Here is a 115,343-nt window from a genome sequence, read left to right on the forward strand (position 1 = left end):
TACCGATCGTCATGTGCATTCGCCTCGTCTTACTGTCGGCTCATTCTTCGCCGACATTCTTATTTCACGGGCTCGCGGGAGCCCCGGTATTTCATTGGCCCAAGGAAACCCTTGGCCGGGCGCGTTGCGCCCACCGACAAGTCCGCCTCAACGTCTGGAGTGATTTGATGCGCTCCGGCGTGATGCCGGCATCCGATCCCTGACTGGCCCCTGTGCCTAGTGTGAATGTAGTAGGTCCCTCAGGGTTACACAAATCACTGTTTCTTTCGTTTTGTTACGCTCCACATCAACGGCAAACTCTTGAATTTAGACAAGAATCAAAAATGCCCGGACCACGGTCCGGGCATTCTGTCAACGGGCTCCGGGGAAGGCCTCAGTTCGACTGGCGGCGCAGGAACGCCGGAATTTCGAGCTGGTCATCCTCACCGAGCGAACGCGGCTGCGGATTGGCGCGGCCATGATCGTCGAGCTGGCCGCGGCGCGGGGCGTAGAGGCTGGCTTCGGCCGACAGCGGACGGCGCTGCTGCTGGGCCTGCGGTGCCGGCTCCTGGGCGGCCTGCGGCTCCTCGTGACGGCCGAGCGAGGACGTCAGGCGCTTGAGGAGGCCCATCGGGCCGCGCTCTTCGCTGTGCGAGGCGACCGGCTGCTGGGCGGCGCGGTGGTCGATCTCGGCCTGCACGACGGGCGGGAAATCCTCGATCTTCGGCATGCGCATCGTCTGCGGCTCCTGACGGATGATCGGAGCGGACGGCTCGACGCGCTGCTGCATGACCGGGGCCTGCTGCATCGGCTGCTGCTGGACCGGGCGCTGCACCGGCGTCTCGGCCGGGGCGGCGAACAGGCGGTTCTGCAGGCGCGGCTCTTCCTGGACGGAAGCCACCGGCTGCTGCACCGGAGCCGGACGGTTCACCGGAATGGCGAGTTCCCGCTCAAGGTTCTCCTCCGAGGCGCGGATGGCCTCGGCGATCGGATCGACGACCGGCTGCTGGGCGACCGGCTGCTGCATGACGGGCTGCGGGACCGGCTGGGGCTGCGGCGCTGCGGCCTGGACCTGCGGCTGGGCCGGAACGGCGGCGGGGCGGACTACCGGCTTGCTGTGGCTGCGAAAGTCAGCATGACGTGCAGCCACCTCCGAGGCCGCGCGGTCGATGCCGGTTGCAACAACGGAGACGCGGATCAGGCCTTCGAGCTCTTCGTCGAAGGTTGCGCCGAGAATGATGTTTGCGTCCGGATCGACTTCCTCGCGGATGCGGGTCGCCGCTTCGTCGACTTCGAAGAGGGTGAGGTCACGGCCGCCGGTGATCGAGATCAGGAGGCCCTGCGCGCCCTTCATCGAGGTTTCGTCGAGCAGCGGGTTGGCGATCGCCGCTTCCGCGGCGGCCATGGCGCGGCCCTCGCCCGAAGCTTCGCCCGTGCCCATCATGGCGCGGCCCATCTCGCGCATCACCGAGCGGACGTCGGCGAAGTCGAGGTTGATGAGGCCTTCCTTGACCATGAGGTCGGTGATGCAGGCGACGCCCGAATAGAGCACCTGGTCGGCCATCGCGAAGGCGTCGGCAAAGGTGGTCTTGTCGTTGGCGATGCGGAAGAGGTTCTGGTTCGGGATGACGATCAGCGTGTCGACCGACTTCTGCAGTTCCTGGATGCCCTCTTCGGCAAGACGCATGCGGCGGCCGCCCTCGAAGTGGAACGGCTTGGTGACGACGCCGACGGTCAGGATGCCCTTGTTGCGGGCCGCCTGCGCGACGACCGGCGCTGCGCCCGTGCCCGTGCCGCCGCCCATGCCGGCGGTGACGAAGCACATGTGGGTGCCGTTCAGGTGATCGATGATCTCGTCGATGCACTCTTCCGCGGCGGCGCGGCCGACCTCCGGCTGCGAGCCGGCGCCGAGGCCTTCCGTGACGGCGACGCCCATCTGGATGATCCGCGAAGCCTTGGTCATGGTCAGCGCCTGGGCATCGGTGTTGGCGACGACGAAATCGACGCCTTCCAGGCCCGCGGTGATCATGTTGTTGACAGCATTGCCACCGCCCCCGCCGACACCGAAGACGGTGATGCGGGGCTTCAGCTCGGTGATGTCCGGCTTCTGGAGCTTGATAGTCATTGCAGTGTTCCTTTCGTTTCCGGCTGCTTCGCCCAGCCGGTCTATTCCCAAAACTCTAGTGTCGGTCTTTCCCGGCCGTAACGCCGCCGGGAAACCCGTCAGAAACTCTCCTTCAGCCACTGGCCCATGCGGGCGATGCGGCCGTTGCCACCCGTCAGCTGCGAGAGCATGCCGCCCTGCACAGCGTGTTCTTCCAGTTCCGCGACCTGCGGATAGATCATCAGCCCCACCGCCGTCGAAAAGGCCGGCCCCTTGGCCGCCGTCGGCAGGCCGGAGACGCCGAGCGGGCGGCCGATGCGGACATTACGGGCAAGGATGCGGCGGGCCGCTTCCGGCAGGCCGGTGAGCTGGCTGGCGCCGCCCGTCAGCACGATCCGCTTGCCGACGATCGGCGAGAAGCCGGAGCGCTGGATGCGGTCGCGGATGAGTTCGAGCGTCTCTTCGATGCGCGCCCTGACGATGCGGGACAGCAGCGCGCGCGGCACGTGGGTCGGCTGGTCGCGGTCGTCCTCGCCGATCGGCGGGACGGTGACGATGTCGCGCTCGTCGCTGGCGTTCGGCAGGGCCGAACCGTGCACGACCTTCAGGCGTTCGGCATCCTCGATGCGGGTCGACAGGCCACGCGCGAGGTCCGTCGTGACGTGGTGGCCGCCGAGCGAGACGGCATCGGAATGCACCAGCTTGCCTTCGGCGAACACGGAGATCGTCGTCGTGCCACCGCCCATGTCGATCGAGGCGCAGCCGAGCTCGACCTCGTCGTCGACGAGGGCCGAAAGGCCGCTCGCATAGGGCGTCGCCACCATGCCCTCGACGGAGAGGTGCGCACGGTTGATGCAGAGTTCGAGGTTCTTCAGCGCGGCCCGTTCGGCCGTCAGCACATGCATGTCGACGCCGAGCACGTCGCCGAACATGGAGAGCGGATCGCGGATGCCGCGCTCGCCGTCGAGCGAGAAGCCCGTCGGCAGCGAATGGAGGATGGCGCGGTCCTGGCGCAGCGACTGCTGGCCGGCGACGGCGAGCACCTTGCGCAGGTCGTTGGCATCGACCTCCTGGCCGCCGAGATCGATCGTCGCGGTGTAGACGTCGCTCTGCAGGCGGCCGGCCGAGACGTTGACGATCAGGCTTTCGATGGTGAGGCCGGCCATGCGCTCGGCGGCATCGACGGCAAGGCGCACGACGCTTTCGGCGGCATCCAGATCGGTGATGACACCGTTCTTCACGCCGCGCGATTTCTGGTGGCCGATGCCGATGACCTCGACATTGTGCGTGCGGCCGGGAAGGATCTCGCTTTCGGCGCGCGGCGTCAGCCGGCCGATCATGCAGACGACCTTGGTGGAGCCGATGTCGAGGACCGAAACGACATGCGCCCGCTTGGAGGAAAGCGGCTTCAAGCGCGGCAGGCCAAAATGGGACGAACCGAAAATGCTCATGTGCGCTTCGCTGCCTTCTTCAGGTCCTTCGTTCTCTGCTCGACCGCCGCATTGCGGCGTTCGAGCGCCCCTTCCGTCAAACGGACCGTCGTGCGGTCTTCAAGCCGAAGATCGACGGCCGCGATGTCCCGTTCCAGAATCCCCTGCTCCGCCACCAGCGTCGCCAGCGTGTCCATGGCGCGCGGCACGTTGTGCTCCGGCAGCTTGACGACGATGCCGTTGTCGAGCCTCAAGTCCCAGCGACGGCCGGCGACCCGGATATAGGCCTTCACCCGCGCCTTGATTTCCGGCCAGTTGTCGAACTCGTCGGCAAAACCAGCGGCAGCCGTCTCCGCGTCGCGGCCGACGAACAGCGGCAGCGTCGAGAACTTGTTGTCGCGCAGCGGCGCGATGACGCTGCCGTTCTTCTCGATCAGCGACAGGTCGGAGCCGTGCTGCCAGATGGCGAAGGCTTCCCGCTCCTTCAGCGCGATCTCGATCGTGCCCGGATAGACTTTCCGCACCGATGCGTCCTCGACCCAGGGCAGTTCGGTGAGCTGCTTGCGGGCTTCCTTGACGTCGAGGGCGACCAGCGAGGTCGTGCCGTCGAGGCCGAGGCGCTCCAGAATGTCGATTTCCGAGGTCTCGCGGTTGCCGGAGACCTTGACGTCCTCGATGGCAAAGCCGATCGCCGTCGTCGAGGCCTGGGCGACATCCTGCGAATGGCCGCCGAGCGACATGCCGTAAAGGCCCGTCGCGCCGATGAACACCACGGTGGCGACGCTGCCGGTGTGGCGCGGAATATGGATGCGGCCGGCCGCGAGGCTGACCAGGAACCGGACGATCCGGCGCAGCGGACGCGGCAGCACGCGACCGGCTTCCGTTTCCGGAATCCCGACGGGGCGCACCCTGCTCTTCTTGACGCTCAACGCAAACACGACGCGTCCTCCACCATCCACCGCAAGAATTCACCAAAGGAATGGCCGGCATGAACGGCCATTTCGGGCACCAGGGAGGTCGGGGTCATGCCGGGCTGGGTGTTGATCTCCAGCCAGATAAGCTCGCCATTCTCGGAGAATCGGTCGTCGTAACGGAAGTCGGAACGGCTGACGCCACGGCACCCGATCGCTTGATGCGCCTTGAGGGAGAGTGTTTGAACTTTTTGGTAAATATTCGGTGAAATTTGCGCCGGGATGACGTGTTTCGAGCCGCCTTTCACATATTTGGAATCATAGTCGTAGAAAGCGTGGCCCTGCGGCACCACTTCCGTCACGCCGAGCGCGACGTCGCCCATGACGCCGCAGGTCAGCTCCCGGCCGTAGATGTAGCGCTCGACCATGACGCTGTCGCCATAGCGCCATTCGGACGAGGTGATGATCTGCGGGGGATGCGACTGGTCTTCCTTGACCATGACGACGCCGAAGGACGAGCCTTCGCGCACCGGCTTGACCACGTATGGCGGCTTCATCGGATGCGCCGAGGTGAAATCGAAGCGGTCCATCAGCCGCTGCTCGGCGATCGGAATGCCGGCGGCCTTGGCTATGATCTTCGCCTGCGCCTTGTCCATGGCGAGCGCCGAGGCGAGCACGCCGGAATGGGTATAGGGGATCTGGAGATATTCGAGGATGCCCTGGATGGTGCCGTCCTCGCCGAAGGGCCCGTGCAGCGCATTGAAGGCGACGTCCGGCTTCAGTTCGGCAAGCACGCTCGCGACGTCGTGGCCGACATCGACGCGGGTGACCTTGTAGCCCTCGGCCTCAAGCGCGTCGGCGCAGGCGTTGCCCGACGAAAGGCTCACCGGCCGTTCCGACGAAAAACCACCCATCAGCATCGCGACATGCTTCACGCTCATAGAACCCCCAACTGAATTCCGTACTCTGGTGCTCGTCCCTTGCGCGGACCTGATTTGCTTGCGATCCGACTCGGGCAGCGAGGTAGGATCACTAGAACGTCATTAAGGTTAATGAAGCGTTTACTTTCGTTAACCGGAGCCGCCCGGAGGCGAATTTTCCTGTCCCGAATCAAGTCTCGCTTCGATTCTCTCTCTGGAATCAGAGAGTTGTGGCCGACGCAAGAAAAAGAAGAATTTAGAATTCTCTAAAGCGGAGCCGGAGGACGGGCCCATGGCCGCAAACCCCTGGTAAACGCAGGCACCGCCTCCAGCGCACGAAAAGTACGATTTTTCGCCGGCCTGCGTACTTTTGTTGTTTCGCTGACCGCCCGGTTGGCGTAATAAACCGCCGCTGCCTCCCAAGACAGCTTCAAAAACCAAGAAAAGGCACCCTTGATGAGTGACACGCTCGCTTCCGGGTCGCCGACCGCAACGCATTCCAACCGCGCTGGGCTCAACTCCCCGGCGCGCGTTCTTTTTGCAAGCCTGGTCGGAACGACCATCGAATTCTTCGATTTCTACGTCTATGCCACGGCCGCCGTGCTGGTCTTCCCGACGCTGTTCTTCCCGAACAGCGATCCGACGACGGCCCTCCTCGCCTCTTTCGCGACCTTCTCGATCGCCTTCTTCGCCCGCCCGCTCGGCGCGATCGTCTTCGGCCACTATGGCGACCGCATCGGGCGCAAGACGACGCTGGTGGCGGCGCTTCTGACCATGGGCGTCTCGACCGTGATCATCGGCTTGCTGCCCTCCTACGAGACGATCGGCGTTCTCGCGCCGCTGCTCCTGGCGCTTTGCCGCTTCGGCCAGGGTTTCGGCCTTGGCGGCGAATGGGGCGGCGCGGTGCTGCTGGCGACGGAAAATGCCCCGCCCGGCAAGCGCAGCTGGTACGGCATGTTCCCGCAGCTCGGCGCACCCGTCGGGCTCTTCCTCTCCTCCGGCGTCTTCTGGCTGCTGCTGCATGTCATGTCGCAGGAATCGCTGCTCGCCTGGGGCTGGCGCATCCCCTTCGTCGCCTCGATCGTGCTGATCGCCGTCGGCCTCTGGGTTCGCCTGTCGATCACCGAGACGCCGGCCTTCCAGAAGGCCATCGAAAAGCAGGAGCGTGTCGAGGTCCCGGTCGTGGAGCTCTTCCGCAACCACAAGCGCAGCCTCGTGCTCGGCACCTTCGTGGCGCTCGCCACCTTCGTGCTGTTCTATATCGGCTCGGCCTACCTGCTCTCCTACAATGTCAAGGTCCTGAAGCTGCCCTTCGTCGAGGCGCTGGAAGTCCAGCTGCTCGGCTCGGTGCTGTTCGGCCTCTTCATTCCCTTCGCCGGCAAGCTCGCCGAAAGGTTCGGCCGCCGGGAGGTGCTGATCCTCACGACCGTGCTGATCGGCGCCTTCTCGTTCCTCCTGCCGGAGCTGATGACGAGCGGCGAGAGCGGCATCTTCGTCTTCGTCATTCTCGCCATGGCGCTGATGGGCATGACCTACGGTCTCATCGGCACGGCGCTCGCCGCCCCCTTCCCCACCAAGGTGCGCTATACGGGCTCGTCGATCACCTTCAACTTCGCCGGCATCTTCGGCGCCTCGCTCGCGCCCTATATCGCGACGTGGCTGCAGGCGAACTACGGCATGACCTATGTCGGCTACTATCTCGGCATATCGGCCGTGATCACGCTGGCCTGCATCCTGCTTTCGGGCAAGGAAGAGGTCTGAGCCCTTCGGGACCTTCGAGAGAAAACCCGCCGCGGCGACGCGGCGGGTTCTTTTTTTCCGCGATCAGTCGTCCTCGCCGACAACCTTCCAGATCACCGCGCCGATCACCGCGCCGAGGACCGGAGCGAGCCAGAACAGCCAAAGCTGCGAAAGCGCCGCCGTATCGGCAAAGAGCGCGACGCCGGTCGAGCGGGCCGGATTGACCGAGGTGTTCGTCACCGGGATCGAGATGAGATGGATCAGCGTCAGGCCGAGGCCGATGGCGATCGGTGCGAAGCCGACCGGCGCACGGCCATGGGTCGAACCGAGGATGATGATGAGGAAGAAGGCCGTCAGCACCACTTCGGCAACCAGCGCCGCCGTCAGCGAATAGCCGCCGGGTGACAGGTCGCCATACCCGTTCGAGGCGAATCCGCCCGCCTGGAAGCCCGTCTTGCCGGAAGCGATGAGATAAAGCACCACCGCCGCGACGACCGCGCCCACGACCTGCGCCACGATATAGGGCACAAGGCTGGACGCCGGGAACTTGCCGGCCACCGTCAGGCCCACGGAGACGGCCGGGTTGAAGTGCCCGCCGGAAATGCCGCCGACCGTATAGGCCATGGTGAGCACCGTAAGGCCGAAGGCGAAGGCGACACCGAGATGGCCGATGCCGACCTCCGGGAAGGCGGCGGCCAGCACCGCGCTGCCGCAACCGCCGAAGACGAGCCAGAACGTGCCGAGGAATTCGGCTGAGAGTTTCTTGAACATGAATGCCCCCTGGTCAAAACCCCGCTGGAGCGGGGCTTCATCGCGCAACCAACGCGCGACCGAGCATAGCCTTCGCTAAACCCGCATGAACAGGGGCTGAACGAAGAAAATGAATCTGCGCGCCTGCTAATCAAGCACGCATATTCGCCTTCAATGCAAGGGTGGGATCGGACTGCGCCGCGCCGCTTTCGCCGACCAGCCTCCAGGCCGCCGCGCCGACGACGGCGCCGAGCATCGGGGCGAGCCAGAACAGCCAGAGCTGCGAAAGCGCCGCCGTCTCGGCAAAGAAGACAACGCCCGTCGAGCGGGCCGGGTTGAGGGAGGTGTTGGTGACCGGGATCGAAACGAGGTTGATCGCCGTCAGGCTGAGGCCGATGACGATGGGCGCGACATCCACCGGCGCGCGGCGATGGGTCGAGCCGAGGATGATGAAAAGGAAGAGCGCCATCAGCACCACTTCGCTCACCAGGCCGGCCGTCAGCGAATAGCCGCCCGGGGAGAGATCGCCATAGCCGTTCGCGGCAAAACCGCCCGGCCGGAAGCCCGCCTTGCCGGAGGCGATGAGATAGAGAACGGCGCCCGCCGCCGTCGCACCCGCGACCTGCGCCACCATGTAGGGCAGGATATGGCCGGCCGGAAACCGGCCGGCGACGGCAAGGCCCACGGAAACGGCCGGGTTCATGTGCCCGCCGGAAATGCCGCCGATCGTGTAGATCATCGCCATCAGTGCGATGCCGGCGGCAAGAGAGACGCCGGCAAGGCCGATGCCGACCTGCGGAAAGGCAGCAGTCAATATCCCGCTGCCGCAGCCGCAGAAGACGAGCCAGAACGTGCCGATGAACTCGGCGGCAAGTTTCCTGTTCATGAATACCCCCATCAGGACCCTGGCATGCAGGGCCGTCGCGCGCCGGAGGCGCGACGTCACGCGGTTTCGTTTCGGTGAACTTGCCTGTGGGGGAGAGGGCGTTTCTCGAACGCCCCAGCAAGAATCGTGTCGGATCAGGCCGTTGCGCGGCCCAGGAACTCCTTGACCTCGTAGCCCGGCATGAAATTGCCGAGGCGCTTGATTTCCCATTGCAGCATGATGCCGGAATGCTCCAGCACGCGGCTGCGCACGGTCTCGCCGAGATATTCCAGCTCGTAGCCGGTGGCCTGGCCCGTGTTGATCATGAAATTGCAGTGCATCGGCGACATCTGTGCGCCGCCGATCATCATGCCGCGGCAGCCCGCCTCGTCGATCAGCTTCCAGGCCGAATGCCCCTCGGGGTTCTTGAAGGTCGAGCCGCCGGTCTTCTCGCGGATCGGCTGCACGGTCTCGCGGTGCTGGCGCACCGCATCCATCCTGCCGCGGATATCGGTCTTGTCGCCCGCCGCGCCCTGGAAGACGGCGTGGGTGAAGATCAGGTCGGACGGCGCGGCGGAATGGCGATAGGTATAGCCCATGTCCGCATTGGACAGCACATGCGGATTGCCCTTGCGGTCGATCGCGTGCACCTCCACGACAAGATCCTTGGTCTCGCCGCCATTGGCGCCGGCATTCATGCGCAGCGCACCGCCGATCGAGCCGGGAATGCCGTAATAGAACTCGAAGCCGGCAATGCCGTGGTCGAGCGCCATGGCGGCGATGTTCTTGTCCGGGCAGATCGCGCCGGCCTTGATCCGGTTCTCGCCCGCAAGCTCGACATCGCCGAAACCCTTGGCCGAGAGGCGGATGACGACGCCCGGAATGCCGCCGTCGCGCACAAGGAGGTTCGAGCCGACGCCGGTCACGGTGACCGGCACCTCCTCCGGCACGAGCTTGAGGAAGGTGGCGAGGTCCTCGCTGTCGTGCGGATGGAACATCAGCTCGGCAAGGCCGCCGGCGCGGAACCAGGTGACGCGGTCCATCGGTGCATCGGGCGTCAGACGGCCGCGGACCTCCTTGATCCCCTCGCCCAACGACGCCAGAAGTTTCGCACCATCCACCTGCTTCATGCCACCTGCCCCGAAATGCCTGCCAATTCCTTCGGCAGCGCCTGCGCCCAATACGTGATGCTGCCAGCCCCCAAGAGAACCACAAAGTCACCGGGCTTTGCAATGCCGGCGACGACGGGCGCCAAAGCTTCCGGCGAGGGCAGGAAGCGCGCATCCCGGTGGCCGGCGGATTTGATGCGGGAAACCATCTCCTCCGCGGTAACGCCCTCGATCGGGTCCTCGCCCGCCGCATAGATCGGCGCGATCATCACCGTGTCGGCCTCGTTGAAGCAGCCGGCGAACTCCTCGAACAGGCTCGCGACGCGGCTGTAGCGGTGCGGCTGGTGAACGGCGATGACGCGGCCCGCGCAGGCCTCGCGCGCCGCGCGCAGCACGGCCTTGATCTCGACCGGGTGGTGGCCGTAGTCGTCGTAGACGTTCACGCCGTTCCAGCTGCCGGTCAGCGTGAAGCGGCGCTTGACGCCGCCGAAGCCGGCAAGCCCCCGGGCGATCGCCTCCGGCGACATGCCGAGACGCTGGGCAACGGCGATGGCCGCGGTGGCGTTGGAAACGTTGTGGCGGCCCGGCATCGGCAGGCGCAGGTCCTTCAGCGCGATGACCTGGCCGGTGCGGCGGCGGCGGATCTCCACGTCGAAGACGGAGATCGCGCCGTCCATGCGGATATTGGAAAAGCGCACGTCGGCCTGCGGGTTCTCGCCATAGGTGATGACCTTGCGGTCCTCGATGCGGCTGACCATGGCCTGCACTTCCGGATGGTCGAGGCACATGACGCCGAAGCCGTAGAACGGCACGTTCTCGACGAACTGGCGGAAGGCCGCGCGCACGGCGTCGAAATTGCCGTAGTGATCGAGATGTTCCGGGTCGATGTTGGTGACGACGGCAATGTCGGCGGGCAGCTTCAGGAAGGTGCCGTCCGATTCGTCCGCCTCCACCACCATCCACTCGCCCTCGCCCATGCGCGCGTTCGTGCCATAGGCGTTGATGATGCCGCCATTGATGACGGTCGGGTCGAGCCCGCCGGCCTCCAGAAGCGTCGCGACCATCGAGGTCGTCGTCGTCTTGCCATGCGTGCCGCCGATGGCGATGGCATTGCGGAAGCGCATCAGCTCGGCGAGCATTTCCGCGCGGCGCACGACAGGCAGCAGCTTTTCGCGCGCCGCGACGAGTTCCGGGTTGTTCTTCTTGATGGCGGTGGAGACGACGACCACTTCGGCGTCGCCAAGGTTTTCCGCCTTGTGGCCGACGAAGACATCGATGCCCTTCTCGCGCAGGCGCTGCACATTGGCGCTGTCGGCCTGGTCGGAGCCCTGCACCTTGTGGCCGAGATTGTGCAGCACCTCGGCAATGCCGCTCATGCCGATGCCGCCAATGCCGATGAAATGAACGAGCCCTATGCTCTGCGGCATCTTCATGGCCGTTCTCCCTTGAATTGTGCGCCCTTGAACTGTGCAATGGGCCTGCCGCCCGCAATAGCCTCAACCATCGAGGCGAGCAAGCGCGCGGCGTCCGGTTTGCCCGCCTTTCTGGCGTTTGCGGCCATGGCCGCCATGCCCGCCGGATCATGCATCGCCTTGGAGACGATGCCCGCCAGGCGCTCCGTCGAAAGCTCTCCTTGCGCGATCACCTTCGCCCCGCCGCCCGAAGCCAGCGCCGCGGCATTCGCCGCCTGGTCGTGATCAAGCGCATAGGGATAGGGCACGAGGATGGCGGGACGGCCGATGACCGAGACTTCGGAGACCGTCGAGGCGCCGGAGCGGCTGATGACGAGATGGGCGTTGCCGATGCGCGACGCCATGTCGGTGAAGAAGGGCGAGACATCGGCCGGAATGCCGAGCTCGCCATAGGTGCGCACGACCTCGTCGCGGTCTTCCGGCCGCGCCTGCTGGGTGATTCTGAGCCGCGCCCGGTCGGCAGGTTCCAGCGCCGCGATCGCCGAGGGGATGGCCTTGGAGAAGAACTGAGCGCCCTGGCTGCCGCCGAAGACAACGAGGCGGAATTCGCCCTCCGCCGAGGCCTGGTAGGGAATGTCTGCGGCTTCGAGCACGGCGGGGCGGACCGGATTGCCCGTCGTCACCGTCTTTGCCGCATATTGCCCGCCCGTCTCCGGCAGGAAGCCGCCGGCAATCGCCTTCACGCGGTTCGCCAGCGCCTTGTTGGCGCGGCCCATCACCGCGTTCTGCTCGTGGATCATCGAGGGGATGCCCATGCCCGTCGCGGCGAGAAGCGGCGGGACGGTGGGGTAACCGCCGAAGCCGACGACCACCTTCGGCCGCAGGCGCGCCATCAGTCTGCGCGCGACGCGGATGCCTTTCCACAGCGTGAAGAGCGATTTCACGACGCTGACGGGGTTCTTCGAGCCGATCGTCGCGGAGGGAACGACATGGATCTCGTCTGCCGGGAACTTGCCCGCGAAACGCTCGGCGCGGCTGTCGGTGACGAGATGCACCGACCAGCCGCCGGCCTTCAGCTCATGGGCGAGCGCCTCTGCGGGAAAGAGATGGCCGCCGGTGCCCCCGGCGGCGAGGAGAACGATGCCTTTGCTCATGGAGTGCATGCCTTGTGCGTTGCGGAGGCATTACCCCCCTCTGCCCTGCCGGGCATCTCCCCCTCAGGGGGGTAGATCGGCTGGAGGCAAGACGGTGCCACGATTCGATCTCCCTCCTTGAGGGGGAGATGCCCGGCAGGGCAGAGGGGGGTGAAACCCACATGCGCCATCGAACCGGTCACTCCGCAGGCGCCACGATGCCGCCGCGGAAGAGGCTGCGCTCGGAGGCGCGCTTTTCCGGGCGGTGGCGGGTCAGCGCCAGGATGAAGCCGGCCGTCACGCAGATCGCGATCATCGACGAGCCGCCGTAGGAGATCAGCGGCAGGGTCATGCCCTTGGCCGGCAGCAGCTCGAGGTTCACGCCGATATTGATCATCGACTGCGTGCCGATCTGCAGCACGAGGCCGGCAACGGCGAAACGCGTGAAATCGTTACGCTCCTTGAAGGCATGGTTGAGCCCGCGCATCACCACGAAGGCGAAGATCATGACGATGACCATGCAGAAGAGGATGCCGAACTCCTCGGCCGCGACGGAGAAGATGAAGTCGGTATGGCTGTCCGGGATGATGCGCTTGACGGTGCCCTCGCCCGGCCCCTGGCCGAACCAGTCGCCGCGGATGATGGCTTCCCGCGCCGTGTCCATCTGGAACGTGTCGCCCTCGCCGGTCAGGAACTTGTCGATACGGCCGGCCACATGCGGCAGGAAGGTGTAGGCCGTCAGGAGGCCGCCGACGGCCGCGCCGCCGAGCACGATGATCCACAGCCACGGCATGCCGGCCATGAAGAACATGCCGCCCCAGACGGCGGCCGTCAGGATGGTCTGGCCAAGGTCTGGCTGGGCGACGAGCAGCGCCGCAACGATGCCGAAGAGGATGATGGCGAAGAGGTTGCCGGGGATTTCCGGCTGGCGGGCATGTTCGGCAAAAAGCCAGGCGCAGATGACGACGAAGGCCGGCTTCATGAATTCGGACGGCTGGATGGAGAAGCTGCCGATCGAGATCCAGCGCCGCGAGCCCTTGACCTCGACGCCGAAGAACAGCGCCAGCACCATGGCCGCAAGCGAGACGACGAGCAGGATCATCGCCGCGCGCCGCACCTGGCGGGGCGACATGAAGGAAATGCCGAACATCACCGCGATGGCCGGGATCAGGAACACGGCGTGGCGCTTGACGAAGTGGAAGCTGTCGAGCCCGAGGCGCTCGGCAACCGGCGGGCTGGCCGCGAAGGACAGCATGAAGCCAAGGCCCATCAACAGGATGAAGGCCGCCAGGAAGAACCGGTCTATCGTCCAGAACCAGTCCGCCAATGCACCACGTTCGGCACGACTAACCATGTCTCGTTCCTCTCACTGAGCGGTTCGGGTTCTGCTGCGTCCACTCCCTCTCCTCCGTCATCCTCGGGCTTGACCCGAGGATCCACGCGGCACGCACGGCGCAAATGGATCCTCGGGTCAAGCCCGAGGATGACGGAGAGGCAGGGAGCAAGGTCGCAAATCCCGATACCATCCTAAACCTCGACCAGCATGGACACGCCCGGCAGCGCCGAAACGTGTTTCACGAAGGCATCACCCCTGACTTCAAAGTTCTTGTACTGGTCGAAGCTTGCGCAAGCCGGGGAGAGCAGAACGGCAACCGGGCCGTTTCCTTCCCGCTCGGCATCCGCCGCCGCGTCCTGGACCGCCCGTTCCAGCGTGCCGGACATCGCGAAGGGCACGGCCTCGCCGAGCGTCGCCGCGAAGGCGGGCGCCGCCTCGCCGATGAGATAGGCCTTGGCGATCTTCGGAAAGAAGGCACCGAGCGAGGAAATCCCGCCCTCCTTCGGCACGCCGCCGGCGATCCAGTAGATGCGCTCGAAGCTCGACAGCGCCGGCGCGGCCGCATCGGCATTCGTCGCCTTCGAATCGTTGACGAACAGCGTCTCGCCCTTGCGCCCGACCGGCTGCATGCGGTGCCTGAGGCCCGGGAAGGAGGCAAGGCCGGCGCGGATCTCGTCCTCACTGAGGCCGACCGCAAGGCACGCGGCGACGGCGGCGGCGGCGTTCTGCGCATTGTGGGCGCCGCGCAGGGTCTCGATCGGGGAAAGGTCCGCGATCACGCGGGTCGCCCCGCCCTGCGCCAGGATGAGGCGCGGGCCATCGGCATAGATGCCGTCGGCCAGCACGTTGCGCTTGGAGATGCGCACGACCTTCGTGCCGGCCCGCTCGACGCGGTCGGCGATGCGCTCGCAGAAACTGTCGTCGACGCCGACGAGCGCCGTCCGGCTGCCGGCGACAAGACGTTCCTTGACATCGGCATAGTGCTCCATCGAGCCGTGGCGGTCGAGATGGTCGGGCGTCAGGTTGAGAAGGATGCCGGCGGACGGGTTCAGCGTCGGCGCCAGGTCGATCTGGTAGGAGGAGCACTCCACCACGTAGAAGCGGCCGGCCTTCGGCGGATCGAGCGTCAGCACCGCCGTGCCGATATTGCCGCCGAGCTGGGTATCGCGCCCGCTCGCCTTGAGGATATGGGCGATCAGCGCCGTCGTGGTCGATTTGCCGTTCGTGCCGGTGATGGCGACGAAGGGGCAGTCAGGCGCATGCGCCCGGCGCTCGCGCGCGAAGAGCTCGACATCGCCGATGATCTCGACGCCGGCGGCGCGGGCAAGTTCCGCGCTCCAATGGGGTTTGGGATGGGTGAGCGGCACGCCGGGCGAAAGCACCAGCGCGTCCACGGCCTTCCAGTCGAGCCTGCGCAGGTCGCCCGTCCGGATGCCGGCGGACGACGCATTCTCGACGCTCGACGCGCTGTCGTCCCAGGCGATGACCTCGGCGCCGCCCGCGGCAAGCGCCAGTGCCGTCGCAAGGCCGGAGCCACCGAGCCCGAAGAGCGCGACCGTCTTTCCCTTGAAGGTGGTGACGGGGATCATGACCGGCTCACCGCAGCTTGAGCGTGGAAAGGCCGACCAGCGCCAGCACCACGGCGATGATCCAGAAGCGCACGACGACCTGGCTTTCCGTCCAGCCCTTCTTTTCGAAATGGTGATGGATCGGCGCCATCAGGAAGACGCGCCGGCCCGTGAGCTTGAAGGAGGCAACCTGGATGATGACCGACAGCGTCTCCATGACGAAGAGGCCGCCGATGATCGCCATGACGATCTCGTGCTTGGTGGCGACGGCGACCGTGCCGATGAGGCCCCCGAGGGCCAGCGAACCGGTGTCGCCCATGAAGATGGCGGCCGGCGGGGCGTTGAACCACAGGAAGCCGAGGCCGGCGCCGATGACCGCGCCGAGCACGACGGCGAGCTCGCCCGTGCCGGGCACGAAATGGATCTGCAGGTAGTTCGCGAAGACGGCGTTGCCGGCGAGATAGGCGATGACGCCGAACGAGGCGGCCGAGATCATGACGGGAACCGTGGCAAGGCCGTCCAGCCCGTCCGTCAGGTTCACCGCATTGCCGGCGGCAACGATGACGAAGCCGCCGAACAGCACGAAGAAGATGCCGAGATTGATCAGGAAATCCTTGGCGAAGGGAAAGGCGATGGAGGAGCCGAAGGTCGAGCCGGCCGCCCCCGTCGCAAGCGAGGCGCGCATCATGAAGTAGGTCGCCACGCCCGCGATGATGAATTCGAGGCCGAGGCGCGCCTTGCCGGAAAAGCCCTTCTCCGTCTGCTTGGTGACCTTGAGATAGTCGTCGTAGAAGCCGATCGCGCCGAAGCCGAGCGTCACGAGCAGGGTCGCGACCACATAAACGTTGGAAAGATCGGCCCAGAGCAGCGCGCTGCCGACGATGCCGGCAAGGATCATCAGGCCGCCCATGGTGGGCGTGCCGGCCTTCTTGAAATGCGTCTGCGGTCCGTCGGCACGGATCGGCTGGCCCTTGCCCTGGCGGATGCGCAGCGAGGAGATGATCATCGGTCCGAAGAGGAAGACGATGGTGGCCGAGGTGAACAGCGCAGCGCCCGTCCTAAAGGTAATGTAGCGGAACAGGTTGAACACCTGCACGGTGTCAGCCAGCTCGACGAGCCAAAGCAGCATTGTCACCCTTTCCCCAAAAGGTTCCCCGCATCATCCGCGGCGTGACCGACCGCGGACGGAGATGTCGATTCCATAAAAAAGAAGGCCCGGCGGGCATCTGCCCGGCCGAACCTCCCTCAAAGCTCGCGTTCCCTCTCCGGGAACGTCGGATATTTGTCAAGCAGGGCCGCCACGATACGGCTGAATCCCGTGCCCTTCGACGATTTCACGACCAGGACGTCGCCCGGCTGCACCGCATCGAGCGCATGGGCGGCAAGCGCGTCCGCCGTGTCGCGGTATTCCGTCGCCACGCCCTCCGGCAGCACATCCCGCAGCGCCGCCATGTCCGGTCCGCCGAGCCAGACGTCGCCGATGCCCGCCTCCAGAAGCGGTTCGGCAAGGCCGGCATGGGCGAGAGGCGAATGCTCGCCCATTTCCAGCATGTCGCCGAGCACGGCGATGCGCCGGCCCCGGCCATGCGGCTCGGCGTCGCGCAACAGCGCGATCGCCGCGCGCATCGAGGCCGGGTTGGCATTGTAGCTCTCGTCGATCAGCGTGAACCAGCCGCCGCCCTTGGCGAGCCGGTAGCGTCGTCCCCGCCCCTTCTCCGCCTGCATGGTGGCAAGCCCCGCCATCGCCTTCTCGATATCGCCGCCGGCAAGATGCACCGCGCCGAGCACGGCGACGGCGTTTTCGGCGATGTGCCGCCCGGGCGCGCCCATCGGCACTTCCAGCGTCTGCCCGCCGACCGCGGCGCGCAAAAGCCCGCCCTCGGCGCTCGGGATGAAATCGAGCAGGCGGAACTCCGCCTTGGCATCGGCGCCGAAGCTGTCGATATGCGAGACGCCGGCCGCCTCAGCCGCCTTTTCGAGGAAGGCGAACTGCTCGTTGTCGCGGTTGAGAAGGGCGTGTCCGCCCGGCACGACACCCTCGAAAATCTCCGCCTTGGCGGCGGCGATCTCCTCGAGATCGCGGAAATTGCCGAGATGGGCCGGCGCGATCGTCGTGACCATCGCCACATGCGGGCGCACCATGGCGACCAGCGGGCGGATCTCGCCGGGATGGTTCATGCCGATCTCGAAGACGCCGTAATCGGTGGTCTCCGGCATGCGGGCGAGCGTCAGCGGCACGCCCCAATGGTTGTTGAAGGAGGCGACGGAGGCATGCACGCTGCCGGAGGGGCCGAGCGCCTGGCGCAGCATCTCCTTGGTCGTCGTCTTGCCGACGGAGCCGGTGACGGCGATGATGCGGGCCGCGGTGCGGTCGCGCGCCGCGCAGCCGAGGTCGACGAGCGCCTGGAGCACGTCCGGCACCACGATCATCGGCGTGACGAGCCGGCCGAGCGCCGGCAGCTTGCCTTCGCTGACGACGAGCAGCGCCGCGCCGTTCGCGACCGCGAAGCTTGCGAAATCATGGCCGTCGACGCGGTCGCCCTTGATGGCGAAGAAGGCTTCGCCCGGCGCGATGTTGCGGCTGTCGATGGAAATGCCGGTGACGCCCTGCGGCAGGTTGCCGATGGGGCGGCCATTTAGGGCGGCGACAAGATCAGGCGTGGTCCAGAGCCATTTCAACGGTCGAGTTCCTCCAGGGCCTTGCGCAATTCCGCGTGGTCGGAGAACGGCAGCGTCACGGTGCCGACGGTCTGCCCCTCCTCATGCCCCTTGCCGGCGACGATCAGCGTGTCGCCGGATTGCAGCATGCGGACGGCGCTGCGGATCGCCTCGGCGCGATCGCCGATCTCGGTCGCGCCCCTGGCCGCCGCCATGATTTCAGAGCGGATGACTTCGGGCACCTCGGAGCGCGGATTGTCGTCGGTGACGACCACCACGTCGGCAAGGCGCGTTGCGATCTCGCCCATGATCGGCCGCTTGCCCTTGTCGCGGTCCCCGCCGCAGCCGAAGACCACGATGACGCGGCCCGTCGTGAAGGGGCGCACGGAGGTCAGCACGTTTTCCAGCGCATCCGGCTTGTGGGCATAGTCGACATAGGCGAGTGCGCCGTTCCTGGCGTGGCCCACCAGTTCGAGCCGGCCGGAGGCGCCGATCAGCTTCTCGAGCGCGGCCATGGCGACGGCGGCGGGAACGCCGGTCGACATGGCAAGGCCTGCCGCGACGAGCGCGTTCGCCACCTGGAAATCGCCGGCGAGCGGGATATGTACTTCATAGATGTCGTCGCCGACATGCACTTCGGCGGTCTGCTTGTGGCGGAAATGCTCGACGCGCTTCAGCGTCAAGTATTCGCCCTTGCGGCCGACCGTGCGCACGTCGAGCCCGGCCTTCCGCGCCGCCTCGATTGCAACGCCCGACCATTCGTCATCGGCATAGATGACGGCGGGCGCGCCCTTGGCGAGCAGCGTATCGAACAGCCGCATCTTCGAGGCCATGTAGTGCTCGACCGTCGGGTGGTAATCCATGTGGTCGCGGCCGAGATTGGTGAAGGCGGCGGCGGCAAGCTTCACGCCGTCGAGACGCGCCTGGTCGAGGCCGTGGCTGGACGCTTCCATCGCGGCATGGGTGACGCCGGCATCGGCAAGCTCGGCGAGCAGTTCGTGAAGCGACACCGGATCGGGCGTCGTCAGCGAGCCGTAGTCGTTGCGGCCGGGCGCGACGACGCCGGTCGTGCCGATCATCGCGGCGGCGTGGCCGGCATGGGCCCAGATCTGGCGGGTGAAGGAGGCGACGGAGGTCTTTCCGGCCGTGCCGGTCACGGCGACCATGGTTTCCGGCTGGCGGCCGTAGAAGCGGGCGGCGGCAAGTGCCAGGAACCGGCGCGGCTCGGCGACGGGGATGACCGGGACGGAGGCTTCGGCCGTGCTGCCGGCGGCAACGGCAACCGCGGCGGCGCCGCGCGAGACGGCATCGGCGATGAAGGCGCTGCCATCGGCCCTGGTGCCCGAGAGTGCAACGAAGAGATCGCCCGGCTTCACCTTCCGGCTGTCGCTGGTTATGCCGCCGATGTCTATCGCGGCTGCGGCGGAAAGGTCGTTGGTTTCGGGTCCGGCGAGGTCACTGATCTTCATTGTCCGCTCTGCTGCTTTCCAGTGGAAGCCGTTTCCATTCGAATCGGCCTCCCGTCTTCTCCATTCAATAAGACACAAGCAAGGCAGACCCGTCCTCACCAAATTTCGGCTTTACACCGAGAAGGGCGGCCGAGCGGCGGATGATCTCGCCGACCATCGGCGCGGCGTTGAGGCCGGCGGTGCGCCCCCCGCCCTCGCCCGTCTGCGGCGCGTCGATGAAGGTGAGGACCACATATTTCGGGTCGTCGATCGGGAAGGCGGAGAGGAAGGCGTTGAAGTTCTGGGTGTTGGAATAACGGCCGCCGACGACCTTGTTGGCCGTGCCCGTCTTGCCGCCGACATTGAAGCCCGGAACGAGCGCGCGGCGGCCGGAACCGTCGTTCGCGTTGAGCTTGAAGAGGTAGCGCATCTTGTCGCCGGTCTCCGGCTTGACGACGACCTTGGCCACCTCGTTCGCCTCCTCCACCGTGCGCGGCAGGAAGGTCGGGTTGATCAGGAGGCCGCCGTTCATCAGCGCCGCGGCGGCCACCGCCGTCTGCAGCGGCGTCGTCGAGACGCCGTGGCCGAAGGAGATGGTGATCGAGTTGATCTTCTTCCATTCGCGCGGCTGCGTCGGGGTCTTCACCTCCGGCAGCTCGGTTTCGAGCCGGGTCAGAAGGCCGAGCCGCGTCAGGAACTCCTTGTGGCCGGCAATGCCGACGACGTCGGCCATCTTGGCCGTGCCGATGTTGGAGGAGTACTGGAAGATCTCCGGCACGGTCAGCACGCGGTGCTTGCCGTGGAAGTCCTTGATGGTGAAACCGCCGATGCGGATCGGCGCGCGGGCGTCGAAGCTGTCGGTGATCTTCACCTTGCCCGAATCGAGCGCCATCGCCGTCGTGAAGCTCTTGAAGGTGGAGCCCATCTCGAACGTGCCGTTCGACATGCGGTTCATCCAGCCTTCCTTGGCGCCCTCGGCCGGGTTGTTGGGATCGTAGTCCGGCACCGAGGCCATGGCGAGGATCTCGCCCGTATGCACATCCATCACGACGGCGCCGGCGGCGATCGCCTTGTATTTCTCCATGCCCGTCGCCACGACGTCGCGCACGATGGCCTGGACGCGCAGGTCGATGGACAGGCGCACCGGCTCCAGCTTGGCATCGCTCGTCATGCCGATCGCGGCGAGGTCGGCGAGCCCCTGGTTGTCGATGTAGCGCTCCATGCCGGCAATGCCGCGGTTGTCGATGTTGACATGGCCGACGATGTGCGAGGCGGTGACGCCGCCCGGATAGAAGCGGCGCTTTTCCGGCCGGAAGCCGACGCCGGGAATGCCGAGCGCCAGGATGCGGCTCTGCTGCTTTGGCGTCAGCTGGCGCTTCAGCCACTGGAAGCGGGATTTCGAGGTGAGCTTGCGGTAGATGCCGCGCCGGTCGAGGTCGGGCATGACGGTGGCGAGCATTTCCACCGCCTCGTCCGCATCGACGATCTTGTGCGGCTCGGCGTAGAGCGAGACGGTGCGGATGTCGGTGGCGAGGATCTCGCCGTTGCGGTCGACGATGTCGGGGCGCGAGGCCATCAGGTGGTCGGCGGGGCCGATCGAGGACACGGTTTCGGGCGAGGCCATGCCATATTGCACGAGGCGGCCGCCGATGACCGCATAGACCATGCCGAAGCAGCAGATGATGACGGCGACGCGGCTGCGGGCCTGCGAGCCGGAGCGCTTGCGCGTTCCCTCGAAGGCATGGCCGCCATTGCCGGCCGCGCGGTTGTTGTTGCCGCCGGCGCTGAAATGCGCCTTGCTCTTGAGGTCCATGATGCGGGAGAGAAACGACATCAGTTTGCCACCGATCCGGTTTGGATTGCGTCCGTGTCTTTGGCTTTCTTCTTGTTCTTCTGGGCGACCTTCTCGTCCTTCTCCGGCGCCAGCGCCGGCAGTTCGGCCGTCGGCATGGGCAATTCGTTCGGCTGGGCGAGCTGGGTCGATTCGGTCGGCACGAGCTTCAGGTCGGCCTCGAAGGTCTTCACCAGGCGGTTCAGGCGGTTCGGCTGGGTCAGGAGAGCCCAGTCGGCCTTGAGGAGGTCGATCGTGTCCTCCTCCAGCTTGATCTCGGCGTCGAGCTTGCGCACCTCTTCCAGCTTGTTCTCGGCCTGGTGCTTGATCGAATAGGTGACGGTGGCGGCTGCCGTCATGACGGCGATCATCACGACATCAAGGGTACGGAACATCACTCAGCTTCCCATCTTCGCAAGGTCGGCAAGGTTCGGCAGGTTGAAAATGGACAGATCATCCGTCCCGGCGGGGGCGCTCGTGCGCTCGCCTGCCCGCAGCTTCGCGGATCGGGCGCGCGGATTGACCGCACTCTCCTCGTCGCCGGCCGCCACCATAGGGCGCCCGACTGGTGCGAAGGTTGCGGCCTTGTCGTGGACTTGCGGCAGATGCCTGGAGCCCGACGCCTTGCCGGCGCGATCCTGGAAGAATTTCTTGACGATCCGGTCCTCCAGCGAGTGGAAGGAGACGACGACCAGCCGCCCGCCCGGCTTCAACACACGCTCGGCGGCGAAGAGGGCTTCGGCAAGTTCGCCGAGCTCGTCGTTGACGAAGACGCGCAGCGCCTGGAAGACGCGCGTCGCCGGGTGGATCTTGTCCTTGGCCTTGCGCGGCGTCGTCAGCTCGATGAGGTTGGCGAGCTGGCGCGTCGTGGTGAAGGGTTCCTTCTCGCGCGCCTTCTCGATGGCGCGGGCGATGCGCCCGGCCTGCTTCTCCTCGCCAAGGAAGCCGAAGATGCGGATGAGATCGGAAACCTTTGCACGGTTCACCACGTCGGCGGCCGAAACGCCGGTGGCCGACATGCGCATGTCGAGCGGGCCGTTCTTCTGGAACGAGAAGCCGCGCTCGGCCTCGTCGATCTGCATGGAGGAGACGCCGATATCGAGCACGACGCCGTCGAGCCCGCCCGCGGGCGCGTGCTCGGCAAGCTCGGAAAAGCGCGAATGGATGAGGGTCAGCCGGCCGCCGGATGCTTCGACCAGCGCCTTGCCGCCGGCAATGGCGTTGGGATCGCGGTCGAGCGCGATGACGTCTGCCCCTTCGGCAAGGATCGCGGACGTATAGCCGCCCGCGCCGAACGTGCCGTCGAGGATGACCTGGCCGGGTTTCGGCGAAAGCGCCGCGAGGACCTCGGAGAGAAGAACCGGAATGTGACGGACCGGTCCGCCATCGGCATCAGAAAAACCTCCGCCAAGATCCGCCGCCATTCCGATTCTCCGTCTTACCCCAAGCCCAGACCTCGCGTCCTGAACTCTTCCCGGGCAGCCGCCTGCGTGGCTAGGAATGTCTGCGGTGCCCAGAGCTGAAAATGATCCGCCCGACCGACAAAGGTCACCTCCGCGGTGATGCCCGTATAGTCGCGGATGAAATCCGTGACCGGCAGGCGCCCTTCCGAATCGAGCTTCATGAAGACCCCGCCCCCGTGGACCAGGAGCGACATCCGGTTGGCTTGCGGCGAAAGAACGTCCTCGCTGGCGATCTGGCGCTCGAAACGATCGAGCAGATCCAGCCCGCCGACGCTGATCGCCGGAAACAAGAAATCCTGGAAGCAGTACAGCTCCCGGATGTCGCGCTGCGACAGGACGGAGCGAAAGGCCGACGGAACGGAGACCCGCCCCTTGGCATCGATCCTGTTTGTCGCATTCGACAGGAACCGGTTCATGACGCGATACAGCCGCTTCCAGAGCCCAGGCGCTGTGCATCCGCCCCGGCCGACCCAACACAACACCGCGCACGCAAGCCAGCCCTGATGCGTCGCCTACGCGCCGCACCGTCCCCAGCCGGTTAGCCTCAAAGCTTTGCGATGATCGGACGCTCATGCGTCCTCGTGCAGTGTGAGTTTGGGATACCATGGGACCATATGGGCGTCAATGGGAAGTGACCTCGTTCCCCGTGATGAGACCGTCAAATGTTTATAAGGCGTTAAGTTTAACAAATGGTTAGGAAACCCCTGCCAACGCCTTGTATTTGCGTGGGTCGGAACACCGCGGGCGTGCGTTTCGGCATGCGGCAAGCCATGCGCGAACCCCAAGGAATTCAGCGCATTAACGCGTCATGAAAAATCGTTCTTCAGGGGAGAGATTTTTGCCAGTTGGCCTGTAAGCCGGGTTCTGTATGGCTCCGGCTTGCGCCGGAACGTGGCAGCCATTCATCTGGGACCGGACTTGCGCCCGGCCTCTTGCAACCCACCCGGATGACCGGCCCGGAAACGGGCTGAAGCGCTTGCGCGCTTCGCGTCATCCCTATTCGGTTTTGCTCCCGGTGGGGTTTACCGTGCCGTCCATGTCGCCATGGCCGCGGTGGGCTCTTACCCCACCCTTTCACCCTTACCTTCCGGGGAAGGCGGTTTGCTTTCTGTGGCACTTTCCCTGGGGTCGCCCCCGCCGGACGTTATCCGGCACCGTGTTTCCGTGGAGCCCGGACTTTCCTCACCCTGCGGCCTTTCGGCCCTTGCAAGGCGCGGCTGCCCGGCCAACTGGCAGGCGCTGACTAACCGATACGGAAGGGAAAGACCAGTGTCTTAGCGGAAATGAACCGCGAAATCCGTCGTGTAGTCCGGTTCGTCCATCTTCCCGCGAATCACCAGGTCCGCGCCGATGCGGCCGATCTCGTCGGAACTCTTCGCCGCCGCCCCGTTGCCGCCGGTCAGGAGCGCGATGCGGTCGCTCCCCACGAAGCCGGCATAGGGATAGCCATGCACAGTATAGGTCGTGACACAGGGCGCGGAGACGAGGCGGACCGGATCGAGGTCGGGAATGGAGCGTGCAAGCAGGCGCTTCAGATGCACGATCGCCTCCGGGCGCCCCTCGCCGCGGAACCAATCGCGAATCGCCTCTTCCTCCTCGATCTCCACCTCGGTCGGGTCGCCGCCGATCTTCAGGTAGGAATGGCCGTCCGGATAGACGATCGGCGGCAGGAAGTAGAAATGATCGGTCGGGCCGGCGCTCTCGTCGATCCAGGACGGCATGGTGCGATAGGCCTCCGCCTGCTCGGGCGACAGCTGCGCCAGCACGACGGTGCGCGCCTTGATGGCAAGCGCCGGCACCTTCGGCAGGAGCCCCGGTGCGCGGGAGAAACTGCCGGTCGCCACCAGCACGCGCCCGCCGCTGACCGTGCCGCCCGCCTTCAACGCCACCGAAGCGCGGTCGCCGGCATCCGTTACCGACAGGGCATCGTCGGAAATGGAGACGCCGCCGGCCTTTTCCATGCAGGCGACCTGCGCCGCGACGAGCTTGCGCGGGTCGATATAGCCGGCGCCCTCCACCTCGAAGACGCCGGCGGAACTTTCCGGCAGGTCGAACCAGGGGAACCGCGCCCGCAGCGCCGCCCGGTCGAAAAGCGGCGCCTCCAGCGCATGGCGCTTCGCCACCGCCTCGACCGCATTGAGGAAATCGCCGCCGGCGGGGCCGCTGATCAGGCAGCCCGTCTCGCCGTAGAAGCCTATGCCGCTCTCCGCCTCGATGGCGCGGTAGCGGGCGATCGACCGCTTGGCGAGCAGCGCCCAGTCCGGGTCCTGGTCGATCGTGCGGGTGATGCGGCCGCTGTCATAATGGCTGGCGAAGACGCCGTCGTGCTTCTGCCAGTCGGCCGGCTCTCCCCGACCGACGAGCGCCACGGAAGCGCCCTTTGCCGTGAGGTGGCGCGCCGCCGCCGCCCCCATCATGCCTCTGCCCACGACGACGAAATCGAAATGCCGATTCATGCCCTACCCTCGCTTTTCACCGGTGGCATAGCATGGCCGCGGGCCGATTCCAGCCCGCGAAACGTCGCGCCGGTCAGTCGATGATGCTCTGCACCTTGCCGCAATAGCGCTTGGAGACCGGGTTCATGCGCTTGGCGCCATGGCCGGCATTGTAGCGCAGGATCGTGCCGCAGGTCGTGCCGCCGGAAAGGTCGTGCGCCATGGCGAGGTACTTCATGCCGAACTTGATGTTGGTCTCGGGATCGTAGAGGCCCTTGGCGCCGCCGCGGTAGCCCATCATGCGCGCCGTCGCCGGCTTGATCTGCATGAGGCCGATCTCGCCTGCGCTGCCGCGGGCGCGCGGGTTGAAGTTGCTCTCGACGCGCACCACCGCATGGGCGAGGTCGATGGGCACGCCATAGGCCTTGGCATAGGTCTGGATCAGGCCGGAATAGCCGGCCGTCTTGCGCTCCGCCGACAGCGGGTTCTCCGCCTTGGGATAGCCGGTCGTGCTCTTGTAGGTCTTCAGCCTACCGACGACCACGCCGTCCTTGTCGATGACGGTCTTGCGCTTGGTGCTGCGCTTGCTGGAAACCTTGCGCGGCTTTTCCTTGCCGGCGGCCTCCTGTTTTTCGGAGGTCTGGAACAGATACTGTTTCTTGGCCGGCCCCCGGGAAGGTTCGGCATGCGCCGTGGCGGCGGAAAGAACGGACACACAAAAGCAGGCCGCACCGAAGGCGGCAAGAAGTCTTCTCATCTAGTCATCGTCTCCAAAAGGCGCAAAGGCAGAGCCCCGGCCCGCGGCATCTCAAGCCGCGCAGCCCGCGCAAACGTCTCGATCCTCATTGATTGCGATCAGGCCCTGACCGCATGCTGCGCTGCAATGAACGCAGGCGGAAAGAACATGCCCAATCGGGTCAGGATGTGGCGAAACGGTAAACTTCTGTTACAGACCGTAATATTCGAATATTCGGATAGACTGTCAGGCGGCCAGCCGCGGCAGCGCGGAAAGCAGCCGGTGCAGCGTGTCGATGGTCGAAAAATCGGCAATGCCATCGACGCGTTCCGGCCGGAAATGGCGCTGGAAAGCAGCGACGGCGCCTTCCGTTTTTTCCGAGTAAACCCCATCGATTTCAGTGCCATAGCCGTAAAGCGACAGCATGGTCTGGAGGGCTTCGACCGGCTGGCCGGCATCCCCCTTCTGGAAGAACCGCCCGCCGGCGATCGGCGACGGCGCCACCCAGTGCCCGACCCCTCCGGCATGGAGGCGGCCCCAGGGGAATTTTTCACCCGGATCGACCTTGCGGACGGGGGCAACGTCGGAGTGCGCGAGCACCCGTTCGGGAGCGACCCCCCATCTCCTGCCACAATCGAGACACAGTTCGACGACCGCATCGACCTGCGCGTCGGGAAACTCCGGCAGCCCGCCGGGATGCCCGGCATTGGCGATCTCGATGCCGATGGAAGCCGAATTGATATCGGTCTCCCCCTTCCAGAAGCTTTTCCCCGCATGCCAGGCGCGGTCCGCCTCGCGCACGAGCTGCTCGACCCGCCCGTCCTCGTGCACGAAGTAGTGACAGGAGACCTGGCTCTCCGGCGCGCAGAGCCATTTCAGCGCACCGTCCGCGGTTTCCATGCCGGTATAATGCAGGAGGATGATATCCGGCGTGCGCCCGCCCGCCCGCGCGCCGAAATTCGGCGACGGCGCGGCGGTCGCACCAGGGTAGTCACATGTGAATGCGCTCATGCAGCGCAGCGTTCCTTCTCGATCGCCTCATAGGCAGCGTTGAGCGCGGCCATGCGGTCGTTCGCAATCTGACGGAACTCGGCCGGCACGCCACGCGCTACCAGCCTATCAGGATGGTGCTCCGAGGCAAGTACCCGGTAACGCTTGCGGATTTCCGCGAAGTCGTCGCTCGGCTTGACACCCAGCACCTTGTAGGGGTCGCGGCCGCTGGCATGGACGTGCCGCGCCGTGATCTGCTCGAAGCGCTCGTCCGCCATGCCGAATATCTCGGCGACGCGGCCGAGGAAGGCCATTTCCTTCTCGTGGATCAGGCCGTCGGCCTTCGCGATATGGAACAGGCCGTCGACGATGTCCTCGAGGATCGGGCAATTCTTCTCGCAGGAGACGCAGAGCGCCTTCATCTTCTCCGCATAGGCCTCGTAGCCGGCAACATCCTGGCGCGCGAGGTTGTAGAGCCGGGCGACATTGGCCGCCTGGTTGTCGGGATACTTGAAGATGTCCTTGAAGGCGTCGACCTCGGCGGTCGTCACGATGCCGTCCGCCTTCGCCATCTTGGCGGAAAGCGCGATCATCGCCACCGAGAAGGCGACCTGCTTGCGGGTTTCCGGGTCGCCCTCGAACAGCGTGCGCACGGCCTCGACCACGCCCGACAGCACATTGCTGGCGGCGTCCGAGACCATGCCGACGAGGCGATCCCATACGGCACTGATGAAGCAACTGGGCGAATTCTGGAACATAAGGTGATCTTGATCAGACAATTGCAGGGAAAGCAAGGCAGGAAATGGCTGGATGACAAAATTTTGATGCCCCTCAATAAGTGGAGGCATCAAATTTTCCGGGCGCCCGGTTTTCGCCTGTGGAGCATGAGAGATATCCGTCATGGAGTGCGGATAAGTTTGCCGCGCCGTTCCCCTGTCGGGGATTCTGCGCTAGAGCAACTGCACCATCGAGACGGGCTGACGCCGAGGAGGAATTATGGCCAAGCAGAAAGTCGCAATGCTGACCGCGGGCGGGCTCGCCCCCTGTCTGTCATCCGCCGTCGGAGGCCTCATCGAACGCTACAGCGACATCGCACCCGACATCGAGCTCGTCGCCTATCGCTCGGGCTACCAGGGCCTCCTGCTTGCCGACCGCATCGAGATCACCCGGGAGATGCGCGAGAAGGCGCCCCTCCTCCACCGCTATGGCGGCTCGCCGATCGGCAACAGCCGCGTCAAGCTGACCAACGCTGCCGACTGCGTGAAGCGCGGCCTCGTCAAGGAAGGCGAGAACCCGCTGCGCGTGGCGGCCGAACGGCTCGCCAAGGACGGCATCACCATCCTGCACACGATCGGCGGCGACGACACCAACACGACGGCGGCCGACCTTGCCGCCTATCTTGGCGCCAACGGCTACAACCTCACCGTCGTCGGCCTGCCGAAGACGGTCGACAACGACGTCGTGCCGATCCGCCAGTCGCTCGGCGCCTGGACGGCCGCCGAAGTCGGCGCCGGCTTCTTCGACCATGTCAGCAACGAGCAGAGCGCCGCGCCGAAGACCCTCGTCGTGCACGAGGTGATGGGCCGCCATTGCGGCTGGCTCACCGCCGCCACGGCGCGCGCCTATATCCAGAAGACCGGCGGCAACGACTATGTCGACGGCTTCATGATGAACAAGCAGCTCAAGAACATCGACGGCCTCTACCTGCCGGAGCTGGACTTCAACCTGGAAGCCGAGGCCGAGCGCCTCAAGGGCATCATGGACCGCGCCGGCTTCGTCACGCTGTTCGTCTCGGAAGGCGCCTGCCTCGATGCCATCGTCGCCGAGCGGGAAGCCTCCGGCGAAACCGTCAAGCGCGACGCCTTCGGCCATGTGAAGATCGACACGATCAATGTCGGCAACTGGTTCTCCAAGCAGTTCGCCGCCCTTCTCGGCGCCGAGCGCTCCATGGTGCAGAAGTCGGGCTACTACGCCCGCTCCGCCCCCGCCAACCGCGACGACCTCCGCCTGATCCAGAGCATGACCGACCTTGCCGTCGAAAGCGCGCTCAACAAGGTCTCCGGCGTCACCGGCCATGACGAGGGCCAGGGCGGCAAGCTGCGCACCATCGAGTTCCCGCGCATCAAGGGCGGCAAGCACTTCGACACCTCGGCAAAATGGTTCGGCGAAGTGATGGACACCATCGGCCAGAAGTGGAAGCCGGCGGCATAACGCCTTCACGCGAAAACGCTGCTTGACGGCGAAAATCCGTAGTGGCTTGCTCCCCGGATCGCACTCGATCCGGGGAGTTTTCATGTCCTTCGAACATTGGCTTGCCTTCGCCGCCGCCTCCGCCGTCATGCTGGCCATTCCCGGCCCGACCATCCTCCTCGTGATCTCCTATGCGCTCGGCCATGGCCGTCGCACGGCGGGCGCCACCGTCGCCGGCGTCGCGCTCGGCGACTTCACCGCCATGACCGCCTCGATGCTCGGCCTCGGCGCGCTGCTCGCAACCTCGGCGACGATCTTCACCGTGCTGAAATGGGTGGGCGCGGCCTATCTCGTCTGGCTCGGCGTCAAGCTGTGGCGCGCGCCCGTGGCGGCCGGCGCCGAGGGCGCGGCCCCGGCGGAGGAAAAACCCCTCCGCATCTTCGCCCATGCCTATGTGGTGACCGCGCTGAACCCCAAGAGCATCGTCTTCTTCGTCGCCTTCCTGCCGCAGTTCCTCGACCTCTCGCAGCCCGTCCTGCCGCAGATGGTGATCTTCGAGGTCACCTTCCTCGTGCTCGCGACGCTGAACGCCTTTTCCTACGCCCTGCTCGCCGCCGCGGCCCGCAAGACCATCCGCAAACCCTCGGTCCAGAAGGCCGTCAACCGCACCGGCGGCACGCTGCTGATCGGCGCCGGACTGCTCACCGCCGGCCTCAAGCGGGCGACCGCCTGACGCATGGCCAAGCCTACGGGTTGCCGCTTCGCGCCCGATCGGCTATGGACGGGGCACGGCCACGGCCGATTGATTTGCAAAGACGGGGGCGCTCCGGCGCCCGCGCACCCCGGCAAACCGAGAGCGACGACCATGGCTGATACCCCCGTTTCCCGTCCGGCACGCATTGCCACGCTTGCCTGCGCAGGCCTTCTTGCGACCCTTGCCGGCTGCGCCAGCGTCGCCGACGACGCGACCTCGGCGCGGACCGTGACGCCCGCATCGGCGGAGACCACGGATATCGCCGCCGCCGACGGGACGACGACGGAAGTCTCCTATGCCGCCCTGCCCGACGCCAAGCCGGGCACGGAAAACACGCCGGACGCCCTGCCGACGCCGATCGCCGTCGCGGCCGGCACCGCGGACGCCGCCGTTCCGGTCTCGGCCCTTGCGGAAGCCAGGCCCGTGACGGGCGCAGCCGCGGCCACCGCCGCGCTTGCCGGCAACGAGGCCGCAGGCGTCGCGACCGCGACGCAGCAGGGCTTCGACACCGTCATCGGCGTTTCCGTCATGGAACCGGGCTTCGACAGCGGCGAGCCGGAAGGCCTCGAACAGCTCGTCGCCAGCCGCAAGATCGTGCCGCTGGCAAAACCCGCGCTGGTCAGCAACGCCGTGCTGACGACGGAGACCCGCCTCCTCGTTCCGCAGGCCGAGCAGCCGTTCAAGAAGTCGGGCACGCCGATCGACGCGCTTATCAGCAAATATGCCGCGCTCTACGGCATACCGGAATCGCTCCTGCACCGCGTCGTCAAGCGCGAAAGCACCTACAATCCCAAGGCCTACAACCGCGGCCACTACGGGCTGATGCAGATCAAGTACGCCACCGCCAAGAGCATGGGCTACGAAGGCCCGGCCGAAGGGCTGTTCGACGCCGAGACGAACATCAAATATGCCGGAAAATACCTGCGCGGCGCCTGGATGGTGGCCGACGACAAGAATGACGGCGCCGTGCGCCTCTATGCGGCCGGCTATTACTACCATGCCAAGCGCAAGGGCCTCCTCGACGAGACCGGCCTGAGGTAAGGACTTGCCCCTCATCCGGCTGCCGCCACCTTCTCCCCGCAAGCGGGGCGAAGGGGATCGCGGAGCGGGTTTCCTCCCCATTGTTGCCTGAGTATCGGTGTCCGTACGATTTGCGGGAAGCCGGGTCGGCATAGGCCTTCTCCCTGCCTGCGGGAAGAAGGTGCCGGCAGGCAGGGAGAAGGGCAACCGCTCAGCGCGCGTCCTTAAGCCAGAACGTCATCGACTTTTCCGTCTCCTCCGCCTCGCCGATATCCTGCCAGGCGAGCAGGGTGCGCAAATCCGCGCGCCGTTCATAGCCGCGCTTTCCCCAGAATTCATCGAGCGGAACATAGTCCGCCGGCCGCAGCGGGTGATCCGCCGGACGGTCGACGGCGCAGAAGGCGCACCAGTCGAAGCGGCCGAGGCGGCGGGCATAGGCCTCGCGCTCCTCGAAGAACCGCACGCCGAACCCCCTGCCCCGATAGGCGGAAAGCAGCACGGATTCGCCGAAATAGAAGACCTTCGCCGGATCGATGCCCGCGGCAACGAACGGCACGCGGAAAACCTGCGAAGCGTCCGTCATCGGCACGCCCGTCGAGGCGCCGACGATGCGCTCTCCGTCCAGCGCCAGAACGAAGAGGCTTTCGGGCGATTGCGCATAGGTCGCAAGATAGGAGGCCTCGTAGTCCTCGCTGCCTTCGTAGAGGTAGGGGAAGGCGCGAAAGACCTCGATGCGCAGGCGCGCGAGGTCGACGATATGCGGCGTCACCGCGGTGCCATGGACTATCTTGATTTGCATGATCCCGTTAATATTCCCAAGAATTTGAACAATGCTATAAGGCGGACGGGCTTTGCCCGGAAGACAACGATATGAGGGATGACATGCCGGCAAAAGAGACGATCCGCGCCTACTACGATGCTTTCAACAGGCAGGACATGGAGGCCTTCTTCGACCTCCTGCACGAGGACGTCATCCACGACATCAACCAGGGCGGCCGCCAGGTCGGCAAGGACGCCTTCCGCGATTTCATGGCGCACATGAACCGCAGCTACCGCGAGACGCTGACGGACATCGTCATCATGTCGAACGACGACGGCACGCGCGGGGCGGCCGAATTCACGGTCAACGGCCAGTATCTCGCCACCGACGAGGGCCTGCCGGAGGCCAACGGCCAGACCTATGTGCTGCCCGCCGGCGCCTTCTTCGAGATCCGTGACGGCAAGGTCGCGCGCATCTCCAACACCTACAACCTCAACGACTGGATCGCTCAGGTCGGCGCCTGACCGGCCTCGAGGTCCGCCGCGTCCAGGATGTCGAGGACGCGTTTCACCAGCGGCTGGGGCCGGTAGCCGAGTTTCGACGGCGTCAGCCCCAGCCGGATCACCGCAAGCCCCTTGGACGGGATGATGGCGGCTGACTGTCCGTCGTGCCCCAGCATCCAGAAGGTCCCGTCCGGCAGGCCGTAATCCGCATCGCTCCGATCGCCCGGGCCTTTCGTCCAGGTCTGCATATGGCTGTAGGCCCCGCCCGAGGCTCTCGTCGGCATCGCCATGGCCCCGACGAAACCGGCCGGCAGCAGCCGGTTGCCCTTCCACACCCCGTCGTTGAGCAGGAAGAGCGAGAAGCGGGCCCAGTCGCGCGCGCTGGCATACATGTAGGACGAGCCGACGAAAATGCCGGTCTCGTCCGTTTCCATGACCGCGCTCGCCATTCCGAGCGGCGCGAACAGCGCCCGCGCCGGGAAGGACAGCGCCTGGCTCCGGCCGCCGAGCGCGCCCATCCAGATGCGTGACAACAGCACCGCCGTGCCGCTGGAATAGGTGAAGCGCTCGCCCGGATTGGCGTCGAGCGGCAGCGACAGCACGAAGCGCGACATGTCCGGCTCGAGGAACAGCATGCGCGTCACATCCGCCACGCTGCCGTAGCTCTCGTTGAAGGCGAGCCCGCTTTCCATGGCCAGGAGCTGGCCGAGGGTGATCTTCGAGCGACCGTCGCCGCGCCATTCCGGGAAGAGATTGTCCATGGCCGGCGTCAGGGCGCCGGCCTGCATCAGCCGGCCGACCAGCGCCGCGTTGACCGACTTCGTCATCGACCAGCCGAGCAGCGGCACCGCCTGCGAGAAACCGTCCGCATAGGCTTCCGCGACGATGCGCCCGCCATACACGACGACGATCGCACGCATGCCGGGACCGGCAAGCGCGGGATCGGCAAGAAGCGCGGCGATGCGCGCGTCCTGTGTCACCGCCTCGCCATCGGGCCAGGCGGCGGCCGGGTCCGCCGGCGGCACCTTGGGCAGGGCGACATCGGAAACCGCCTGCCGCGCCGCCTCGAAATCGCCGTCCGGCACGCCGGAGCAGCCGAACCCCTCGTGCCAGGCGGCGTAACCCGGGGCGAAGAGGCCGAGGAGGTGTGTCGTCACCGTCTTGCCGGCAAGATCGACATCCTGCCGCATGAGCTTCAGGAGCGGATGGCCGGGGGCCTGCACGTCCTCGGCAAGCACCTGTTGCGGGTCGCGACCGGAAATGAAGACGCTGGAGCAGACGATCTTGGCGGCATAGCCCGAACCGACGCTGAGCAGCGCGGGCGGCGATACGATGAGCCAGCTCGCCCCCACCAGCACGAAGAGGGCAAGGAGGGAAAGCGTCCAGGCGGCAAGCCTGTAGAATCGTCTCATACCGGCCTCTCCTTCCAGCCTCGAAGACAATCAGGATTTGCCTGTCATGAAAAGGCTTTTCGCGGTCACGCCGAAAGCCGGTTGTCGGTTTGCGCCAGGAAGCGCATCACGTCCGGCCCGGCCACCGGCCCCGAGATCAGATAGCCCTGCGCCTCGGAGGCGCCGCGCTGGCGGATGAAGTCGAGCTGGCCCTCGGATTCGATGCCCTCCACCGTCGTCGTCACCTGGAACGTGCGGCCGAGCTTCAGGATGATGTCGACGAGGTCGGCATCCCGCTTGCTCTCCATCATGGCCCGCGCGAAGGAGCGGTCGATCTTCAGCTGGTCGATCGGGAAGGCGCGCAGGTTGTTGATCGAGGAGAAGCCGATGCCGAAATCGTCGAGCGCCACGCGCACGCCATGGCTGCGCAGCTCCGAAAGGCTTTCCCGGATCACCGTCTCGTCGACCGAGAAGACGGATTCCGTCACCTCGATCGTCAGGCGTCCCGGGGCAAGCCCGGTCTCCATGAGGCATTGCTTGACATAGCCGACGAAGGCGCGGTCCTTGAACTGGTCGCCGACGACATTGATGGCGACGCCCGCCGGTGCCGGCCAGGTCGCCGCCTCGCGGCAGGCCTCGCGCACCACCCAGTTGCCGAGCGGCAGGATGAGCCCGGTCTTTTCCGCCGCCGGAATGAACATGTCGGGCATGATCCGCCCCTTTTCGGGATGCCGCCAGCGCAGCAGCGCCTCGAAGGCGCGCACCGTGCGGCTCTCCACGCCGACGATCGGCTGGTATTCCAGGAAGAATTCGTCGGCACGGATCGCCCGGGCGAGGTCGTGCTCGATGGCGGAACGGGCCTGCACGTCCGCGGCCAGCGCCGCATCGAAGAAGCGGAAGCCGCTGCCGGGCATCGCCTTCGCCTCGTAGAGCGCGAGATCGGCGCGTTTCAGAAGCTCGGACATCGACGTGTCGCCCGCCTCCATGAAGGTCACCCCGATGCTGCAGCCGCTCGTGACCCGGTGGCGCTTCAGTTCGAACGGCTCGGCGAAGAGGTCGCAGATGGTGCGGCAGACATCCTCGATCTTGCCCGCCGAGGGCCGTCCCGCGATCGTCACGACGAATTCGTCGCCGCCGAGCCGGTAGATGCCCGTCGTCGCGCAGAGCGCGCGCCGCAGCCGCCCGGCGATGGCGGCCAGCAGCGCGTCGCCCGCATCGTGGCCGAGGCTGTCGTTGACGAACTTGAAGCGGTCGAGGTCGAGCAGCAGCAGAGCCGGCCGGTCCGCCTCCTCGCTCTTCTCGACGACAGCCTGGATGTCGCGCTCGAGGCAGAACCGGTTGGCAAGCCCCGTCAGCCGGTCGTGATGGGCATCGTGCGTCAGCCGCTGCTCGGTCTGCCGGCGCTGGCTGAGCTCGGCGATGAGCAGCGCCTTCGAGCGGCCGATCTGGTAGAAGCCGACGCCGAAGAAGACGGGCATGAGCGCAAGCGCCGTGGCGGTGGGGGCGGAAAAGCCGAAGAGGCTCTCCTGCGCGGTATCCCGCAGGAGCTGGTCGGCGGCAAAGCAGAGGGTCGGAAGGAAGGCTCCGAAAATCGACCCCGTCAGCGCATAGCGCTGCTCGATCCTCGGCAACAAGGTTTTCAACATCATGTAACCCTAAACCGTTGTTATCATGACAACAGGGTGCGTCGGGCCAATGCCGGCCCCACGGATGTTTCTAGCGAACAAAGAATGACAGAGTGTTAAGGGAGCGTTCGCATCCGCCCCCCAAGATTCAAGGGGGTATTTTTCTTCGGAACCATCGCGCCCTTTCCGCGTTGGAGACCTTGTTGTCATTCGTGCGTGGGGCTTCGTGCGAGTATCCGAGTGGGAAGGACCATCAGATGAAATCCATGATTTTCGGTGCCGCCGGCATCCTCGTCAGCGCCGGTGCGCTCCCGGCCTTTGCGGCGGACATGACCATTGCCGAACCGCCGGCGGAAACGCCGATCGTCGAGACGGCGGCCGGCGTCTATGATTGGGGTGGCTTCTATGTCGGCGTGAACGCCGGCTATGCCTGGACGAATCTCAATTCCGGCGGCCCCGCCCCCGCCATAGACAGAAGCCTCGACGATTTCGCGCTCGGCGCCTATGCCGGCTACAACTTCTTCAACGACGGCTGGGTCTACGGTGTTGAAGCCGACATCAAGCACGACTTCAACAACGAGCGCTTCGCCTCGGGCGGCACGCGCTACGAGGCGGAGACGAACTGGGGCGGCTCGGTGCGCGCCCGCCTCGGCTACGCCTTCGACCGCACCCTGATCTACGGCACGGGCGGCTGGGCCTTTACCCGCGCGGAGCTTGAAAACAGCGACACCGGCGTGAAGGAGAAGGACACGGTCCATGGCTGGACGATCGGCGCGGGCGTCGAGCAGGCCTTCACCGACACGGTGGCAGGCCGCATCGAGTACCGCTACACCGACTACGGCAAGTCCGACATCTTCGATGCCGCCGGCCGGCGGGGCGACCTCGATTCGCATTCGATCATGCTCGGCGTGAGCATGAAGTTCTGACGCAAGCGGTATCCAGCCGCCAAACCCCCTCCCCGTGCTGAACGGTGAGGGGCTTTCGCGCGCGGCTTAACGGCCTGCTAACCATAATTTTACGGAAACATGCGAGTGGTGTTCGATCCGTCTCGCGCGTCCGCCCTTTACGACCCGCCCCGTTCGAGGCAGGATTAGGAAACGCGCAACAACGGGACCCCCATGCGTCGGCTCATTCTGGCTCTGCTGCCCCTCGCCCTTCTTGCTTCGTCCTGTTCCACCACCGACTACGACCTCGTGTCGACCGCCTCCGTGCCGCCGCGCTTCGACGACAAGGACCCGCAGGATTTCGGCGCGCGCAATCCGCATCGCCACGAGGTTCACGGTATCGACGTTTCCAAATGGAACGGAGACATCGACTGGCCGGCGGTGAAGAGGAGCGGCGTCTCCTTCGCCTTCCTGAAGGCGACCGAGGGCACCGACCGTCTCGACAGCCGCTTTGCCGAATACTGGCGCGGCGCGCGCGCGGCCGGCGTCGCCCACGCGCCCTACCATTTCTACTATTTCTGCTCGACGGCGGACGCCCAGGCCGACTGGTTCATCGCCAACGTGCCGAAGGAGGCCGTGCAGCTTCCGCCGGTGCTGGACGCCGAATGGAACCCCGTCTCGCCGACCTGCAAGCTGCGCCCGCCTCCGGACGAGGTGCGCACCGCCCTGCAACGCTTCATGGACCGTATCGAAAAGCACTACGGCAAGCGCCCGATCATCTACACGACGGTCGATTTCCACCGCGACAACCTCGTTGGCCATTTCGAGGCCTATCCCTTCTGGCTGCGCTCGGTGGCGAACCATCCGGAGAACATCTATTCGGCGCGCAAGTGGGCGTTCTGGCAATATACTTCGACAGGCGTCGTGCCGGGCATTTCCGGCAATACGGACATCAACGTCTTTGCCGGCTCCGCGAAGAACTGGAACAGCTGGATGAAGACGGTTTCCCGCTGACCGCACCATGGTTCCGTGATGACCTCGGCGCCTCGCGGCCGACGCGCGGCGCCATGAAGGCACAATCGCGTGAAAAGGGCGACGGCGCGCCGCGGCCGCCGTTTTCTTCTTGCTTCCGTCACATTCATCTGAGACAGCCGGGCCAGCAACGGACCAAGGAGCATTCGAGATGCGGCTAAACCTGAAGACGAAACTTGCAGCAGGCCTTGCGGCCCTTCTTCTCGCCGGCAGCGCGCACGCCCAATCGACGGCGGCCTGCGGCGGCGACTTCAATGCCTTCCTTCAGGGCGTGAAGGCCGAGGCGCTGGCACGCGGCGTTCCGGCCGATGTCGCCGACCGGGCGCTTGCCGGCGCCGCCATCGACCAGAAGGTGCTGTCGCGCGACCGCGCCCAGGGCGTCTTCCGCCAGACCTTCCTCGAATTCTCCAAGCGCACGGTCAGCCAGTCGCGCCTCGATATCGGCCGCAAGAAGCTGAAGGACCTCGCTCCGGTCTTCCAGCGCGCCGAGCAGGAATTCGGCGTGCCGGGACCGATCATCGCCGCCTTCTGGGCGATGGAAACCGATTTCGGCGCCGTGCAGGGCGATTTCAACACCCGCAACGCGCTGGTGACGCTCTCGCACGACTGCCGCCGGCCGGAGCTCTTCCGCCCGCAGCTTCTCGCCGCCATCGAGATGGTCGGCCATGGCGACCTCGACCCGAACGGCACCACGGGCGCCTGGGCCGGCGAGATCGGCCAGGTGCAGATGCTGCCGAAGGACATCATCGAATTCGGCGTCGACGGCGACGGCGACAACCACGTCAACGTCAAGCAGTCCTCGCCGGACGCGATCCTGACGGCCGCCAGGTTCATCCAGCACCTCGGCTTCGTGAAGGGCCAGCCCTGGATCCAGGAAGTCTCCGTGCCCGATGTGCTGCCCTTCGAGAAGACCGGCCTGCAGCCGGGCATGACGGCCGCTGACTGGTTCGCCCTCGGCGTCAAGCCGCGCGACGGCGATACCTCCTTCGGCAACCTGGAAGCCTCGCTGGTGCTGCCGCAGGGCCGCAAGGGCCCGGCCTTCATCACCTACCCCAACTTCAAGATCTATCTCGAATGGAACCAGTCGTTCATCTACACGACGTCGGCAGCCTATTTCGCGACCCGCCTTGCCGGCGCCCCGCCCTATGAGCGCGGCACCCCGGAGGAAGGCCTTTCCGAGGACAGCATGAAGCAGCTCCAGACCAAGCTGCAGGGCCTCGGCCACGACGTCGGCAAGATCGACGGCATCCTCGGCTCCGGCACGCGCGCCGCGATCCAGAAGGAACAGCTGCGCCTCGGCCTGCCCGCCGACGGCTGGGCGACCCAGGCCCTGCTGTCCGCCCTGTGACGGAAATCGGGTGGCGCCGCGCAAGCGCGGTGCTATAGGCATGAAGAGACCCAGAGCGGCAGCCCGGTTTCGACCGGGCTGCCGCTCTGTCTTTCTGCCCGTGCGCCAGGCCGGCAGACGGCAGCGTGCCAGGGAGAGAGCGATGGAACAGCCGGTATCGGTATCAGCAACGCGCATGAGCGCACGCACCTGGGGCCTGCTCGCCCTGCTCGGCATGATCTGGGGCGGTTCCTTCTTCTTCGCCCGCGTCGCCGTCGCCCATGTTCCTCCGGCCACCCTCGTGCTCCTGCGCGTCGGCATCGCCGCGCTTGCGCTGCATGTCTATATTGCCGGCCGGTTCGATATCTACGCGACGCTGCGCGCCCGCTGGCGCGCGTTCCTGCTGCTCGGCCTCATCAACAATGCCGTGCCGCACATGCTGATCTTCCTCGGCCAGACGCAGATCGGCGCCGGCCTTGCCTCGATCCTCAACGCGACGACGCCGATCTTCACCGTGCTCATCGCCAACCGGTTCACGCTGGACGAAAAGCTCTCCTCGCAAAAGATCGCCGGCTGCCTGATCGGCCTCGTCGGCACGGCGGTGCTGATTGGCCCGCGCGCGCTCGCGCCCTTCACCGGCGCCCCTTCGACCAATGATGGCGGCCCGCCACTCTGGTCCGTCGTCCTGCCCGTGCTTGCCGCCGCCTCCTACGGCCTTGCGGCTACCTACGGCAAACGCTTCCGCGACGTCGCGGCGCCCGTCACCGCCGCCGGCCAGCTCACCGCCTCGACGCTGCTGATGCTGCCCGTCTCCTTCGCCCTCGATACGCCCTGGCAGATCCCCCTGCCCCCGCTGCCGGCCATCCTCGCCGTCCTGGCGCTGGCGCTGGTCTCGACGGCCTACGGCTACATCCTGTTCTTCCGAATCATGGCGGCCGCCGGCGCGACCAATACCTCGCTCGTCACGCTGCTCGTGCCGCCGAGCGCCATCCTCGCCGGCATGCTCTTCCTCGGCGAAACCCTGACGCCGCTCGGCATGCTCGGCATGGCCCTGGTGCTCCTCGGCCTCGTGGTGCTCGACGGGCGCCTTTTCGCCCGTTTCCGCACCGCCTGAAAAATGCGGGAACAAAGCGCATTCCCGGCCGTTTCATGGCAATCCGCCGGAATGGCCGCCCGACTTGCGCCACATTGGTAAATGCACAATGTCGGCATTCGTCATCTGGTAGGGATTGTGAATTTTTTGTGGCGGCCACGATAGAGGAGAAAATTCAGCAGGTTAGCATTGTGAATAAGGGCCCGGCGAATGCCGGATGTTGCAACGCAGCAACAAAACGCCTTTCCAATACGCTTTTTTAGGTCGTAATATCGATCCGCAAACGCAAGGAGGTAGCCATGGGACTCACACATTCCTTGAATGTTCTGATGATCAGTGCAGCGTTCCTCTTCATCGCAACGATGATCTTCATCTGAGGCGATCAAAGCGCAGTCCGGGAGGCCAGGGACGACAAAACCAAAAAGACCCTGCCGAAACGAATTCAAGAAGGATGCATGGCCCGGAGACGGCGCCATGCATTTTCATTTCGGCGATCGGTTCTGTCGGGCGGGACCGGCGGTCAGGCCGCCGCCCCGGCCGCATGGCGCGCGTTCCGGGCAAAGCCGGCGCGGTCGCAGACCGCCGAGACGAGCGTGGCGCGGTTCATCGTATAGAAATGGAACTCGCCGACACCCCGGGCGATGAGGTCTTCCACCTGGCGGGCGGCGAGGTCGATCGCCACGGCCGCGCGCTCCTGCGGCCGGTCGTCGACGGGCGCCAGCCGGTCGGCCAGCCAGCCCGGCACGGATGCCCCGCAGAGGCCGGCGAATTTCTGCACCTGGGCGAGGTTGTGCACCGGCAGGATGCCCGGCACGACCGGGATCGCGATGCCGGCCTTGCGCACGCGCTCCAGGTAGCGCTCGAAATCGTCGTTCTCGAAGAAGAACTGGGTGAGCGCGCGCGTTGCGCCGGCATCCACCTTGCGCTTGAGCATGTCGATGTCGGCGGCAACATCCGGGCTCTGCGGATGTTTTTCCGGATAGGCCGACACGGAGATCTCGAAATCGGCGAGGCCGCGCAGGCCGGCGGTCAGCTCCGCCGCATTGGCATAGCCGCCGGGATGCGGCTGGTAGGGCGTGCCGACGCCGCCCGGCGGGTCGCCGCGCAGCGCCACGAAATGCCTGACGCCGACCGCCTGGAACTCGGCGACGACGGCGTGCACCTCCTCCTTCGTCGCGCCCACGCAGGTCAGGTGCGAGGCCGCCGGCAGGCCCATCGAGAGGAGATGGCGGACGGTGGCGAGCGTCGGCGCCTTGGTGGAGCCGCCGGCACCGTAGGTCACCGACATGAAACCCGGCTCATAGGCCGAAAGCGCGGCGGCCGTCTCCCACAGCTGGCCTTCGGCCTCCGCCGATTTCGGCGGGAAGAATTCGAAAGACAGGCGGATGTCCTTGCGGGCTGGGCTGGCGGTCGCCGGTTTCATGTCAACTCCTCCTGCGGATGGCAATGGTGTCGGCCGCCCGTTCGCGCTGGTCGCGGGCAAGCCAGATGGTGACGGTCAGCGCATCGGCGGCGGAATGCGCGGGCTTGAGGTCGACGATCTCCTCGACGGCAAGCCCTGCCTTCTCCAGCCATTCGGCGAGCGTCTGGTGCGAGAAGCCGAGGCGGATATGGGCATGCTCGTCGCGCAGATGTTCGAGCGCGTGCGGGGCAAGGTCGATGATGGCAAGGCGCCCGCCGGGGGCGAGCATGCGCGCGGCCTCCGCCACCGCGGCCTCCGGCTCGTCGAGGAAGTGCAGCACCTGATGGATCGTCACGACGTCGAACTCGTCGCGCTCCAGCGGCAGGTTGAAGATATCGCCGTGGCGGATCGACGCCTTGGTGACGCCGGCCCGGTCGAGATTGGCGCGCGCGACCGCCAGCATGTCGCGGCTGGCATCGACGCCGACGCCGCGCCTGTAGAGCCCTTCGAACAGCTGCAGGATGCGCCCCGTGCCCGTGCCGAGGTCGAGGAAGGCGTCCACCGGCTCCGCGCCGATCATCGCGGCCAGCTTCGCCTCCACCTCCGCCTCGCTGACATGCAGCCGGCGCACCGCGTCCCATTCCGCGGCGTTGCGGCTGAAATAGGCCTGCGCCTTGTCGGCGCGGATCTTCTTCAGCACCCGCAGCCGCTCGTCATCACGCGCGAAAACCGCATCCGCCGGATCGGCGGCCTCGAGGAGCTGGCGAACGAGCGCCACGGCCGATCCGCCCTGGCTCAGCCGGAAGAAGGCCCAGGCGCCCTCCTGGTAGCGATCGACCAGCGCGGCCTCGGCGAGCAGCTTCAGGTGGCGCGAGATGCGCGGCTGGGACTGGCCGAGGATATCGGTCAGGTCGGTCACGGTCAGGTCGCCATGCGAAAGCAGCGCGAGAAGGCGAAGGCGCGTCGGCTCGCCCGCCGCCTTCAGGATCTCCACGATGTCGTCCAGTCCGAGTTTCTGCGTGTCGCCCATGGCCCATCCAATCAAGACATAAAGATATGTTTATGTGATTAACCCGTGTCGCGCAAGGGCAAATCCGTGTCGCCGATCTTCCCACCGATACGCCCAAAGAAAAACCCCGGCGAACCGGGGTTTCTCAAAGGGCGGGACGCGGCGCCGATCAGCGCGTCAGGCGCTTGTAGGTTACCCGCTTCGGGTTGACGGCATCCGCGCCGAGGCGGCGGATCTTGTCCTTCTCGTAGTCCTCGAAGTTGCCCTCGAACCATTCGACGTGGCTGTCGCCCTCGAAGGCGAGGATGTGGGTCGCCAGGCGGTCGAGGAACATGCGGTCGTGCGAGATGATGACGGCGCAGCCGGCGAAGTTTTCCAGCGCGTCTTCCAGCGCCCCCAGCGTTTCGGTGTCGAGGTCGTTGGTCGGTTCGTCGAGCAGGATGACGTTGCCGCCGGCCTTCAGCATCTTGGCGAGGTGCACACGGTTGCGCTGGCCGCCCGAGAGCGTGCCGACCTTCTGCTGCTGGTCGCCGCCCTTGAAGTTGAAGGCGCCGCAATAGGCGCGGCTGTTCATCTCGTGCTTGCCGAGCTTGATGATGTCGTTGCCGCCGGAGATCTCCTCCCAGACGGTCTTGTCGCCGGCGAGCGCATCGCGGCTCTGGTCGACATAACCGAGATCGACCGTCTCGCCGACGGTGATCGAGCCCGAATCCGGCTGCTCCTGGCCGGTGATCATGCGGAAGAGCGTCGTCTTGCCGGCGCCGTTCGGGCCGATGACGCCGACGATGCCGCCGGGCGGCAGCTTGAAGGTCAGGTTCTCGATCAGCACGCGGTCGCCATAGGACTTGGTGAGGTTCTCCGCCTCGATGACCACGTTGCCGAGGCGCTCGCCGACCGGGATGACGATCTGCGCGTCGCCGGGGCGGCGCTCGGCCGCGGCCTGCACCAGTTCGTCATAGGCGCGGATACGGGCCTTGGACTTGGCCTGGCGGGCCTTCGGCGAGGAGGCGATCCATTCCTGCTCGCGGGCGAGCGCCTTCTGGCGGGTCGCCTCTTCGCGGCCTTCCTGCTGCATGCGCTTGGCCTTGGCCTGCAGGTAGGCGGAATAGTTGCCTTCGTAGGGGATGCCGCGGCCGCGGTCGAGCTCGAGGATCCAGCCGGTGACATTGTCGAGGAAGTAGCGGTCGTGCGTGATCATCAGCACGGAGCCCGGATATTCGCGCAGGTGCTTTTCGAGCCAGGCGATCGTCTCGGCGTCGAGGTGGTTGGTCGGTTCGTCGAGCAGCAGCAGGTCCGGCTGGGCGAGCAGCAGCTTGCAGAGCGCGACGCGGCGCTTTTCACCGCCCGAGAGATTGTCGACCGAGGCGTCGCCCGGCGGGCAGCGCAGCGCGTCCATCGCCATCTCGACCTGGCTTTCGAGGTCCCAGAGGTTCTGGCTGTCGATGATGTCCTGGAGCTTCGCGCCCTCTTCCGCCGTCTCGTCGGAATAGTTCATCATCAGTTCGTTGTAGCGGTCGAGGATCGCCTTCTTCGGGGCGACGCCCTCCATGACGTTCTCGAGCACGGTCTTGGACGCATCGAGCTGCGGCTCCTGCGGCAGGTAGCCGAGGGTCGCGCCGTCGGCAAGCCAGGCCTCGCCGGTGAACTCCTTGTCGAGGCCGGCCATGATGCGCAGCACGGTCGACTTGCCGGCGCCGTTCGGGCCGAGGATGCCGATCTTGGCGTCCGGATAGAACGACAGATGGATGTTCTCGAGGATCTTCTTGTTGCCATAGGCCTTGTTGAGCCCCGACATGTGGTAGATGAACTGACGTGCCATGAAAACGCGCTCCGGATCGGACAAATTTGCCCGCTATGTAGGCGAATTCTCCGCCCGCGGCAATCTGAGAAAGCCGCATCGCGCCCCGGGGCGGAAACACCGCCCCGCATCGCCGTGACACTCTCCGCGGCAGCAGAGCAGTCCAGATCGGCGCGGCATCGCCCGTCCGTCGCCCCTACCCCGCCTGCCCCGCGCCCGTTACCCCCTCGGTGCAGCGGGACTTCGTCGGCGAGGCCGCGGCGATGCGGTCCGCGAGCGTCGGCGCGTCGCCGGCAAGGCCGATGGTGAGGCCGGTCACGACGGGCCTGCCGTCCGTCTTGCGGCAGGTCAGGCGCACCCGCTCGCCGGCCCCCGCCCCGAAGGCGGCGTCGAAGGCGGCGCGGACTTCGGCAAGGGTGATCGCCGCCCCCGCCTTCTGCGTGAAGAGCGCGCGCACCGGCGAGGCGTTGAGCGCGTCGAGCAGGTCGAGCGAGCGGCTGTAGTAGACCTCCGGCGAGGCGGCGACGCAGCTGCCGCTGCGCAGCCATTGCTGGCGGTCGAGGCCGAGGCGCGCGGCGGGCATCGCGGCCATCAGGCGCGCCTTCGTGCCGGAAGCGAGCACGATATCCGGCAGCTCCGTCCACTTGCCCTTGCGCGCCTGCTGCTTGAGGCCCGCCTCGACGCCGCAATAGCTCTTGCGCAGCTGGAAGCGGCTGAGCAGCGAGAACTGCCGGGCGGCCGGCGCGTCCACGGAGAAATCCGCGCAGCCGCGGCTTTTCGGCCGGGCGGCGCAGTAGCCCGCCTGCCAGCTGACGGATAGGACCTCGCGCGCGCCGCCGCCTGCCGGCACCGTCTGCGCGGCGGCGGGACGGGAACCGGCAGCCAGCGTGAGACACGCGAGAAGCAACGGCAGGACGGCAAGGAAAACGACGGCTTTGAAAGTCAGTGCGGCATTGGTCGTCATGACCGGCTCCCCCAACGAGAACAAAACGAGATCATTTACAACCAAAGATCCGGAAAATGCAACCATGAATCGGAAAAAACGCGACATGCGGGAGAAAATCGAAAAATACACGCCGCATCCCATTGTCTTTCAACGGCAAATCGCGTTGACCTTGCCAGAACGGGAGGGCCGAAACGGGAGGATGGACCGGTGTTTTCGCAGGTTTCGACGCTGCAAAGCCCGAGCGGGGCGAGCCTTGCGCTGCGGCACGAGGCTGCCCGGGGCGTTCCCCACGGCATCCTGCTGATCAGCCATGGCCTTGCCGAGCACAGCGCGCGATATGCGGCGTTCGCCGCGCGCCTGGCGGCGGAGGGGTTCCATGTCTATGCCCACGACCATCGCGGCCACGGCTTCACCAGCGCGCCGGATGCCCCGCGCGGCCAGTTCGCGCCGAAGGGCGGCATCGCCCGGGTGATCGCGGACATGCGCGCCGTGCGCGATCATGCGGCGGCACGGCATCCCGGCCTGCCGGTCGTGCTCTTCGGCCACTCGATGGGCGGGCTCATGGCGCTCGCCTTCGCCGAGGCACACCCCGGCGATATCGACGCGCTCGCCGTGTGGAACTCCAATCTCGAACCCGGGCTTGCCGGGCGCGTGGCGCAGGCCGTGCTGGCGGCAGAACGCATGCTGAAGGGATCGGACGTGCCGAGCGGCGCGCTGCCGCGCCTGACCTTCGGGGCCTGGGGCCGCTCCATCGCGAACCGCCGCACGGATTTCGACTGGCTGTCGCACGACCCGGCCGAGGTGGACGCCTATATCGCCGATCCCCGCTGCGGCTTCGACGTCAATGTCGCGATGTGGATCGACATCTTCGCCGTCACCTTCGCCAATGCCTCGGCACAAGGGCTTGCGCGCCTGCCGAGGCGGCTGCCGATCCATCTCGTCGGCGGCGAGGAGGACCCGGCGACGGATTTCGGCCGCGCCGTGCACGCCTTTGCCGGGCGACTGAAAAAATCGCGGCTTGAGGACGTCACGACAACCGTCTATCGCGGCATGCGTCACGAAACGCTCAAGGAGAGCCGGCCGCTCCGCGATCCCGCCGTCGACGCCTTTGCCGGCTGGTGCCGGCGGGTGGCCGACGCATGGACCTGCGCCCCGGAACACGCATGACCACATCCGCCACCATCGCCCCGCTGCGCAACGAGGTCGGCCTCGGGCTCCTGCTCATGGTGCTCTCGGTGCTCATCTCGCCGATCATCGATATCTTCGCCAAGCTCGCGGTCACGTCGGTCCCCGCGACCGAGATCACCTTCGTGCGCCTGCTCTTCCAGATGACCGTGCTGGGGCCGATCTGTCTCCTGCGCGGCACGCTTTTGGACGTGACCTTCCGGAAGATGGGCCTGCATGCCGCCCGCGGCCTGCTGATGGCCATCACCATGATCACCTTCGTCACGCCGCTCGCCGTCATGGAAGTGGCCGATGCCATCGCCATCTTCTTCGTCGAGCCGATCATCCTGACCATCCTCGGCTCGATCTTCCTGAAGGAGACCATCGGCTGGCGGCGCTACACGGCCTGCGGCGTCGGTTTCCTCGGCTCGCTGCTGGTCATCCAGCCGAGCCTGCAGGAGGTCGGCCCCATCGCGCTGCTGCCGGTCGTGGCGGCCTTCTCGCTCGCGCTGTTCTTCCTCCTCACCCGGCTCGTCGCCCAGAAGGAGGATCCCTGGTCCATGCAGTTCTATGCCGGCCTCTGGGGCGCGCTGTTCTCCGGCCTGCTGCTTCTTGCCGGCGGCAGGCTCGGCATCGCCATGCTGACGCCCGTCGTGCCGGACATGGCGAACACGCTCTACATCGCCGGCGCCGCCGTCGCCGCCACCATTGCCGGCGTGCTCGGCGTCTATGCCTATCGCTCGGCGCCCGCCTCCACGCTCGCCCCGCTGCAATATCTGGAGATCGTCTCGGCGACGATCCTCGGCTGGTTCGTGTTCGGCCATCTGCCGGATGCCGTGAAATGGCTCGGCATCGCCATCATCATCGCCTCCGGCCTCTACGTCATCTGGCGCGAACGCAAGCTCAACAAGACGGCGACGATACCGCCCGTCTCCACGCCGATCTGACGCCGCCCGGCCGCGCAAAACGGCGCGGCAGGCATCATGTCAGTCTGAGCCGTCATGATCTCCCCGCGGGCGCCGGCTATCGTGCCCGGCAGCTTTTTGTTATCCAAAGGGAAACGGGCGAAAGGCCCGGCGGCCGGCCGCGTTCCGGCACCGCCGGGAAGGGAGTGCACGATGGAGAAGTCGAACCTGCCGCTATCCGGCATAAGGGTCATTGAGCTGGCGCGGGTTCTCGCCGGGCCCTGGGCCGGGCAGATGCTGGCCGACATGGGCGCCGACGTCATCAAGATCGAGAACCCCGACGGCGGCGACGACACGCGCGCCTGGGGCCCGCCCTTCGTGACCGGCAAGGACGGCGAGAACCTCTCGGCCGCCTACTACCACTCCACCAACCGCGGCAAGCGCTCGATTACCGTCGACCTCAAGACCGAGGAAGGCCGCGCCGTCGTCCACCGCCTCATCGCGACGGCCGACGTGGTCATCGAGAACTTCAAGGTCGGCGGCCTCGTCAAGTACGGGCTCGATTACCAGAGCCTCGCCAAGGCGCATCCGAAACTCGTCTACTGCTCGATCACCGGCTTCGGCCAGGACGGCCCCTATGCCGCCCGCGCCGGCTACGACTATATCGTGCAGGGCATGTCCGGCTTCATGTCGGTGACGGGCGCGCCGGACGGCGAGCCGATGAAGGCGGGCGTCGCCATCGCCGATATCTTCACCGGCATCTATGCCGTCGCCGCCATCCAGGGCGCGCTCATCCATGTCATGAAGACCGGCCGGGGCCAGCATGTCGACATGGCGCTGCTCGACGTGCAGTCCGCCGTCATGGCGAACCAGAACATGAACTTCCTTGCCTCCGGCAATGCGCCGACGCGGCTCGGCAACGCGCATCCGAACATCTCGCCCTACGAGGTGGTGCCGACGTCCGACGGACACATCATCCTCGCCGTCGGCAATGACGGACAGTTCCGCAAGCTCTGCGGCATCCTGAAGCTCGAGGGCGTCGCCGACGACGAGCGCTTTGCCACCAACCGGGCGCGCGTCGCCCATCGCGGCGAGGTGCGTCGCCTCGTCACCGGGGCGACCGCCGGTGTCAGCAAAGCCGAGCTTCTCGCCGCCTGCGAGCGCGAGGGCGTGCCGGCCGGGCCGATCAATTCCATCGCCGAGACCTTCGCGGATCCGCAGGTGAAGGCGCGGGGCCTGCGCATCGACCTGCCGGATGCCGACGGCAACCGCATTCCCGGCGTGCGCACGCCCATCGTCTATTCGGCCACCCCCCTTGCTTATGACCGGCCGAGCCCGCGGCTCGGCGAACATACCGACGCCGTGATGGCGGAACTCGACCTCCTCGAAGCAGGAAAGAAAAGCGCATGAAGACCGGTGGCCAGTTGATCGTCGATGCCCTCGTTGCCAACGGCGTCAGGCGCGTCGCCTGCGTGCCGGGCGAAAGCTACCTCGCCGTGCTCGATGCGCTGCACGACACCGATATCGACGTGCTCGTCTGCCGCCAGGAAGGCGGCGCGGCGATGATGGCGGATTGCTGGGGCCGGCTGACGGGCGAGCCCGGCATCTGCATGGTCACGCGCGGGCCCGGCGCCACCAATGCCTCGGCGGGCCTGCACATCGCCCGGCAGGATTCGATCCCGATGATCCTCTTCATCGGCCAGGTGCAGCGCGATGCGCGCGAGCGCGAGGCCTTCCAGGAGGTGGAATACCGCCGCGCCTTCACCGAGGTCGCCAAATGGGTGGCGGAAATCGACGACGCCCGCCGCATCCCCGAATTCGTCACCCGCGCCTTTGCCGTCGCCACCTCCGGCCGTCCGGGCCCGGTGGTGCTGGCACTGCCCGAGGACATGCTGACGGACACGGTCGAGACGGTCGAGGCGAAGGCCTATGCGCCGGTCGAGGCCCATCCCGGCCGCAGGCAGGTGGAGGAACTGGCAGGTCGCCTTGAAGCCGCCGAGCGCCCGCTCGTCATCCTCGGCGGCACGCGCTGGTCGGAGGAGAGCGTCGCCGGCTTCACGGCCTTCGCGGAGCGCTGGTCGCTGCCGGTCGCCTGTTCCTTCCGCCGCCAGATGCTGTTCGATCACCGTCACCCGAACTATGCCGGCGACAGCGGCATCGGCGTCAACCCGGCGCTCGGCAGGGAGATCCGCGAGGCGGACCTCGTCATCCTGCTCGGCGGACGCTATTCGGAAATGCCGTCCTCGACCTACAGCCTGCTCAAGGTGCCCTACCCGCAGCAGACGCTGGTGCATGTCTATCCGGATCCGTCCGAGCTCGGCCGCGTCTACCGGCCGGACCTTGCGATCTGCGCCGCGCCGGAGGATTTCGTCGCCGCGCTCGACGGCCTCGCGCCGAAGGCCGCCCCGCGCTGGGCCGCGCGCACCGCCGCCATGCACGAATCCTACCTGAAATGGTCGACCCCGCCGGAAACCGGCCCGGGCGGCGTGCAGATGGGCCCGATCATGGCCTGGCTGGAGGAAAACACGCCGGAGGACACGATCTTCACCAACGGCGCCGGCAACTATGCCACCTGGGTGCATCGCTTCCACCGCTTCCGGCGCTTTGCGACGCAGGCCGCCCCCACCTCCGGCTCGATGGGCTATGGCCTGCCGGCCGCGGTTGCCGCCAAGCAGCTCTTCCCGGAGCGTGAGGTCATCTGCTTTGCCGGCGACGGCTGCTTCATGATGCACGGCCAGGAATTCGCCACCGCCGTGCGCTACAACCTTCCGATCATCACCGTCGTCGTCAACAACGGCATCTACGGCACGATCCGCATGCACCAGGAGCGGGAATATCCCGGCCGCGTCAGCGCCACGGACCTCACCAACCCGGATTTCGCCGCGCTCGCCCGCGCCTATGGCGGCCATGGCGAGACGGTGGAGGCGACGGAGGACTTCGCGCCCGCCTTCCTGCGCGCCCGCTCGAGCGGCAAGCCGGCGATCATCGAGGTGAAGCTCGACCCGGAAGCGATCACCCCGACGCGCACGCTCTCGGATATCCGCAGCGGGACGTGATATTTTTAAGGGCGTGAAAGCCCCTCATCCCGCTGCCGCGACCTTCTCCCCGCAAGCGGGGAGAAGGCGGATGGGGCAATGCATCGCCTTCCAAAATACCGCCGATGCTTTGGGAAACCGTTGCGGCATTCCCCTTCGCCCCGCTTGCGGGGAGAAGGTGCCGGCGGGCGGATGAGGGGCCAGGCCCTCAGCCGCGGATATGCTGCGTCTGCTCGTAGATCTTCGTCGAGCGCATGCCGGAGCGGCAATAGCCGAGCATCGGGCGCGGCAGTTCGTCGAGCGCGTCGACCATGCCGTGCACGGCCTCGGCCGTCACGCCCATCGGGCCGACCGGCACATGGGCGACCTCGATGCCGAGCTCCTTCGCGCGCGCCGCGATGACGGAGAATTCCGGCTGGTCGGGCTGCTCGTGGTCCGGGCGGTGGCAGACGATGGATTTGAAGCCCAGGGCGGCGATGGCGTCGAGATCCTCGACGGCGATCTGGCCGGAGACGGAATATTCGTCGTTGATCTCGCGGATATCCATGGGCGGTTCCTTCTAGAAAACAGGGGTGCTCACCGTTTAAGCCCGCACTGCGGGAGCGTCAATCACGCAAAATCTATAGCAATTCCCGAAAAGGCGCGAAGCGTGCTGCCCCCGGAACGCGCGAACGCCCCTCTCCGCTCGAAAAGCGTGCAAATATCCTAGCGGACCTCGAAGGCGAGGCCGTAGCCGACGCTTTCGCCGGGCGCGAAATCGGCGGCCTCGCCGGAGGCGATCAGCTCGGCGCGCGGCGCGAGCCGGTGCGAGACGGGCTCGATGCCGAGCACCGCCGAGCCCGGCGACAGGTTCCGCCAGACCTGGAGATGCGGCAGCGTATCCGTGCGGAAGCGGATATGGACGCTGCGACCGCCAAGCGCGGCGATCGGGCCGATGGCGATCTCCGCCCAGCCATGCGTTGCCGTTTCGGCCGCCGGCACGCAGAAGATCTCGCGGTCGCCCTCGCCGAAGCGCCACGGCAGGCTGCCGCCGGGCAGCATCGCCCCGGTCAGCCGCGTATCCGCATCGAAGAGGCCGGTGCCGAAATTGATGTGATACATGCCGAAGGGCGGCCAGGACGTGTCGCCCGTATTGGTGACGCGGTCGTCGAGCGTGATGTGGCCGGTGCGCCGGTCGGCCCGCCAGCGGCGCGCGAGGTCGGCCTTGCCGCCATGGGCGAGCGAAACGGCGACGCGCCCCTCGCAGACCACCTCCCCCTCATCCTCCTCGATCAGCACGTCCCGTGCCGGCGAGGAGGAGAACGAGCCGTGCAGCGGATAGAGCCGCCCGTCGGCCGCGCCCTCGACCGGCACCGGATGGCGGATGTGATCCGGCCCGCAGGTGAACAGGAAGCCGGGCAGCGCCTTGTCGATGCGCGGATCGCCGTCCGACGGCACGGCCGCCCCCGGCGCGAGATCGACGCCATGGAAGACGGCGCCGGCGACATCGAGCACCGATTGCGGCGTCAGGTCGAGGCGGAAGGACTGGTCGGGCGTTTGGGCGGTAAGGGCAAAGGTCATCCGGGACTCCGGCAAGGGGCAATCGAACGGCGGCATGCTAGAGCAATTCCCGCAGAAGTGCGACGCGGTTTTGCGCCCGGAACCGCAGAAAAACAAAAGGATAGCGTGTTTTTTGCAAACCGGCGGAAAACGGGAAACGCTCCACGGCAAGGTAGCGGAACATCACGCCCGGCAAGGCTCGTCTCTCATCGCTCCAAGGGAACCATCACGGCCGGTCACAAGTTTTTGCAATACGCGTTGACCTTACGTTCACCATCGATTCAGTTTTTTCATATTAAGGTCTGAATTGAAGTGTTCCGTCCGCGCGATATGTGCAAGCAGGCAGGTCAAGAGCCGTGAATTCTATTTTTAAAACAAGCCTTTCGCTCCTTGCAGCGGCTTCCGTCCTGGGAATCGCCGCCCTGCCGGCACATGCCCAGCAGCGTTTCTCCGCGCGCGACACGGTCCTGGTGTCGCCGGAAGGCGATATCCTCGACTATGTTCCGGACGACGGCAGCGTGCGCGCGATGCGCGACAACCGCGGCCGCACCGTCTATGTCGACGGCTGGGGCAACATCGTCGCCACCGCCATGCGGGCCGACCGCTACTTCGCCCGCGGCGACGATTATCGCCCGCGCCGTGACCGCTACCGCGAGATGCGCGGCTATCCGGAAGCGAACCCCGACTATTTCCCGCCGGCGCCCGAGGCCGACTATGGCGATGAACTGACGACGAGTTCCGTACCGGAAATGCGCGAAGGCCTGCCGGGCAGCATCGAGCGCCAGCCCCTGCCGGATGCCGATTTCGGCGGCTCGCAGGCCCTGCCCGATTTCTCCGACGACAGCGCGGCCCTGCCGGAAACCGGCACCGATCCCGATGCGGAGTTCGTGCCCGGCCCGAAATTCGACCCGGCGATCGCGATCGGCAAGGTGTCGTCCGCCGAGATCACCGCGCTTCAGGTCTTCCTCGACCGCGAGGGCTTCTCGCCGGGCGTGATCGACGGCAAGAAGGGCTCGAACGTCACCAAGGCGATCGAGGCCTGGCAGCAGGCGACGGGCGAGACGCTCGACCCGAACAATGCCGACGACATCCTGGAGCGGCTGCGCCTGTCCGGCGGCCTTGCCTTCACCACCTACGAGATCACCGCCGCCGATGCGGCCGGCCCCTATGTCGCCGCCATCCCCGACGACTATGCCCAGAAGGCGGCGCTGCCGCATCTCTCCTTCACCTCGACCACCGAGATGCTGGCCGAGAAGTTCCACATGGACGAGGCCTATCTGAAGGAGATCAATCCGGGCGTCGACTTCACCATTCCCGGCACGATCATCAAGGTCGTCGACACGGGCGAGAGGAAGACCGGCAAGGTCGCCAAGATCCTCGCCGACAAGGGCCGCAAGCAGGTGCTCGCCTATGACGAGAACGGCACGCTGATCGCCGCCTATCCGGCCAGCATCGGCTCGGCCGACACGCCCTCGCCGTCCGGCACGGTGACGGTCGAGCGCATCGCGCTCAATCCGGGCTACACTTATAATCCGAAGATCAACTTCCAGCAGGGCAACAACAACAAGGTGCTGACCCTGCAGCCCGGCCCGAACGGTCCGGTCGGCACGGTCTGGATCGCGCTGTCGAAGCCGACCTACGGCATCCACGGCACGCCGGAACCCTCGAAGATCGGCAAGACCCAGAGCCACGGCTGCATTCGCCTGACCAACTGGGACGCGACGGAGCTCGCCAAGATGACCAGCGCCGGCGTGACGGTCGAATTCGTCGACTGACGAACGGGGGGTAGCCCTCATCCGGCTGCCGCCACCTTCTCCCCGCAAGCGGGGAGAAGGGATATGCCGCGCCGGCTTCCTCGCTCAATGACCGCTTGCAGGTAAGCCTCTCCCGCTTGCCAGTAATCGGATATGAATGAACCGTTGCTCCATCCCCTTCTCCCCGCTTGCGGGGAGAAAGTGCCGGCAGACGGATGAGGGGCGGCCCGACGGCAGAGAAGGCCAGCGGTCAAGCCGCCCGCACATACCCCGATCCCTGGGCCGGGCGGGCCGCGCCGCTGGTGCGGAAGGCGCTGAGCTGGGCGGCGATGGAGGCGGCCTCCTGCGTCAGCGCCTGGCTGGCGGCATTCGCCTGCTCGACCATCGCGGCGTTCTGCTGGGTGATCTGGTCCATGGCATTGACCGCCTGGTTGACCGCCTGCAGGCCCGTCGCCTGTTCCGCCGTGCTGGCACGGATGGTGTTGAAGACGGCGCTGACCTCCACGACCTGGGTGACGATCTGGCGCAGCGACTGGGCGACCTCGCCCACCGAGCGCACGCCGTCCTCGACCTGGCCATGCGACCTGGCGATGAGGTTCTGGATGTCCTTCGCCGCATCGGCGCAGCGCTGGGCGAGCGCCCGCACTTCCGAGGCGACGACGGCAAAGCCGCGCCCCGCCTCGCCGGCCCGCGCCGCCTCGATGCCGGCGTTGAGCGCCAGCAGATTGGTCTGGAAGGCGATCTCGTCGATCACCTCGATGATGTTGGCGATGGCCGAGGAGGAGGCCTGGATCTCGCCCATGGCGACGATCGCGTGCTCCACGATCTCGCCGCCGCGCTGCGCGTTGTCACGCGCCGCCATGACGAGGGCGTTCGCCTCGTCGGCGTTCTGGGCGGTCTGGCGCACGGTGGTGGTCACCTGCTCGACGGCGGCGGCGGTCTCCTCCAGGTTCGCGGCCTGCCGCTCCGTGCGCTTGGCGAGGTCGTCGGAGGCCGCCGCGATCTCCTGCGCGCTGAGATGGATGGAGCCCGCGCCGGCGCCGATATTGCCGATCGCCTGCGAGAGCGTGGAAATGGCGTGGTTGAAATCCTCGCGCAGCGCCTCGTAGGCCTCCGGCAGCGGGCCGGTGATGCGCGCGGTGAGGTCGCCGTCGGAAATGCGCTTCAGCGCGGCGCCGAAACTGTCGCTGACGATCTTGCGCTCCTCGGCGACGACCTGCGCCTGCACCGCCTGCTGCTTGGCGAGATCCGACATGTCGTTGTAGACGGAGATGGAGAGGTCCATGTCGAGGAACATGGCCTTGAGCAGGCTGGAGAAGCGCGCCGCAAACTCCTCCGGCCCGATCTCCTGGCGGGCAAAGAGCCCCTGCTTCGGCCAGAGCGATTTCACCGCCTCCGTCAGGAGATGCTCGACGATCAGCGCATAGCCGCCGATATACCAGCGCGGCTCCAGGCCGATGCGCGCATGCACATGGCCGATCGTCTGCACCTTGGACGCGTAGTCGCCGGTGAAGTCGCCGGCCGCGATGTTCGCCCAGTGCCCGAGCTGGGCATTCTTCGCCCGATTCATATGGGCGTCGTTGGAGAAGAGCTGGTTCACCTCCGGGCTCTTGCGCACGATCGCATAGAACTTGTCCAGCGCCGGGCCGAGCTCCTTCTCGATGAAGGGTTTCAGCGTGCGGAGCCGCTTCAGCGCTGCCTCGTCGAGGCCGAGATAGTCCAGACGGCGCGCGATGTCGTGGTTCTGGCTGGCGGTCTGCGGGGCTGGCTTCATTCCGGGGGGTATCCTGGCAACTCGAGAAAACGGGGAAAGCAGCGGAAAATCGGGGCAACGGCGCCGGGCGGCACCACGTCTTGCCCGTAACCCTTCATGGGTCCCCGCGGCGGCGCATTGCCGGCGAGGTCGCTTTCTAACGCGATATCATTAGGTTAAGCGTGGTAAATTGTTCATTACCGACATGGCGTTGCGGCGCGAAAAACGGCTGCGCCCTTTGTCGCAGCCGTTCTTGTCAATCGTCAATCCGGAAGGCTCAGGCTGCCCGCTGCAGCGTGCGGAAGAAACCGCGTTCGGTGGCGATGCGCTTGCGCACCGGCAGGAGGCGCAGGACCTCGTCGGCAAAAAGGCGCGCATTCTCACAGGCCTTGTCGAGATTGCTCACCCTGGCCGCATCCATCGTATAGAGCGTGCCGCCGCAATCGAAGATGTCGCGGAAGGCGGTGCGCTCACCGATCGGCGTGTCGAGCACGGCAACGCCGCGGGCGGCGAGCAACGCCTTGATGGCGCTCATCGCGCGGGTCGTCACCAGCGAATTCATGCGGGTGAGCACGACCGAATGGTTGATGCGGATGCCCGCCTTCTCGTCGAGCTGCTTCAGGAGTTCGAGGATATGCGCCGCCCCCCGCGCATCCATGGCACAGCCCTGCACCGGGATCATCACATGGTCGGACAGGCCGATGGCGGTGGCGACCAGCGCGTCGCGCGCGCCGGCGAGGTCGATGATGAAATAGTCGGTCGTATCGCGGTTCTCCCGGATATGGCACTGGATGGAAGCCATGGTGACTTCCGAGATGACGGCGATGTTGCGCTGGCGGCCGGAAACCTCGTGCCAGTGGCTGATCCAGCGCTGCGGGTCCGCATCGAGGATGGTGATGCGATGGCCCCGGCTTGCAAGCTCGGTGGCAAGGATCAGCGCCGCAGTGGTCTTGCCCGCGCCACCCTTGGCATTGGCAAATGTGATGACTGGCATGTCTTTCCTCATGAATGCTGCGAGCTTTCTCATCGCTCTCGTCAGGCGGCCCGGTGAGAATGGCGCCCGCTTGCTCAAACCTTTCAAAACATGGTTAACGAAATGGAAACATGCGCATGGCGAAGATTAACGAGAACGGCGCCGGACTTTCGCCTTCTCAGGCAAAAGGCCCGGAAAACCGTGGTTTTCCGGGCCCCTGTCATTTGTTAACGGCAAGAATTCAGATGCACTCGACGAAGAGGCGCTTGGCCGCGTCCAGCGTCAGCTCCACCGGGTTGCCGCCGGCCGTCGGATCGACGATCGCCATGGCGGCCATCTCGTCGATCCGGTCCGTGCCGACGCCGAGCGCCGACAGCTTGTCCGGCACGCCGAGCTCCTCGCGCAGGCGCAGCACATAGTCGAAGAAACCGTCGAAGCCGCCGGATATGCCGAGATAGGCGGCGGCGCTGGCGATCTTCGCCTCGATGGCCGGGCGGTTGAAGGTCAGGACCGGCGGCATGACGACGGCATTGGTCATGCCGTGGTGTGTGTTGTAGATGGCGCCGACCGGATGCGACAGCGAATGGATCGCGCCTAGGCCCTTCTGGAAGGCGACGGCGCCCATGGCGGCCGCCGACATCATGTTGGCACGGGCCTCGATATCGGTCCCGTCCTTGTAGGCGCGCGGCAGGAATTCCTTGACGAGGCGCATGCCCTCCAGCGCGATGCCCTGGCTCATCGGGTGGTAGAACGGCGACGAATAGGCTTCGAGGCAATGGGCGAAGGCGTCCATGCCAGTGCCCGAGGTGATGACCTTCGGCATGCCCACCGTCAGCTCCGGATCGCAGATCGTCACCGAGGGCAGGAACTTCGGATGGAAGATCACCTTCTTGGTGTGCGTCTCGGAATTGGTGATGACAGAGGCGCGGCCGACTTCCGAGCCGGTGCCGGCCGTCGTCGGCACGGCGACGATCGGCGCGATGCCGTCGGAATTGGCGCGGGTCCACCAGTCGCCGATATCCTCGAAATCCCAGACCGGCCGCGTCTGGCCGGACATGAAGGCGACGGCCTTGCCGAGGTCGAGGCCGGAGCCGCCGCCGAAGGCGACGACCCCGTCATGGCCGCCGTCGCGGAACGCCTTGACGCCGGCTTCGAGGTTCCTGTCGGTCGGGTTCGGATCGACCTCGGCGAACATCGCCCGGCCGAGGCCGGCGGCGTCGAGAATGTCGAGCGCTTCCTTCGTGATCGCCATGGTCGAAAGGCCGCGGTCGGTGACGAGCAGCGGCTTCTTCATGCCCACGGCCTTGCAGTGGTCGGCGAGTTCCTTGATGCGGCCGGCCCCGAACTTGATCGCGGTCGGGTAGCTCCAGTTGGCGGTGATGGTCATGCTCTTCAAGCTTTCCTGAAATGGTAGGATTTCGGTCTCGTGAGGTTGTGGAAGCCGATGACGGAGAGCGAGCCGCCGCGGCCCGTTTCCTTGACGCCGGTCCAGCAGAGCGCCGGGTCGAGATAGTCGGCACGGTTCATGAAGACGGTGCCGGTCTCAAGGTCCCGGGCGATGTTTGCGGCGCGATCGGCGTCCTTCGTCCAGAGCGAGACGGTGAGGCCATACTTGCAGTCGTTCATCAGGGCGAGCGCTTCTTCATCGCTCTTGACCTTCATGATGCCAACGGCCGGGCCGAACGTCTCTTCCGTCATGAATTCCATCGAATGGTCGACATCGACGAGGATCTGCGGGGCGACATACGCGCCGCCGTCATCGGCCGGGAAGAGTTTTGGATCGACCAGAGCCTTCGCGCCCTTCGCGACCGCATCGGCGATCTGCGAGCGCACGGTGGCGGCGAAGCGCTTGTGCGCCATCGGGCCGAGGGTGGTTTCCGGATCGAGCGGGTTGCCGAGCTTGTAATTGGACACCCAGGCGACGGATTTTTCCACGAAGGCGTCGTAGAGCTTCTCGTTGACGTAGATGCGCTCGATGCCGCAGCAGCACTGGCCGGAATTGTAGGTCGCGCCGTCCATCAGCGTGTCGACGGCGGCGTCGAGGTCGGCGTCTTCCATGACGTAACCCGGATCCTTGCCGCCGAGTTCGAGGCCGACCGGCGTGAAGGTGCCGGCCGCCGCGCGCTCGATCGACCGGCCGCCTTCGACCGAACCGGTGAAGTTGACGAAGTCGAACGCATTGCCGGCGATCAGCGCCGATGTCGTGTCATGGTCGAGGAAGACGTTCTGGAAGACATCCTCCGGCACGCCCGCCTCGTTGAAGGCGCGCACCAGCCGTTCGCCGACGAGCAGCGTCTGGGCGGCGTGCTTGATGATGACGACATTGCCGGCCATCAGCGCCGGCGCGACCGTGTTGATCGCGGTCATGTAGGGATAGTTCCACGGCGCGATGACGAAGACGACGCCATGCGGCTCGCGCTCGATGCGGCGCTCGAAACGCTCGCTGTTCTCGATGACGATCGGCGCCAGCGAGGAGCCGGCGATCTCGGCGACATAGTTGGAGCGCTCGTTGAAGCCCTTGAATTCGCCGCCGTAGCGGACCGGGCGGCCCATCTGCCAGGCGATTTCCGGCACGATCTCGTCGGCCATCTCGTTGACGCGGGCAACGCCCTTGAGGACGAGCTGGACGCGCTCTTCGAGCGGGCGCCTGGCCCAGGCCTTCTGCGCCTTCTTCGCGCGGGCGACAGCCTCTTGCGCGGCCGCCAGCGGCATCGCCTCGCGCTCGGCATAGACCGAGCCGTCGACGGGGGATATGCATTTGATCACAGTCATGATCGACTTCCTGTTGGTTCTATTCGGAATTTCAGTTCTGGCGCAGATGCCGCCCCTCATCCGCCTGCCGGCACCTTCTCCCCGCAAGCGGGGAGAAGGAATTTGCCGCGCCGTCTCGTCTCCCTCGCCCCGCTTGCGGGGAGAGGGCGGGGTGAGGGGCAAATCTGCACACGCTTCTACGCCCTCTCGAAGCCGCGCGCCACCTCCCAGTCGGTGATGCGGCGGTCGTATTCTTCCTGCTCCCATTCGGCCGCGCGCACGTAGTGGTCGACGACGTCGTCGCCGAAGGCCTCGCGCAGCATGTCGGATTCCTTCAGCGCGGCGGCCGCGCCGCGCAGGGTCTTGGGGATCTCGCGGATGTCCTTGCCGCCATAGGCGTCGCCCTCGAAGGGTGCCTCCAGCTCCAGTTTCTGCTCGATGCCCGCCATGCCGGCCGCCAGCAGCGCCGCCATGGCGAGATAGGGGTTGAGGTCCGATCCGCCGACGCGGCATTCGATGCGGATGCCCTTGGTGCCCTCGCCGCACAGGCGATAGCCGGCGGTGCGGTTGTCCTTGCTCCAGATCGCCTTGGTCGGCGCGAAGGTGCCGGCAACGAAGCGCTTGTAGGAATTGATGTAGGGCGCGAGGAAATAGGTGATCTCGCTGGCATGGGCGAGCAGGCCCGCCACATACATGCGCATCAGCTCCGACATGCCGTACTTGCCGTCCTTGTCGAAGAACTTCGGCTCCTTGCCGTCGAGGCTCCACAGCGACTGGTGGATGTGCGAGGAGGAACCGGCCAGGTTGTAGTTCCACTTGGCGAGGAAGGTGACGGCCTTGCCGCGCTGCCAGGCGATCTCCTTGGTGGCGTTCTTGATGATCGAATGCCGGTCGGCCATGGTCAGCGCCTCGGCATACCGCACGTTGATCTCCTCCTGGCCGGGCGAGGCCTCGCCCTTGGAGTTCTCGACCGGAATGCCGGCGCCCTGCAGGCCGTTGCGCAGCGCCCGCATGACATCCTCTTCCTTGGTGGTCTGGAAGATATGGTAGTCCTCGTTGTAGCCGGAGGCCGTGCGCAGGTCGCGGTAGCCGCTCTCGCGCGCATCGTCGAAGGTCTGGTCGAACAGGTAGAATTCGAGCTCGCTCGCCATGAAGGGCTTCAGGCCCATGGCCTCCAGCCGCTTGACCTGCTTCTTCAGCACGGCGCGCGGCGAGTGCGGGACCTCGGCATGGGTGTGGTGGTCGAGCACGTCGCAGAGCACGAGCGCGGTGCCTTCGAGCCACGGCAACTTGCGCAGCGTCGCAAGGTCCGGCTTCATCGTGTAGTCGCCGTAGCCGGCGGCCCAGCTCGTCGACCGGTAGCCGGGAACGGTCTCCATCTCCATGTCGGTCGCCAGGAGGTAGTTGCAGCTGTGCGTCTCTTCATGAGCGCTGTCGATGAAATACTGCGCGTGGAAACGCTTGCCCATCAGGCGCCCCTGCATGTCGACGAGGCATGCCAGAACGGTATCGATGCGGCCCTCGGCCACATCCTTCTTCAGGTCGTCAAAACTATAGGTCATGGTCATCGGTGGCGGTCCTGGCGGTTGCTGCTTCATGCCGGACCGGGCCTTCCGGCCCGGCCCGAAGGGATTGGATGCGATCAGCCGTTGACGTAGGGCGGACCGGCCTTGTTGATGATGGCGTTGTAGTCCTCGAAGATCTTCACCACCTTGGCGGCCGTCTCGCTCTGGCCGGCGATCTCCTTCCAGAACACCTTGGCCGCATCTTCCACGACCTTCCACTCCTCGGCCGGAATGCTGGTGAGCTTCAGCTTCGTGCCTTCGGCGCGCAGCTTCGCCTCGCCGCCCCAGTACCACTGGTCGCGGTAGTTGTTTCCGGCCTCGATCGCCGTCAGGACCAGCTTCTTCAGGTGGTCCGGCAGTTCCGCCCACTTCTGCTCGTTGACGAAGAAGGAGCCGATCCAGGCGCCCGAGATGTTGTTGGTCAGGAAGTGGTCCGTCACGTCGGCCCAGCCGACCGTGTAGTCCTCGGTGATGCCCGACCAGGCCATGCCGTCGAGCTCGCCGGTCTGCACGGCGACCTGTGCGTCTTCATAGGGGATCGTCACCGGCACGACGCCGAACTGGCTGAGGAAGCGGCCGGCCGTCGGGAAGGTATAGAGGCGCAGGCCCTCGAGGTCCTTGACGGAGGTGATCGCCTTCTTGGTGTTGAAGTGGCAGGGGTCCTGGCCCGAGGAGGAGAGCCAGACGACGCCGCCGACCTTCTCGTAGGACGACTTCCAGATGTCGGCGAGGCCGTATTGCTTGAAGAGCACCGGCACGTCGAGGATCTGCTTGGTGGCGAGCGGGAAGTAGCCGCCGAAGGTGGCGACGTCCGCCGGGGACGCCATGGAATCGTCGTCCGAATGCACGGCATCGATCGTGCCGGCCTGAAGCGCGCGGAACAGTTCGCCCGTCGGCACGATCTGGTCGGCGAAGTAGAGCTCGATCTCCAGCTCGCCCTTGGCGGCGGCGTTGATCGCGTCGATGATCGGCTTGGTGACGTGCTCGCCGAGCGCGGCGCCCGCATAGGTCTGGAAACGCCACTTGATGGCGGTCTGCGCCTTCACGATGGCGGGGGCGGAAAGCGTGGCGGCGCCGGCCGCGCCGATCGTGACTGCCCCGGCCCGTGTCAGAAATTGCCGTCTGTTGGTCATATCTCTATCCCTCTGGTTAAACGTCTCGGTTTTGCCGGGAACGGCCGTTCATCCCGGTCGGTCAATCGTCTTTTCTTCTCTCGGCCTCATTCTCCCTTGCAGGCCGGCGGCTGCCGCCGCCGGCGAACCGGTCATTTGGCGTAGTAGTTGTTCGGCAGCCACGTCGCGATCTCCGGGAACACGCCGATGATGATCAGGCTCGCCAGCATGATGCCGACGAAGGGCCAGATCGAGCGGTAGATGTCCCGCATGCCGATCTCGGGCGGCGCCATCGCCCGCATCATGAACAGGTTGTAGCCGAAGGGCGGGGTGATGTAGGCGATCTGGCAGGTGATCGTGTAGAGCACGCCGTACCACACGAGGTCGAAGCCGAGCTTCTGCACCAGCGGGATGTAGAGCGGCGCCACGATGACGAGCATGGCCGTGTCGTCGAGGAACATGCCCATGACGAGGAACGAGACCTGCATCAGCACGAGAACCTGCCAGGGTTCCAGGCCAAGGTCGCCGAGGAAGAAGCGCTCGATCGACTTGACCGCGCCGAGACCGTCGAAGACGGCGCCGAAGCAGAGCGAGGCGATCAGGATCCACATGAACATGCAGGTGATGCCGAGCGTCTTCTGCAGGACGTCGTTCCACAGGCGCACGCTGAGCCGCCCGCGCCACCAGGCGACCAGCGCCGAGCAGATGGCGCCGACGGCGGAGCTTTCCACCAAGCTCGAAATGCCGCTGAGGAACAGCCACATCATCAGCGCGAAGATGCCGAGCGGCACGATGCCGGCAGACAGGAGCGCCACTTTCTCGCGGAAAGGCACGTTGCGTTCCGACGGCGGCAGGGCGGGGCCGAGCGCCGGGTTCACGCGGCAGCGCACATAGACGTAGATCGCCATCAGCGCCGCCATCATCAGGCCCGGCAGCACGCCGGCGAGCCAGAGCTGGCCGACCGGCACGCGGGCGATCATGCCGTAGAGCACGAGCACGACGCTCGGCGGCAGGAGGATGCCGAGCGTCGAACCGCCCTGCACGACGCCCGTCATCATGACCTTGTCGTAGCCGCGGCGCAGCAGCTCCGGCAGCGCGATGGTGGCGCCGATCGCCATGCCGGCGACCGAAAGGCCGTTCATGGCGGAGATGACGACCATGAGGCCGACCGTGCCGAGCGCCAGGCCGCCGTTGATCGGCCCCATCCAGACGTGGATCGCCTTGTACATGTCCTCGGCGATGCCCGATTCCGACAGCATGTAGCCCATGAAGACGAACATCGGCACCGTCAGCATCGGATACCATTTGACGAGCTTCATGGCCGAGGCGAAGCCCATTTCCGAGCCGCCGGTGCCCCACAGCAGATACGCCGCGACGACGCCGACGAAACCGATGACGGCAAAGACCCGCTGCCCCGTGAGCAGCAGCACCATCATGCCGGCGAACATCGTGATTGCGATGAATTCGTAGCTCATGCGATAGGCCTTCCCCGCAACTCGGCGATATCCTTGAAGAGCGAAGCGGTGGCCTGCGCGAGCATCATCACGACACCGAAGGTCATGACGATCTTGATCGGCGCCATGTAGGGCGCCCAGGCGGTAAAACTCTTTTCCTTGAACTGGATGGCATAGGTCGTGCTGGTGATGCCGCCATAGAGCATGAAGCCGAGGAAGACGATCAGCGCGATCGCCGTGACGGTGTCGAAGGCCGCCCGCTTCTTCGCCGACCAGGTGCCGTAGAACAGGTCCATCCGCACATGGTCGCCGGTCTGCATGGCGAAGGCGCCGCCGAGCATGTAGTAGGCCGCCATGGTGAACTGCGCCGATTCCAGCGTCCAGTTCGCCGGCAGGTGGAAGGCCTTCGAGACGGAGGAATACAGCAGAATCGCGAACATCGCGAAGATCAGGTACATCGCGAAAAGGCCGACACGCCGGTTGAACGTGTCGACAAAGCGAACATAGGTCTTGATGAAATCAGGCATGGCCCCTGCCCCCGTTCCGGACGACGGCAATCTCAGTCGGGCCGGGCCTCCGATATGACAAAGCAAGCATCCGCTTGGCCTCTCCTGTTTGTGTTCTTCTCCGTCTCCACGGATGTCGTTCCCCGGGTCTTTGTTATTGGATTGCGGGAAGGCTCTTTTCGAGCAGTCCCGCCAGATATTCGGCCACGACCCTTTGGCCGGCTTCGTCCTTCACGAGGTCGTTGCGGACCTCGATCATCACATTGGCAAGGCCGTTGGCAAGGCCGTGCTCCCTCAGCGTATGCGTCACCCCGTCCTCCGGTCCATACGGTTCGTTGCGGCGGATGTCGAAGGGTCCGGCGCTGCCGGCCGCCGCCAGCATGGCATCGGCAAGGCGCGTGTCGGCATCGTGCAGGATGCCGATCTCGACGGCGCGCGGCTTGCCGAAATAGACCGGCGTGAAACTGTGCATGGTGACGATGACCGGCGCCCTGCCCTCAGCGATCCGGCTCTTCACAAGGCCGGACAGCCTGTCGCGGAACGGCAGGTAGAGCGCTTGCGTGCGGGCATCGCGCGCCGCCTGGTCGAGCCCGGCATTGCCCGGAACGGCGAAGACCTCGCTCTTTTCCGGCATGGCGGCCGGGGATTCCGGCGGACGGTTGCAATCGTAGACAAGGCGGGAGAACCGCTGGAAAACCAGTGTCGCGTCAAGGCTTTGCGCCATGAGGCGCGAGACGGCGAGCGCGCCCGGATCCCAGGCGATATGGCTTTCAAGCGCTTCCTCGGTGAGGCCGAGCGTGCCGAGCGCCTTCGGCAGCAGCCGGGATGCATGCTCGCAGACCAGGACGACCGGACCGCGGGCAACACCATTCTCCAGGGCGACGGGGTCGCCCTCCTCTCCAGTCAGAATTCCCATCAGCCTGATCCCCTCGACCGGCTCTTATCGTTTATGAAGAGAATTCTTCACAGCCTTGCCGCTGTCAACGGGGTAGTGAAAAAATCTCTTCAAAAAAACATTTGACTCGAATTGTGACAGCGATGTTTAATTTCCCGAACTCCGGCGAAGACCGGAGCGCAGGGGAACAATTTGACACTCAACCAAGCATCCATGACGGTGTCGGATGTGATCAGTGCCCATTTCGACGCGTTGACGCGCGCCGAAAAGCAGCTGGCCACGTCATTGCTCGACAACTATCCCGTCTCCGGCCTCGGCAGCATCACGACGGTGGCGGAAAACGCCGGCGTGTCGACGCCGACGGTCGCCCGCATGGTGCAGAAGCTGGGATTTCGCGGCTTCCCGGATTTCCAGGCCCGCCTGCACCATGAGCTGGAAGCCACCCTGTCGAGCCCGATCAGCAAGCACGACCGCTGGGCGGCCAGGGCGCCCGGCACGCATATCCTCAACCGCTTCGCCGACGCGATCATGACCAACCTGCGCCAGACGCTCTCGCAGGTGGAGACCGCCGATTTCGACAGCGCCAGCGCCCTCCTCGCCGACCGCCAGCGCAGCATCTACATCATCGGCGGGCGCATCACGAAGGCGCTGGCCGACTACCTCTTCACCCATCTCCAGGTCATCCGCCCGAACGTCACGCAGATCGCCGCCAATCCCAGCTCCTGGCCGCACTACGTCCTGAACATGAAGGCCGGCGACGTGCTCGTGATCTTCGATATCCGCCGCTACGAGCAGGAGATGGAGACGCTCGGCCGCGTCGCCCGCGAGCGCGGCGTCGAGATCGTGCTGTTCACCGACCAGTGGGCCTCGCCCGTCGCCAAGGTCGCGGCGAAGGTCTTTCGCGTGCATATCGAGGCGCCGTCGGCCTGGGACTCGTCCGTCGTGACGCTGTTCATCGTGGAGGCGCTGATCGAAGCCGTCCAGAGTTCGGGCTGGGAGGAAACCAGCGGCCGAATGAAGACGCTGGAGGGCCTCTTCGAGGCCAGCCGGCTGTTTCGCAAACCAAAACCGGAGGTTCCCGGAAAGCCCTGATCGACATCCGAAAAAAACGAAATAAAACTGTCACATAAGCTTCATCTGCCGCCAGTATCAGCTTCGCCGAAGTTGACTGACTCACAAAAGGAGAACACCCGTGATGTCACATACGAAACGTCTGCTTTCGCTCTCCACCGCGCTGGCGATCGCCGTTCCCTCGCTCGCCTTCGCCGAGCCGAGCGCCGAACTCATCGAGGCCGCCAAGAAGGAAGGCATGCTGACGACGATCGCGCTGCCGCACGACTGGTGCGGCTATGGCGAGGTCATCGCCTCCTTCAAGGCCAAGTACCCGGAAATCCAGGTCAACGAACTGAACCCGGATGCCGGCTCGGCCGACGAGATCGAAGCCATCAAGGCCAACAAGGACAACAAGGGCCCGCAGTCGCCCGACGTGATCGACGTCGGCCTGTCCTTCGGTCCGTCGGCAAAGGCCGAAGGCCTGCTGCAGCCCTACAAGGTCTCCACCTGGGACGAGATCCCGGACACCATCAAGGATCCGGAAGGCTACTGGTACGGCGACTACTACGGCGTGATGTCCTTCTTCGTGAACAAGGACCTCGTCGAGAACACGCCGAAGGACTGGGCCGACCTGCTGAAGCCGGAATATTCCGGACAGGTCGCGCTTGCCGGCGATCCGCGCGCCTCCAACCAGGCCATCCTCGGCGTTCTGGCCGCCGGCCTCGGCAAGGATGCGAAGGCCGGCAAGGAAGCCGGCGAAGCGGGCCTTGCCTATTTTGCCGAAATGAACAAGGCCGGCAACTTCGTTCCGGTCATCGGCAAGTCCGGCACGCTGGCGCAGGGCTCCACCCCGATCATCATCGCCTGGGACTACAACGCGCTCGGCTGGGCCAAGACCCTCAACGGCAACCCGCCGACGGAAGTCGTCGTTCCGGAAAAGGGCGTCCTTGCCGGCGTCTACGTCCAGGCGATCTCGGCCTATGCGCCGCATCCGAACGCCGCCAAGCTGTGGATGGAGCACCTCTATTCCGACGAGGGCCAGCTCGGCTGGCTGAAGGGCTATTGCCATCCGGCACGCTTCAACGCCATGGTCAAGGCCGGCAAGATCCCGCAGGACCTGATCGACGCGCTGCCGCCGGCCGAATCCTATGAGAAGGCCTACTTCCCGACGCTCGAGGAAGTGGACGCCAACAACGCCGCCGTGACCGGCGCCTGGGACTCGGTCGTCGGCGCGAACGTGCAGTAACGACAGCATCCCCGTCGCCCCGGCCCGTCGCCGGGGCGACGATTGCGGTATGCCAATGACGGCAACCCCATGAGGCCAACTTAATGTCATCAGACAGCTCAGCAGCACCGCCCCCCGCGCGGGCGCCCTTCCGCCTCCCGCTGCACTGGCTCGGCGCGGCGCCGTTCGCGATCTTCGTCCTGTTGTTCCTGATCATGCCGACGATGCGCATCGTCGTCGGCGCCTTCCAGACGCCGGACGGAAGCTTCACGCTCGACAATATCCGGGGCCTGTTCACCACCTCCATCCTCTCGGCCTACTGGATATCGATCAAGATCTCCATCGCCTCCGCCCTGCTCGGCTGCCTGATCGGCTTTTCCGTCGCATCCGCCGTGGTGCTCGGCGGCCTGCCGAAATGGATCCGCGGCCCGCTCCTGACCTTTTCCGGCGTCGCCTCCAACTTCGCCGGCGTGCCGCTCGCCTTCGCCTTCCTTGCGACACTCGGCCCGGTCGGCCTCATCACGGTGTTCCTGAAGTCCCAGCTCGGCATCGACCTGCGCGCGCTCGGCTTCAACATCCTGTCCTTCTGGGGCCTGACGATCACCTATCTGTTCTTCCAGATTCCGCTGATGATCCTCATCATCACACCCGCGCTCGACGGCCTGAAGCGCGAATGGCGGGAAGCCGCGCAGATCCTCGGCGCCACGAACGCGCAGTACTGGCGCATGGTCGCCTTCCCGATCCTGCTGCCCTCCTTCCTCGGCACCCTGGCGCTGCTCTTCGCGAACGCCTTCGGGGCCGTCGCCACCGCCATCGCCCTCACCGGTTCCTCGCTCTCCATCGTGCCGATCCTGCTCTTCGCGCAGATCCGCGGCGACGTCTTGGGCAACCCGCATCTCGGCTATGCGCTCGCCTTCGGCATGATCGTCGTGACGGGCATCGCCAACACGATCTACATCTGGCTGCGCGCCCGCAGCGAAAGGTGGCTGAAATGAGAAAGTTCTGGGCCTGGGGCGCCCTCATCTTCGGAATGCTCTATTTCATCCTGCCGCTGCTCGGCATGACCAACTTCTCCCTGAAGATGCGCCGCGGCGTCTATTCGCTGGATGCCTATGCCGTCGTGCTCGGCGATCCGCGCTTCCAGGCGACCTTCACCTATTCGATCCTGATGGCGCTCGCGACCATCGTCTTCGGCGTGCTGCTCGTCGTGCCGACCGCCTACTGGGTGCGGCTGAAGCTGCCGGGCCTTCGTCCCTATATCGAATTCGTCACGCTGCTGCCGCTGGTCATCCCGGCCATCGTCATCGTCTTCGGCTATATCCGGCTCTACAACACCTCGAGCTGGCTGCCGCTGACCGGCTCGATCACCGGCACGAACATCCTCCTGATGTTCGGCTATGCGACGCTGGCGCTGCCCTACATGTACCGCTCCGTCGATACGGGCCTGCGCTCGATCGACATCGCGACGCTGACGGAAGCGGCTCAGAGCCTCGGTGCCGGCTGGACGACGATCCTCGCCAGGATCATCCTGCCGAACGTGCTGGTCGCGGTGCTGTCGGGCGCGTTCCTCACCTTCGCCATCGTCATCGGCGAGTTCACCATGGCCGCCCTCCTCAACCGTCCGGCCTTCGGTCCCTACATGCAGCTGCTCGGCGCCAACCGCGCCTACGAGCCGGCCGCGCTTGCGGTCATGTCCTTCGCGCTGACCTGGGGCTGCCTCGGCCTGATCCAGCTTGTTTCCCGTTTCCAGAAGGGCGCGCAGAGCGCGACTTAAGGACTTTCCATGAGCTTTCTCACCCTCACCAGCCTTCAGAAGTCCTTCGGCCCCGTCCAGGTGGTCAAGGATTTCAACATGTCGATCGAAAAGGGCGAGTTCATCTCGTTCCTCGGCCCGTCGGGCTGCGGCAAGACCACGGTGCTGCGCATGATCGCCGGCTTCGAGACGCCCTCGGGCGGCGCGATCACCATCGACGGCAGGAGCCAGCAGAACCTGCGCCCCAACCAGCGCAATATCGGCATGGTGTTCCAGGCCTACGCCCTCTTCCCGAACATGAACGTTGCCGAAAACGTCGCCTTCGGCCTCAAGGTCGCCGGCCGGCCGAAGGCCGAGATCGACGCGCGCGTCAAGGAGATGCTCGGCCTCATCAAGCTCGACCATCTCGCCGACCGCTACCCCTACCAGATGTCCGGCGGCCAGCAGCAGCGCGTGGCGCTCGCCCGGGCGCTCGCGCCCAAGCCCCAGGTCCTCCTGCTCGACGAACCGCTCTCCGCCCTCGACGCCAAGATCCGCGTGTCGCTGCGCGAGGAAATCCGGCAGATTCAGCAGCAGCTCGGCATCACCACGGTCTTCGTCACCCACGACCAGGAAGAGGCCCTGTCGATCTCCGACCGCATCGTCGTGATGAACGCCGGCAAGGCGGACCAGATCGGCAAGCCCGCGGACATCTACAACCGTCCCGCTACCCGTTTCGTCGCCAACTTCGTCGGCACGCTGAACCTCATCGAGGCGAAGGTCGTCGATCCCGCCGCCAACCGCGTCTCGATCGGCGATCAGGGCGTGACGCTGCGCGAGCCGCTCGGCAATGCGAAGGCCGGCGACACCGTCTCGCTGGCGCTGCGCCCGGAAGCCGGCTCGACCGCCCCCGACGCCAGGGGCGACACGGCGCTGACGGGCGAGGTCGTCTCCTCGAACTTCCTCGGCTCGGTCATCCGCACCCGCATGAAGGTCGGCGACAGCATCATCTCCTTCGACATGTTCAACAGCCCCGGCCTCGTGCCGCCGACGGTCGGCGAGACGGTCACGCTGCGCTTCACGGCCGGCGATCTTCTGGTCATCCGCGACTGAGCGTGCCGGCACGGCCGCGAAGCGGTTTTCCAGGTTTCGGCCGCGCTTTGGAAAAATCTGTCGTGAATTGCGCCTTTTGCGTCGCCCGCGGATTTGATCTGCGGGCTTTCGCCGGCTAGTCTCCCATCGTTCTCAGGGCGGGGTGAAACTCCCCACCGGCGGTATCGGGCGTGAAAACCCGGAGCCCGCGAGCGCCTTGCCCCAAAGGCAAGGGTCAGCAGATCCGGTGCGATGCCGGAGCCGACGGTCACAGTCCGGATGGAAGAGAGCAAGCAGGAGCCACCCGCCCTCAGCGGCGGGGCCGCGTCCTGCGTGTTCGCCCAAGGGGACCGTTGCAAAATGGCTCAACCCTTGAAAGGCCTCGACATGAATGTGAATGCCACCCCCGCCGCCCGCATCGCCGTCATCCGTGCCCGCTGGCACGCCGGCATCGTCGACCAGGCGGTCCAGTCCTTCGTCGCCGAATGGACGGCGCTCGGCGGCCGCGCCGAAGAGGTCGACATCGTCGACGTGCCCGGCGCCCTCGAAATCCCGCTCCATGCCCAGCTTCTCGCCCGCACCGGCCGCTATTCCGCCATTCTCGGCGTCGCCCTCGTCGTCGACGGCGGCATCTACCGCCACGATTTCGTCGCCGGCACCGTGGTGGACGCCATCGTGCGCGTCGGCCTCGACACCGGCGTGCCGGTGCTCTCGGCCGTGCTGACGCCGCACAATTTCCAGGAATCGGACGCCCACATCGCCTTCTTCCGCGACCATTTCGTCATCAAGGGCAAGGAAGCCGCCAACGCCGCCCGCCAGATCATCGACGCGCGGGCGCAGGTCGCGCTGGCGACGGTCGCTTGAATCACGATTTGAAGACGCGGAATCGATCCGTCAGGATAGGCCCGCAAGCCTTTGAAAAGACTCGATGGAGCCCGGCAGCGATGCCGGGCTTCTTGCATGCCCCCGACCGCTAACCTTTCCGTCATCCTCGGGCTTGACCCGAGGATCCTGTGTGTTTGGTCTGATGTAAGATGGTTGCGGGAAGGAGGCCGAGAGGATCCAGGCCGCCGTTTGTGACGGCAGGCCGCGGCATGGCTTGGTCCCTTCCCGCTTCGCCCATCAACCTGAACAGTTGCACGGGGCTGTCGCCACAGACCCCGCACACAGGAGCAGGCGCCATGACGATACACCATACCTTCATCGGCTGCGACATCGGCAAGGACATGATCGACATCTTCGATCCGAAAACGGCCAGGTTCTGCCGCATCCCCAACGAGCAGACCGCGCTGTCCGCTTTTGCCCGTGGTCTCGACCCGGCCACCGACCTGGTCGTCTTCGAGGCGACAGGTCATTGCGACCGGCTGCTGCGCCTGTGTCTTTCGCAGGCCGGCATCGCCTTTGCCCGCGTCAACCCGAAGACGGCCCGGCGCTTTGCCGAAGCGCGGGGACGGCTGGCCAAGACCGACCGCATCGATGCCCGCTCGCTTTGCGAGATGGGAACCATGTTCGGCCTGACGGCCGAGGCGCCGCCTTGCCCGGTGCGCGAGCGGCTGGCGGCCCTTGCCCGCCGCCGGGACCAGCTCGTCGATGCCCGTGCAACCGAGCGCCGGCATCTTTGCGATGCCTTCGATCCCGCCGTCCGCGCCGACATCGAGGCCATGATCGCCATCCTCGGCGAGAGGATCGCCTCGATCCAGGCTGCGATCGACGAGCAGATGAAGAATGGACATCTCGCTCAGCAGGCGCACCGCCTTACCTCCGCGCCCGGCGTGGGCAAGGTGACAGCCTTGACCCTGCTGGCCCATATGCCCGAACTCGGCAGCCTTTCGCCCAAAACAGCCGCAAGCCTTGCCGGCCTTGCTCCCTTCAATGACGATTCCGGCAGGAGATCCGGCCGCCGCCGCATCAAGGGCGGCAGGCCACGGGTGCGAAAGGCCCTCTACATGGCGGCCCTCGGCGCCATCAAGGCCTCAGCGCGCCTGCGCGCCTTCCATCAGGCCGTCTCAGCCAGAACAGGCTCCGCAAAGGCCGGCATCATCGCCGTCGCGCGAAAGCTCATCACAATCCTCAATGCAATGCAGCGCGACAAAACCAACTTCGCTTGAACACAGTTGCCACAGCCGCTGGTGACCGTGTGTGCCGTGGCGCATGGATCCTCGGGTCAAGCCCGAGGATGACGGAGGAAGAAGGAGAGTGGTCCCGCCTTCGCTAACGACGCCCCTGTCGCCCCGCCTACCCCTGAAGGTTCTTCAGATAGATCGACAGCAGCTGGATCTGCGAGGAGATGCCGAGCTTGCGGTAGACGTTACGGCGATGGACCTTCACCGTGCCGGTGGAGATGTCGAGCTTCAGGCCGATCGATTCCGACGAGTGTCCCTGCAGGACGAGCTCGATGATCGAGGCCTCGCGGTCCGTCAGGTTCAGCTTGCGCCACACCCTGTCGGCCGCGCTCAAGGGCTCGCTCCGCCGCCCCTGCCCCTGGCCCGTCTCCGCGAAGCGCCCGGCAAGCCCGCTCCAGGCGCGCCGCACCACGGCGGCGACGAAGGGTTCTGCATCGCTGAGCAGGGCGAATTCCGGCGCGGGGAAGACGCCGGTCTTCTCGCGCCGCATCAGCGAGACCACCACCGTCACGCCGTCGTCCACCGGCACGAAGAAACCGATCTCCTCGGCAAGCCGGGTCTGCGAATAGTAGGTGCGGAAATATTCGCTGGAGAAGAACCGGTCCGGCGCCAGCTCCCGCATGCGGAAGACGCCGGCGCGGCCGGCCCGCGTCGTGCGGTAGAACGGATCAAGCAGGTAGGGTCCGGCCTGGTAGAGCGTCACGAAGACGTGGTGGTCGTCCGCATCGAAGGTGCTGAAGAGGTCGATCGGCCGCGCCTTCTCGTGATAGGCGAAGATGACGATGTCGTCGAAGCGCACCAGCGCCCGCATCATCGCAAGCAGGGTCTCTCCGGTCTGCCGGTCGGAGCTCTCCGGCGCGCCGGCCCAGTCGGCCAGGGTGCGAAAAAGTGCCGTGAAATCGACCCGCATGGCGCCGCTGCTCCCCCGATTTCCCCCGCGGCAGCCGGAATGGACTGCCGCCGGATATACTCCTTCCACAGCCGATTTACGGATAAAATACCTCTCTCGGGGTATATACCACCCATCGGCCGCTGACTAGCATCCCCTCGACGGTGGCCAAGGCGGCAGAGATCGCCAAGAGACCAACAACCGCAGGGAACAGACGTGACATCCGCCCCAACGAACGACATCGAGTTCCGTTCGGTGACCAAGCGCTATGGCGCGGTGACCGCGGTCTCCGACATCAATCTTTCCGTGCCGAAGGGTGCCTTCGTCGCGCTTCTCGGTCCGTCCGGCTGCGGCAAGACCACCTGTCTTCGCATGATCGGCGGCTTCGAGCAGCCGAGCGAGGGCGAGGTGCTGATCGCCGGAAAGGTCGCCAACGGCGTTCCGGCCTATCGCCGCCCGGTCAACATGGTCTTCCAGCACTATGCCCTCTTCCCGCATTTCGACGTGGAGAGGAACGTCGCCTACGGGCTGAGGCAGCTGCGCCCGAAGCTGCCGGCGGCGGAGATCGCCCGCCGTGTCGGCGAGGCGCTGGAGATGGTGCGCCTCACCGGTTTCGCCAGGCGCCGCATCCACGAAATGTCCGGCGGCCAGCAGCAGCGCGTGGCGCTCGCCCGCGCGCTCGTCAACAAGCCCTCCGTGCTGCTGCTCGACGAGCCGCTCGCCGCGCTCGACAAGAAGCTGCGCACCGCCATGCAGATCGAGTTGCAGACGCTGCAGCGCGATCTCGGCATCACCTTCGTGCTCGTCACGCACGACCAGGAGGAGGCGCTGTCGATGAGCGACCTCGTCTGCGTGATGAGCGCCGGCCGCATCCGCCAGCTCGCGACGCCGCAGGAGGTCTACGACCGGCCCGCCGATCTCTTCGTCGCCGATTTCGTCGGCAAGACGAACCGTTTTGCCGGCACGCTGGAAACCGGCGGCACCGTGCGCCTCGGCAATGGCGCGGCCCTGCCCGCAGCGCGCGCCGATCTTGCGCCGGGCGCGGTCACGGTCGCGCTTCGCCCGGAGGCGATCCGCCTTTCGCGCGGCGCGGCCGACGCGACCACGCTGGAAGGCACGGTCACGCATCGCATCTTCCTCGGCTCGGCCGCCGAATATTCCGTCGCCGTCGACGGGCTCGGCGACCTGCTCGTCACCGCCGAACGCCACAGCCAATCGCAAAACGACCTCGTCGCGCCGGGCGAACGGGTCGCCATAAGCTTCGATCCCGGCCAGACGCATATCTTTCCGGCCTGAGGGAAACAGGCCCAACAGGGGAACAGCATCATGTCGAAATGGTTCAGAGAGAATGCCCCGATCAGCGCTCGGGAACTGACGGACGAGTTCATGCGGCTGAAACGCGGCTCCGTCACGCGCCGCCACTTCCTCGCCGTCACCGGCCTCGGCCTTGCCGCCGCCGTGCTGGCGCGCCAGCCCGGCCTCTTCACCGGCGAGGCGCACGCGCAGGAAGACCTCGGCTCCGCCATGTCGCTCGCCACCTGGCCGAACTACCACGACCCGGCGACCTTCGAGGCCTTCACCGCCGCGACGGGCGTCGCCGTCGAGGTCAACGTCTTCGGCTCGAACGAGGAGATGCTGGCCAAGCTCCAGGCCGGCGGCACCGGCTGGGACCTCTTCGTGCCCACCAACTACACGATCTCCACCTATGCCGGCCTCGGCCTGATCGACCCGCTCGACCTTGCCAAGGTGCCGAACTTCGACCCCGGCACCCAGAACACCCGCTTCACCAACGAGGGCACGGTCGACGGCAAGGTCTATGCGCTGCCGAAGAACTGGGGCACGACGGGCATCGCCGTCAACGCCGACAAGGTGAAGTCGAAGGTGACGAGCTGGAAGGAGTTCTTCGAGGTCGCCATGACCGAGGCGGACGGCCGCGCCATGGTGCACGACTACCAGCTCACCACGATCGGCAACGCCCTCGTCTCGCTCGGCTTCTCCTTCAATTCGGTCAAGCCCGAGGAGCTGGCCAAGGCCGAGGAACTGCTGATCAGGGTCAAGCCGCATCTCTACGCCATCAACAGCGACTACCAGCCCTCCATGCGCGCCTCCGACGCCTGGATGACCATGTGCTGGACGAACGACGGCGCGCAGCTCAACCGCGACATCCCGGAAATCCAGTTCGCGCTCGGCTCCGACGGCGGCGAGATCTGGTCGGATTTCTACGCGGTGCCGACAAGCGCGGCCAACAAGCCGGCCGGCTACGCCCTGCTCAACTTCCTGATGGACCCGCAGAACGCGGTGAAGGAGCACATCGCCAACGGCGCGCCGACGACGGACAGCCGCGTGCTCTCGCTGCTGCCGGCCGAAATCACCGGCAACAGGATCGTCTATCCGGACGAGGCCGCGCTGACCCCGCTCGAATTCGGCGCCGCCGTGACGCTGACGGACCCGGCGCGGGCGGAACTGATGGCACGGTTCAAGTCGGCGTAGCCGCCTCGCCCCTCATCCGGCTGCCGCCACCTTCTCCCCGCAGGCGGGGCGAAGGGTATGCGGCGCCCGCATCAATCCCTTCGAGAGGGAACGGGGCGCAGCTACACATTTCCTTCTCCCCGCTTGCGGGGAGAAGGTGGCCGGCAGGCCGGATGAGGGGCGACCCTCGCATCTTGCAACAGGATCGATCGAATGCCCCTGACGATGACGACGAAAAGACGGCTGGTGACGGCGGCGCTGCTGGCGCCGGCTTCCGCCTGGCTGTTCGTCTTCCTCGTGCTGCCCTTCATCGCCATGCTGGTCTTCTCCGTCGGCGAGCGCGGACCGGCAGGCGGCTACCAGGCGGCGTTCACTTTCGCGCAATATGCCAACCTGCCGGCCCGCTCCGCCGCCTACTGGAACACCCTCATGCTGGCGCCCGCCGGCGCCTTCCTCTGCCTCCTCGTCGCCTATCCGACGGCCTATTACCTCGCCGTCAAGGCGAGCCCGCGCCACCGGCTGCTGCTCGTCTCGCTGGTCGTCGTGCCGTTCTGGACGAGCCTGCTCGTGCGCACCTATGCCTGGATGTACATCCTCGGCTCGCGCGGCATTCCCAATCTGCTCGACATGATCGGCATTGCAGACGTGCGCCTGCTCAACACGCCCGGCGCCGTACTGCTCGGCATCGTCTACGGCTACCTGCCGCTGATGATCATGCCGATCTATGTCAGCCTCGAAAAGCTCGACCGGCGCCTGCTCGAAGCCTCCGCCGACCTCGGCGCAAAACCCCTGTCGACCTTCTTTTCCGTCACCCTGCCGCTGTCGCTGCCGGGCGTCATGACGGGCGTCGCGCTCGTCACCATCCTGCTTCTCGGCGAATATCTCATCCCGCAGCTCCTCGGCGGCGGCAAGGTCTTCTTCATCGGCAACGCGCTGGTCGATCTCTTCCTGCAATCGCGCAACTGGCCCTTCGGCTCGGCCATCGCCGTCACGCTGGTCGCCATCGTCGTGGTGGTGCTGATGGTCGCCATGCGCATCGCCTGGCGGATTTCCGGCACGAGACAGGTGGACCTCGTCTGATGCGCGCGCTGATCACCGCCGTCTATCTCTTCCTCTACGCGCCGATCGCGCTCGTCGTGCTGTTCTCCTTCAATGCGGGGCGCAATGCGAGCGAGTTCACCGGATTTTCCGTCGAATGGTACGGCAAGGCGCTCGCCAATCCGTTCCTCATCACGGCCTTGCAGAACAGCCTGATCATCGCCCTCGTCAGCGCCACGCTCGCCGCCGTCTTCGGCACCATGGCCGCGCTCGGCCTCGAACGGCTGGGCAGCCGCGCCCGCGCGGTCTTCGACGGCCTGCTCGCCGCCGCCATCGTCGTGCCGGGCGTCGTCATCGGCATCGCGACGCTCGTCGCCCTCGTCGCCTTCTTCGGCGCGATCAACCCGGCGATCGCCGCCATCTGGCCCGGCGAAAAACCGCCGCAGCTCGGCCTCGGCTACGGCTCGATCATCGCCGCGCACGGCCTCTTCACCATGGCGCTCGTCACCATGATCGTGAAGGCGCGCATCGCGACGCTCGGGCGCGACATCGTCGAGGCCTCGGCCGATCTCTACGCGACGCCGCTCACCACCTTCCGCGATATCGTGCTGCCGCAGATCCTGCCCTCGGTGCTCGCCGGGTTCCTGCTCGCCTTCACCTTCTCCTTCGACGATTTCATCGTGGCCTTCTTCGTCACGGGCTCCAAGACGACGCTGCCGATCTACGTCTTCGCCTCGATCCGCCGCGGCGTGACGCCGGAGGTGAACGCCATCGCGACGATGGTGCTGGTCGCCTCGCTGCTCCTGATCCTCATCGCCCGCCTGCTGATGCGGGAGAAAACCCGAAAATCGCCTGCCGGAGAGTAAGACCGATGATCCTGAACAACCGTGTCGCCATCGTCACCGGAGCGGGCTCCGGCATCGGCCGGGCCGGCGCGCGCATCATGGCGCGCGAGGGCGCCACGGTCTGCGTCGCCGACCGCGACGAGGCGCGCGCGGCCGAGACCGTCGATTTCATCCGTGCCGACGGCGGCAAGGCCGAGGCGGTCATCGTCGACGTCACCGACGACGTGGAGCTGAAGATGGCGGTCGCGTCCGTGCTGTCGCGCCACGGCCGCGTCGACATCCTGCACAACCATGCCGGCGCGCAGGTCGCCGGCGATCTGGAGAGCGTGCCGCTCGACGGGCTCGACCTCTCCTGGAACCTCAACGTGCGCGCGCACCTGATCGCCGCCCGCCTCGTCATGCCGGCCATGAGGGCGCAGGGCAAGGGCGTCATCCTCAACACGGCCTCCTCCTCCGGCGTGCTCTACGACCGCGAGATGATCGCCTATACGACGACGAAACATGCAGTCATCGCCATGACCAGGCAGATGGCCGGCGACTATGCCCGCCACGGCATCCGCGTCAACGCGCTCTGCCCGGGCTGGGTGGACACGCCCTTCAACGCCCCCTTCATCGCGCAGATGGGCGGACGCGAGGCGATCGAAGGCTATATAAGGGAGAAGGTGCCGATGGGGCGCTGGGCGGATGTGGAGGAGATCGCCGAGCCGATCCTCTTCCTCGTCTCCGACCGGTCAAGCTACATGACCGGCCAGATTCTCGTGGTCGACGGTGGCGAGACCGTGACCTAGAGCATTTCCGGCGAACTCCGGTTCGCCGGAAATGCTCTAGATTCTTGTTTTTACCGCATTATCCGACACCGAAGCGATCTCGCTTCGGCTGGAAATGCTCTAAGCGCCGACCGCCGCGCCCATCGGTCCCTGATGCACGACGATACGGGCGTGATAGGGCACGCGCTTGTACAGGTCGAGCACATCCTGGTTGATCAGCCGCACGCAGCCGGACGACGTCGCCTTGCCGATCGATTTCCATTCCGGCGAGCCGTGCAGGCGGTAGAGCGTGTCCTTGCCGTTCTGGAAGATGTAGAGCGCCCGCGCGCCGAGCGGGTTCTTGATGCCCGGCTCCATGCCGCCGTTCTCGACGGAATATCTGGCAAGGCTCGGCGTGCGCGCGATCATGTCGGCCGGCACCTTCCAGCGCGGCCAGGGCTGGCGCCAGTGGATGATGCCCTCGCCTTCCCAGGCGAAGCCCTCGCGGCCGATGCCGACGCCGTAGCGCATCGCCGTGCCGCCCGGCTCCACCACATAGAGGAAGCGGCCGGGCGTATCGACGACCACCGTGCCCGGCGTCTCGCCGGTCGGGTCCTTCACGCGCTGGCGATAATATTTCGGATCGATTTCCCGGTAGGGAATGGCAGGGATGAGATGGCCGCCATCCTCGACGGCGGCGTAGCGCGCGGCGAGCTCCTCGTCGCTCGCCGGCACGATCGGATAGCTGACCTTCTGCGGAACCGGGGCATTCCTGACCGACGTTTCCGTGGTTGCGCATCCCGCAAGCGTCGCGGCGGCGCCCATGAAAAAGGCTCTGCGCGACAATGTGCACACCGTAGGCATTCTCTTTACGATCTCCTTGGGAAGAAAAGGGAGGTTTGTCAGATGGCTAGCCAAACCGCGGGCGGGCTGGCAAGAAACATCGGGATCACTTCTTCGGCATTAGTCCCTGCCCGGCCGGGCGGCCAGTGCACGAAGGACACGGCTCACCGGAAAACGGGGGAAACACGATGGCGCCTGTGGAAATCGACCCTGCCCATGTCCGCGAATTTCCAGGGCAGGAAGCGTTCCATCGCTGGCTGGCGGAAAACCACGCCACGGCGCCCGAGGTCTGGATCAAGATCCACAAGCGCGCCTCCGGCCTTGCCTCCATCGATCCCGAGGAGGCGATCGAGGTTGTGCTCTGCTGGGGCTGGATCGACGGCATCCGCAAGGGGCTCGACGAGAAGAGCTTTTTCCAGCGCTACTGCCCGCGGGGCAGGAAGAGCGTGTGGAGCAGGAAGAACGTCGAGACGGTGGGCCGGCTGATTAAGGACGGGCGAATGACCGAACACGGCCTGAAACATGTGGAGGCCGCCAAGGCGGACGGCCGCTGGGACAAGGCCTATGGCAGCGGCAAGGACATGAAGATCCCGCCGGACCTGCAGGCGGCGATCGACGCCGAGCCGGCGGCAAGGGCGATGCTCGGCAGGCTCACCGAGCAGAACCGCTTCGCCCTCGCCTTCCGCGTCCACATGATGAAGACCGAGGCGGGCCGCAGGCGGAAGATCGAGACCTTCGTGGAGATGCTGAAGCGCGGCGAGACGATCTATCCGCAGAAGCGGAGGTAGATCGTCCGGCTCATCCGCCTGCCGTCGTCGACAGTCAGTCGCGGCTGGCCGAGCGCTGGCCGGCAAGCCAGTTGTGCCAGTCGTTCACGCTGCCGTAGAAGACGTTGAGGTCGATCTTGCCGGTGACGCCGTGCGACAGGCCCGAGCCGGAATACTGCCAGAACACCCAGCGGCGGTTCGGATAGCGCTTGGATGGATGGGCGGCGACCGAGCGCAGCCAGAACGGATGGTTCGTCAGCTCGCCCGAAAGATTGTCCTCGTAGAAATCCGGCGCCGTATAGATGATCGGCCGCTTGCCGTAGTGGCGTTCCAGCATCTCGGAGAAGACGCGGATCTTCTCGACATACTGGGCGCGTGTCAGGCGCTTCTTGCAGCGCGATTCACCGTTGTATTCCGCATCGATGACCGGCGGCAGCGCATCGGGATCCTTCGGCACGTTGCGGATGAACCATTCGGCCTGCGAGCTTGCGACGCGGCACCAGTAGAAGAAGTGGTAGGCGCCGCGCTTGATGCCGGCTTCCTTGGCCTTGCGCCAGTTCTTCTGGAACATCGGATCGAGATGGTCGCCGCCATCCGTCGCCTTGATGAAGGCGAAGTTGGCGCCCTGCATGCGCAGCTTCACCCAGTCGATGTCGCCCTGCCAGCGCGAAACGTCGACGCCGTGCACCTGATAATGCTTGGGCGCACGCTTGCCGAAATTGATCGGATGGGCGTCGCGGAACTGCTGGCTGTAGACGCGGGAGCGTTTCCGCGAGCCGCCTTCGGATGCAGGCTCCTCGGCCGTCACGGCCTCCGCCGGCCGTTCGGCGGGAATGGCCGATTGCTGGGTGACGCTCTCGAAGACGTGGGTCCCCGCCGCCGGGCCGGCCCAGGCGAGCATCTCCGCGCCGTCCGCCGTCACCTTGCTCTCGCCGACGGCGACCTCCGGCACGGGGCCGCTCGCCTTCGAAACCGAGGCGGTGGTCTCCGAGGACGGCTTGATGGCGAGCGCCGACATGGGGTTGGAGCTCGACGCACACCCCGTCATGGCGGCACAGGCAAGGAGGACCGTTGTAAGGACCGAAAGACGCATAGGCACCCGCACGCAAAACAAACCGAAGCCCCGCCCTTTCGACACATGGACGGAATTACTAACGGAAGATTACCGCGAAATATTAAATGCAACGTTTACGGCCATCGCGACATTTCAGGGAGTTAGCCCCGCCCGCATCACGATCCCCGCCGGCTGCCCTTCACAAATGCGTGTCCGCGCGGCGAAAGCCGGTAGCCGACGGCAAGGCTCTCCGTCAGCCCCAGTTCCTTGAGCTGCCGGATCTCCCGCTTGAGCGCCAGCTTTTCCACGCCGAGCCGTTCGGCCATCTCCGCGGCGGTGCGCCCGTCCCTTTCCGCGATCATGGCGAGCACCGCGCGTGTCCACGGTGCCGCACGGTCGAGCGCGTCCAGCCGGGCGTCCAGCGCGGCGATATCGGACGGACCGACCGTATCGTTTTCACGCAGGCTTTCCCGCGGGTCCTTGCCCGCGACATGGAAGGCGATCCGGTAAAGCTGCCCCTCCGGCCGGAGGTCGCCGAGCAGGTCGACCCGCGCGGCATAACCGGCCGCCCGCACATCCGCGTCCGGGACGGTGCGAACATCCACGGCCTCGACGCTGTCGATGGCGAGCACGCCCGCGGCGGTGCGCAGCGTGCCGCCGGCGCGCACCGTCGGCCTCGACCAGCGGCGGAAGGCGAGCGTCACCTCGCCCCTGCCGATCCTTCAAGCATGTCCGCCTTGAACAGCATCGCCCCTCGCCGGAATCAGCCCACCGCCACGTAGCCGATGCCCTTCTTCGCGATCTCGTCGAGCGATTCGTCATAACCGGCATCGGCATAGCGGATGACGCCGAGCGACGTGTCGTTCGTCAAGGCATGCTCCAGCCGTTCCGCACCGTCCGCCGTGCCGTCGGCGACGAGCGTCACGCCGCAGCTCGTCATATAGCCCGCATAACCGCCGCCGCCCGAATGGATGACGACGAGATCGGCCATGGAGGAGGAGAGCAGCATGGCGTCGAGCAGCGGCCAGTCGGCAATGGCGTCCGAGCCGTCCTTCATGCGCTCGGTCATGATGTTCGGGTGCGCCATGGCCCCGGCATCGAGATGGTCGCGCGAAAAGGCGACCGGCCCCTTCAGTTCGCCGGCCGCCACCAGCCGGTTCACCGCCAGCGCCAGCGCCGTGCGCTCGCCATGGCCGAGCCAGGCGATGCGCGCCGGCAAGCCCTCGAAGGGCACGTTGTCCCGCGCCAGCCGGATCCAGTTGGTGACGATCCCGTTGTCCGGGAACATCTCCAGGACGAGGTCGTCGATCCGCGCGATGTCGCTCTCCGCGCCGGACAGCGCCATCCAGCGGAACGGCCCGATGGCCCGCGCGAAGAGCGGCCGCAGATAGGCCTCGGTGAAGATCGGGATGTCGAAGGCATCGGCGACGCCCCCTTCCCGCGCCTGCGTGCGGATCAGGTTGCCGTTGTCGAACACCTCGGCGCCCTGCCTCTGGAATTCCAGCATGGCCGAGACATGCTCGACGATGGAGGCGCGGCTTGCCGCCATCAACTGCCCCTGCCCGTCGTCGCGCAGGCCCTTTACCTGGTCGAGGCTCATGCCCTTCGGCACATAACCGTAGACGAGATCGTGCGCCGAGGTCTGATCGGTGACGATGTCGGGCACGATGCCGCGCCGGGCGATCTCCGGGTAGATTTCCGCCGCATTGCCGACGAGCCCGATCGAGGTCGCGCGCTTCTCCTTCACGGCTTCGTCGATCATCGAAAGCGCCGCATCGAGATCCGGTGCGACATGCTCCAGATAGCCGACGGCCTTGCGCGCCGCCGCGCGCGCCGGATCGATATCGACGCAGAGGATGGCCGCCCCCGCCATGCGGCCGGCGAGCGGCTGTGCGCCGCCCATGCCGCCGAGGCCGGCCGTCAGGATGAAGCGGCCGGCGAGGCTGCCGCCGAAGCGCTTCTCCGCGATGCGCATGAAGATCTCGTAGGTGCCCTGGATGACGCCCTGGCTGCCGATATACTGCCAGGCCCCGGCCGTCAGCCCACCCCAGCAGATCAGCCCCTTGCGCTGGAGCTCGTAGAAAACCTCGGCCTTCGCCCATTGCCCGACGATGTTGCAGTTCGCCATGATGACGAGCGGCGCCTTGGCATGGGTCTTCAGCAGGCCGACCGGCTTGCCGGACTGGATGACCAGCGTCTGGTTCTCGTCCATCTCCGTCAGCGCCTTGACGATGGCCCTGTGCGCCGCCCAGTTGCGCGCCGCCTTGCCGAGCGCGGCATAGACGATGAGATTGTCCGGATCCTCGCCGACCGACAGAACGTTCTCGAGAAGCCGCAAAAGCCCCTCCTGCCGCCAGCCCCTGGCGCGCAAAACATCACCGCTCGGGATCGGATAGTTCGGATGGCGCGGATTGGGCTTGGGCATGGTCGTCTCCTCAGCGTTCATGGGGAGGTTCACCCCCCCTCTGCCCTGCCGGGCATCTCCCCCACAAGGGGAGAGATCGGCTGGACGCGATGGCATCTCTTCATTTGCAACGGCAGCATGAGGCTAGACGTTGCCTCTCCAATCTCCCCCCTTGTGGGGGAGATGCCCGGCAGGGCAGAGGGGGGTGCAGCCGCACCCGTCCGCTTAAACCGTCGTCTCCAGCGCATACCGCGCCAGCTCGATCCCCATCGCCTTCTCCACCGACGGATAGACGGTCGGATCGAGCACGCTGGAGGCGAGCGGGATGATCGTCTTCGGCACATGCAGGACGAACACCGTCATGCCGGCCTCGAGCTGGCCGACGCTGAGCGGCTCGCCCTCGGGCGAGAGCGTGGTGATGACGTCGGGGAACGTGGCAAGGCGTTTGCCGCCCGCCGATTCCACCGCCATGTATTCGTTCATCACATGCAGCACGGAGGCATCGTCCCCCCTGCCGACCGTCACCGTGCCGATGTCGAAGGCTTCCCTGGTGTAGACCACAGACTTGTCCGTGATGACACCCTCGGACAGGATCGAGCCGCCCGTCGTCCTGACGATGGCGTCGATGATCGCCGCACCGCCCTTGCCCTCGGCGGCGATGATCGCCTCGCCGAGCTTCAGGGCCAGCGAGATGCCGCCGAGCGCCGCGTTCCTGCGCACATAGGAGGCGCGCAAGGGATTGCGGCAGGAGGCGATGAAGCCGCCGGACATGTCGGAGGCCGTGCGCAGGATCGGCGAGACCTTCGCGGTCGCGCCGCGCACGACGAGCTCGATATAGCGGTTCTCGTCGCGGTTTCCCCCGACGGCGGTCTGGATCATCTGCTCGGGCGAGCCCGCCATGCCGATCGACCCCATGTCCCCGGTCGGATGCGCCCGCATGTCGCCGACGGCGTCGAGCACCTTCGTGCCGAGGATCGCCGCGGGCAGCCAGCCGTTGAGCGTCGAGGACTTGCCGTTCTGCCCGACCATCAGCGCCGCGACCTTCTCGCCGAGCGCGTCCTGCAGAAGCTCCACCGCCTTTACATAGTCGACGCCGCGCATTTCCCAGGGCGTGGTGGAGGCCGGCGCGCCGATGGCGGCGGCGGTCGCCACCCAGTCGTCATCGGACAATTCATCGATGGAGACCAGCTCCGGCTTGCCGATCGAGACCGCGGCATAGCCGAGCATGCGGCCATGGTCCGCCCAGCCGCCGCCGCCGGCGGCATAGACCGAGCCGCCCTTGACCGCCGCCTCGACGTCTTTTTCCTTTAAGATCCGGCCCATCGGACGTCCTCCTGACTCAATGTCTTATCCAGTTGAATCACCGCGTTAAAAAGCACCGCCGCGCCGAGCGCGATATCGTCCGTCTCGGCGAACTCCTCCGGCGCATGGCTGCGCCCGCCAAGGCACGGCACGAAGATCATCGCCGCCCGCGTCACCTTCGCCAGGAAGGCCGTGTCATGCCCGGCGCCGGAGGCCATGCGGCGATGGCTTGCGCCGGCCATCTCGCAGGCCGCATCCAGCACATCGAGCAGCAGCGGATCGCCGGGTGTCGGCATGTTGTCGGAGAGGCGGCGCGGCGGCGCGATGAGCGTGCCGGTCTCCCGTGCGAGCTGCTCCGCCATCTGCTCGACGGAGGCGGCAAAAACATCCATCGTGGTGCGGTGCTCGGCCCGCGCGTCGATCAACAGGCGCGCGCGCGACGGCACGACATTGGCCGCGTTCGGCGCGATGGAGAATTCGCCGACGGTCGCCGTGAAATGCCCCGGCCCTTCCGAGAGCGACTTCGCCAGCGCCTCGATGCCCGTTACCAGCCGCGCCGCGGCCGCCAGCGCATCGGCGCGCGCGCCCATCGGCGTCGTGCCGGCATGGTCCGCCCGGCCCTCGACGATGATCTCGATGCGCGTGATGCCGGCGATCGCCGTCACCACGCCGATATCCAGTTTCTCCGTTTCCAGCACCGGCCCCTGCTCGATATGCAGTTCGAGGAAGGCCGCGATGTCCTTGCGGGCCTGCGCCTGCAGGCGCGCCGGGTCGCCGCCGACATCGCGAATGCCCTGCTCCAGCGTCAGGCCGCCGCTCTCGCGCGCCAGCCAGTCCGCCGGCAGGACGCCGGCCATGCCGCGGCTGCCGATGCAGGAGACGCCGAAGATCGACACTTCCTCGGCAAGGAAATCGACGACCTCCAGGTCATGGTCGAGTTCGATCCCCTGGTACGCAAGGGCGCGGGCGACTTCCAGCGCCACCGCCACGCCGGCGATGCCGTCGTAACGCCCGCCGTCCGGCACCGTGTCGGAATGGGAGCCGAGCATGATCGTGCCGAGGCCCGGTTTCCTGCCCGGCCGGCGGGCGATGAGATTGCCCGCGGCGTCGATGCGCGTTTCGAGCCCGGCCGCTCGAAACCTCTGGTCAAGAAAATCCCGCCCCGCCGGGAACAGAGCGGTAAAGGCACGCCGTGTGTAGGGCCGGCCGGGCTCGGTGAGCCGGGCAAGCCCGTCGATCACATCCTCGATACGGGCGGGATCGATCGGCAGATTGGTTCGCGGCGCCGCCATCAACGGCCACCTGCGGAAACGAGCGTCGGCAATGGGCGCACGAAGGCGCCGGACCCGGGTTCGGCGAGCACCCGTTTGCCGTCGAAGGCGAGCTTGCCGCGCAGCCAGGTCGCCGAGACGCGCCACGGCAGGCGGATGCCGTTATAGGGCGACCAGCCGACGACGTTGTGGCCGCTCGCCGCCGCGTCATAGCTGTAGGGCTCGGGCGTCAGCACGGCGATGTCCGCGTCCTTGCCGGCTTCGAGCGCGCCCTTCACATGATCGAGCCGGAAATGCCGGGCGGGGTTCAGGGCCATCAGCTCGGCCGCCCGCGTCAGCGGAATGCCGCGATCCAGCGCGCCCTTGACGAAGAGCGGCACCATGACCTCCAGCCCCGGCACGCCGGAGGCGTTGGCCAGCATGTCCGGATTGGTCTTGCGGTCCTCCGACCAGCTCACATGGTCGGTGGAGACGAGCGTCACATTGCCCGCGGCGACGTGCCGCCAGAGCTTTTCGACCTCGGCGCGCGGGCGGATCGGCGGGTTGATCTTCGCCTTGCCGCCGAGCCGGGCGACGTCGTTCTCCTCGTCGAGCGTGAGATAGTGGATGCAGCACTCGATGGTCGCCCGAAAACCCTGCGCGCGATAGGCGCTGGCGATCTCGTAGCCCCGGCCGAGCGAGCAATGCACCACATGGGCCGGGCAGCCGGTTGCCGCGCCGGTCTCGTAGATCTGGTTGGAGGCGATGAGTTCCGTCAGCGGCGGGCGCGACAGGCCATGGGCGCGGTAGTCCGTGATGCCGGCCGCCTTCACCCGGGCGATCGCGGCGCGCACCGCCTCGTCGTCCTCGTTGTGCACGCCGGCCGTCAGACCGGTCGGGGCGATGGCGCGGAAGCATTCCTCCAGCAGCGCCGCCGGGATGCGCGGAAAGCGCTTCGGGTCCGTGCCGAAGGTGGAGAACTTGAAGGCCGCGACACCCGCCTCGACCATTTCCCCGATCCGCGCCGGCCCCTCCTGCGGATCGACCGTGCCGTAGAGCGCGAAATCGACGCGCGCCTGCGGCCCGGCATGGTCCACCTTGCGCCGCACGGCCTCGGCCGAGCACACGAGGTTGCCCTCGTCATAGGGCATGTCAACGATGGTGGTGACGCCGCCGGCCGCCGCCGAGCGCGTCGACCAGATGAAATCCTCCTGGTTCTTCTGCGACAGCGAATGCACCTGCGCGTCGATCGCGCCGGGCAGGATCAGCGCGCCCGAAAGGTCGTGCCGCTCCTTCGCCGCCGGCATGGCTCCCTGGCCGATATGCGCCACCTTGCCGTCACGCACCGCGACATGGCCGCCGTCGACGATGCGATCCGCCAGGACCACGGTGCCTTTCAGGACGAGATCGAAATCGGCCATGGTCTGTCTCCGTCAGGGCTTGAGGGCGAAGAAGGCGTCGAATTGCGCCATGGGCGCGGCCTCGACGAAGGCGGCAAGCGCCTCGGGGCTGGCAAGATCGCGGTCGAGCGCCTCGATCTCGGCGGAAAGCGGCCGGTCCTTGCGGTAGAACGGGCTGATCGCCCGCGTGCGCTGGTAGGCGATGGCGACGACGCCGGCGACATTGTCGCCGGCAAGGTCGATCGCCTGGGCGGAGAGCATGGCTTCGAGGGCGGCGAGCTGGCGGAGGTCCCGCACCTGGCTCTCCATGCGCTCGACGATCAGCGGCAGGAAGGTCGCCTCCTCCTCCAGCCCGCCGGCGACGACGATGGACTGCGCCGAGATCGGCACCGCCAGCGACTGGATGCGCATGTAGAGCTCCACCGCAAGCTTCAGCAGCGGCCCGAAGCCCGTCGCCGTCTCGCCGGGCGCCACGAGGTTGACCGGCAGGTTGCGGCGCACGCCGTTGGCGAGAAGCACGCAGCGGTTCAGCACGTTGCGCGCAAGATGGGCGAACCCCGTCTGCGCCGCCTCGACATAGAGCGTCGTCGAGAGCGGCAGCGAGCCGCCGGAGGCCATGACGTGATTGTCGAGCACGACCGGATTGTCGTCGGACTGCGCCGTCGCCTCGACGATGCGCTCGGCGGCGTTCATCAGCGTATCGAGGCAGGCGCCGAAGACCTGCGCGGTCATGCGCAGGCTGAGCGGATCGTGGATCGCCGACGGTTTCGGCCAGTGGCCGGAGGCGGCCTGCGCCTCGAACCAGGTGCCGGCAAGCGCCTCGCCATGGGCCGAGAGCCTTGCCGCCACGCGCCAGGGATCGGCCGAGGCGCCGAGCGCCAGCGAGGAGAGAACGCCCGTCACCATGAGGTTGCGGATCGCCATCGCCGCCTCGCGCACCACATTGGCCGCCGCGGCATGCGAGATGGCATTGACACTGAGGGCGGCCAGCGCATCGCGCGGCTGCATGCGATAGGGTTGGAGGCCGGCGCGCTTCAGCGCCTCCAGGGCCGGCAGGCGTTCGCCGCCGTACCACGCCTCGCCCTCGCCGGTCAGGACCGACGCGATCTGGCCCATCAGGCCGATATCGGCGCAGCCCATCGAGCCATGCCGGCGCACGACGGGCACGACATCCCGTTCGAGCAGCCCGAGCAGGGCGTCGATCAGCTCCGGGCTGCAGCCGGAATAGCCGCCGAGCGCGGTGTTGACGCGGATGCCCATCGCCTTGCGCACGATCGGCAGCGTGAACGGCTCGCCGGTGCCGAAATGGTGGGCCCTCACCAGGCTGTTGTTGAACTCGATGAGGTCGTCGGCCGTCCAGAGCTTGTCCTTCATCGAGCCGACGCCGGTATTCGCGCCGTAGATCGGCAGGCCCGTGGCGAGGCGATCGGTGATGACGCGGCGCGACGTGCCGACACGCCCCATGCCGATCTCGCAGGCCACCGGCCGTCGCGCGGCCGTGCCGATCGCCTCCAGCGTCGCGAAGTCGAGCGGCTGGCCGGTCAGATAGAGCGTGTCGGCGGAAGCGAGCATTTTCAAAAAGCCTGTCTCGAACGGCAATCCCGGCAAAAGCGCCTGTCCGGAATGCGTAAAACCGAATGCGGATGTTATGCGGAACGCGGCCCGAACCCATATCCCAAAATCCGTACGGTTCATGCTATGAACCGAACAGACGGAAAACCCGAAGGAGCCGCCCGTGGATCTATCCACGCTTCGCCTTGTGCACAGCATTCTCGAAGAACGCGGCATCCGCAGGGCGGCGGCCGCGGAAGGACGCCCCGCCTCCAGCGCCAGCGCGGCGCTGCGCCGGATGGAGGCCGTGCTGTCGATGCCGCTGGTGCGCCGCGACGGGCAGGCGCTCGTGCCGACGCTCGACGCCGAGGCCCGCCTGCCGCGCTTCGCCGAAATCGCCGAAGCGGCCGCCGCGCTCGCCGCCCTCGGCAAAGGCCGGGAAACGAGGCCGGCCGTCTCGCTCGCCGCCCTTTCCCGCTTTTCCGCGACGGCCCGCACCGGCAGCATCAACGGCGCCGCCAAGTCCCTCGGCCTCGGCCAGCCGCAGCTCACCCGCCAGCTCAGCCATCTGGAGGCGGCGATCGGCTGCAAGCTCCTCGCGCGTTCGGCGACGGGCATCACCTGCACGCCCGCGGGCCTGGAAGCGCTGGCGCTCGCAGAACGCATCGGCGCGGCCTGGGAGTCCCTCTCCACCGCATCGGCCGAGCGGTTCCGCCGCAGCGCCGCCACCTGGCGGCTCGGCGCGATCATCCCCTTCGGCCATGAGAGCGAGATCGCCGCCATGCTCGCCCGCCTCGCCGTGGCATGGCGCGCGGCGCGGCCCCGCCAGCCGCTCTTCCTCTCCTCCACCACGGCGGACGAACTGGTCTCGGGCCTGAAAAACCGCCGCTTCGACCTGATCCTGCTCGATACCGACCGCTACCCAGCCGAATTCGAAGGCAGCCTGATCGGCCGCTCCCGGCTGGCGCTTGCCGGCCCGCGCAGGCTGGACAGCGCCGAAAAGCAGGATTTCGCAACGCTGCTATGCCAGTACCCGATCGCCGTGCCGAGCCCGCGCAGCGGCCTGCGGCAGATGACCGACCGCTTCCTCGAAGCGACGCTTTCCCCCGCCGAACGCACCCGCCTGACGCTGGTCGAGGTGGATTCGATCCCCGTCATCATCAACCTCGTGCTCGGCCACGGCCATCTCTCGGTGCTGCCGGAGCACTCCGTCGCCAACATCAAGCCGCCGCCGGCGCTGCTGCCGCTCGATGACGCCTACCAGCAATCGCTGAGCCTCGTCTGGCCGCGCGACGCGCTTTCCCGCAAGGCCGCCGAGACGATGCTCGCGCTGCTGACAAAGGCCTAGCCCTTCGCCCCGGCCCGCAGCCGGCGACGGGTCTCCGTCGGGCTCTCGTGATAATGCGCCCGGTAGCTGCGTGAGAAGGCGGAGGAGGAGTTGAAGCCGGTGAGCGCCGCGATATCGGCGAACTCGGCCCTCGTCTCGATGACCTTGCGCCGGGCGGCATTGAGGCGGAGCGCGAGATAGTGCTGGTGCGGCGCGACGCCCATCGTCTCCTGGAACAGGTCCTGGAGATAGCGCGCGCTGACACCGACGCGCTTTGCAAGCCGCGTCAGGGTGAGCGGCGCGTCCACCGTCTCCTCCATCAGCCGCACCGCCTGGCTGACGCGCTGGTCGGCGACGCGCATGTTGCCGAGCGCCGGCACCTGCAGCAGGCCGCCGGTGCGCTCGTGCTCGTAGATGAAGAGCCGCGAGACTTCGAGCGCCAGCGAATAGCCCTGCCGGCGGCGGATGATCTCCAGCATCAGGTCGAGCGTCGGCAGCGAGCCGCCGGTGGTGATGCGCTTGCCGTCGATGACGTAGCGCTGCCGCTCGACGTCGATCTGCGGATAGGCGGAGGCGAATTCCTCCATGTCCTCCCAGTGGATCGTCACGGAGTGGCCGTCGAGCAGGCTCGCCTCGGCAAGCAGCCAGCTGCCCGATTCGATGCCGGCCATGGCGATGCGGTGACGGGCGGTCTGCGAGAGCTGGCGGCGCAACAAAGGCGTCGCACTCATCTGCCATTGATAGCTCGACAGCACGAAAAGCGGCTGGGTCTCCCGCTCCGGCCGGAACGGACCGTCCACGGGCACGGGGATGCGGCTGCGCGTTTCGACCGGCAAGCCGTCGGGCGAGAAAATCCGCCAGCGGTAAAGGTCCTGGCCGGAGATGCGGTTGGCGGCGCGCAGGGGCTCGATGATCGAGGCGACGAGGATGAGGTTCGTCTCGGGCAGGACGAGAATATCGATGTCGAGCGTTTCGGAGGAGGGATCCAGCATGCGGCAATCCTGCGGCTCCGTCTCCCGAATTGTCAAGGATGGATCCGAAAAGTGAAAGCACTGCGCCTTCTCTTGGCTCGTAATGGCTTCAACGAGAATACTGGGAGAACGACAATGCCCCTAGCGATGAACCGCGACGTTTTTATCACCTGCGCCGTCACCGGCTCCGGCGACACCGCCGGCAAATCCCCCCATGTGCCGCGCTCGCCGAGAGAGATCGCCGAATCGGCGATCGAGGCCGCCAAGGCCGGCGCCGCTGTCGTGCACTGCCATGTGCGCGATCCGGAAACCGGCGCGCCGAGCCGCCGCAACGACCTCTACCGCGAAGTGACCGAGCGCATCCGCGACGCGGAAGTCGACGTGGTGCTGAACCTCACCGCCGGCATGGGCGGCGACATGATCTTCGGCAACACCGAGCAGCCGCTGCCGCTCAATCCCAACGGCACCGACATGGCCGGCGCGACGGAGCGCGTCTCCCACGTCGCCGAATGCCTGCCGGAAATCTGTACGCTCGATTGCGGCACGATGAACTTCTCGCTCGGCGACTACGTGATGACCAACACGCCGTCCATGCTGCGCGCCATGGGCCGGATGATGACCGATCTCGGCGTGCGCCCGGAGATCGAGGCCTTCGACACCGGCCATCTCTGGTTCGCCAAGCAGCTCGTCGAGGAAGGCGTCATCGAGGATCCGGTGCTCATCCAGCTCTGCATGGGCATTCCGTGGGGCGCGCCCGACGACCTCAACACCTTCATGGCGATGGTCAACAACGTGCCCTCGAACTGGACCTTCTCGGCCTTCTCCATCGGCCGCAACGCCATGGCCTATCCGGCCGCGGCGGTGCTTGCCGGCGGCAATGTCCGCGTCGGCCTGGAGGACAACCTCTATGTCGGCAAGGGCCAGCTCGCCACCAATGCGCAGCTCGTCGACAAGGCCGTCAACATCATCGAGAGCATGGGGGCCCGGGTCATCGGCCCGGCCGACGTGCGCGAGAAGCTGAAGCTTACGAAGCGGGCACCGCGGGGCTGACGGGAACGAGGCACGAGGGCGCAACGCGTTTATCCCCCCTCTGCCCTGCCGGGCATCTCCCCCTCAAGGGGGGAGATCGGCAAGAAGCAAGTTCCTTGTCTCAACCGCAACGTCTGTAGAGGGCAAGGCATCTCCCCATCCGATCTCCCCCCTTTGAGGGGGAGATGCCCGGCAGGGCAGAGGGGGGTGCCGCATCTAGACACCAAGAGTTATGAAGGCAGCATCTCTATGACCACCATCACCAAGGCAGCCTGTGTCGGCGGCGGCGTCATCGGCGGCGCATGGGTCGCCCGCTTCGCGCTGGCCGGCATCGACGTGAACATCTTCGATCCGCATCCGGAAGCCGAGCGCATCATCGGCGAGGTGATGGCCAATGCCGAGCGCGCCTATGGCATGCTCACCATGGCCCCGCTGCCGCCGAAGGGGAAGATCACCTTCTGCAAGAGCCTGGAAGAAGCCGTGCAAGACGCTGACTGGATTCAGGAAAGCGTGCCCGAGCGGCTGGAGCTGAAGCGCGGCGTGCTGACGAAGATCGACGCGGCGGCAAAGCCCGACGCCCTCATCGGCTCCTCCACGTCGGGCCTGATGCCGACGGACCTCCAGCGCGACATGAAGCATCCCGAACGCCTGTTCGTCGCGCATCCCTACAATCCCGTCTACCTGCTGCCGCTCGCCGAACTCGTCGGCGGCCAGAAGACGTCGCGCGCCGTCTTGGAAGACGCCAAGGCCAAGCTCGCGCCGATCGGCATGAAGGGTGTGATCATCAACAAGGAGATCGAGGCCTTCGTCGGCGACCGCCTGCTGGAAGCCGTCTGGCGCGAGGGCCTCTGGCTCATCAAGGACGACATCTGCGACACGGAAACGCTCGACGACGTGATCCGCTATTCGTTCGGCATGCGCTGGGCGCAGATGGGCATGTTCGAGACCTACCGCATCGCCGGCGGCGAAGCGGGCATGCGCCACTTCCTCGCCCAGTTCGGCCCCTGCCTCTCCTGGCCCTGGACGAAGCTGACCGACGTCGTCGACCTCGACGACGCGCTCGTCGAAAAGATCGCCGGCCAGTCGGACGCCCAGTCCGGCGCGCGCGGCATCCGCGAGCTGGAACGCATCCGCGACCAGAATCTCGTCGGCATCATGCACGCGCTGAAGGCGGGCGACGAAGGCCGTGGCTGGGGTTCGGGCAAGCTGCTCGCCGAGTTCGAGGCGCATCTCTGGGCCAAGGCCGGCAAGGCGAAGGTCGAGGTCTCCGCAAGCGAGCCGCTGCGCCTCGTCGACACCAAGGTCAACGCCGCCTGGGTCGACTACAACGGCCACATGACGGAGCACCGCTATCTCCAGCTCTTCGGCGACACGACCGACGCGCTGCTGCGGCTGGTCGGCGTCGACTTCGCCTATGTCGAGGCCGGCCACAGCTACTACACGGTGGAGACCCATATCCGCCATCTCGGCGAGGCCAAGCTCGGCCAGGCGCTCTACACGACGCTGCAGCTGCTTTCCTTCGACAACAAGCGCATGCACTACTTCACCCGCATCCACGACGCGGCGACGGGCGACGTCATCGCGACGGCCGAGCAGATGGTGCTGCATGTCGACTCGAAGGCCGGCAGGAGCGTCGACGCGCCCGCCGAGGTGCTGGCGAAGATCGCGCCGATCGCCGAAGCCCATGCCGGGTTGCCGAAGCCGGACGGCGCAGGCCGCAGCGTCGGGCAGAAGAAAGCGCAGCAGTAAGACTGCCCCTCACCCTAACCCTCTCCCCGCAAGCGGGGAGAGGGGACCTGCCAAAAGCAGGCTCGGAGAGAGAGGAAGGCGGCGCGGCATATCCCTTCTCCCCGCCTGCGGGGAGAAGGTGGCGGCAGCCGGATGAGGGGCGACCCCAAAGAGAACGAGGGAACACCATGAACTTCGCATTGACCGACGAACAGCAGATGATCGTGGATACGGTCCGCGCCTTCGTCGAAACGGAAATCTATCCGCACGAAAACGAGGTCGAGCGCACCGGCCATGTGCCGCCGGAGCTCGGCCGGGAGATCGCCCGCAAGTGCAAGGAGATCGGCTTCTTCGGCTGCAACATGCCGGAGGAAGTGGGCGGCGCCGGCCTCGACCACACCTCCTTCACGCTCGTCGAGCGCGAGCTCGGCCGCGGCTCCATGGCGCTGACCGTCTTCTTCGGCCGCCCCTCCGGCATCCTGATGGCCTGCAACGACGAGCAGCGCGAAAAATACCTGCTGCCCGCCGTCAGCGGTGAGAAATTCGACGCCCTCGCCATGACCGAGCCGGACGCCGGCTCGGACGTGCGCGGCATGAAGTGCTTTGCCCGCAAGGACGGCGACGACTGGATCGTCAACGGCACGAAACACTTCATCAGCCACGCCAACATCGCCGATTTCGTCATCGTCTTCATTGCCACCGGCGAGGAGGACACGCCGCGCGGCAGGAAGAAGCTGATCACCTGCTTCCTCGTCGACCGTGGCACGCCGGGCTTCGAGATCCGCGACGGCTACAATTCGGTCTCGCACCGCGGCTACAAGAACTGCATCCTCAATTTCGACGAATGCCGCCTGCCCTCCGCCCAGATCCTCGGCGAGGTGCACAAGGGTTTCGACATCGCCAACGACTGGCTCTACGCGACGCGCCTCACCGTCGCCGCCACCTCGGTCGGCCGTGCCCGCCGCGCCTTCGACTACGCCCTCAACTACGCCGCCGAGCGAAAGCAGTTCGGCAAGCCGATCGGCGCGAACCAGGGCGTCTCCTTCAAGCTCGCCGACATGATCACCGAGATCGACGCCGCCGACCTCCTGACGCTGTCGGCCGCCTGGCGCCTCGACCAGGGCCTGCCGTCGAACCGCGAGATCGCCTCGGCAAAGGTCTACGCCACGGAAATGCTCGCCCGCGTCACCGACGAGGCGATCCAGATCTTCGGCGGCATGGGCCTGATGGACGACCTGCCCCTCGCCCGCTTCTGGCGCGACGCCCGCGTCGAGCGCATCTGGGACGGCACGTCGGAAATCCAGCGGCACATCATCAGCCGCGACCTGCTCCGGCCGCTGGGGGCGTGAGCATGGCAGGCGTGGCCCGCAACACCCCCCTCGACCGCCTCATCCGCCCGAAATCCATCGCCGTCTTCGGCGGCAAGGAAGCCCGCCGCGTCATCTACCAGTGCGACAAGATGGGCTTTTCCGGCGAGATCTGGCCGGTGCATCCGCGCGAGGAGGAGATCCTCGGCCGCAAATGCTACCGCTCGGTCGCCGACCTGCCCGGCGCGCCGGATGCCTCCTTCGTGGGCGTCAACCGCGAGCTGACCATCGGCATCATCCGCGACCTTGCGGCCCGCCGTGCGGGCGGGGCCGTCTGCTATGCCTCCGGTTTCCGCGAGGCCGTCAGCGAGCTTGCCGATGGCGACGACCTGCAGAAGGCGCTGGTTGCGGCCGCAGGTAGCATGCCGATCCTCGGGCCGAACTGCTACGGCTTCATCAACATGCTGGACGGCGCGCTGCTCTGGCCCGACCAGCACGGCATGCTGCGCATCGACAAGGGCGTCGCCGTCCTCACCCAGTCGTCCAACATCGCCTGCAACATCTCCATGCAGCAGCGTGGCCTGCCGCTCGCCTATATCCTGACCGCCGGCAACCAGGCCCAGACCGGCCTTGCCGATCTCGCCTGCGCGGTCCTCGAAGACCCGCGCGTCACCGCCGTCGGCCTGCATATCGAGGGCTTCGACAGCCTCGAAGCGCTGGAACGCCTCGGCCAGCGCGCCCGCGACCTGAAGAAGCCGGTCGTCACGCTGAAGGTCGGCAAGTCGGAACAGGCGCAGCTCGCCACCGTCTCGCACACCGCCTCCCTCGCCGGCAACGACGCGGTCTCCTCGGCCCTCCTCGCCCGTCTCGGCATCGGCCGCGTCGAGACGCTGCCGGAGCTTCTGGAAACGCTGAAGCTGCTGCATGTCGCCGGCCCCCTGCCGAACCACGACATCTCCTCGATGAGCTGCTCGGGGGGCGAGGCCTCGCTGATGGCCGATGCCGGGGTGAAGCGAAAGGTGAACTATCGCGCGCTCGAAGATTTCCAGCGCCAGCCGCTGCGCGAAACGCTCGGCCAGATGGTGACCATCTCCAACCCGCTCGACTACCACACCTTCGTCTGGGGCAACCGCGAGAAGCAGACCGCCGCCTTCACGACGATGATGCGGGGCGGCTACGGCCTGAACCTCGTCGTGCTCGATTTCCCCCGCCTCGACCGTTGCGATGCGGCCGACTGGGTCACCACCTGCCACGCCGTCATCGACGCCTCGAAAGCCGCGGGCGCGAATGCCGGCATCGTCGCCAGCATGGGCGAGAACATGCCGGAGGAAACGGCCGAGATGCTGATGCGGAACGGCGTCGTGCCCTTCTACGGCATCGAGGAGGCGCTTGCCGCCGCCGACGCCGCCGCCGGCATCGGCGAAGCCTGGGCCGGTCCGCAGTCTCGGCCGCTCCTCAAGGCGCCGGCCGGCGAGGGCGCACCCGTCACCCTCACCGAGCATGAGGCCAAGCAGGCGCTTGCCGCCCATGGCCTCCTGGTGCCGGAGGGTCTTGTCGCCGAGACGGCGGACACGGCCGCCGACGCCGCCGAAACGCTCGGCTTCCCCGTCGTGCTGAAAGGCCTCGGCGTCGCGCACAAGACCGAGGCCGGGGCCGTCAAGCTGAACCTTGCGAGCCGCGAGGCCGTGCTGGAGGCCGCGAAGGCCATGGCCGGCGTCGCCACCGGCTTCCTCGTCGAGAAGATGGTGGGCAAGCCCGTCGCCGAACTCATCGTCGGCGCGATGCGCGATCCGGTGGCCGGCCCCGTCCTGACGATCGGCGCGGGCGGAATTCTCGTCGAACTGCTCGAGGATTCGGCGATCCTGACGCTGCCGACGAGCGAAACGGCCATCCGAGACGCCATATCCGGCCTCAAGGTCGCAAAGCTGCTCGGCGGCTATCGCGGCGCGCCGAAGGGCGATATCGACGCCCTTGTCGCCGCCGTCGCATCAGCGGCATCCTATGTCGTTTCAAACGCTTCAATAATCGAAGAACTGGACATTAATCCAATAATGGTGCTGCCGGAATGCGACGGTGTCGTCGCGGCCGATGCGCTGATCCGTCTGAGGAAAAACCCATGACCGGACCGATAAGACAGCGCCGCGAGGGCGGCATCCTGGAAGTGACGATCGATCGTCCAAAGGCGAACGCCATCGACCTTGCGACCAGCCGCATCATGGGAAAGATCTTCGCCGACTTTCGCGACGACGAGAGCCTGCGGGTCGCCATCGTCACCGGCGCGGGAGAGAAATTCTTCTGTCCGGGATGGGACCTGAAGGCCGCCGCTGCGGGCGACGCGGTCGATGGCGATTATGGCGTCGGCGGCTTCGGCGGCATGCAGGAACTGCGCGACCTCAACAAGCCGATCATCGCCGCCGTCAACGGCATCTGCTGCGGCGGCGGGCTTGAAATCGCGCTCTCCACCGACCTCATCCTCGCGGCCGAGCACGCGACCTTCGCCCTGCCGGAAATCCGCTCCGGCACGGTGGCCGACGCCGCCTCGATCAAGCTGCCCAAGCGCATCCCCTACCACATCGCCATGGACATGCTGCTGACCGGTCGCTGGCTGGACGTTCAGGAGGCGCATCGCTGGGGTTTCGTGAACGAGATCATGCCCGCGGAAAAGCTGCTCGACCGGGCCTGGGAGCTCGCGCGCCTGCTCGAAAGCGGCCCGCCGCTCGTCTATGCCGCGATCAAGGAAGTGGTGCGCGCCGCCGAGGGCGAGACCTTCCAGGCGACGATGAACAAGATCACCCGCCGGCAATTCCGGACGGTCGATATCCTCTATTCCAGCGAGGACCAGCTCGAAGGCGCCCGCGCCTTCGCGGAAAAGCGCGATCCCGTCTGGAAGGGGCGATAGGAGAAGCGCCCCCTGCATCGGGCGCAATCCGCATTCTTCCATAAGCTCAGCTTGTGGCAGGAATAGATAATTTAGGACGTTGCACGCGGCTTCTGCGTGGATAGCTTATGAACAAAGCGCCGCATCCACGGCAGAAAGAGGAGGCTTTCGGGAGACGGAAATGCGTTGCCACCGCCATAAAAAGCCGGTTGCAAGGTTGCCTTTGAGGACAAAAACAGAAATCCTGCCAATCATAACGACAAATGCCCACGAATGGGCCAGCGAAAGGGAACAGGGGAATGACTGATTACACCAGATATCTCACCAGCCAGGTCACGCTCGGCAGGATGAACCGCCGCGAATTCATGGGTCGCGCCGCCGCGTTCGGCATCACGCTCGCCGCCGCCGGCACCCTCTTCGACACCGCGGCCAAGGCGCAGGAACCCAAGCGCGGCGGCAATCTGAAACTGGGCCTGGAAGGCGCCGCCGCGACGGACTCCAAGGATCCGGCCAAGGCGCTCTCCCAGTTCATGTTCGTCGTCGGCCGGAACTGGGGCGACATGCTCGTCGAATCCGAGCCGCTGACCGGCCAGCCCGTGCCGGCGCTCGCCGAATCCTGGGAGCCCTCCGCCGACGCCTCGACCTGGACGTTCAACATCCGCAAGGGCGTGAAATTCCACGACGGCAAGGAACTGACCGTCGATGACGTCATCAAGACGCTGCAGCGACACACCGACGAGAAGTCGGAATCGGGCGCGCTCGGCGTCATGAAGTCGATCAAGGAAATCAAGGCCGACGGCGACAAGCTGGTGCTGGTGCTGACGGAAGGCAACGCCGACCTGCCGCTGCTGCTCACCGACTACCATCTCGTCATCCAGCCGAACGGCGGCCTCGACGATCCGAACGCCATGATCGGCACCGGCCCCTACAAGGTGACGAGCTTCGAGGCGGGCGTGCGCGCCACCTTCGAGCGCAACACGGACGACTGGCGCCAGGACCGCGGCTTCGTCGACACGATCGAGATGATCGCGATGAACGACGCGACGGCCCGCATCGCCGCGCTCTCCTCCGGCCAGGTGCACTATATCAACCGCGTCGATCCGAAGACGGTCGATCTCCTGAAGCGCGCACCGACCGTGGAAATCCTCTCCACCTCCGGCCGCGGGCACTACGTCTTCATCATGCATTGCAACACGGCGCCGTTCGACAATGTCGATCTGCGCCTGGCGCTGAAATATGCGATGGACCGCGAGACCATGCTGGAGAAGGTGCTCGGCGGCTACGGCAAGGTCGGCAACGACTTCCCGATCAACGAGACCTATGCCCTCTTCCCCGAAGGCATCGAGCAGCGCGCCTACGACCCGGACAAGGCGTCCTTCCACTACAAGAAGTCCGGCCACAGCGGCTCGGTCCTCCTGCGCACGTCGGACGTCGCCTTCCCGGGCGCCGTCGACGCCGCGGTCCTCTACCAGGAAAGCGCCAAGAAGGCCGGCATCGAGATCGAGGTGAAGCGCGAGCCCGGCGACGGCTACTGGTCGAACGTCTGGAACGTCCAGCCCTTCTCCACCTCCTACTGGGGCGGCCGCCCGACGCAGGACCAGATGTATTCCACCGCCTATCTCTCGACGGCGGACTGGAACGACACCCGCTTCCTGCGCGAGGACTTCGACAAGCTGCTGCTCGAGGCCCGCTCGGAACTCGACGAGGCCAAGCGCAAGGACATGTACCGCACCATGGCCATGATGGTGCGTGACGAGGGCGGCCTGATCCTGCCGATGTTCAACGACTTCGTGAACGCCTGCGGCAAGAACGTGAAGGGCTACGTCCACGACATCGGCAACGACATGTCGAACGGATATGTCGCAACCCGCGTGTGGCTCGACGCCTGATGACCGGCAACGGACCGGCGCACGGTCCGGAGCTGACAGCAACGGCGGCTGCGGGCGAAGCCCCGCAGTCTGCCGGCGTTGCCGGGTCGGTTGCGTCCACTGGAGCCCCCGTCGACGAAGGCACGCCTTCGTTCTGGGCGAAACTCAGCAAGAGCAGCCCCCTGGTTGCGCTCATCCTGCAACGCCTCGCGCTCAGCGTGGCCTTGCTCTTCGCCGTGTCCCTGATGATCTTCGGGGGCGTGGAAGCCTTGCCGGGCGATTTCGCGACGACCTATCTCGGCCAGTCCGCAACGCCCCAGGCCATCGAGAACATCCGCAAGGACCTCGGCCTCGACCAGCCGGCCACCACACGCTACTTCAAGTGGCTCGGCGGCGCGATCCAGGGCGATTTCGGCAATTCCTGGGCGTCCAAGAACTCGGTCAGCGAGCAGATCGGCAAGCGCCTCGGCAATTCGCTGTTCCTCGCCTTCTTCGCGGCGATCATCTCGGTGCCGCTCGCGGTCGGCCTCGGCATGCTCGCGGTGCAATACCGCAACCGCATGCCCGACAAGATCATCAACGTCATCTCGCTGGCGGCGATCTCGCTGCCGGAATTCTTCGTCGGCTACCTGCTGATCCTGTTCTTCGCCGTGCAGATGGGCGTCGCGACCTTCCCGGCGACGGTCTACGATTCAATGACGATCGGCCAGCGCCTGTCGGCCATCGCCCTGCCGACCGCCACCCTCGTCCTCGTCGTGCTCGCCCACATGATGCGCATGACGCGGGCGGCGATCCTCAACGTCATGTCCTCGGCCTATGTCGAGACGGCGGAGCTGAAGGGGCTTTCGAGCCTGCGCATCATCGCCAAGCACGCGGCGCCGAACGCCGTCGCGCCGGTCATCAACGTCATCGCGCTCAACCTCGCCTATCTCGTGGTCGGCGTCGTCGTCGTCGAGGTGGTCTTCGTCTATCCCGGCATGGGCCAGTACATGGTCGACGCCGTGACGGTGCGCGACATGCCGGTGGTGCAGGCCTGCGGCCTGATCTTCGCCGCCTTCTACATCTTCCTCAACATGTTCGCCGACATCCTCGCGATCGTCGCGAACCCCAGATTGAGGCACCCGCGATGAGACTTTCCACCATCCCTATCAGCGCATGGGTCGGCATCCTGGGCATCCTGCTCGCCGTCTTCTGCGCCCTCTTCGCCCCGCTCATCGCCCCCTATGGCGAAAGCCAGATCGTCGGCGCCGTCTGGCAGCCTATGGGCGGCGACCATCTGCTCGGCACCGACAATCTCGGCCGCGACCTCTTCTCGCGGCTGATCTTCGGCGCGCGCACCACGATCTTCGTGGCGCTGGCGGCGACCGTGCTCTCCTTCTCGCTCGGCATGCTGCTCTCCTTCACGGCGGCGGTGACGGGCGGGTTCGTCGACCAGGCCTTCTCGCGCTTCAACGACCTGATGATGGCGATCCCGACGCTGATCTTCGCCCTCGTCGTGCTCGCCGTCCTGCCGCAGCAGCTCTGGATCCTCATCCTCGTCATGGCGGTCCTCGACAGTACCCGCGTCTACCGCATCGGCCGCGCCGTCGCGCTCGACGTGGCGGTCATGGAATTCGTGGAGGCGGCAAGGCTGCGCGGCGAAGGCACGGGCTGGATCATCTTCCGGGAGATCCTGCCGAACACGCTCTCGCCGCTGCTCGCCGAATTCGGCCTGCGCTTCGCCTTCTCGATCCTCTTCCTCTCCACCCTCTCCTTCCTCGGCCTCGGCATCCAGCCGCCGGCGGCGGACTGGGGCGGCATGGTGAAGGACAACAAGGACGGCATCATCTTCGGCATTTCCGCCGCCCTCATTCCGGGCGGGGCGATCGCGGGGCTCGCCATCTGCGTCAACCTCGTCGTCGACTGGCTGATGAAACGAACCTCCAGCCTCAAGGGAGGGCGCGGCGATGCCTGATCTTCTTTCCGTCCGCAACCTCAAGATCGAGGCGACCAGCTATCCGCCGGGCGAACCGCCGAAGACCGTGACGCTCGTCGAAGGCGTGAACTTCGACGTGCAAAAGGGCAAGGTGCTCGGCCTCATCGGCGAATCGGGCGCCGGCAAATCGACCATCGGCCTCACCGCGCTCGCCTATGGCCGCGGCGGGGTCCGCATCACCGGCGGCGAGGTCAAGCTCAACGGCGAGGACCTGTTGAAGCTCGGGCCGGCCGGCATCCGCAAGGTGCGCGGCTGCAAGGTCTGCTACGTCGCACAGTCCGCGGCAGCGGCTTTCAACCCCGCCCACCGGCTCGGCGAGCAGGTGATCGAGGCATCGCTGAAGCACGGCGTCATGAGCCGTGCGGAGGCGGAAAAGCGCGCGCTCTACCTCTTCAAGGTGCTCGGCCTGCCGAACCCCGAAACCTTCGGCCAGCGCTATCCGCACCAGGTCTCCGGCGGCCAGCTCCAGCGCGCCATGACCGCCATGGCGCTCTGCCCGAACCCTGAACTCATCGTCTTCGACGAGCCGACCACCGCGCTCGACGTGACGACGCAGATCGACGTGCTCGCCGCCATCAAGCACGCCATCGAGGAGACCCACACCGCCGCACTCTACATCACCCACGACCTTGCGGTCGTCGCGCAGATCACGGACGACATCCTCGTGCTCCGGCACGGCAAGATGGTGGAATACGGCTCGGTGAAGCAGATCATCGAGGCGCCGACGCAGGACTATACCCGGGCGCTGGTCAACGTGCGCGGCACCAAGCGCGATGAGGCGCCCGACCAGTCGGACACGCTCCTCAAGGTCGACAACATCACCGCCGGCTATTCCAACGGCTTCAAGGTGCTGCAGAACGTCTCGCTGCACCTGCCGAAGGGCCAGACGCTGGCGGTCGTCGGCGAATCCGGTTCCGGCAAGTCCACCCTCGCCCGCGTCATCACCGGCCTGCTGCCGCCGCAGGAGGGCACGATCAGCTTCGACGGCACGCCTCTGCCGCGGGCGCTGAAGGGCCGGACGAACGACCAGCTCCGCCGCATCCAGATGATCTACCAGATGGCCGATACCGCGATGAATCCGCGCCAGACGGTGCGCGACATCGTCGGCCGGCCGCTCACCTTCTACTACGGCCTTCGCGGGGCCAGGAAGACCGAGCGGGTGAAGGAACTGCTGGAGCAGATCGAGATGGGCGGCCGCTTCGCCGACCGTTATCCGGCGGAGCTCTCCGGCGGCCAGAAGCAGCGCGTCGCCATCGCACGGGCGCTGGCGGCCCAGCCGGAGCTCATCCTCTGCGACGAGCCGACCTCCGCCCTCGACCCGCTGGTGGCCGAAGGCATCCTGAAGCTTCTCCTGAAACTCCAGGACGAGACCCACGTCTCCTACATGTTCATCACCCACGACATCGCCATCGTGCGCGCGATTGCCGATTCGGTGGCCGTGATGCACCGCGGCCGCCTCGTGCGCTTCGGCCCGAAATCGAAGGTGCTCTCGCCGCCCTTCGACGACTACACCGACCTGCTTTTGAAATCGGTCCCCGAAATGGAGATCGGCTGGCTGGAGAAGGTGCTGACGACACGCCGCATGGAAAGCGCCGGCAACTGACGGAAGCGGGCGGCGACTACCCGCGCCGCCCCTCATCCGGCCTGCCGGCCACCTTCTCCCCGCAAGCGGGGCGAAGGGATATGCCGCACCGGTTTCCCCAACCAATACGCGTTAGCAGGGCAAGTCCCCTCTCCCCGCCTGCGGGGAGAGGGTTAGGGTGAGGGGCAAATCCTCCGAACATTCAATTCTGCGTGCAGGCCACATCCCCCAGCCGGCTGGCCGATTCGCCTTCGGCCATCACCGTCTCCTCGCCACGCGCCGTGCAATTGCCCTTCTCGCCGACGCCCGTGCGGAATTTCACCATGGGCTGGCCCTCGATCATGATGCTCGGCACGATCTCGTAGAGTTCCGGCGGGCAGTTCACCACGTCGGAGAGGCGCAGCGCCGGCGCACCGCCGATGAAGACGCTCTTCGAACCGGACATGGCGCAGGATGGAATGGGCTGGGGCGCATCCTCGGCCACGGAAACGGACGGCCCCGCCGCCCCGAGAGCGAAGCCCAGAAAGGCACCCGCAAACCGCAAAGATTTCATCATCTGTCTCCCTTTTCACGCGCCGCACGCGACAGCGCACGCAACGTTTCCAATGCCCGTTCGCCATCCCGCTCCGGCACGAATATATGGTCGTGATGGTAGCCGGCAACCACGTTGGCGCTGATCCCCTGCCCCGTCAGCGCCGTCGCGAAGGCCGCCGTCAGCCCCACCGCCTCCAGCGAGGAGTGCACGGTGAGCGTGATCATCCGCATCGGCGGGCTTGCCGCCAGCCCTTCCGCCGCCTCGGCCGGCAGGATCAGCGTCACGCCCTCCGCCTCGTGGAAGAGACCGACCGGCCCGCGAGAAAGATGGTCTTCCAGATCCCCGGCCGGCACGCAGGCATAGACGAAAGCCCCGTCCGCCAGCGCCGGCTCCATCGTCGCCAGCAATGCGTCGAGATCGGTGATCCCGCTCATGGATGCGCCATCCGGCGCACGGCATCGCACAGCGCCGCAAAACCGGCCTTCGCTCCCGCGCTCATGAATCGCGCGCGCAGCCAGGCGTGGATCATCTGCTTCTCCTCGCGAAACTCCACCGGAACACCGGCACGCGCCAGCCGCGCCGCATAGGCCCGCGCATCGTCGCGCAGCGGATCGAAATGGGCGCCGGTGATGAAGGCGGGCGGCAGGCCGGCAAGGTTTTCCGCCCGCAACGGGAAGGCATGCACGGCCTCCTCCGGCGCCTTGTAGACCTCGCGGTAATAGGCGACGTCGGCGGTCGAAAGACCCGGCGCCTCGGCCATCTCCAGATAGGAGCCGGAGGCAAGGTCGCCGCCGAGGCCCGGATAGACCAGCGCCTGCCCGGCAATGCCCGTCAATCCCTCGTCGCGCGCCTTCAGCACGATGCCGGCGGCAAGGTTGCCGCCCGCGCTGTCGCCGACCACCACGACCGGATGGCTTTCCAGGAGAAGCTCGATCAGCACGGCCCAGCAATCGTCGAAAGCGGCAGGCCAGACATGCTCCGGCGACAGGCGGTAGTCGACGGACACGAGTTCGGCGCCCGCGGCCTCGGAAAGCTCGGCACAGATCGCATCATGGCTGTCGAGCGAGCCGACGACGAAGCCGCCGCCGTGGATGTAGAAAAGCCGCGTCGCGCTCGTCACCGCCGCCGGGCGATAACGGCGCACCGGGATGCGCCCCGCGATGACACCGTCCTGCTTGATCATGCCCCCCGGCGGCGGCGCGTCGAAGGCGGCGCATAGCGCATCGTACCAGCCGCGCTGCCGCCCGATATCCGCGTCGACGGCATCGGCGGGATAAAAATCCTCGCAGCGCTTGTGGAAGGCCAGGATGCCCTCCTCGGTCGGCATGGGGCGTTCGGTCATGGCGGCTCCTCGTTGCCGGCGCCGTTCCGGCGTGACGGAATGGGCGCCGGGGCGTGTCCTGTCGCATTGTCCGGTGCCGGAGCGGCGCTGCCCCGGCTGGAAATGGCGGGGATCATAGCAGCGCGCACCCCGCGCGCCTGTCCCGTCCGCGGCTTTCCCAAGGAATTTTCGGCGCTTGCCTCGCCCGCGCCGGGCATATTAACTGCCGCCATGGCGTTCACCTTCCGGCAACTGCAATATTTCGTCGCCGTCGCGGAGCAGGGTTCCGTGACGCGCGCGGCGCAAAACCTCTCGATCTCGCAATCCTCGATCACAGAGGCGATCAAGGAGCTCGAATCCGACCTCGGCGTCGAGCTGTTCGAGCGCCATCCGCGCGGCCTCACGACGACGCACAACGGCCACCAGTTCCTGCGTCACGCCACGAAGATCCTCGCGAACGTCTCGGATGCCCGCCGCTCCTTCTCCGACAACCGCACGGCGGAAAAGGGCCAGCTCAATCTCGGCGTCACCTCCCTCGTCGCCGGCTACGTGCTGTCGGACCTGCTCTCGCGCTATCGCCGCGCCTTTCCCGGCATCGAGGTGAGCGCCATCGAGGACAACGGCTCCTATCTGGAACATCTCCTGGTCGGCGGCGAGCTGGACGTCGCCGTCATGGTCATCTCGAACCTGCGCGACCGCATGGCGCTGCAGGCGGAGATCCTCGAAACCTCGCCCTACCGCCTCTGGCTGCCGATCGGCCATCCGCTCGTCTCGGCCGACATCATCTCCGTCAGCGACATCGCCAAGGAGCCGCTGATCATGCTGACGGTCGACGAAATCGAGGAGAACACCGGCAAGCTGCTGACCGCGCTCGGCGCCCGCCCGCATGTCGCCTTCCGCACCCGCTCGGTGGAGGCGGTGCGCAGCCTCGTCGCGACAGGCGCCGGCATCGCGCTCTTGCCCGACCTCGTCTATCGCCCCTGGTCGCTGGAAGGCGACCGTATCGAAAGCCGCGACGTGTCGGGCGCGCTTCCCGTCGTGCAGGTCGGCATGGTCTGGCGCAAGGGCTCCAGCCTGCCGCAGGCGGCAAGGGATTTCGTCGGGCTGGCCGAGGCGCTGCGAAGCGGTCGGGGACGGTAGCGGCGGCATCGAACCTCTTCCTGCGGCTTCATCCCCGCACGCCAGCGCGCCGGGGTTTTGCGGGAGCATTCGGACGGGGCGCTGGAGGCTGCCTCGACTGAATGTTTGTATGCGGCACCGTCCAGCGCCCCGTTCGGCGGTTTTTGCCCGCGACTTCGGCCTCTCTGCGATGGCGGGGTGCGTGGGAACGGTGGCGCGCCCTTCCGAAGAAGGGGTCATGCACGCCCTCAGGGTTCACGGTGCCGCAGCCACGACTGCCGGTCGGCACCGTCTTCCACTGCGCCATGCGAGCGGGGGAGCCCCCGGACGCCGCATGGTGCAGCCGCCATGTTGTGTGCCGCACAGGCACGCCCGGCGACGTGATCGGGGCAAAACGGCGGTCCGGTCCGACGCCCCGCCATTTCCCCCGTTTCGCCGGAGGGAGACCATTTTCCGCGCGCCCGGTGCGTCAAGGTGTGCGTCGCCCCCTTACGCCCCGCGCCGACCCCGCCTCGCCGCAACGCCTTGCGGTGTATCCGCGGCGGGATGGGAGGATTGTAGGCACGGGGTTGAGGGGTGGGGAAAATGCGGGGCGTGTTTTTTGGCGGCGCAGGCGTGCCGTGGGGCGTGGGTCCTCGGGTCAAGCCCGAGGATGACGAAAGAAGAGAGGGGATTAGGGCTGAAGCAAGGGAGCCGGATGCCGCACCGGCCAAGGAGCTGGCAACCTCTCCTCCTCTCCGTCATCCTCGGGCTTGACCCGAGGACCCACGCCCCACGTCACGCCCTCGCCGCTTTCGGAATTTCCGATACCGGCATTCTGATTAATGAATTTGCGAAAGCGGCGAAAGCGCGGCACCTTCTCATCCGGGAACAATACCGCAGACAAGCGGATCAAACCGGGAGACTGTCATGAAGCGACTTCTGCATTCCTGCACCGCGCTTACCCTTTCGCTCGCCTTCGCCACCGCCGCCATCGCCCAGGAGCCGCTGAAGGAGCTCGGGCCCGGCGAGGGCGAAGTCTCCATCGTCGCCTGGGCCGGCTATATCGAGCGCGGCGAGACGGACAAGAACTATGACTGGGTCACCGAATTCGAGAAGAACACGAGCTGCAAGGTGACGGTGAAGACCGCCGCCACCTCGGATGAAATGGTGGCGCTGATGAACGAGGGCGGCTTCGACCTCGTCACCGCCTCGGGCGACGCTTCGCTCCGCCTCGTCGCGGGCAAGCGCGTGCAGCCGATCAACACCGACCTCATCCCGAGCTGGAAGACCGTCGACGAGCGCCTGCAGAACGCGCCCTGGCACACGGTGAACGGCGTGCACTACGGCACGCCTTATCTGTGGGGCCCCAACGTCCTGATGTACAACACCGAGGCCTTCAAGGACGCGGCGCCGACGAGCTGGAAGGTCGTCTTCGAGGAGATGACGCTGCCGGACGGCAAGTCGAACAAGGGCCGCGTGCAGGCCTATGACGGCCCGATCCACATCGCCGACGCCGCGACCTACCTGATGGCGCACAAGCCGGACCTCGGCATCAAGGACCCCTACGAACTCAACGAGGACCAGTACAAGGCCGCGCTCGACCTGCTTCGCGTCCAGCGCACGCTGGTCGGCCGCTACTGGCACGACGCCATGATCCAGATCGACGACTTCAAGAACGAGGGCGTCGTCGCCTCCGGCTCCTGGCCGTTCCAGGTGAACCTGATGCAGGCGGAAAAGCAGCCGATCGCCTCGACCTTCCCGGAAGAGGGCGTGACGGGCTGGTCGGACACGACCATGCTGCATGCCGAAAGCCAGCATCCGAACTGCGCCTATATGTGGATGGAGCATTCGCTTTCCGCCAAGGTGCAGGGCGATGCCGCCGCCTGGTTCGGCGCGGTTCCCTCGGTCCCGGCGGCCTGCAAGGGCAATGCGCTCCTGACCGACGAGGGGTGCTCGACCAACGGTTTCGACAATTTCGAGAAGATCCGCTTCTGGCGCACGCCGGTGACCAAGTGCGAAAGCCAGGGGGAATGCGTGCCGTATCACCGCTGGGTCTCCGACTATATCGGCGTGATCGGCGGGCGATAACGCGATCGATGCGGCAAACGCCCACCAATCTCCCCCCTTGTGGGGGAGATGTCACCGAAGGTGACAGAGGGGGGTGGCCGCGAAGCGGCGATATCTGACGGAGCGGGTGAGATACCCCCCTCTGCCCTGCCGGGCATCTCCCCCACAAGGGGGGAGATCGGATAGACGCGCCGTCTTCCTCCCACGCCACTTTCTGCGATCGGCGCAGTACAGCGCCCATCGCCCAAGACAAACCGGAGTCTCCCATGACCGCCGTCCTGTTCCAGCAAGTCTCCCGCCATTTCGGCGCCGTGCGTGCCGTCGACAGCGTGGATCTCGCCATCGCCGAGGGCGAATTCTTCGCCATGCTGGGACCGTCCGGCTCCGGCAAGACGACGTGCCTGCGCCTGATGGCCGGCTTCGAGCAGCCGACGTCGGGCCATATCGAGATCTTCGGCGAGACGGCGGAGGGCGTGCCGCCCTACCGGCGCAACGTCAACACGGTGTTCCAGGACTACGCCCTCTTCCCGCATCTCTCGATCCTCGAGAACGTCGCCTACGGGCTGATGGTCAAGGGCGTCGGCAAGGCCGAGCGGCTGAAGGCGGCCGAGGAGGCGCTTGCCATGGTGAAGCTGCCCGGCTACGGCGCGCGCCGGCCCGGCCAGCTCTCCGGCGGCCAGCGCCAGCGCGTCGCGCTCGCCCGCGCCCTCGTCAACCGGCCCCGTGTGCTGCTGCTCGACGAACCCCTCGGCGCGCTCGACCTGAAGCTGCGCGAGCAGATGCAGGAGGAATTGAAGAGCCTGCAGAAGTCGCTCGGCATCACCTTCGTCTTCGTCACCCACGACCAGGGCGAGGCGCTGTCGATGGCCGACCGCATCGCCGTGTTCAGCGATGGCAGGATCCAGCAGCTCGGCACGCCGGAAGAGGTCTACAAGCGGCCGAAGACGCGCTTCGTCGCCGATTTCGTCGGCTCGTCCAACGTGCTGCCGCCGGGTTTCGTTCGCACCCTCGGCTTCGGCGACAGCTATGCCAGCCTGAGGCCGGAGGCGATCACGCTCGGGGATGGCCCGGGCCGCAAGAATTTCGCCGGCCGCGTCGTCGCGACCAGTTTCCTCGGCGCGGCGAACCGCGTGACGGTCGAGGCCGCGGGCGCGCGCGTCGCGGCCATGACACCGGCCTCCATCGCCCCGCCGGCGCTCGGCGAGACGGTCACCCTCTCCTTCCTGCCGCAGGACCTGCACCCGATGGACGGTGCCCAATGAGCATCGTCGCCGACACCTCCATCCTCGCGCGCCGGGAGAACGCCTCCGGGCGGCTTTCCGATTTCTTCTGGCGCAACCCGAAGATCCTGCTGCTCCTGATGCTGACGCCGCCGCTGCTCTGGCTCGGCATCATCTATCTCGGCTCGCTCTTCGCGCTCTTGCTGCAGAGCTTCTTCTCGATCGACGACTTTTCCGGGCTGATCAACTACGAGTTCACGCTCGCCACCTACCGGCAGCTGCTCATACCCTCGAATTTCGACATCATCCTGCGCACCGTGCTGATGGCCGCGCTGGTGACGCTCGCCTCCGCCGCCATCGCCTTTCCGATCGCCTATTACGCGGCGCGCTATGCCAAGGGAAAATGGAAGGTCGTCTTCTATCTCGGCGTCATGCTGCCGCTGTGGTCGAGCTATCTCGTCAAGGTCTATGCGTGGAAGCTGATCCTCGCCAAGGAAGGCATCGTCACCTGGGCCTTCGCCAAGCTCCACCTTTCCTGGCTGCTCGATGCGTGGCTTTCGCTGCCCGTCGTCGGCGGCTCGTCGCTGTCGATCAGCTATACCGGCACCTTCATCGTCTTCATCTATGTCTGGATGCCCTTCATGATCCTGCCGATCCAGGCGGCGCTGGAGCGCGTGCCCGGCAACCTGATCGAGGCCTCCGCCGATCTCGGCGGCAATCCGGCGCAGACCTTCCGCCACGTGCTCTTCCCGCTCGCCCTGCCCGGCATCATCGCCGGCTCGATCTTCACCTTCTCGCTGACGCTGGGCGACTACATCATCCCGCAGATCATCGGCTCGTCGCGGCTCTTCATCGGCCAGGCGGTCTATGCCCAGCAGGGCACGGCCGGCAACATCCCGCTCGCCGCCGCCTTCTCCGTCGTGCCGATCGTCATCATGGGCCTCTATCTCTGGATGGCCAAGCGACAGGGGGCCTTCGATGCGCTCTGACAGAAACACCACCGCTCCCCTCGGCCTCAAGATCGCCGCAGGCCTCGGCCTCGCCTTCCTGCACCTGCCGATCCTGCTCATCTTCCTCTACGCCTTCACGACGGAGGAGAAGAGCTACCAGTTCCCGCCGCCGGGCTATACGCTCAAATGGTTCGCGGTCACCTGGAACCGGCCGGACGTCTGGGAGGCGATGGGGCTTTCCGTGCGCGTCGCATCCATCTCCACCGCCGTCGCCCTCGTGCTCGGCACGCTGTGCGCCGCTGCCGTTTCCCGCACGAAATTCTTCGGCCGGGAGACGATCTCGCTGCTCGTCATCCTGCCGATCGCCCTTCCCGGCATCATCACCGGCATCGCGCTGCGCTCGGCCTTCTCGTTCGCGGAGATCCCCTTTTCCTTCTGGACCATCGTGCTCGGCCACGCCACCTTCTGCGTCGTGGTCGTCTACAACAATGCCGTCGCCCGCTTCCGCCGCGTCTCGGGCTCGCTGATCGAGGCCTCGATGGACCTCGGCGCCGACAGCTTCCAGACCTTCCGCTATGTCATCCTGCCGAACATCGGCACGGCCCTGCTTGCCGGCGGCATGCTCGCCTTCGCGCTGTCCTTCGACGAGGTGATCGTGACCACCTTCACCGCCGGCCAGCAATCGACCCTGCCGATCTGGATGCTGGAGGAACTGGTGCGCCCGCGCCAGCGCCCGGTGACCAACGTCGTCGCCATGGTCGTGGTGCTTGTCACCTTCCTGCCGATCCTCGGCGCCTACTACCTCACCCGCGATGGCGACCAGGTCGCAGGCGCCGGAAAATGAACATGAGCGAACAGGGAGTAGCGAGTAGCGAATAGGGTTCCCTGACGGTGAAGTTGCCACCCCTGTTCGCTACTCGCTATTCGCCATTCGCTCCTCAACAACGGAGAACACGCCATGGACACCCAGATGCTGATCGGCTCGCGCTTCGAAGCCGGCACCGAGGCCGAGGAGCACATCCTGAACCCGAAGACCGGCGCGAAGATCGTCGACCTGCCGGAGGCCTCCCATGCGCAGATCGACGCGGCCGTCGACGCCGCCGAAAAGGCCTTCGTCTCCTGGGCGACCACCACGCCCGCGGAACGCTCCGGCTATCTCCTGAGGATCGCCGACGCGATCGAGAAGGACGCCGATGCCTTCGCGGCCCTCGAAGCGCTCAATTGCGGCAAGCCGATCAACGCCGCCCGCAATGACGAGCTGCCGGCCATCGTCGACTGCTGGCGCTTCTTCGCCGGCGCCATCCGCTCGCTGAGCGCCCCGGTCGCCGCCGAATACCTGCCCGGCTTCACCTCCATGGTGCGCCGCGATCCGATCGGCATCGTCGGCTCCATCGCGCCGTGGAACTATCCGCTGATGATGATGGCCTGGAAGCTGGCACCGGCGATTGCCGGCGGCAACACCGTCGTCTTCAAGCCTTCCGAGCAGACGCCGCTGACGGCGCTGAAGATGGCGAAGCTCTTGGCCGACATCCTGCCGGAAGGCGTGGTCAACATCGTGCTCGGCCGCGGCGAGACGGTCGGCAATGCGCTGATCAACCATCCGAAGATCAACATGGTCTCGATCACCGGCGATGTGGCGACCGGCAAGAAGGTGCTGGCGGCGGCGGCGAAGACCGTCAAGCGCACCCATCTGGAACTCGGCGGCAAGGCCCCGGTCGTCGTCTTCGACGATGCGGATCTGGACGCCGTCGTCTCGGGCATCCGCGCCTTCGGCTACTACAATGCCGGCCAGGACTGCACGGCCGCCTGCCGCATCTACGCCGAGGACGGCATCTACGAGAAGCTGGTCGCCGACCTCTCGGCCGCCGTCTCCACCATCAAGTACAACGACCCCGACGACACGCTGAACGAGATCGGCCCGCTGATCTCCAAGCGCCAGCGCGACCGGGTGGCAAGCTTCGTCGAGCGCGCCGCCGAGGTGAAGCACATCGAGATCACCACGGGCGGCCGCGCCGGCAGCGACGACGGCTACTTCTTCCAGCCGACGGTGGTGGCCGGCGCCACGCAGGACGACGAGATCGTGCGCCGCGAAGTGTTCGGCCCCGTCGTCTCCGTCACCCGCTTCTCCGAGGCGGACCAGGCCATCGCCTGGGCCAACGACAGCGACTACGGCCTCGCCTCCTCCGTCTGGACGAAGGACATCGGCAAGGCGATGAAGGCCGCCGCCCGCCTGCAATATGGTTGCACCTGGATCAACACGCACTTCATGCTGACGACGGAAATGCCGCATGGCGGCGTCAAGCAGTCGGGCTACGGCAAGGACATGTCGATCTACGCGCTGGAGGACTATACCGCCGTGCGCCATGTGATGGTCAGCCACGGATGACCATGGGGTTGCCCCCTCTGCTTGCCCGGCATCTCCCCCAACGAGGGCCGGGCAATCGCAGATGGACTGCAATCGTCGCCGCGACTCCCTTCTCCCCCGCGGGGAGAAGGTGCCGGCAGGCGGATGAGGGGGAGGATCGGAGGCGCAAACGATCCGTCAGAGCCACCCCCTCATCCGACCCTTCGGGCCACCTTCTCCCCGCGGGGGAGAAGGGGATGCGGCATCGTCCTGTCCTATAGGCGATTGCCCGGCCCTCGTGGGGGAGATGCCCGGCAGGCAGAGGGGGTGTCCGCCCTTTTGGGTACGGACGGGTGCCGGCTCCTTCCGGGAACATTTTCAGCCCTAACGCGTCTTTACTCCGACACAATCGGAGGCATCGCCATGCTGAAATGGGCACTCATCTTCCTCGTCATCTCGCTGATCGCCGGCTTTCTCGGCTTCTCCGGCGTCTCCGCCGCCACAGCGACGATCGCCAAGGTGCTCTTCGCCATCGCCCTCGTCATCTTCCTGATTTTCCTTGTGCTTGCACTGATGGCCGGTAGCCTCGCCTTCTGAGTGCAGATCGTCCACAGCCTGTGTTGCTTCCCGGCAACACAGGCTAAATCCTGATGTTTCTAGTCATATAATTCGTTGCAGCAGATGAAATCCTGATAAAAACGGTCACGTTATCGACCCGCTTCCTCAGAAAGTCACCTGCATGCACACGTCCTCCCGCACGATGTTCCGCCTGGCGCTCGCCGGCACGTCCCTCCTCACGCTCGCCTCGGTCGCCCTTGCGCAGGACCAGGGGACGACGACGGCGGGCGGCGCGACCGTGCTCGAGGACATCGTCGTCGACGGCGGCAGCGGCGGCGTCATCACGGCGGACGGCTATGTCGGCAAGAGCAGTGCGACGGGCGCCAAGGTCGACACGCCCTTCATCCAGACGCCGCAGTCGATCTCCTCGGTCACGCAGCAGCAGCTGGAAGACCGCAACCCGCAGACCCTGCTCGACACGCTCGCCTATACGCCCGGCACCCGCATCGGCGGCTACGGCTTCGACCCGCGCTTCGACTCGTTTACCGTGCGCGGCTTCGACGTGACCTATACGGGCGTCTTCCGCGACAACCTGCGCCAGCCGGGCGCCGGCTCCTCGCTGTTCAAGACGGAGCCCTATGGCCTGGAAGGCGTCTCGATCCTGCGCGGCCCGTCTTCCGCGCTCTACGGTGCCTCCGGCGCCGGCGGCCTCTACAACCTCATCAGCAAGCGCCCGACGGAAGAGGCGCTGCGCGAGATCCAGCTGCAATATGGCAGCCACGACCGCTACCAGGGCCAGTTCGACCTTTCCGGCCCGATCAACGAGGAAGATCCGGTCTACTATCGCCTGACCGGCCTGCTGCGCAGCGCCGATACCGAGCAGGTCGGCGTACCCGACGACCGCGCCTACATCGCGCCGGCCTTCACCTGGAAGCCGGACGAGGACACCAAGCTGACCATCCTCGGCGAATATTCCCGCACCAAGACGGGCGGCACGGCGGCCTATTACTACGATCCGATCACCGGCAAGGTCAGCGACTTCTTCGCCGGCAACCCGGCCTTCAACGATTCCGTGCAGAACCAGGGCCGCATCGGCTACGAGTTCGAGCATCGCCTGAACGAGGTCTTCACCTTCCGCCAGAACGCCCGCGCCTCCTGGCTCAACATCGACGCCGACTGGGCCTTCGCCTACCAGCCGAACGCCGCCGACCCGACGCTGCTCGACAGCAGCGCCGGCTCGTTCGAAGAGTGGATGAACACCTATACGATCGACAACCAGCTCGAAGCGAAGTTCGAGACCGGCGCGCTGGAACACACGCTCCTGACCGGCATCGACTTCACCAAGATCTACTGGAAGTCGCTGAACGGCTACGGCGTGACGCCGCCGCTCGACACCACCGACCCGACGCGCGGCCGCCCGACGGACCCGATCGGCTTCCAGACCAAGAGCGTGCAGGACCAGTTCATCACCGGCATCTACCTGCAGGACCAGATCCGCTACGACGCGCTGACCTTCACGCTCGGCGGCCGCTACGACTGGGTCTCGACCGACACCGACAACACGGACCTCGCCTCCGGCGCGCTCGACACGATCAACCAGAGCGACCGCGCCTTCACCTGGCGCGCCGGCGTGACCTACGAAACCGAATGGGGCATCACCCCCTATGCCAGCTATTCGACCGCATTCTCGCCGAATGCCGGCGTGAACCTTGCCACCGGCAACCCGTTCAAGCCGACCGAGAGCGAACAGCAGGAAGTGGGCGTGAAGTACCTGCTGCCCGACAGCAACACGCTGCTGACCGCCGCGCTCTTCAACATCGACCAGACCAACGGCCTCTACTACGAGGTCGTCGACCTGCCGACCGGCCCGGCCAACATCCAGGTCCAGCGCGGCAAGCTGCGCTCGCGCGGCGTCGAGCTTGAAGCCTCCACCAGCCTCGACAACGGCCTGTCGCTGATCGCCTCCTATACCTATACCCAGGCGAAGATCATCGACGGCCCGGCCGGCACCGTCAACAACGACGTCTCCTCCGTGCCGCGCCACATGGCCTCGCTCTGGGCGCACTACACCATGCCGGAAGACGGCGCGCTGGCCGGCCTCGGCTTCGGCGCGGGCGTCCGCTTCACCGGCGAAAGCTACGGCGACGACGCCAACAGCATGAAGAACAAGGCACGCGCCTTCGTCGATGCGTCGATCGACTACGACTTCGCCGCCATCGACAAGGACTTCGCCGGCCTGAAGCTGCAGGTCAACGCGACGAACCTCTTCGACCGCCAGGATGCCGTCTGCTCGGCCGGCTTCTGCTACCGAGACCAGGGCCGCACGGTCATCGGCAGCCTGAAATATTCCTGGTAAGCGCTTGACGGCGCCGTCCACCCACGATGGCGAGACCGCTTTCAGGCCGGACGGCCTGAAGGCGGTCTTTACCGGTGAGCACGCCTGGTGCGGCGAGAAGATGATGCTGTCTTCGGATCTCGACGGCGCCGTGCCGCTCGCCGACTTCCTCGCCGGAAACGGTTTTGCCGAAACGCTCGACCGCTATGCGGCAGGCCATGGCGACGTCGATCGCCGCGCCGCCGCCTCCTTCTGGTCGCTCTACTATTTCTCCGCGCTGACCATCCCCTATGTCGTGGCCCGCCGGGCCGAGATGACGCTGCCCGTCGCCGTCGAGGAGATGACCATCGCCATCGGCGAGGACGGCCTGCCGCGCGCCTTCGGCCTGCCGCACGAGGGCGACTGGAGCGAGGGCGACGACCTCGTCGACTTCGTCACGCCGCTGGTGGACTGCCACCTCTCCCGCGTCGTCGCCCTGTTCAAGGAGAAGACCGGCATCGCGCCGA

General features: G+C 66.3%; 100 protein-coding genes, 1 other RNA gene and 1 riboswitch (2 of these 102 only partly in view). Of the genes, 46 read left to right on the forward strand and 55 right to left on the reverse strand.

Translation table 11 applies throughout. The features are described from left to right. The 5 genes from lpxC to WMC41_RS12555 all read right to left on the reverse strand — a co-directional run. Positions 1-13: the beginning of a UDP-3-O-acyl-N-acetylglucosamine deacetylase gene (gene lpxC, locus WMC41_RS12535; protein WP_288079939.1), read on the reverse strand. It extends 944 nt beyond the left edge of the window; 13 of the gene's 957 nt are visible here — the first part of the coding sequence; the start codon lies at positions 11-13; its stop codon lies off the left edge, out of view. 360 nt (positions 14-373) lie between these two features. Then, positions 374-2,104, reverse strand: coding sequence for a cell division protein FtsZ (gene ftsZ / locus WMC41_RS12540; RefSeq protein WP_272805848.1), 1,731 nt, complete (start codon positions 2,102-2,104; stop codon positions 374-376). 98 nt (positions 2,105-2,202) lie between these two features. Then, complete coding sequence (ftsA, locus tag WMC41_RS12545; protein ID WP_244766777.1) at positions 2,203-3,534, reverse strand: cell division protein FtsA; 1,332 nt, start codon at positions 3,532-3,534, stop codon at positions 2,203-2,205. Next, the gene (locus tag WMC41_RS12550; protein ID WP_432343592.1) at positions 3,531-4,451 is read right to left on the reverse strand and encodes a cell division protein FtsQ/DivIB; all 921 of its coding nucleotides are present in this window, start codon (positions 4,449-4,451) and stop codon (positions 3,531-3,533) included. The genes ftsA and WMC41_RS12550 overlap by 4 nt, the downstream gene beginning before the upstream one ends. Continuing rightward, positions 4,439-5,365, reverse strand: a complete 927-nt coding sequence (locus WMC41_RS12555; RefSeq protein WP_244766779.1) for a D-alanine--D-alanine ligase — start codon at positions 5,363-5,365, stop codon at positions 4,439-4,441. The genes WMC41_RS12550 and WMC41_RS12555 overlap by 13 nt, the downstream gene beginning before the upstream one ends. 435 nt (positions 5,366-5,800) lie before the next feature. On the opposite strand from WMC41_RS12555, the gene WMC41_RS12560 reads away from it, so the two are divergent. Beyond that, positions 5,801-7,105 (forward strand): MFS transporter, encoded by a 1,305-nt coding sequence (locus WMC41_RS12560; protein ID WP_272805850.1) that lies wholly within the window; start codon positions 5,801-5,803, stop codon positions 7,103-7,105. A gap of 63 nt (positions 7,106-7,168) precedes the next feature. Here the strand turns inward: WMC41_RS12560 and aqpZ (WMC41_RS12565) are convergent, their stop codons facing one another. From aqpZ (WMC41_RS12565) to WMC41_RS12655, 19 genes are all read right to left on the reverse strand, one after another. After that, positions 7,169-7,855: an aquaporin Z gene (gene aqpZ, locus WMC41_RS12565; protein WP_244766780.1), complete on the reverse strand. Its 687-nt coding sequence runs from the start codon at positions 7,853-7,855 to the stop codon at positions 7,169-7,171. Positions 7,856-7,985: 130 nt separating this feature from the next. Then, the gene (gene aqpZ / locus WMC41_RS12570) at positions 7,986-8,720 is read right to left on the reverse strand and encodes an aquaporin Z (RefSeq protein ID WP_272805851.1); all 735 of its coding nucleotides are present in this window, start codon (positions 8,718-8,720) and stop codon (positions 7,986-7,988) included. 134 nt (positions 8,721-8,854) lie between these two features. Then, a complete protein-coding gene (gene murB, locus WMC41_RS12575; RefSeq protein WP_288079936.1) occupies positions 8,855-9,829 on the reverse strand; it encodes a UDP-N-acetylmuramate dehydrogenase in 975 nt (324 codons plus the stop codon). Beyond that, positions 9,826-11,241, reverse strand: a complete 1,416-nt coding sequence (gene murC, locus WMC41_RS12580) for a UDP-N-acetylmuramate--L-alanine ligase (RefSeq protein ID WP_432343596.1) — start codon at positions 11,239-11,241, stop codon at positions 9,826-9,828. The genes murB and murC overlap by 4 nt, the downstream gene beginning before the upstream one ends. Further along, positions 11,238-12,374: an undecaprenyldiphospho-muramoylpentapeptide beta-N-acetylglucosaminyltransferase gene (gene murG / locus WMC41_RS12585; RefSeq protein WP_432343599.1), complete on the reverse strand. Its 1,137-nt coding sequence runs from the start codon at positions 12,372-12,374 to the stop codon at positions 11,238-11,240. The genes murC and murG overlap by 4 nt, the downstream gene beginning before the upstream one ends. Positions 12,375-12,552: 178 nt before the next feature. After that, positions 12,553-13,707 (reverse strand): putative lipid II flippase FtsW, encoded by a 1,155-nt coding sequence (gene ftsW, locus WMC41_RS12590; protein WP_244766785.1) that lies wholly within the window; start codon positions 13,705-13,707, stop codon positions 12,553-12,555. Positions 13,708-13,880: 173 nt separating this feature from the next. Then, entirely contained in the window at positions 13,881-15,278 is a 1,398-nt protein-coding gene (murD, locus tag WMC41_RS12595; protein ID WP_432343601.1) for a UDP-N-acetylmuramoyl-L-alanine--D-glutamate ligase, read from the reverse strand. Positions 15,279-15,285: 7 nt separating this feature from the next. Then, positions 15,286-16,386 carry a phospho-N-acetylmuramoyl-pentapeptide-transferase gene (gene mraY / locus WMC41_RS12600; RefSeq protein WP_244766787.1) on the reverse strand — a complete coding sequence of 367 codons (1,101 nt, stop codon included), beginning with the start codon at positions 16,384-16,386 and terminating at the stop codon, positions 15,286-15,288. Positions 16,387-16,502: 116 nt separating this feature from the next. Beyond that, a complete protein-coding gene (locus WMC41_RS12605) occupies positions 16,503-17,936 on the reverse strand; it encodes a UDP-N-acetylmuramoylalanyl-D-glutamyl-2,6-diaminopimelate--D-alanyl-D-alanine ligase (RefSeq protein ID WP_432343604.1) in 1,434 nt (477 codons plus the stop codon). Continuing rightward, positions 17,933-19,384 (reverse strand): UDP-N-acetylmuramoyl-L-alanyl-D-glutamate--2,6-diaminopimelate ligase, encoded by a 1,452-nt coding sequence (locus tag WMC41_RS12610; protein WP_432343606.1) that lies wholly within the window; start codon positions 19,382-19,384, stop codon positions 17,933-17,935. The genes WMC41_RS12605 and WMC41_RS12610 overlap by 4 nt, the downstream gene beginning before the upstream one ends. 64 nt (positions 19,385-19,448) lie before the next feature. Further along, complete coding sequence (locus WMC41_RS12615; RefSeq protein WP_272805858.1) at positions 19,449-21,197, reverse strand: peptidoglycan D,D-transpeptidase FtsI family protein; 1,749 nt, start codon at positions 21,195-21,197, stop codon at positions 19,449-19,451. Beyond that, complete coding sequence (gene ftsL / locus WMC41_RS12620) at positions 21,197-21,589, reverse strand: cell division protein FtsL (protein WP_432343610.1); 393 nt, start codon at positions 21,587-21,589, stop codon at positions 21,197-21,199. The genes WMC41_RS12615 and ftsL overlap by 1 nt, the downstream gene beginning before the upstream one ends. Before the next feature lie 3 nt (positions 21,590-21,592). Then, entirely contained in the window at positions 21,593-22,618 is a 1,026-nt protein-coding gene (gene rsmH / locus WMC41_RS12625; protein WP_432343613.1) for a 16S rRNA (cytosine(1402)-N(4))-methyltransferase RsmH, read from the reverse strand. 14 nt (positions 22,619-22,632) lie between these two features. Further along, a complete protein-coding gene (gene mraZ, locus WMC41_RS12630) occupies positions 22,633-23,073 on the reverse strand; it encodes a division/cell wall cluster transcriptional repressor MraZ (protein ID WP_244766793.1) in 441 nt (146 codons plus the stop codon). Positions 23,074-23,494: 421 nt separating this feature from the next. Further along, an RNA gene (gene rnpB / locus WMC41_RS12635) (RNase P RNA component class A) lies at positions 23,495-23,890 on the reverse strand. Between the two features lie 41 nt (positions 23,891-23,931). Further along, on the reverse strand, positions 23,932-25,113 hold the full coding sequence (locus tag WMC41_RS12640) for an NAD(P)/FAD-dependent oxidoreductase (RefSeq protein WP_432343616.1): 1,182 nt from the start codon (positions 25,111-25,113) through the stop codon (positions 23,932-23,934). Between the two features lie 73 nt (positions 25,114-25,186). Beyond that, positions 25,187-25,849 carry a lytic transglycosylase domain-containing protein gene (locus tag WMC41_RS12645; protein ID WP_432343619.1) on the reverse strand — a complete coding sequence of 221 codons (663 nt, stop codon included), beginning with the start codon at positions 25,847-25,849 and terminating at the stop codon, positions 25,187-25,189. A gap of 225 nt (positions 25,850-26,074) precedes the next feature. Then, on the reverse strand, positions 26,075-26,839 hold the full coding sequence (locus WMC41_RS12650) for an N-acetylmuramoyl-L-alanine amidase (protein WP_432343622.1): 765 nt from the start codon (positions 26,837-26,839) through the stop codon (positions 26,075-26,077). Further along, positions 26,836-27,576 carry a J domain-containing protein gene (locus WMC41_RS12655; protein WP_272805862.1) on the reverse strand — a complete coding sequence of 247 codons (741 nt, stop codon included), beginning with the start codon at positions 27,574-27,576 and terminating at the stop codon, positions 26,836-26,838. The genes WMC41_RS12650 and WMC41_RS12655 overlap by 4 nt, the downstream gene beginning before the upstream one ends. Before the next feature lie 238 nt (positions 27,577-27,814). Here WMC41_RS12655 and WMC41_RS12660 point away from each other — a divergent pair, with 238 nt between their 5' ends. The 3 genes from WMC41_RS12660 to WMC41_RS12670 all read left to right on the forward strand — a co-directional run bounded on the left by WMC41_RS12660 (position 27,815) and on the right by WMC41_RS12670 (position 30,803). Further along, a complete protein-coding gene (locus tag WMC41_RS12660) occupies positions 27,815-29,029 on the forward strand; it encodes a pyrophosphate--fructose-6-phosphate 1-phosphotransferase (protein WP_432343626.1) in 1,215 nt (404 codons plus the stop codon). An 82-nt stretch (positions 29,030-29,111) separates the two neighbouring features. Further along, on the forward strand, positions 29,112-29,741 hold the full coding sequence (locus WMC41_RS12665; protein WP_244766799.1) for a LysE family translocator: 630 nt from the start codon (positions 29,112-29,114) through the stop codon (positions 29,739-29,741). A gap of 132 nt (positions 29,742-29,873) precedes the next feature. Then, the gene (locus WMC41_RS12670) at positions 29,874-30,803 is read left to right on the forward strand and encodes a lytic transglycosylase domain-containing protein (RefSeq protein WP_272805864.1); all 930 of its coding nucleotides are present in this window, start codon (positions 29,874-29,876) and stop codon (positions 30,801-30,803) included. 190 nt (positions 30,804-30,993) lie between these two features. On the opposite strand, the gene WMC41_RS12675 is transcribed toward WMC41_RS12670, so the two are convergent. Continuing rightward, positions 30,994-31,581: a GNAT family N-acetyltransferase gene (locus tag WMC41_RS12675; protein WP_432343629.1), complete on the reverse strand. Its 588-nt coding sequence runs from the start codon at positions 31,579-31,581 to the stop codon at positions 30,994-30,996. An 83-nt stretch (positions 31,582-31,664) separates the two neighbouring features. On the opposite strand from WMC41_RS12675, the gene WMC41_RS12680 reads away from it, so the two are divergent. Then, positions 31,665-32,066: a ketosteroid isomerase-related protein gene (locus WMC41_RS12680; protein WP_064332563.1), complete on the forward strand. Its 402-nt coding sequence runs from the start codon at positions 31,665-31,667 to the stop codon at positions 32,064-32,066. Here the strand turns inward: WMC41_RS12680 and WMC41_RS12685 are convergent. Continuing rightward, the gene (locus WMC41_RS12685) at positions 32,051-33,457 is read right to left on the reverse strand and encodes a serine hydrolase domain-containing protein (RefSeq protein ID WP_432343632.1); all 1,407 of its coding nucleotides are present in this window, start codon (positions 33,455-33,457) and stop codon (positions 32,051-32,053) included. The genes WMC41_RS12680 and WMC41_RS12685 overlap by 16 nt on opposite strands. A 65-nt stretch (positions 33,458-33,522) precedes the next feature. Next, positions 33,523-35,082 (reverse strand): putative bifunctional diguanylate cyclase/phosphodiesterase, encoded by a 1,560-nt coding sequence (locus tag WMC41_RS12690; RefSeq protein ID WP_432343635.1) that lies wholly within the window; start codon positions 35,080-35,082, stop codon positions 33,523-33,525. Between the two features lie 236 nt (positions 35,083-35,318). Here WMC41_RS12690 and WMC41_RS12695 point away from each other — a divergent pair, with 236 nt between their 5' ends. The 4 genes from WMC41_RS12695 to WMC41_RS12710 all read left to right on the forward strand — a co-directional run bounded on the left by WMC41_RS12695 (position 35,319) and on the right by WMC41_RS12710 (position 39,418). Beyond that, on the forward strand, positions 35,319-35,987 hold the full coding sequence (locus WMC41_RS12695) for an outer membrane protein (protein WP_288079921.1): 669 nt from the start codon (positions 35,319-35,321) through the stop codon (positions 35,985-35,987). Between the two features lie 192 nt (positions 35,988-36,179). Beyond that, the gene (locus tag WMC41_RS12700; protein WP_432343639.1) at positions 36,180-36,959 is read left to right on the forward strand and encodes a glycoside hydrolase family 25 protein; all 780 of its coding nucleotides are present in this window, start codon (positions 36,180-36,182) and stop codon (positions 36,957-36,959) included. A gap of 169 nt (positions 36,960-37,128) precedes the next feature. Continuing rightward, on the forward strand, positions 37,129-38,325 hold the full coding sequence (locus WMC41_RS12705; protein ID WP_432343642.1) for a lytic murein transglycosylase: 1,197 nt from the start codon (positions 37,129-37,131) through the stop codon (positions 38,323-38,325). A 142-nt stretch (positions 38,326-38,467) separates the two neighbouring features. Then, complete coding sequence (locus WMC41_RS12710) at positions 38,468-39,418, forward strand: DMT family transporter (protein WP_432343645.1); 951 nt, start codon at positions 38,468-38,470, stop codon at positions 39,416-39,418. A 499-nt stretch (positions 39,419-39,917) separates the two neighbouring features. Here the strand turns inward: WMC41_RS12710 and metF are convergent, their stop codons facing one another. The 4 genes from metF to WMC41_RS12730 form a co-directional block, all read right to left on the reverse strand. Further along, positions 39,918-40,820 (reverse strand): methylenetetrahydrofolate reductase [NAD(P)H], encoded by a 903-nt coding sequence (gene metF / locus WMC41_RS12715; protein WP_432343648.1) that lies wholly within the window; start codon positions 40,818-40,820, stop codon positions 39,918-39,920. Between the two features lies 1 nt (position 40,821). Continuing rightward, positions 40,822-41,829, reverse strand: a complete 1,008-nt coding sequence (locus WMC41_RS12720; RefSeq protein ID WP_244766809.1) for an ArsR/SmtB family transcription factor — start codon at positions 41,827-41,829, stop codon at positions 40,822-40,824. A gap of 148 nt (positions 41,830-41,977) precedes the next feature. Then, a complete protein-coding gene (gene ettA / locus WMC41_RS12725; RefSeq protein WP_244766810.1) occupies positions 41,978-43,627 on the reverse strand; it encodes an energy-dependent translational throttle protein EttA in 1,650 nt (549 codons plus the stop codon). Positions 43,628-43,802: 175 nt separating this feature from the next. Continuing rightward, positions 43,803-44,570, reverse strand: a complete 768-nt coding sequence (locus WMC41_RS12730) for a ribonuclease (protein ID WP_432343652.1) — start codon at positions 44,568-44,570, stop codon at positions 43,803-43,805. A 189-nt stretch (positions 44,571-44,759) separates the two neighbouring features. On the opposite strand from WMC41_RS12730, the gene WMC41_RS12735 reads away from it, so the two are divergent. The 4 genes from WMC41_RS12735 (at position 44,760) to WMC41_RS12750 (ending at position 49,677) form a co-directional block, all read left to right on the forward strand. After that, complete coding sequence (locus WMC41_RS12735) at positions 44,760-45,719, forward strand: alpha/beta fold hydrolase (RefSeq protein WP_432343654.1); 960 nt, start codon at positions 44,760-44,762, stop codon at positions 45,717-45,719. Then, positions 45,716-46,663 (forward strand): DMT family transporter, encoded by a 948-nt coding sequence (locus WMC41_RS12740; protein ID WP_064330590.1) that lies wholly within the window; start codon positions 45,716-45,718, stop codon positions 46,661-46,663. Before WMC41_RS12735 ends, WMC41_RS12740 begins: the two co-directional genes overlap by 4 nt. Positions 46,664-46,834: 171 nt before the next feature. Next, positions 46,835-48,031: a CaiB/BaiF CoA transferase family protein gene (locus WMC41_RS12745; protein ID WP_432343657.1), complete on the forward strand. Its 1,197-nt coding sequence runs from the start codon at positions 46,835-46,837 to the stop codon at positions 48,029-48,031. Beyond that, positions 48,028-49,677 carry a thiamine pyrophosphate-binding protein gene (locus WMC41_RS12750; protein WP_432343660.1) on the forward strand — a complete coding sequence of 550 codons (1,650 nt, stop codon included), beginning with the start codon at positions 48,028-48,030 and terminating at the stop codon, positions 49,675-49,677. The genes WMC41_RS12745 and WMC41_RS12750 overlap by 4 nt, the downstream gene beginning before the upstream one ends. 187 nt (positions 49,678-49,864) lie before the next feature. Here the strand turns inward: WMC41_RS12750 and WMC41_RS12755 are convergent, their stop codons facing one another. Together WMC41_RS12755 and WMC41_RS12760 are read right to left on the reverse strand one after the other, a co-directional pair. Continuing rightward, positions 49,865-50,203, reverse strand: a complete 339-nt coding sequence (locus WMC41_RS12755; protein ID WP_064330593.1) for a TIGR01244 family sulfur transferase — start codon at positions 50,201-50,203, stop codon at positions 49,865-49,867. Positions 50,204-50,361: 158 nt separating this feature from the next. Beyond that, on the reverse strand, positions 50,362-51,216 hold the full coding sequence (locus tag WMC41_RS12760) for a DUF4432 family protein (protein ID WP_432343663.1): 855 nt from the start codon (positions 51,214-51,216) through the stop codon (positions 50,362-50,364). Positions 51,217-51,551: 335 nt separating this feature from the next. Here WMC41_RS12760 and WMC41_RS12765 point away from each other — a divergent pair, with 335 nt between their 5' ends. Beyond that, positions 51,552-52,970: a L,D-transpeptidase family protein gene (locus tag WMC41_RS12765; RefSeq protein WP_432343666.1), complete on the forward strand. Its 1,419-nt coding sequence runs from the start codon at positions 51,552-51,554 to the stop codon at positions 52,968-52,970. A 229-nt stretch (positions 52,971-53,199) separates the two neighbouring features. On the opposite strand, the gene WMC41_RS12770 is transcribed toward WMC41_RS12765, so the two are convergent. From WMC41_RS12770 to WMC41_RS12810, 9 genes are all read right to left on the reverse strand, one after another. Further along, the gene (locus tag WMC41_RS12770) at positions 53,200-54,723 is read right to left on the reverse strand and encodes a methyl-accepting chemotaxis protein (protein ID WP_432343669.1); all 1,524 of its coding nucleotides are present in this window, start codon (positions 54,721-54,723) and stop codon (positions 53,200-53,202) included. Positions 54,724-54,979: 256 nt separating this feature from the next. After that, complete coding sequence (locus WMC41_RS12775; RefSeq protein WP_288079907.1) at positions 54,980-55,696, reverse strand: ParA family protein; 717 nt, start codon at positions 55,694-55,696, stop codon at positions 54,980-54,982. Positions 55,697-55,916: 220 nt separating this feature from the next. Further along, positions 55,917-57,062 (reverse strand): iron-containing alcohol dehydrogenase, encoded by a 1,146-nt coding sequence (locus WMC41_RS12780; protein ID WP_272805880.1) that lies wholly within the window; start codon positions 57,060-57,062, stop codon positions 55,917-55,919. A 5-nt stretch (positions 57,063-57,067) separates the two neighbouring features. Then, a complete protein-coding gene (locus tag WMC41_RS12785; protein WP_244766820.1) occupies positions 57,068-58,447 on the reverse strand; it encodes an aldehyde dehydrogenase family protein in 1,380 nt (459 codons plus the stop codon). 176 nt (positions 58,448-58,623) lie between these two features. Further along, positions 58,624-59,988: a glutamine synthetase family protein gene (locus WMC41_RS12790; protein ID WP_432348332.1), complete on the reverse strand. Its 1,365-nt coding sequence runs from the start codon at positions 59,986-59,988 to the stop codon at positions 58,624-58,626. Between the two features lie 80 nt (positions 59,989-60,068). Continuing rightward, positions 60,069-61,124: a TRAP transporter substrate-binding protein gene (locus WMC41_RS12795; RefSeq protein WP_244766822.1), complete on the reverse strand. Its 1,056-nt coding sequence runs from the start codon at positions 61,122-61,124 to the stop codon at positions 60,069-60,071. A gap of 131 nt (positions 61,125-61,255) precedes the next feature. Continuing rightward, positions 61,256-62,578 (reverse strand): TRAP transporter large permease, encoded by a 1,323-nt coding sequence (locus tag WMC41_RS12800; RefSeq protein WP_432343673.1) that lies wholly within the window; start codon positions 62,576-62,578, stop codon positions 61,256-61,258. After that, on the reverse strand, positions 62,575-63,084 hold the full coding sequence (locus tag WMC41_RS12805) for a TRAP transporter small permease subunit (RefSeq protein ID WP_244766824.1): 510 nt from the start codon (positions 63,082-63,084) through the stop codon (positions 62,575-62,577). Before WMC41_RS12805 ends, WMC41_RS12800 begins: the two co-directional genes overlap by 4 nt. Positions 63,085-63,217: 133 nt before the next feature. Continuing rightward, positions 63,218-63,982 (reverse strand): N-formylglutamate amidohydrolase, encoded by a 765-nt coding sequence (locus WMC41_RS12810; protein ID WP_432348333.1) that lies wholly within the window; start codon positions 63,980-63,982, stop codon positions 63,218-63,220. 189 nt (positions 63,983-64,171) lie between these two features. On the opposite strand from WMC41_RS12810, the gene WMC41_RS12815 reads away from it, so the two are divergent. The 7 genes from WMC41_RS12815 (at position 64,172) to WMC41_RS12845 (ending at position 71,168) form a co-directional block, all read left to right on the forward strand. Then, positions 64,172-65,050, forward strand: coding sequence for a MurR/RpiR family transcriptional regulator (locus WMC41_RS12815; RefSeq protein ID WP_398431877.1), 879 nt, complete (start codon positions 64,172-64,174; stop codon positions 65,048-65,050). A gap of 100 nt (positions 65,051-65,150) precedes the next feature. Further along, complete coding sequence (locus tag WMC41_RS12820; RefSeq protein WP_244766826.1) at positions 65,151-66,257, forward strand: ABC transporter substrate-binding protein; 1,107 nt, start codon at positions 65,151-65,153, stop codon at positions 66,255-66,257. An 83-nt stretch (positions 66,258-66,340) separates the two neighbouring features. Beyond that, positions 66,341-67,231, forward strand: a complete 891-nt coding sequence (locus WMC41_RS12825; RefSeq protein WP_244766827.1) for an ABC transporter permease — start codon at positions 66,341-66,343, stop codon at positions 67,229-67,231. Beyond that, entirely contained in the window at positions 67,228-68,010 is a 783-nt protein-coding gene (locus WMC41_RS12830) for an ABC transporter permease (RefSeq protein WP_244766828.1), read from the forward strand. Before WMC41_RS12825 ends, WMC41_RS12830 begins: the two co-directional genes overlap by 4 nt. A 9-nt stretch (positions 68,011-68,019) precedes the next feature. Then, on the forward strand, positions 68,020-69,081 hold the full coding sequence (locus tag WMC41_RS12835; RefSeq protein ID WP_244766829.1) for an ABC transporter ATP-binding protein: 1,062 nt from the start codon (positions 68,020-68,022) through the stop codon (positions 69,079-69,081). Between the two features lie 124 nt (positions 69,082-69,205). Further along, positions 69,206-69,355: riboswitch (FMN riboswitch) on the forward strand. A gap of 65 nt (positions 69,356-69,420) precedes the next feature. Next, the gene (locus WMC41_RS12840) at positions 69,421-69,924 is read left to right on the forward strand and encodes a 6,7-dimethyl-8-ribityllumazine synthase (RefSeq protein ID WP_432343680.1); all 504 of its coding nucleotides are present in this window, start codon (positions 69,421-69,423) and stop codon (positions 69,922-69,924) included. Between the two features lie 317 nt (positions 69,925-70,241). Then, positions 70,242-71,168 (forward strand): IS110 family transposase, encoded by a 927-nt coding sequence (locus tag WMC41_RS12845; RefSeq protein WP_432343682.1) that lies wholly within the window; start codon positions 70,242-70,244, stop codon positions 71,166-71,168. 127 nt (positions 71,169-71,295) lie between these two features. On the opposite strand, the gene WMC41_RS12850 is transcribed toward WMC41_RS12845, so the two are convergent. Further along, a complete protein-coding gene (locus WMC41_RS12850) occupies positions 71,296-72,093 on the reverse strand; it encodes a helix-turn-helix transcriptional regulator (RefSeq protein ID WP_432343685.1) in 798 nt (265 codons plus the stop codon). 195 nt (positions 72,094-72,288) lie between these two features. Between WMC41_RS12850 and WMC41_RS12855 the strand changes: the two genes are divergently transcribed. The 5 genes from WMC41_RS12855 to WMC41_RS12875 all read left to right on the forward strand — a co-directional run bounded on the left by WMC41_RS12855 (position 72,289) and on the right by WMC41_RS12875 (position 77,212). Then, positions 72,289-73,368, forward strand: a complete 1,080-nt coding sequence (locus WMC41_RS12855) for an ABC transporter ATP-binding protein (protein ID WP_432343688.1) — start codon at positions 72,289-72,291, stop codon at positions 73,366-73,368. A 30-nt stretch (positions 73,369-73,398) separates the two neighbouring features. Further along, entirely contained in the window at positions 73,399-74,562 is a 1,164-nt protein-coding gene (locus WMC41_RS12860; protein ID WP_432343691.1) for a polyamine ABC transporter substrate-binding protein, read from the forward strand. 192 nt (positions 74,563-74,754) lie between these two features. Then, the gene (locus tag WMC41_RS12865; RefSeq protein ID WP_288079896.1) at positions 74,755-75,621 is read left to right on the forward strand and encodes an ABC transporter permease; all 867 of its coding nucleotides are present in this window, start codon (positions 74,755-74,757) and stop codon (positions 75,619-75,621) included. Beyond that, positions 75,621-76,445 carry an ABC transporter permease gene (locus WMC41_RS12870; protein ID WP_432343695.1) on the forward strand — a complete coding sequence of 275 codons (825 nt, stop codon included), beginning with the start codon at positions 75,621-75,623 and terminating at the stop codon, positions 76,443-76,445. The genes WMC41_RS12865 and WMC41_RS12870 overlap by 1 nt, the downstream gene beginning before the upstream one ends. A gap of 5 nt (positions 76,446-76,450) precedes the next feature. Further along, the gene (locus WMC41_RS12875) at positions 76,451-77,212 is read left to right on the forward strand and encodes an SDR family NAD(P)-dependent oxidoreductase (RefSeq protein WP_432343698.1); all 762 of its coding nucleotides are present in this window, start codon (positions 76,451-76,453) and stop codon (positions 77,210-77,212) included. A gap of 99 nt (positions 77,213-77,311) precedes the next feature. On the opposite strand, the gene WMC41_RS12880 is transcribed toward WMC41_RS12875, so the two are convergent. Beyond that, entirely contained in the window at positions 77,312-78,034 is a 723-nt protein-coding gene (locus WMC41_RS12880) for a L,D-transpeptidase (protein ID WP_244766835.1), read from the reverse strand. Positions 78,035-78,201: 167 nt separating this feature from the next. Between WMC41_RS12880 and WMC41_RS12885 the strand changes: the two genes are divergently transcribed. Continuing rightward, positions 78,202-78,801 carry a YdeI/OmpD-associated family protein gene (locus WMC41_RS12885; RefSeq protein ID WP_432343701.1) on the forward strand — a complete coding sequence of 200 codons (600 nt, stop codon included), beginning with the start codon at positions 78,202-78,204 and terminating at the stop codon, positions 78,799-78,801. Positions 78,802-78,835: 34 nt separating this feature from the next. On the opposite strand, the gene WMC41_RS12890 is transcribed toward WMC41_RS12885, so the two are convergent. The 7 genes from WMC41_RS12890 to WMC41_RS12920 form a co-directional block, all read right to left on the reverse strand. Continuing rightward, entirely contained in the window at positions 78,836-79,873 is a 1,038-nt protein-coding gene (locus WMC41_RS12890; RefSeq protein ID WP_432343704.1) for a glycoside hydrolase family 25 protein, read from the reverse strand. 137 nt (positions 79,874-80,010) lie between these two features. Continuing rightward, positions 80,011-80,538, reverse strand: a complete 528-nt coding sequence (locus tag WMC41_RS12895) for a helix-turn-helix domain-containing protein (RefSeq protein WP_432343707.1) — start codon at positions 80,536-80,538, stop codon at positions 80,011-80,013. Between the two features lie 59 nt (positions 80,539-80,597). After that, positions 80,598-82,259, reverse strand: coding sequence for a urocanate hydratase (locus WMC41_RS12900; RefSeq protein WP_432343710.1), 1,662 nt, complete (start codon positions 82,257-82,259; stop codon positions 80,598-80,600). Between the two features lie 204 nt (positions 82,260-82,463). Next, on the reverse strand, positions 82,464-83,561 hold the full coding sequence (locus tag WMC41_RS12905; RefSeq protein WP_432343712.1) for a DUF917 domain-containing protein: 1,098 nt from the start codon (positions 83,559-83,561) through the stop codon (positions 82,464-82,466). Then, positions 83,546-84,832, reverse strand: coding sequence for a Zn-dependent hydrolase (locus WMC41_RS12910; protein WP_432343715.1), 1,287 nt, complete (start codon positions 84,830-84,832; stop codon positions 83,546-83,548). Before WMC41_RS12910 ends, WMC41_RS12905 begins: the two co-directional genes overlap by 16 nt. Further along, complete coding sequence (locus WMC41_RS12915) at positions 84,832-86,211, reverse strand: dihydroorotase (protein ID WP_432343718.1); 1,380 nt, start codon at positions 86,209-86,211, stop codon at positions 84,832-84,834. Before WMC41_RS12915 ends, WMC41_RS12910 begins: the two co-directional genes overlap by 1 nt. A 12-nt stretch (positions 86,212-86,223) precedes the next feature. Further along, entirely contained in the window at positions 86,224-87,762 is a 1,539-nt protein-coding gene (locus WMC41_RS12920; protein WP_272805897.1) for an aromatic amino acid lyase, read from the reverse strand. A 163-nt stretch (positions 87,763-87,925) separates the two neighbouring features. Here WMC41_RS12920 and WMC41_RS12925 point away from each other — a divergent pair, with 163 nt between their 5' ends. After that, positions 87,926-89,089, forward strand: a complete 1,164-nt coding sequence (locus WMC41_RS12925) for a LysR family transcriptional regulator (RefSeq protein ID WP_432343721.1) — start codon at positions 87,926-87,928, stop codon at positions 89,087-89,089. On the opposite strand, the gene WMC41_RS12930 is transcribed toward WMC41_RS12925, so the two are convergent. Continuing rightward, positions 89,086-90,060, reverse strand: a complete 975-nt coding sequence (locus tag WMC41_RS12930) for a GlxA family transcriptional regulator (RefSeq protein ID WP_432343723.1) — start codon at positions 90,058-90,060, stop codon at positions 89,086-89,088. The genes WMC41_RS12925 and WMC41_RS12930 overlap by 4 nt on opposite strands. A gap of 114 nt (positions 90,061-90,174) precedes the next feature. On the opposite strand from WMC41_RS12930, the gene WMC41_RS12935 reads away from it, so the two are divergent. The 9 genes from WMC41_RS12935 to WMC41_RS12975 all read left to right on the forward strand — a co-directional run bounded on the left by WMC41_RS12935 (position 90,175) and on the right by WMC41_RS12975 (position 102,427). Beyond that, positions 90,175-91,089, forward strand: a complete 915-nt coding sequence (locus WMC41_RS12935; RefSeq protein WP_244766845.1) for a 3-keto-5-aminohexanoate cleavage protein — start codon at positions 90,175-90,177, stop codon at positions 91,087-91,089. 228 nt (positions 91,090-91,317) lie between these two features. Then, entirely contained in the window at positions 91,318-92,817 is a 1,500-nt protein-coding gene (locus WMC41_RS12940; RefSeq protein ID WP_432343726.1) for a carnitine 3-dehydrogenase, read from the forward strand. Between the two features lie 167 nt (positions 92,818-92,984). Continuing rightward, positions 92,985-94,145 carry an acyl-CoA dehydrogenase family protein gene (locus tag WMC41_RS12945; protein WP_272805900.1) on the forward strand — a complete coding sequence of 387 codons (1,161 nt, stop codon included), beginning with the start codon at positions 92,985-92,987 and terminating at the stop codon, positions 94,143-94,145. Positions 94,146-94,147: 2 nt separating this feature from the next. After that, on the forward strand, positions 94,148-96,223 hold the full coding sequence (locus WMC41_RS12950) for an acetate--CoA ligase family protein (protein WP_432343729.1): 2,076 nt from the start codon (positions 94,148-94,150) through the stop codon (positions 96,221-96,223). After that, positions 96,220-97,002 (forward strand): carnitinyl-CoA dehydratase, encoded by a 783-nt coding sequence (locus WMC41_RS12955; RefSeq protein WP_432343732.1) that lies wholly within the window; start codon positions 96,220-96,222, stop codon positions 97,000-97,002. The genes WMC41_RS12950 and WMC41_RS12955 overlap by 4 nt, the downstream gene beginning before the upstream one ends. Before the next feature lie 278 nt (positions 97,003-97,280). Then, positions 97,281-98,870 carry an ABC transporter substrate-binding protein gene (locus tag WMC41_RS12960; protein ID WP_244766850.1) on the forward strand — a complete coding sequence of 530 codons (1,590 nt, stop codon included), beginning with the start codon at positions 97,281-97,283 and terminating at the stop codon, positions 98,868-98,870. Then, the gene (locus WMC41_RS12965; protein ID WP_432343735.1) at positions 98,870-99,979 is read left to right on the forward strand and encodes an ABC transporter permease; all 1,110 of its coding nucleotides are present in this window, start codon (positions 98,870-98,872) and stop codon (positions 99,977-99,979) included. The genes WMC41_RS12960 and WMC41_RS12965 overlap by 1 nt, the downstream gene beginning before the upstream one ends. Further along, positions 99,976-100,803: an ABC transporter permease gene (locus WMC41_RS12970; protein WP_244766852.1), complete on the forward strand. Its 828-nt coding sequence runs from the start codon at positions 99,976-99,978 to the stop codon at positions 100,801-100,803. Before WMC41_RS12965 ends, WMC41_RS12970 begins: the two co-directional genes overlap by 4 nt. Beyond that, positions 100,796-102,427 (forward strand): ABC transporter ATP-binding protein, encoded by a 1,632-nt coding sequence (locus WMC41_RS12975; protein WP_432343737.1) that lies wholly within the window; start codon positions 100,796-100,798, stop codon positions 102,425-102,427. The genes WMC41_RS12970 and WMC41_RS12975 overlap by 8 nt, the downstream gene beginning before the upstream one ends. Positions 102,428-102,608: 181 nt before the next feature. Here WMC41_RS12975 and WMC41_RS12980 read toward each other — a convergent pair whose 3' ends face one another. The 3 genes from WMC41_RS12980 to WMC41_RS12990 are packed head-to-tail and all read right to left on the reverse strand — an operon-like array spanning position 102,609 to position 104,283. Beyond that, positions 102,609-102,959 (reverse strand): PAAR domain-containing protein, encoded by a 351-nt coding sequence (locus tag WMC41_RS12980; protein WP_244766854.1) that lies wholly within the window; start codon positions 102,957-102,959, stop codon positions 102,609-102,611. Beyond that, positions 102,959-103,375: an ACT domain-containing protein gene (locus tag WMC41_RS12985; protein ID WP_432343739.1), complete on the reverse strand. Its 417-nt coding sequence runs from the start codon at positions 103,373-103,375 to the stop codon at positions 102,959-102,961. Before WMC41_RS12985 ends, WMC41_RS12980 begins: the two co-directional genes overlap by 1 nt. Then, entirely contained in the window at positions 103,372-104,283 is a 912-nt protein-coding gene (locus WMC41_RS12990) for an alpha/beta hydrolase (protein WP_432343742.1), read from the reverse strand. The genes WMC41_RS12985 and WMC41_RS12990 overlap by 4 nt, the downstream gene beginning before the upstream one ends. A gap of 210 nt (positions 104,284-104,493) precedes the next feature. On the opposite strand from WMC41_RS12990, the gene WMC41_RS12995 reads away from it, so the two are divergent. The 9 genes from WMC41_RS12995 to fhuF form a co-directional block, all read left to right on the forward strand. After that, positions 104,494-105,402 (forward strand): LysR family transcriptional regulator, encoded by a 909-nt coding sequence (locus WMC41_RS12995; RefSeq protein ID WP_133032813.1) that lies wholly within the window; start codon positions 104,494-104,496, stop codon positions 105,400-105,402. A gap of 888 nt (positions 105,403-106,290) precedes the next feature. Continuing rightward, on the forward strand, positions 106,291-107,451 hold the full coding sequence (locus tag WMC41_RS13000; protein ID WP_432343745.1) for an ABC transporter substrate-binding protein: 1,161 nt from the start codon (positions 106,291-106,293) through the stop codon (positions 107,449-107,451). A gap of 245 nt (positions 107,452-107,696) precedes the next feature. Beyond that, complete coding sequence (locus WMC41_RS13005; RefSeq protein WP_432343748.1) at positions 107,697-108,692, forward strand: ABC transporter ATP-binding protein; 996 nt, start codon at positions 107,697-107,699, stop codon at positions 108,690-108,692. Then, positions 108,689-109,639, forward strand: a complete 951-nt coding sequence (locus WMC41_RS13010; RefSeq protein WP_432343751.1) for an ABC transporter permease — start codon at positions 108,689-108,691, stop codon at positions 109,637-109,639. The genes WMC41_RS13005 and WMC41_RS13010 overlap by 4 nt, the downstream gene beginning before the upstream one ends. Beyond that, the gene (locus WMC41_RS13015) at positions 109,629-110,444 is read left to right on the forward strand and encodes an ABC transporter permease (protein ID WP_272805911.1); all 816 of its coding nucleotides are present in this window, start codon (positions 109,629-109,631) and stop codon (positions 110,442-110,444) included. The genes WMC41_RS13010 and WMC41_RS13015 overlap by 11 nt, the downstream gene beginning before the upstream one ends. Before the next feature lie 114 nt (positions 110,445-110,558). Next, a complete protein-coding gene (locus tag WMC41_RS13020) occupies positions 110,559-111,986 on the forward strand; it encodes a gamma-aminobutyraldehyde dehydrogenase (protein WP_432343753.1) in 1,428 nt (475 codons plus the stop codon). A 381-nt stretch (positions 111,987-112,367) separates the two neighbouring features. Then, complete coding sequence (locus WMC41_RS13025; protein WP_244766861.1) at positions 112,368-112,541, forward strand: DUF1328 domain-containing protein; 174 nt, start codon at positions 112,368-112,370, stop codon at positions 112,539-112,541. 142 nt (positions 112,542-112,683) lie between these two features. Beyond that, entirely contained in the window at positions 112,684-114,858 is a 2,175-nt protein-coding gene (locus WMC41_RS13030) for a TonB-dependent siderophore receptor (RefSeq protein ID WP_244766862.1), read from the forward strand. A 100-nt stretch (positions 114,859-114,958) separates the two neighbouring features. Then, positions 114,959-115,343 carry the 5' portion of a siderophore-iron reductase FhuF gene (fhuF, locus tag WMC41_RS13035; RefSeq protein ID WP_288081493.1) on the forward strand. The gene runs 278 nt beyond the window's last position, so the window shows 385 of its 663 coding nt (coding positions 1-385); its start codon is at positions 114,959-114,961; its stop codon lies beyond the right edge, outside the window.

Origin of the sequence: Shinella yambaruensis (assembly GCF_050859155.1) — a bacterium.
Lineage (GTDB): Bacteria > Pseudomonadota > Alphaproteobacteria > Rhizobiales > Rhizobiaceae > Shinella > Shinella yambaruensis.

Coding starts and splice junctions, on each gene's coding strand:
- ftsZ (WP_272805848.1), bottom strand. CDS start 2,104: ATGACTATCAAGCTCCAGAAGCCGGACATCACCGAGCTGAAGCCCCGC.
- ftsA (WP_244766777.1), bottom strand. CDS start 3,534: ATGAGCATTTTCGGTTCGTCCCATTTTGGCCTGCCGCGCTTGAAGCCG.
- WMC41_RS12555 (WP_244766779.1), bottom strand. CDS start 5,365: ATGAGCGTGAAGCATGTCGCGATGCTGATGGGTGGTTTTTCGTCGGAA.
- WMC41_RS12560 (WP_272805850.1), top strand. CDS start 5,801: ATGAGTGACACGCTCGCTTCCGGGTCGCCGACCGCAACGCATTCCAAC.
- aqpZ (WP_244766780.1), bottom strand. CDS start 7,855: ATGTTCAAGAAACTCTCAGCCGAATTCCTCGGCACGTTCTGGCTCGTC.
- aqpZ (WP_272805851.1), bottom strand. CDS start 8,720: ATGAACAGGAAACTTGCCGCCGAGTTCATCGGCACGTTCTGGCTCGTC.
- murB (WP_288079936.1), bottom strand. CDS start 9,829: ATGAAGCAGGTGGATGGTGCGAAACTTCTGGCGTCGTTGGGCGAGGGG.
- murC (WP_432343596.1), bottom strand. CDS start 11,241: ATGAAGATGCCGCAGAGCATAGGGCTCGTTCATTTCATCGGCATTGGC.
- murG (WP_432343599.1), bottom strand. CDS start 12,374: ATGAGCAAAGGCATCGTTCTCCTCGCCGCCGGGGGCACCGGCGGCCAT.
- ftsW (WP_244766785.1), bottom strand. CDS start 13,707: ATGGTTAGTCGTGCCGAACGTGGTGCATTGGCGGACTGGTTCTGGACG.
- murD (WP_432343601.1), bottom strand. CDS start 15,278: ATGATCCCCGTCACCACCTTCAAGGGAAAGACGGTCGCGCTCTTCGGG.
- mraY (WP_244766787.1), bottom strand. CDS start 16,386: ATGCTGCTTTGGCTCGTCGAGCTGGCTGACACCGTGCAGGTGTTCAAC.
- WMC41_RS12610 (WP_432343606.1), bottom strand. CDS start 19,384: ATGAAGATCAGTGACCTCGCCGGACCCGAAACCAACGACCTTTCCGCC.
- WMC41_RS12615 (WP_272805858.1), bottom strand. CDS start 21,197: ATGTCGTTTCTCTCCCGCATCATGGACCTCAAGAGCAAGGCGCATTTC.
- ftsL (WP_432343610.1), bottom strand. CDS start 21,589: ATGTTCCGTACCCTTGATGTCGTGATGATCGCCGTCATGACGGCAGCC.
- rsmH (WP_432343613.1), bottom strand. CDS start 22,618: ATGGCGGCGGATCTTGGCGGAGGTTTTTCTGATGCCGATGGCGGACCG.
- mraZ (WP_244766793.1), bottom strand. CDS start 23,073: ATGAACCGGTTCCTGTCGAATGCGACAAACAGGATCGATGCCAAGGGG.
- WMC41_RS12640 (WP_432343616.1), bottom strand. CDS start 25,113: ATGAATCGGCATTTCGATTTCGTCGTCGTGGGCAGAGGCATGATGGGG.
- WMC41_RS12645 (WP_432343619.1), bottom strand. CDS start 25,849: ATGAGAAGACTTCTTGCCGCCTTCGGTGCGGCCTGCTTTTGTGTGTCC.
- WMC41_RS12650 (WP_432343622.1), bottom strand. CDS start 26,839: ATGAGCGCATTCACATGTGACTACCCTGGTGCGACCGCCGCGCCGTCG.
- WMC41_RS12655 (WP_272805862.1), bottom strand. CDS start 27,576: ATGTTCCAGAATTCGCCCAGTTGCTTCATCAGTGCCGTATGGGATCGC.
- WMC41_RS12660 (WP_432343626.1), top strand. CDS start 27,815: ATGGCCAAGCAGAAAGTCGCAATGCTGACCGCGGGCGGGCTCGCCCCC.
- WMC41_RS12665 (WP_244766799.1), top strand. CDS start 29,112: ATGTCCTTCGAACATTGGCTTGCCTTCGCCGCCGCCTCCGCCGTCATG.
- WMC41_RS12670 (WP_272805864.1), top strand. CDS start 29,874: ATGGCTGATACCCCCGTTTCCCGTCCGGCACGCATTGCCACGCTTGCC.
- WMC41_RS12675 (WP_432343629.1), bottom strand. CDS start 31,581: ATGCAAATCAAGATAGTCCATGGCACCGCGGTGACGCCGCATATCGTC.
- WMC41_RS12680 (WP_064332563.1), top strand. CDS start 31,665: ATGCCGGCAAAAGAGACGATCCGCGCCTACTACGATGCTTTCAACAGG.
- WMC41_RS12685 (WP_432343632.1), bottom strand. CDS start 33,457: ATGAGACGATTCTACAGGCTTGCCGCCTGGACGCTTTCCCTCCTTGCC.
- WMC41_RS12690 (WP_432343635.1), bottom strand. CDS start 35,082: ATGTTGAAAACCTTGTTGCCGAGGATCGAGCAGCGCTATGCGCTGACG.
- WMC41_RS12695 (WP_288079921.1), top strand. CDS start 35,319: ATGAAATCCATGATTTTCGGTGCCGCCGGCATCCTCGTCAGCGCCGGT.
- WMC41_RS12700 (WP_432343639.1), top strand. CDS start 36,180: ATGCGTCGGCTCATTCTGGCTCTGCTGCCCCTCGCCCTTCTTGCTTCG.
- WMC41_RS12705 (WP_432343642.1), top strand. CDS start 37,129: ATGCGGCTAAACCTGAAGACGAAACTTGCAGCAGGCCTTGCGGCCCTT.
- WMC41_RS12710 (WP_432343645.1), top strand. CDS start 38,468: ATGGAACAGCCGGTATCGGTATCAGCAACGCGCATGAGCGCACGCACC.
- metF (WP_432343648.1), bottom strand. CDS start 40,820: ATGAAACCGGCGACCGCCAGCCCAGCCCGCAAGGACATCCGCCTGTCT.
- WMC41_RS12720 (WP_244766809.1), bottom strand. CDS start 41,829: ATGGGCGACACGCAGAAACTCGGACTGGACGACATCGTGGAGATCCTG.
- ettA (WP_244766810.1), bottom strand. CDS start 43,627: ATGGCACGTCAGTTCATCTACCACATGTCGGGGCTCAACAAGGCCTAT.
- WMC41_RS12730 (WP_432343652.1), bottom strand. CDS start 44,570: ATGACGACCAATGCCGCACTGACTTTCAAAGCCGTCGTTTTCCTTGCC.
- WMC41_RS12740 (WP_064330590.1), top strand. CDS start 45,716: ATGACCACATCCGCCACCATCGCCCCGCTGCGCAACGAGGTCGGCCTC.
- WMC41_RS12745 (WP_432343657.1), top strand. CDS start 46,835: ATGGAGAAGTCGAACCTGCCGCTATCCGGCATAAGGGTCATTGAGCTG.
- WMC41_RS12750 (WP_432343660.1), top strand. CDS start 48,028: ATGAAGACCGGTGGCCAGTTGATCGTCGATGCCCTCGTTGCCAACGGC.
- WMC41_RS12755 (WP_064330593.1), bottom strand. CDS start 50,203: ATGGATATCCGCGAGATCAACGACGAATATTCCGTCTCCGGCCAGATC.
- WMC41_RS12760 (WP_432343663.1), bottom strand. CDS start 51,216: ATGACCTTTGCCCTTACCGCCCAAACGCCCGACCAGTCCTTCCGCCTC.
- WMC41_RS12770 (WP_432343669.1), bottom strand. CDS start 54,723: ATGAAGCCAGCCCCGCAGACCGCCAGCCAGAACCACGACATCGCGCGC.
- WMC41_RS12775 (WP_288079907.1), bottom strand. CDS start 55,696: ATGCCAGTCATCACATTTGCCAATGCCAAGGGTGGCGCGGGCAAGACC.
- WMC41_RS12780 (WP_272805880.1), bottom strand. CDS start 57,062: ATGACCATCACCGCCAACTGGAGCTACCCGACCGCGATCAAGTTCGGG.
- WMC41_RS12785 (WP_244766820.1), bottom strand. CDS start 58,447: ATGACTGTGATCAAATGCATATCCCCCGTCGACGGCTCGGTCTATGCC.
- WMC41_RS12790 (WP_432348332.1), bottom strand. CDS start 59,988: ATGACCTATAGTTTTGACGACCTGAAGAAGGATGTGGCCGAGGGCCGC.
- WMC41_RS12795 (WP_244766822.1), bottom strand. CDS start 61,124: ATGACCAACAGACGGCAATTTCTGACACGGGCCGGGGCAGTCACGATC.
- WMC41_RS12800 (WP_432343673.1), bottom strand. CDS start 62,578: ATGAGCTACGAATTCATCGCAATCACGATGTTCGCCGGCATGATGGTG.
- WMC41_RS12805 (WP_244766824.1), bottom strand. CDS start 63,084: ATGCCTGATTTCATCAAGACCTATGTTCGCTTTGTCGACACGTTCAAC.
- WMC41_RS12815 (WP_398431877.1), top strand. CDS start 64,172: ATGACGGTGTCGGATGTGATCAGTGCCCATTTCGACGCGTTGACGCGC.
- WMC41_RS12825 (WP_244766827.1), top strand. CDS start 66,341: ATGTCATCAGACAGCTCAGCAGCACCGCCCCCCGCGCGGGCGCCCTTC.
- WMC41_RS12830 (WP_244766828.1), top strand. CDS start 67,228: ATGAGAAAGTTCTGGGCCTGGGGCGCCCTCATCTTCGGAATGCTCTAT.
- WMC41_RS12835 (WP_244766829.1), top strand. CDS start 68,020: ATGAGCTTTCTCACCCTCACCAGCCTTCAGAAGTCCTTCGGCCCCGTC.
- WMC41_RS12840 (WP_432343680.1), top strand. CDS start 69,421: ATGGCTCAACCCTTGAAAGGCCTCGACATGAATGTGAATGCCACCCCC.
- WMC41_RS12845 (WP_432343682.1), top strand. CDS start 70,242: ATGACGATACACCATACCTTCATCGGCTGCGACATCGGCAAGGACATG.
- WMC41_RS12850 (WP_432343685.1), bottom strand. CDS start 72,093: ATGCGGGTCGATTTCACGGCACTTTTTCGCACCCTGGCCGACTGGGCC.
- WMC41_RS12860 (WP_432343691.1), top strand. CDS start 73,399: ATGTCGAAATGGTTCAGAGAGAATGCCCCGATCAGCGCTCGGGAACTG.
- WMC41_RS12865 (WP_288079896.1), top strand. CDS start 74,755: ATGCCCCTGACGATGACGACGAAAAGACGGCTGGTGACGGCGGCGCTG.
- WMC41_RS12870 (WP_432343695.1), top strand. CDS start 75,621: ATGCGCGCGCTGATCACCGCCGTCTATCTCTTCCTCTACGCGCCGATC.
- WMC41_RS12875 (WP_432343698.1), top strand. CDS start 76,451: ATGATCCTGAACAACCGTGTCGCCATCGTCACCGGAGCGGGCTCCGGC.
- WMC41_RS12880 (WP_244766835.1), bottom strand. CDS start 78,034: ATGCCTACGGTGTGCACATTGTCGCGCAGAGCCTTTTTCATGGGCGCC.
- WMC41_RS12885 (WP_432343701.1), top strand. CDS start 78,202: ATGGCGCCTGTGGAAATCGACCCTGCCCATGTCCGCGAATTTCCAGGG.
- WMC41_RS12890 (WP_432343704.1), bottom strand. CDS start 79,873: ATGCGTCTTTCGGTCCTTACAACGGTCCTCCTTGCCTGTGCCGCCATG.
- WMC41_RS12900 (WP_432343710.1), bottom strand. CDS start 82,259: ATGCCCAAGCCCAATCCGCGCCATCCGAACTATCCGATCCCGAGCGGT.
- WMC41_RS12905 (WP_432343712.1), bottom strand. CDS start 83,561: ATGGGCCGGATCTTAAAGGAAAAAGACGTCGAGGCGGCGGTCAAGGGC.
- WMC41_RS12910 (WP_432343715.1), bottom strand. CDS start 84,832: ATGGCGGCGCCGCGAACCAATCTGCCGATCGATCCCGCCCGTATCGAG.
- WMC41_RS12915 (WP_432343718.1), bottom strand. CDS start 86,211: ATGGCCGATTTCGATCTCGTCCTGAAAGGCACCGTGGTCCTGGCGGAT.
- WMC41_RS12920 (WP_272805897.1), bottom strand. CDS start 87,762: ATGCTCGCTTCCGCCGACACGCTCTATCTGACCGGCCAGCCGCTCGAC.
- WMC41_RS12930 (WP_432343723.1), bottom strand. CDS start 90,060: ATGCTGGATCCCTCCTCCGAAACGCTCGACATCGATATTCTCGTCCTG.
- WMC41_RS12935 (WP_244766845.1), top strand. CDS start 90,175: ATGCCCCTAGCGATGAACCGCGACGTTTTTATCACCTGCGCCGTCACC.
- WMC41_RS12940 (WP_432343726.1), top strand. CDS start 91,318: ATGACCACCATCACCAAGGCAGCCTGTGTCGGCGGCGGCGTCATCGGC.
- WMC41_RS12945 (WP_272805900.1), top strand. CDS start 92,985: ATGAACTTCGCATTGACCGACGAACAGCAGATGATCGTGGATACGGTC.
- WMC41_RS12950 (WP_432343729.1), top strand. CDS start 94,148: ATGGCAGGCGTGGCCCGCAACACCCCCCTCGACCGCCTCATCCGCCCG.
- WMC41_RS12955 (WP_432343732.1), top strand. CDS start 96,220: ATGACCGGACCGATAAGACAGCGCCGCGAGGGCGGCATCCTGGAAGTG.
- WMC41_RS12960 (WP_244766850.1), top strand. CDS start 97,281: ATGACTGATTACACCAGATATCTCACCAGCCAGGTCACGCTCGGCAGG.
- WMC41_RS12965 (WP_432343735.1), top strand. CDS start 98,870: ATGACCGGCAACGGACCGGCGCACGGTCCGGAGCTGACAGCAACGGCG.
- WMC41_RS12970 (WP_244766852.1), top strand. CDS start 99,976: ATGAGACTTTCCACCATCCCTATCAGCGCATGGGTCGGCATCCTGGGC.
- WMC41_RS12975 (WP_432343737.1), top strand. CDS start 100,796: ATGCCTGATCTTCTTTCCGTCCGCAACCTCAAGATCGAGGCGACCAGC.
- WMC41_RS12980 (WP_244766854.1), bottom strand. CDS start 102,959: ATGAAATCTTTGCGGTTTGCGGGTGCCTTTCTGGGCTTCGCTCTCGGG.
- WMC41_RS12985 (WP_432343739.1), bottom strand. CDS start 103,375: ATGAGCGGGATCACCGATCTCGACGCATTGCTGGCGACGATGGAGCCG.
- WMC41_RS12990 (WP_432343742.1), bottom strand. CDS start 104,283: ATGACCGAACGCCCCATGCCGACCGAGGAGGGCATCCTGGCCTTCCAC.
- WMC41_RS12995 (WP_133032813.1), top strand. CDS start 104,494: ATGGCGTTCACCTTCCGGCAACTGCAATATTTCGTCGCCGTCGCGGAG.
- WMC41_RS13000 (WP_432343745.1), top strand. CDS start 106,291: ATGAAGCGACTTCTGCATTCCTGCACCGCGCTTACCCTTTCGCTCGCC.
- WMC41_RS13005 (WP_432343748.1), top strand. CDS start 107,697: ATGACCGCCGTCCTGTTCCAGCAAGTCTCCCGCCATTTCGGCGCCGTG.
- WMC41_RS13010 (WP_432343751.1), top strand. CDS start 108,689: ATGAGCATCGTCGCCGACACCTCCATCCTCGCGCGCCGGGAGAACGCC.
- WMC41_RS13015 (WP_272805911.1), top strand. CDS start 109,629: ATGCGCTCTGACAGAAACACCACCGCTCCCCTCGGCCTCAAGATCGCC.
- WMC41_RS13020 (WP_432343753.1), top strand. CDS start 110,559: ATGGACACCCAGATGCTGATCGGCTCGCGCTTCGAAGCCGGCACCGAG.
- WMC41_RS13025 (WP_244766861.1), top strand. CDS start 112,368: ATGCTGAAATGGGCACTCATCTTCCTCGTCATCTCGCTGATCGCCGGC.
- WMC41_RS13030 (WP_244766862.1), top strand. CDS start 112,684: ATGCACACGTCCTCCCGCACGATGTTCCGCCTGGCGCTCGCCGGCACG.